This window comes from Rhabdothermincola salaria (genome assembly GCF_021246445.1).
Lineage (GTDB): Bacteria > Actinomycetota > Acidimicrobiia > Acidimicrobiales > Acidimicrobilacustridaceae > Rhabdothermincola_A > Rhabdothermincola_A salaria.
The window spans coordinates 115,344-229,074 of record NZ_JAJQXW010000003.1 but is presented as its reverse complement, the minus strand read 5'-3'; the positions used below and the strand labels follow the sequence as shown (position 1 = coordinate 229,074).

Sequence of the window (113,731 nt, the reverse complement as noted above, 5' to 3'; positions counted from 1 at the left end):
CGGGCTGCGTACCGTCGGCCGCCATGATTCGACGTGGTCTCCTCGCCCTGGCCCTTGCCCTGCTCTTCCTCACCGCCGCCTGCGGCGGAGACGACGACGGGGTCGCAGCGACCAGCGACGCCAGCAGCGAGGTCGCGGCGACCAGCGATGCCGACGGCGGCGTCACCGTGACCGGCGACGGCTTCACCGCCACCTTCCCGGGCGAGGTCGAGCGACGCAGCGACCCGGTCCAGGTCGCCGGGGTCACCGAGCCGATGAGCGCCGAGAGCTCCACGTGGGAGACCGACTCGGAGGCGCTGAGCATCATCACCACCGTGCTGCCGCCGGGCCTCGTCGATCCGCAGCGGGTGTCCGAGTTGCTGGAAGGCACGGCGATGGGCATGGGGGGCACGACGGATCCGGAGTCGCCCCTGCTCGACGCCGACGGGTCGTTCCAGGGACGCGAGGCCGTGGCGTTCGAGGTCGTCGACGGCGACCTGGTCACCTCCGGCGTGGCCTTCCAGGACGGCGATCGGCTGGTCCAGGTCCTCCACCTCGGGCGAGTCGGCGAGGAGTCCGACCGCCTCGAGGTCCTCCTGGACGGGTTCTCCTTCACCGGGTGAGCATCTGAGCCCGGCGGCCGTGGTCGGCCGCCGGGGCGCGAGCTGCCTATGGCACACTGAGGCACTCGGTGGGCGCGGCGGGGCACTGTCGGGGTCGACGTGGGAGGGCACGTGTGAGCGTCAGTCGCAGCTGCGTCATCAGGGTGCTGAGCGTGTGCCTCGGTGCGGCGTCGGTGCTCGGCGCGTGCGGTGGGGACTCCTCCGACGCAGGCCCCGCCCGATCGGCCGAGGTCGACCTCGACCAGGTCGCCGAGTACGAGAACCCGCCTCGGCTCGGGGGGACGTTGCGCGTGGGCCTCAATGCCGAGACGGACGGGTGGAACCCGGTCGCCAACCGGTGGGCCAGCTCCGCGTACATCGTGGCCAACGCCGTCTTCGACCGACTGGCGGCCTACGACCCCGAGGGGAACCCCCAGCCCTACCTGGCCCTCTCGCTCGAACCGAACCCCGATGCCACCGAGTGGCTCATCGGCCTGCGGCCAGGGGTGCTGTTCCACGACGACACGCCGCTCGATGCCGATGCGGTGAAGACCAACCTCGACGCCCATCGGGCCTCGCCGCTCACCGCCACCGCCCTGTTGGCCGTCGAACGGGTGGAGGTCGTCGATCCCCTCACCGTGCGGGTGGTGATGAACCAACCGTGGGCGACCTTCGATCACACGCTCACGGCCCAGACGGGGGTGATGGCTGCGCCCAGCATGCTCGCCGACCCCGACGGCGCCCGGAACCCGGTCGGCACCGGCCCCTTCACGTTCGTGGACTGGGTGCCGGACTCCACCCTGCGCGTCGAGGCCAACCCGACCTACTGGCGTGAGGGCATGCCGTACCTCGACGCCGTGGAGTTCAGGGTGCTCGCCGACCCGTCGTCGAGAGCGGCCGCGATTCGATCGGGCAGCGTGGACGTCGTCGAGACCAACGACCCGGCGTCGATCCTCTCCCTCGCCGAGGAGGCCCGCGACGGCACCTTCCAGGTCTTCACCGGCGACCCCGAGGACACGAGCGTGACCATGGTCGCCCTCAACCTGGCGGCGCCCCCCTTCGACGACCCGCTCGCCCGGCGCATCGTGGCCACCGGCACCGACCGCCAGAGCAGCTCCGAGATCGGGTACCTGGGGCTCTTCCCCCCGGCCGAAGGGCCCTTCGACCGCTCCTCGCCCTACTTCGCCGAGACCGACTACCCCGCCTACGACCTCGAGGAGGCCCGTCGCCTCCACGAGCAGTACCAGGCCGAGAACGGCGAACCGCTGTCGTACACCATCCACATCCCGTCGACCCCCGAGATCCGGGCCGTCACCGAGGCCGCCCAGGAGCGCTTCCGCAGCATCGGCGTGGAGATGGTCATCGAGACCATGGACCAGGCGACGCTCATCGCCGACGCCCTCAACGGCAACTACCAGGCCACCGGGTGGATCCTGTTCGGCGACCCCACCCTCGACCGCTCCTACTCCTTCATCGCCGCCGGCACGGTGCGACCGCCCGGGCAGCTCTCGCTCAACTTCGCCCGCAACGACGACGCCGCGCTCACCGCCGCGCTCGACGAGAGCCGGGCCGCACCCGACCTCGAGACCCGGGTCGAGGCCTACCGGGTCGTGCAGGAGCAGCTGGCCGATCGTCTCCCCTACGTCTACCTGGTGCGCCAGCGGTTCGTGATCGTCACCACCCCCTCCGTGCACGGTCTGGCCGACTGGACCTTCCCCGAGGGCGCCCCGGGGCGCCGCACACCGGCCCAGCTCATCACCGCCGGGGCGTGGCTGTCCCCGTGACCGCGACGCCCTTCCCGCCCCACTGGGACTTCGACGTCGTCCTCGCCGATGGTGGCACCGTCCACATCCGCCCCATCCTCCCGAGCGACACCGAGGCCTACCTGCGGTTCTTCCACCGCTTGTCCCGCGAGACCCGCTACTACCGGTTCTTCTCCCCCAAGAGCGAGCTCACCGACGACGAGGTCCGCTTCTTCACGACCGTCGACTTCGAGGCGCGGGTGGCGTTGGTGGCCGTGGTGGGGGGCGAGATCATCGCCGTGGCCCGCTACGACCGCCTCGACGACCGCCCGGTGGGCGAGGTCGGCCCCGACGCCGAGGTGGCGTTCACGATCGACGACCACCACCAGGGCCGGGGCCTGGGGACCGTGATGCTCGAGTACCTCGCCGCCGCCGGACGCGAGAACGGCATCGGGCGCTTCGTGGCCCAGACCCTGCCCGACAACCGGCGGATGATCCGGGTCTTCCACGACGCCGGCTACCAGACCGTCGACCGCTTCGCCGACGGCGTGGTGGAGGTCGAGTTCCCCATCGCCTCCACCGACGCAGCTCGCGACGCGGTCGAGCGCCGCGAGCACCGGGCCGAGGCCCGATCGATCGAACGGATCCTGCGGCCGTCCTCGGTTGCGGTCATCGGGGCCAGCGCCGACCCGGACTCCACCGGCTACCGCCTCTTCACCCACCTGCTGGCGGGCGGGTTCGCCGGACCCGTCCACCCGGTGAACCCCAACACCTCCCACGTGGCCAGCGTTCCCGCTCATCCCGACGTGCTGGCCGTCCCCGGCGAGGTCGATCTGGCCGTGATCGCCACCCCGGCCGAGGCGGTGGCCGGGGTGGTCGCCCAGTGTGCCGAGAAGGGGGTCATGGGGCTGGTGATCATCTCGACGGGGTTCGCCGAGACGGGCCCGGAGGGTGCCGAGAGGGAGCGCCAGGTCCTCGCCGCGGCCCGGCGCGGCGGCCTGCGCATCGTGGGGCCCAACTCCATGGGCGTGGTCAACACCCACCTCGGCCTGCACGCGACCTTCGTCCCGGTGCAACCACCCCGGGGGCGGTTGGGCATCCAGAGCCAGTCGGGGGCGGTGGGCATGGCCCTGCTCGAGTGGGCCACGCGCCGGGGCCTCGGCGTGTCCTCGTTCGCCTCCGTCGGCGACAAGGCCGATGTGAGCGGCAACGACCTGCTGCAGTACTGGGAGGACGACCCGGACACGGCCGTCATCTGCTTGCACCTCGAGAGCTTCGGGAACCCCCGGAAGTTCGCCCGCATCGCCCGCCGGGTGTCGGCCAGCAAGCCGGTCGTGGCGGTGAAGTCGGGCCGACGGCGGGGCGCCCCCGACGGCGGCGGCCCCGACGGGCCGGTCGACGCCCTGTTCGCCCAGACCGGGGTCGTGCGCGTCGACACCATCGACGAGCTCTTCGATGTCGCCTCGGTGCTGGTGGACCAGCCGCTACCGCGGGGCGACCGCGTGGCGGTGGTGGCCAACGCCCGCGGGGTGGGGCTGCTCGCCGTCGATGCCACGCTGGCCGCGGGCCTCCGCCTGGCCGACCTGGGCCCGGAGGCCGGTGGCACCGGCGAGCTGGCGGCGTGGGCGGTGCCCGCAGCGAGCGGGGTGCTGCCCCTGCCGGTGCTGGCCGAGGCCGCCCAGTACGCCGACGCCATCGGCCGGGTTCTCGCCGACGACACCACCGACATGGTGCACGTGGTGGTGACCCCGCCCATCGGTGGCGACCACGAGGCGATCGCCGAGGCCATCCGGGCCGCCGCCTCCGCCGGCGACAAGCCGGTCGTCGTGACCCACCTCTCGGCGTCGTGCCCCCCTGCGGCCCTGCTCGACGAGCGCGACCAGCCACGCGTCCCCGTGTTCGACTCGCCCGTGGCCGCGTCGGCGGCCCTGGCGCGCGTGGCCGGCTACGCCGACTGGCGGCGCCGGGAGCCGGGGCCGGTGCCGGAGCCCGACGGCCTCGACCGGGCCACCGCCCGCCGTCTCGTCGACGAGGCCCTCGCCGGGGCGGACGGCGAGGTGGTCCTCGACGCGGCCACCGCCCGTTCCCTGCTGCGCGGCTACGGGATCGCCGTCGCCGCCGGAACCGACGCTCGCGACGTCGGGGGCGAGGGGGTGGTCACCACCGTCAGTGTCGTCCAGGATCGGGCGTTCGGGCCGTTGGTGACCCTGGCCATGGGGGGCGAGGTGGCCGAGCTCGTCGGCGACCGTGCGTCGCGGATCGTGCCGCTCACCGAGCGCGATGCCGCCGAGCTCGTGCGCTCGCTGCGCCTCGCCCCCCTGCTGTTGGGCCATCGCGGTTCGCCGCCGCTGGCGGTCGATCGCCTGGAGGACCTCCTGGTGCGGGTGGGTGTGGTCGCCGACGAGCTGCCCGAGGTCGTCGAGCTGCACCTCGCACCAGTGGCGGCCACCGCCCGCGCGGTGGAGATCGGAGAGGCGCACGTGGTCCTGCGTCGCCCCACCCCGGGCCTGCCCGAGCTGGTCCGCCGGCTCCGCACGTAGTCTCTCGCCATGGGCTTCTACGAGGCGCAGGTCCTCCCGCGGGTCATCGACGTGATGTGCGGCAACGCCGAGATGGAGAAGGTCCGGCGCCCGGTCGTCGACGGCCTCTCCGGCACCGTCCTCGAGATCGGTTTCGGTTCGGGTCCCAACATCGGGCTCTACCCGGCCGCCGTCACCGACGTCCTGGCCGTCGACCCTGCGCTGGTCGGGCGCCAGTTGGCCGAGAAGCGCCTGGCGGCCCACCCCGACAGCCCACCGGTCACCTACGTCGGCCTCGACGGCGCCCACCTCGACCTGCCCGACGCGTCGGTCGACCACGCCCTGTCCACCTGGACCCTGTGCACCATCCCCGACGTGCTCGGCGCCCTCCACCAGGTCCGGCGGGTCCTGCGCCCCGGGGGGAGCTTGCACTTCGTCGAGCACGGGATCTCCGACGACCCACGTGTGGCGCGCAACCAGCATCGCTTCGAGCCCGTCCAGAAGCGCCTGGCCGGGGGCTGCCACATCACCCGCGACATCCCCGACCTGCTGCAGGCCGCCGGGTTCCGTCTCGAAGAGCTGGCCCGGTTCCAGCTGGCCGGGCCCAAGGTCATGTCGGCGATGTGGTCCGGCGTGGCCGTCCCCGTCTGAGGCCCGCCTCCCCTCGTTCATCTGTTCGCAACCGCACCGGCGCGCCCATCGGTGCCACGATGGGGTCCGCCGGGTGTCGGCTGGACCCTCACCCGGGGGACGATTCGTCGACGAAGGGGAATGCACCATGCAGCTCGGGATGGTCGGACTCGGCCGGATGGGGGCGAACCTGGTCCGTCGCCTCGTGCGCGACGGACACACGTGCGTGGTCTACGACGTGAACGACTCGGCGGTCACCGAGCTGGTGGCCGAGAGCGACGCCATCACCGGTGCCTCCGACCTCGACGACTTCGTGGCCAAGCTCGACGCCCCGCGCGCCGCGTGGGTCATGGTGCCCGCCGCCTACGCAGGCGACACCGTCCACGATCTGGCCGGTCGCATGGACGCGGGCGACATCGTCATCGACGGGGGCAACACCTACTACCGCGACGACGTCGACCGAGCCGAGGCGCTCGCCCCTTCCGGCGTGCACTACGTCGACGTCGGCACCAGCGGTGGGGTGTTCGGCCTGGAGCGGGGCTTCTGCCTCATGATCGGGGGAGAGGTCGAGGTCGTGGCCCACCTCGACCCGGTCTTTCGCACCATCGCCCCGGGAGTCGGGGGGATCGACCGCACCCCGGGCCGCACCGGCGACCCGACACCCGAGGAGATGGGCTACCTGCACTGCGGGCCGGTCGGGGCCGGTCACTTCGTGAAGATGGTGCACAACGGCATCGAGTACGGGGTGATGGCCGCCTACGCCGAAGGCCTCAACATCCTCGCTCACGCCAACGCCGGCAACGAGCACCGCGAGGTCGACGCGGAGACCACCCCGCTGCGCGATCCGCAGTACTACCAGTACGACATCGACAACACGGCGGTCGCCGAGGTCTGGCGGCGCGGCAGCGTCATCGCCTCGTGGTTGCTCGATCTCACCGCCGCCGCCCTCGTCGACGATCCCGGCCTCGAGACCTTCGCCGGTCGGGTGAGCGACTCGGGCGAGGGTCGGTGGACGTCGCTGGCGGCCATCGACGTGGGGGCTCCCGCCCACGTGCTCACGGCCGCGTTGTACGAGCGCTTCGGCTCGCGGGGCGAGGCCGACTTCGCCGACAAGGTCCTCTCGGCGATGCGCAAGCAGTTCGGCGGCCACGACGAGAAGCCGTCGACCGCGCCTGGGGCCTGACCAGCGCGGTGGTCATCTCGACGGTCCCCGTCTCCCTCGTGCCGACCGAGGTCGAGGGGCACGGTGCGTTCGTGCTGCAGGCCGGTCCCACCGAGTTCACGGTGGTGCCCGGGTTGGGGCTCCTGGGCACCTCCCTTCGCCACCGTGGACGCGAGTTCCTGGTCCTGCGGGGCCAGGCCGAGGCGGTGCTCGCCGGCCACACGACCGGACTGCCCCTCCTCGCGCCCTGGGCCAACCGGATCGGCGGCGACACCTACAAGGTCAACCGCACGCGCGTCGACCTGTCCGATGCGCCCGGCCTGCACCGTGACGCCAACGGCCTGCCCATCCACGGGACGATGATCGGTCGGGCCGGGTGGGTGGTCGACCGGGCCGAGGCGCTCAACGGCTACGCCCGGCTCAGCGCCCGCTTCGACGCCGCCGCCGCCGACGAGGTCATGGCCTCGTTCCCGTTCCCCCACGAGATCACGGTGGGCATGCGGGTCCGTCCGGGCGATCTCGACGTCACCACCACGATCACCGCCACCGGGCGGCGTTCGGTGCCGGCGTCGTTCGGATGGCACCCCTACTTCCAGCTGCCCGGCGAGGATCCGGCCGATCTGCGCGTGCACCTGCCCACCGGCGACCGCCTCCAGCTCGACGACCGGATGTTGCCCTCCGGCGAGGAGGAGACGGGCTACTCGCGCAAGGCACCCTTGGTCGAGCCGGGCTACGACGATGCGTACCGCCTGCGGGCCAACCACCGACTGCTCACGGTGTCGGGGCGCAGCCGCCAGCTCACCCTCGCGATGGACCCCGGGTACGAGTACGGGCAGGTCTACTCGCCACCGGGCGAACGTTTCGTGGCGCTCGAGCCCATGGTCGCTCCCATCAACGCGTTGGGCGACGGCCTCACGCCGATGGTGGCGCCGGGCGAGAGCTACCGAGCCCGCTTCCGCATCACCCTCCTCTGACCGCTCACCACCTCGGAGCCCACGATGACCGCCACCCCAGACCCCATCGAGTCCACCCCGGAGTGGGCTGCGCTCGTGGCCCACCACGACGAACTGGCCCCCCGCCACCTCCGCAACCTGTTCGCCGACGATCCCACCCGTGGCACCCGCCTGGTGGGCGAGGTGGGCGACCTCTACGTGGACTGGTCCAAGCACCGGGTCACCGACGCCACCATGGCCCGCCTCCTCGACCTGGCCCGGCGGGCGGGCGTCGAGCCGTTGCGCGACGCCATGTTCGCCGGTGAGCCCATCAACGTCACCGAGCACCGGTCCGTGCTCCACGTGGCCCTGCGGGCCCCGCGCGACGCGGTGATCCGCGACCACGACGGCCACGACGTGGTGCCCGGTGTGCACGAGGTGCTCGACCGCATGGCCGACTTCAGCCGCCGGGTGCGCTCGGGCGAGTGGACCGGTCACACCGGCAAGCGCATCCGCGCCGTCGTGAACATCGGCATCGGTGGCAGCGACCTGGGCCCGCACATGGCCCACGAGGCCCTGGTGCCCTTCGCCGACCCCGACCTCGCCGTGCGCTTCGTGTCCAACGTCGACGGCACCGAGTTCCACGAGCTCACCCGCGACCTCGACCCGGCCGAGACCCTGTTCATCATCGCGTCCAAGACGTTCACCACCCTCGAGACGATGACCAACGCCCACACGGCGCGGGCGTGGTCGCTCGCCGCGCTCGGCGACGAGGCGGCGGTCGCCAAGCACTTCGTGGCCGTGTCGACCAACGCGGAGGAGGTGCGGGCGTTCGGCATCGACACCGCCAACATGTTCGGCTTCTGGGACTGGGTCGGCGGTCGCTACAGCTACGACTCGGCCATCGGTCTGTCGCTCATGATCGCCATCGGGCCCGAGCGGTTCGAGGAGATGCTCGCCGGGTTCCGCACCGTCGACGAGCACTTCCGCACGGCGCCGCTCGAGCAGAACCTGCCGGTGATCCTCGGGCTGCTGGGGGTCTGGTACGCCAACTTCTTCGGCGCCGAGACGCTGGCCGTGCTGCCCTACAGCCACTACCTCGGGCACCTCACCCCGTACCTCCAGCAGCTCTCCATGGAGAGCAACGGCAAGTCGGTCGATCGCTGGGGGCGGCCGCTCGGCACGTCGTCGGGCGAGATCGTGTGGGGTCAGCCCGGCACCAACGGCCAGCACGCCTTCTACCAGCTCATCCACCAGGGCACCCGGCTCATCCCGTGCGACTTCATCGGTCTGGTGCACCCCCCGCACGAGGTCGACGGCCACCAGGACGTCTTCATGGCCAACTTCTTCGCCCAGCCCGAGGCGCTGGCCTTCGGCAAGACCGGCGAGGAGGTGGCGGCCGAAGGGGTGGCACCCGAGCTGGTGAGCGCCCGCACCTTCCCCGGGAACCGGCCCTCGACGTCGATCCTGCTCCCCGAGCTCACCCCGTCCACGCTCGGCCAGCTCGTCGCCCTCTACGAGCACAAGACCTTCGTGCAGGGGGCGGTGTGGGGCATCAACAGCTTCGACCAGTGGGGGGTGGAGCTCGGCAAGTTGCTGGCCCAGAACATCATCGGCGAGCTCACCGCCGACGCCGAGCCCGATCTGGCCCACGACAGCTCCACCAGTGCGCTGATCCGTCGCTATCGCGCCGCCCGTCGGACCTGAGCGGCCCCCCATCCCCGTCGCCGGCGGAGCGGCTCGAACCGCCGACCGATCCACCGGGTGACGGCGGGGGTCAGGCGTCGTCGAACTCGGTGACCTGGTACCGCTCGACGACGAGGTCGCGCGGCCAACGGCGGGGAGGCAGACCGGCCTTGTGCCACAGTGCGTCGAGGAACTCGTCGGTGTCGCCCACCTGGGCCCAGACCGACGGCAGGAACGTCCCGCGGCCTTCGGCGCTCGTGAGCAGGACGCCGTCGACCCCCGGGCGCAGCGCGGCGGCCAGCTCGACTCGATCGCGGACGTCCAGCGGCTCCAGCGGCCCGAGGACCGAGATCTCGACGTCCATGCGCGGCCAGTCGTCGTCCGTCACTGCCGGGAGGCGGGGGTCGCGGAAGGCGGCGTCGTAGGCGTGGGCCGCGACGTCGTCGGCCAGCGAGCGGTGGGCCTCGATCGAGCCGATGCAACCGAGGAGGCGGCCGCCGCGGCGCAGGGTCACGAACGCCGCTCCCGGGAGGCCGGCCCCTTCCGGGACGGTTGCCGGGTCGGGTAGGACCAGACCGTGCCCGTCCAACGCCGAGCGGACGGTCGACCGGGCCAGGTCCAGCAGCCAGTGCTGCAGCGGCGGATCCAGCTGCGGGGTCGGAGCGCGGGACACGCGTTCAGCCCACGGCGAAGGCGCCGTAGCCGACGACGCGGTCCGGCTCGCCGGCCGTGTCGGCCGACGAGCGCAGGTCGAGCAGGGTGACCTTCGAGCCGTGGCGGCGGGCGGCCCAGAGCAGCCCCCGTAGGGGGTGGGCGCCGCAGGCGTCGTTGGGGCGGATCCGGTCCACCGCACCGGCGAGGATGGCCGAGGCGGTGCGGGCGTCGAGCCGGTCGGCGGTGGCCTGGTCGTGGTAGTGGCTGAGGTCCGAGCTCACCACCAACAAGGTCTCGGGTCCGCCCCAGAGACGCTCGACCACGGCGGCGACCTGCTCGGCCGTGGCGTGGCCCACCACGATGGGCAGCACCTGCCAGCCGTCCGGGCCGAGGACCCGCTGCAGGAACGGCAGGTGCACCTCCAGCGCGTGCTCCTGGGCGTGGGGGCGGTCGTCGAGGTGGACCCCACGGCAGTCGAGTGCCGCTCGGCGGGCGGCGTCGTCGACGGGCACGGAGCCGAGGGGGGTGGCGAAGGCGTCGACGCTCGGCACGGCCATGCCGCGCAGGGCCACGCGGTGCGCGGGGCCCAGCAGCACGACACGGCTGACCGTGCCCTTGCGCTCGGCGACGGCGGCGTAGGCCGTGCCTGCGACCGGACCCGAGTACACGTACCCGGCATGGGGTGCGACGAGGGCCTTCGGGCCCTTTCCTCCTGTCTCGACCGAGAGGGGGAGCCGGGGCAGCCGGGCGGCCCCCTCGGCCAGGTCGGCGTCGACCATGGCGGTCAGCGCTTCGGGATCGTCGGGGTAGAAGAGGCCGGCCACAGCGGCGGGCCGGGTGGTGGTGGTCATCGTCGCCGCACCTTTCCGCTCTTGAGCTCGACCGGGACGCGTCGTGCTCCCCATTCCCCGGGTGGCCCGTCGTAGACCCCCGCCACCGGTGCGCCGCAGTTGCGGCAGTGGCCGTCGCCGGTGAGCTTCCACCCCTTCAGCTCGTACCAGTCCCGCTCGATGACCGCTTCCCCGCACGCCGGGCAGGCGGTGGTGTCGCCCTCTCGGTCGTGCACGTTGCCCGTGTAGACGAAGCGCAGGCCGTTGGCCAGGGCGATGCGACGGGCCCGGGTGAGGGTCGAGGCCGGGGTGGCGGGCACGTCGCGCATGCGGTAGTCGGGGTGGAAGGCGCTGAAGTGGAGGGGTACGTCGGGTCCCAGGTGCTCGACGAGCCAACCGGTCATGGCGTCGAGCTCCTCGTCGCTGTCGTTCTGCCCCGGGATCAACAAGGTGGTGATCTCGAGCCAGGCATCCGTCTCGTGGTGCACGTACTCGAGGGTCTCGAGCACGGGGGCCAGGGCGCCCATGGCGATGTGGCGGTAGAACTCCTCGGTGAACCCCTTGAGGTCGATGTTGGCGGCGTCGACGACGTCGAAGAGGTCCTGGCGGGCGCCCTCGGAGACGTAGCCGGCCGACACCGCCACCGACCTGATGCCCTTCTCGCGGCAGACGTGGGCCGTGTCGACGGCGTACTCGAGGAACACCACGGGATCGTTGTAGGTGAAGGCCACGCTGGCGCAGCCCAGCTCGAGTGCGGCGTCGGCGATGGACTCGGGCGGTGCGGCGTCGGACAGGCGGTCCACCTCCTTGGACTTGGAGATGTCCCAGTTCTGGCAGAACCGGCACGCCAGGTTGCAGCCGGCCGTCCCGAAGCTCAGCACCGAGGTGCCCGGCAGGAAGTGGTTGAGCGGCTTCTTCTCTATCGGGTCCACGCAGTAGCCGCTCGAACGCCCGTAGCTGGTGAGCACCACCTGGTCGTCGACGCGGCCGCGGACGAAGCAGACCCCTCGCTGCCCCTCGCGCAGCTTGCAGGCGCGAGGGCACACGTCGCACTGCACCCGCCCGTCCTCGAGCCGGTGCCAGTGGCGAGTGGGAACGGTGAAGGGATCGTCGAGGCGTACGTCGTCGCCCATGTCTCGACCGTACGCCCGTGGCCTCCCTTTTCACAGGGCCCTATGGCCGGTACGTTGCCATGCTCGAGGGTGGTCCATCGGCGACGCCGGCTCGCACCGCACCCTCCCTCTCGGTCGCCGGGCGACCCTCGTGGACCTGGGGCGACGAGGAGCAGCCGATGCCCGACGACCGACCACCCGGAACGACCGGCCCCGAACCGCCGACCGACCCGTTGGCCGCCATCGACGACCAGCTGCGGCACCTGGCGGCCGCCCGTCGGGCGCTGATCGAGGACAGGGAGCAGCGGTTGGCCGCGCTGGCGGCCGAGGAGCAACGCCTCCTCGCGGCGCGAGCCGAGGTGGTGGGGCGACCCCTCGAGTCGTCCGCGTGGTCGGCCCTCCCCCCGCCCCCCGCCTACGTGCACCTCCCGCCGCCCCCGGCCGGGGCCATCCCCGCGGATGGGGTCCCGTCGCTCCCGCCATCGCCCCCGGCCACCCAGGGAGAGTGGCGACCGCAGGCCCTGCGCAACACCCTGCTCGCCGTGGGAGCCGTGCTGTTGGCCCTCGCCGCCCTCGTCTTCGCGGTGGTGGCGTGGCCCCGGTTGGGCGACGGCGGACGGGCGGCGCTGCTGGCCGGGGCGACGTTCGCCGTCGCCGCGCTCACCGTGGCCGCGGCCCGACGCCTCCCGGCCACCGCCGAGGCGCTGGCGGGGGTGTTGCTGGCCCTGGTGGGCGTCGACTGGTTGGCCCTACGCCGGGTGGGGGTGGGAGCCGAGCTGCCCCTCGACGTCTGGTGGGTGGCCGGCCTGGCCCTGGTGGGTGCCATCGGCGTCGGTCTCGGCGCCGGCCTCCGTCTGGCGGTGGGCCGTCAGGTCGGGCCGTTGGTGCTCGGCGTGGCGCTGGGTCTGGCTCTCACGGTGCCCCGCTCGGCGGTCGCCGCCGCGGTCGGCGCCGCGGCCCTCGCCGCGGTGGTGGCCCTCGCCGGCGCCCGCCTCTCGAGGGTCCTCTCCTGGCGCGACGGCGCGAGTGCGGTCACCACCGTCGCCTGGCTCTTGTGGGCCGAGGGCCTCGTGGCCACCGGGTTCGTGGCCGCCGACCGGGGTGCCGGCCCGGTGACCGCCGCCGTGCTGGCGACGTCGGGCGTGCTCCCGCTCGCCACCCGGTGGGCCTGGCGGCGGGTCCTCGACCCGGCCCTCGGTGTGCTCCTCGTGACCACGTCGGCCCTCGTCGTGCTGGTCGTCCCCCTGGTGGCCGTGGCCGATCTCGTGTCGGGTCCATGGCTGGCCACCATCGCGGTGGCGTCGGGTGCCGTGGCCGTGGTGGCGGCCCGTGTCGGGCCGTCGTGGTTGCGGGCCGGATCCCTGGTCGCCGGTGTCGTCGTCGCGGTTCCGGCTCTCCTCGGGACCGTCGACGTGGCGGTCACCGCCGGCGCGTCGGCCTGGCTGCTGCTCGCCGACCCGTGGGCCACGGGCGCCACCGAGGCCTTCCGCACCAACGTGCCGGCCGTCGACGCCGTCGACGTCGTGCGCTACGAGACCATCGGCGGCACGGGCGCCGCCGCCGTCGCCCTCCTGGTGGTGGCCGCCACCGCCTTGGTCGCCGGTCTGGATCGGCTCCCTGGTCGTCGTCTCCTCGACCGGGAGGCCGGCGTCGCCGCGGCGGTGGCGACCACCGGGGTGGGCCTGCTCCTCGCGGTCGTGGGCGCCGGCGCCTCCTATGCCGTGTTGGCGCTGCTCGGGGTCCTGCTCTCCACCGTGGCCGTCCATCTCCTGGCTCGGTGGTGCCGATCGCCCTGGTGGGCGCTGGCGGCGGCCCCTCCGCTGGTGGCGGCGGCCGGGTGGTCGTTGGCCGACGCGCCCCTCACGCTGGCGGTGGTGGGTCTCACCGGGGCGCTGGCCGGCGCCTCGGCCTGGCTCCTGCCCCGACTGCGACTCGCTCTCGTCGCCGTGGCGGTGTCATCCCTGTTGGGCGTGGCCCCGGCGGTCGTGGTCACCGTCGAGGACGCCCAGGTCACGGCCGCCCTCCCGATGGTCGTGCTCACCACCACCATCGGGGCGGCGGCGGCGCTGGTGTTGGCGACCTCGGTGCGCCCGTGGGGTCGCGAGCTGCGGCTCGTCGTCGCCGCACCCGCCACCGCCGCCCTCGCGCTGGCGGCGTGGGGCGCCGAACCGGCCTGGGCCGAGCAGCGCTGGCCGGTCGCCGTGGCGCTGGGCGTGGCCGCGGCCGCGGCCCTCGCCGTCACCGCGCTCACCCCCATGCGCCGTGTCGCCCAGGGGGCGGTCGGCGTGTTCGCCCCGGTGGCGTCCGGGGCCGCCGCGCTCGGGGTGCTCGCCGGCGGGTGGAGCCCGGAGGTGGGCGGGGCGATGGCGGTGCTGGTGGCTTCGGCCACGGTCGCCGCCACCCCCCATGTGTTGGCCCGGCACCTGCATCCTGCGGCGGGGCTCAGCGCTGGAGCCGTGGTCCTGGTCACCCTGGCCGGCCTCGCGGCCCGGAGTGTCCCCTGGCCCGGTGACGGGGCGCACGCCCTCGCCGTCGGTCTCACCCTCGGCGCCGCCGGCGCAGCCATCGCCGGTCTGGAGCCGACGTGGCGACGACTGGAGCTGGTGGCGCTCGCCCTCGCCGTGGTGGCGAGCTGGTCGTGGCTCGGCATCGCGGGGGTCGGGGTCGTCGAGGCCTACACGGCGCCGACCGCGGTGGTCTGCCTCGGCGCGGGCTGGGTCGGGCGCAGGGGCGACCGCTCCCTCAGCTCGTGGTTCGCCTACGCCCCCGGCCTCCTGGTGGGCGTCCTGCCCAGCCTCGTCCTGGCCCTCGACGGCGACGGGAGCCGGGCGGTCGGCGTGGCCGTGGTCTGCCTGGGCGCCCTGGTCGTCGGCACCGAAGGCCGGCTCCAGGCACCGGTCACGCTGGGTGCGGTCGGGCTGGTCGTGATCGGGTTGCACACCGTGGCCCCCGTCGCCGCGCAGATCCCCCGGTGGGCGGTCCTGGCCGTGGCCGGGGTGGTGTCGCTGTGGCTCGGCGCCACCGTCGAACGGCGCCTGCGCCAGGCTCGGCGCTGGGTCCACCGCTTCGGCGACCTGGCCTGAACCGGGCCCTGCCCGCCCCCTCGACGCGTCCGCACGTGGCAGACTCCCGCGCCATGAAGGCTCTGGGCATCGACATCGGCGGCACCGGCATCAAGGGGGCCGTGGTCGACACCAAGCGGGGCCGGCTGCTCACCGATCGGCTCCGCCTCCTCACCCCCAAGCCGGCCACGCCCGATGCCGTGTCGACGGTGCTCGCCGAGTGCGTCAAGCACTTCGACTGGGACGGCCCCATCGGGTGCACGTTCCCTGGTGTCGTCAAGGGGGGCATGGTCCACACCGCCGCCAACCTCGACGACGCCTGGGTGGGCTTGCACGCCGCCGAGCTGTTCACCAAGGCCACCGGTCGACCGGTCACGGTGGTCAACGACGCCGACGCGGCCGGCGAGGCCGAGGCCCGCTTCGGTGCCGCCCACGGCGAGCCCGGGCTGGTCATCGCCCTCACCCTGGGCACCGGCATCGGCAGCGCGCTGGTGGTCGACGGACGCCTCGTGCCCAACACCGAGCTCGGGCACCTCCCCTTGCGCGGCGACGGGGCCGAGAAGTGGGCGGCCAACTCCGTGCGGGAGCGCGACGAGCTGTCGTGGGAGGACTGGGCGGCCCGGGTCAGCGAGTACCTGGTGATGCTCGAGGACCTGTTCTGGCCCGACCTGTTCATCCTCGGCGGTGGGGTCTCGAAGAAGGCCGAGCACTTCGTCCCGCTGCTGACGTGCCGCACCGAGGTGGTGCCCGCCGAGCTGCTCAACCAGGCCGGCATCGTCGGGGCGGCGTTGGCCGTGCACCGCCACGTCGACAAGCACGGCGACGAAGGCCAGGCGTTGCCGTCGACCAAGAAGAAGCACCACCACCACAAGCACTGACCACCGCGAGGAGGGGCGGGCCTCGCGCCGACCCGCCCGCGGCGATGGCTCAGTCCCAGCCCAGCTCGACCAGACGGTCGTCGTCGATGCCGAAGTGGTGGGCCACCTCGTGCACGACCGTCACCAGCACCTCTTCCACCACGTCGTCCTCGTCGCGGGCCAGCCGGCAGATCGGGAGGCGGTACACGGTGATGCGGTCGGGGAGGGGCAGCTCGCCCCAGCCCACGCCGTACTGCTCGCGCTCGGTGAGGGGGATGCCCTCGTACAGCCCGAGGATCCCCTCCTCGTGGTCGTCCTCGACGAAGACCACGACGTTGTCCATGAGCTGGCCCAGGGCGGGGGGCAGGGCGTCGAGGGCGTCGGCGACGAGCTCCTCGAAGCGGTCCAGGCTGACCTCGATCACAACCATGACCGTACCGGCCGGTGGCCTCTGGCAAGATCCGGCTCGGGATGTCTCCGTCCCCGCTCGTGTGAGGAACGTGAACGTGAACGTCGTCGTCATCGTCCTGATCGCCATCGTGGTGCTGCTCGCCGTGGCCGCGCTGGCGTTCAACCCCATCCTGCAGAAGCGGGCCGACGCCGCCATCGCCGAGGCCCGCGACGCCCTCGGTGGTCGTGATCGGGTCCGGCTGATCGAACCCAAGGCCGTCGGCTTCGGGTCCGAGCCCGAGGAGGCCGGCGGGCTACGGGGCCAGGGCGTGCTGGCGGCCAGCGACGACACCTTGGTGTTCGTCACCTGGGCGCCGCGGCGCACCCATGTGCTGGCCCGTTCGGAGATCACCTCGGTCTCCACGTCGGCGCCCGACGCCCGGGTGCTCGAGAAGGCGGCGCTCATCGTCGGCTTCGACGATCCGCAGCATCCGGGCACGGTGTCGTGGCGGGTGGCCGAGATCGCCCGTTGGCTCGACGCGCTCGGCTACGACTGGGGTCCGGAAGGGCGTCCCGACCTCGACCCCGACGGCGAGTAGCCGACCTTCCCCGCTCAGGAGGGGGAGGCTCCTCGACCAAACCCGTTGACCGGGGCGGGTCAGGCTCCCGGCGCCGTGGCCAGGCCGGCGGAGGTCGGCTGCTCGGCCTGGGTCGGGGGCGCGGCGGCGAGGTGCTCGCGGGCTTGGCGGTAGGTGAACCACCGGCCCTCGTCGAAGTCGTAGAGCCGGCACTTGCGGGTGTTGGCAACGAAGTCACGGAAGCGCAGCGGCTCGTCGTGGACCGTGCCGGGGAAGGCCTCGTCGATGGCGGCGGTGGCCAGCTCGAGGTTGTACATCGGGATGCGCATGTCCACGTGGTGGGGGACGTGGACCATGATCCAGTGGAAGAAGAAGTTGAGCCCGAAGCGGGCCCGCAGCACCGTGGTGCCCTCCATCTGGCCCTTGAACTTGGTCCACTCGCGCCGGCGGTACCAGCGGATGTCGGGCTGGATGTGGTGGACGTGCACGAACGTGGCGATCACGTAGGTGAAGGCGAGGAAGGGCACCACCAGCACCTTCACGACCATCCACACGGCACCGACCACGGTGCCGTCCATGGCCCACCCGAGGGCGCCGAGGGCGAGGGTGGCCAGGGCCACGAACGACCACACCAGGATGCGGTCGCGGCGCACGGCGGCGGCCCAGCGCTTGGGCGGGGCGCCGACGATCATCTTGTGCCACCACACCTCGCGCAGGTAGTAGGCGCCGGCCCCGAGCCAGGACCACTCGATGCGGTGGCGCAGCCGGCCCAACGGCGACATGGCCGCGTACTGCTCGGGGGTGTAGGGGTGCCACACGAAGTCGTACCCCTCCCGCACGGTGTAGGCGTGGTGGATGCGGTTGTGGCCGAGAACCCAGCCTTCGTAGACGTGCCAGGCCGGGAGCATGGCGATGGTGCCGACCACCCGGTTCATCCGCTTGCTGGCGAACAGCGCGCCGTGGGCGGCGTCGTGGGCGATGACGAAAAGCCCGGAGATGACCAGGCCCGACAGCACCCACAGGGCCACCACCGCGATGGGGTTGTCGACGAGGATCAGGCCGGCCACCACCAGCGCGTAGAGCACGAGGTCGCGGGCCAGGTAGGCGAGGCCCTTCCACGTTGGGTTCTCGTAGGCCTCGGGGGGGATGACGTCGAGGACGGGCTTCAGCGAGCCTCGGGCCGGGGCCTCGGGTGCCGCTGGTTCCAGGGTGGGCGTCGAGTCGGTGGCGGTCACGGCGACAGCCTACCGACTGGTCGGTAGGTGGGGACGGTTTTCTCGGTCGGGGCCCCGGTGCCGGCCCGGGAGGGCCCGCGTAGTCTCGTCGTACGACCGACCGGCGAGGGGCGCCGGCGACGAAGGAGACACAGATGGCACGACTGTGCGAGGGACGGGTCTGCATCATCACGGGTGCGGGGCGGGGCATCGGGCGCGAGTACGCACTGATGCTGGCCGAGCACGGCGCCAAGGTGGTCGTCAACGACATCGGGGGTGCGGCCGACGGCACCGGCACCGACGCCGGTCCGGCCCAGCAGGTCGTCGACGAGATCGCCGCCGCCGGCGGTGAGGCGGTGGCCAATACCGACGACATCAGCGAGTGGGCCGGCGCCGAGCGCATCGTGGCCCAGGCGGTCGAGCACTTCGGCCGCCTCGACGTGCTCGTCAACAACGCCGGCATCCTGCGCGACCGCATGTTGGCCAACATGAGCGAGGGCGAGTGGGACGCGGTCATCAAGGTGCACCTGAAGGGCACGGCCGGGCCGGCGCACTTCGCCGCCGCTCACTGGCGGGAGCGCTCGAAGGCCGGCGAGGAGGTCGACGCCCGCATCGTGAACACCACCTCGCCCTCGGGCATCTACGGCAACGTCGGCCAGACCAACTACGGCGCGGCCAAGGCGGGCATCGCCAGCTTCACGATCATCGCCGCCGACGAGCTGTCCCGCTACGGCGTGACCGTCAACGCCATCGCCCCGGCGGCACTCACTCGCCTCACCGAGAACCTGGGCATGGGGCAGGCCTCCGACGAGATGAAGGAGCAGCTGTCGCCGAAGTGGATCGCCCCGATCGTCACCTGGCTGGCCTCTTCGGAGTCCAAGGGCGTCACCGGGCGGGTCTTCGACGTGAGCGGCACGCACCTGGCGGTGGCCGAGGGCTGGCACCGTGGTCCCACCGTCGAGGCGCCCACCCACGACCCGAGCGCGATGGGAGCCGTGGTGGAGTCGCTCATGGCCGATGCCCGGCCCAACGCCGACATGTTCGGCCAGGACCGCCAGGCCTGATCCGACCGACGCCGAGGCCAGGACCGGGTTCGCTCCCGCCCTGGCCTCGCCGCCTTCAGTACCTACGAGAGGGGTAGTGCGATGGACGAGTTCGTGCCGTTGGTGCCGGTGGAGGAGCTGCCCGACGACCTGCGGGCGCAGTGGGAGGGAACCCAGCGGCCCGGCCTGCGCGACTTCATCCGGATGATGGCCCACGCCCCGGACCACTTCCGGCGCTACAACGAGGTCTATGGCCAGCTGCGCTTCGACAACCACCTCGGCCCTCGTCTCACCGAGCTGGTCCGCATCGCGGTGGCCCAGACCACCCGGTGCCAGGTGTGCATGGCGGGGCGCCACCCGGCGGCCGTCGAGGCCGGGCTCACCGAGGAGCTGGTGGCCGAGATCGGCGAGGGCGAGCGTCGCGACATGACCGAGGCAGAGTTCGCCGCGGTCACCTTCGCCACCACCTTCGCCACCGACCACCTGTCGATCACCGAGGCCGACAAGGCCGAGCTGCGCCGCCACTTCACCCCCGAGCAGATCGTCGAGATCGGTCTGCTGTGTGTGATGTGCCTGGTCGGGCGCTTCTCGGCCCTGGCCGGCCTCGAGGAGCAGTGGTGCCCGATCGAGTGAGCTCGCCTGGTCGGGTCCCCGATTCCGGCTCGGACCGGTCTCCCTCCTCGGTCTAGGAGCTGGTGTGCTGCCCGCGGTACTCGAGGTGCAGAAGGGTGGCGTCGTCGCTGAGGCCGATGCCGTTGTGGTGCACGATCGACGCGGACAGATGGCGGACGGTCTCGGTGGGATGCACTCGGTCGAGCGTGGCCCGCTCCAGGTAGTCGATGAGGCGGGGCAGCCCGAACGGCTCACCGTCGGCCGACCTCGTGTCGGTCACGCCGTCGGTGTAGAAGAGCACCCGATCACCCGGCTGGAGGTGATTGCTCGCCACCTCGACCACCTCGCCTCCGAGTCCCATCGGGAGCGATGGCCGGCAGTGCAGCTCGCCCACGCAGCGTCCGCCGCGCACCAGTAGCGGAAGGGGATGGCCGGCGTTCAGCCAGGAGAGTCGGCCCGTCGCCAGCTCGAGCGAGGCGATCTGACCGGTCACGAAGCTCGAATCGTGCCACTCCTCGGCGAGCAGCTCGCCGGCGTGGAGGTAGGCGGACTCGAGCGGGATCTGCTCTCGGCGGGCGTTGCGGAGCGTGTTGATGGCGAGCACTGATTTCAGCACTGCCGGCATCCCACGGCCCACGGCATCGACGATGCTGAACTCCACGTGATCGCCGTTCACTGCGTAGTCGAAGGAATCACCGCCGATCGAGTAGGCCGGTTCGAGCATCCCGCAGATCGACACCTCGTCGGTCACGTACGACAGCGGGGGCAGCAGATCCCACTGGATCTCGGCCGCCACCGAGAGGGGCTCGCTTCGGCGACTCCGGAAGAGGGCATCCGTGTAGCGCCGCTTGCTGAGCACGATGAGCGTCAGCATGTGGGCCGTGGCCTCGATCCCGGGGAGCATCTGCTCGTCCCAGGAGGTGAACTCCAACTGGAGGACGCCGACGCGTTCGCTGTCCTCGGTCAGTGGCACCCAGACGGTGATGGGGCCGTCGCCGGACACCACGACCTCCTCTCGCACGAACGCTCGTCCCGCGAGCGTGCCCTCGATCGGGGTCTGGCGAGCATCCGGATCGGTGTCACCGAGCTCGTGGAGGGACAACACGGCGTAGTCCGCGACGAGCAAGCGGACCGACGCGGCCCCGAGTGCGCTTCCGGCCGCGATCACGATGGCCGCCAGATCACCCGCGGGCATCGTCGATGCTGTCTGGGCGAAGGCCTCGACCGGGTCGGTATCGCCCGCCGTGTCAGTGGTCATCGACTCCCCCGAAGTTGGCCGACGGACGACCGAGGTCGCTCTCGGTGCCGCTGACACCGGGCCGGAGCCTATGCGCGCCCGATCAGCGGGAGGCAGGCCGGGCGGGGACGAGGCCGAGAAGGCTCGGTGGTGCGGACGGGATGGTTCGGCGTGACCCAGCAGCGGCGGCGGGCGTGCCGCTTCCCTCTCTGCGGGGCAGGGGTCAGAAGAGCTTCAGGACGTTGGACTCGATGCCACGGAGCTCGTCGTAGTCCACCTCGACGCAGTCGATGCCGCGATCGGCGGCCAGGACCTTGGCCTGGGGCTTGATCTGCTGGGCGACGAAGATGCCCCGCACCGGCCGGAGGGTGGGGTCGCGCTCGAGGCGCTCGAGGTAGCGGGCCAGCTGCTCGACGCCGTCGATGTCGCCCCGCCGCTTGACCTCGACGGCGATGGCCCGGCCGTCACCGTCGCGGCAGAGCAGGTCGACCGGGCCGATGTCGGTGGGGAACTCCCGGCGGACCAGCACCAGGCCGTCGGCGATCGTGTTGGGGTCGGCCGCCAACAGTTCCTGGAGGTGGGCCTCCACGCCGTCCTTCTGCAGCCCCGGGTCGAGCCCGAGCTCGTGGGCCGAGTCGTGGAGGACCTCCTCGAGGGTGATCGTGAGGGTCTCGCCCTTGGGGTTGGTGACCACCCAGCGGCCCTCCTCCTCCACCAGGCGGTTCGGCGCGTTCATCCAGTTCAGCGGCTTGTAGGCCCCGCCGTCGGCGTGGATGGCCACGCACCCGTCCGCCTTCACCATGATCAGGCGGGGAGCGAGGGGGAGATGGGCCGACAACCGGCCGTCGTAGTCCACCGAGCAGCGGGCGATGACGAGACGCATGACCCCGCCAGGCTAGGTGAGCCGATGACTCCGCTCGGCCGTCCCATATCGGCACATTGATGGCACCCCCGGCGCCACCGAGCCACCGAGCCACCGAGCCACCGATGGACTGTGGTGCGATGGGCGTGGGCGCCGAGCTAGTGCGGCGAGGCGGCGCTCCGTGGCGTGTGAGATTGGTCAGGTCGCTGGTGGCAGGACCGTGAGGTGCCCATCAGCGCCAATGACGGCCCCAGGTCTCGCAGGGACGGGAGCCGACGGCGAACCCCCGCCTTGCGTGACCGGTCGTTGGGGGTCAGTTGATGAAGACAACGTCGGTTTCGCCTTGGCGGCACGACTGGAGGCGTTCGGCCTCGGCGCCGATCATCGAGGCCAGATTCGCGTCGAGGGATACGCGGCCCCCGGCATCCTCGAGCCGATCCCCCGGCCGGTGGAGGGACCCGTCTGGGAAGCGAACCGCGTCACCTTCGGCTTGGGTGCCTTTCGGCCATGCGACCAGGGCTCGCCCTTCGTCGCCAATGAGGTCAATCCCCCAGCAGTGCCCGTCGCTGTCCAGGTCGCCGATGATGATGGCCTCCATCCCGCCGATGTCTCCCCCACCACCCCAGGTGATCGGCGGCGACACTACGTCTGAGGTGCCAGTCGCGGCAGGAGCCTGCGTGGTGGTGGTCGTCGCCGTGCTGTCCGTCGTCGAGCCACACCCAGCCAGAGCACCCGTGAGACCAATCGCCACCACACCGACACGCACGTACTTCGACACTGCGATCGCCGGGAGCAGCACGTTGACCTTGTCCACCATGAGTCCTCCGCCAGGAATGCCCCTCCCCCGAGAGGCGCCTGCAACGTAACCCGGCCGTCGAACTACCGCAATGAGTCCTGTCGTGGACCACACGACGAGGCGCCCACCTCACCCCCGGCACGCTGGTTCTGACAGTGCCCCTGATCGCCGGGTCTTGGGGACCTCTCAGGAGTACCGACAGGGTAGGTGTGCCTCATGGCGGATGACGGAACACGGGACTGGCCTTGGTGGCGACGCCGGCGCTGGCTGGTGCGGCTTCTCGCCTTCGGATCCGTCGTGGCCCTCGTACGGGGTGTCGTCGAGGAAGCCGAGGCGGCCCGGTGGATCTACTTCAGTGTCGTGCTCGGCATGCTGGTGGTCGCCGTTGGGATCTGGGCCGCACTCGAGGCGATGTATAGGAAGGACCGAGGGGCTTCGGGCTCGGGTGTCCGCTAACGCCGGCTGGGTGACGCGAGCACGACCCTTCTCGTTGCTGCACAACCCGCCTGGGCACCGTCGAACCCCCCTCCGGGTGTCCTGCAGTGGTGCCGGGCGGGGCGGGTGGCCTTCGGTGTCGCGGATCTCGGTGCGTTGTTGCCTCTAGGTACTGTGAGCAACGGAGGGCGGACGCTGGAACCGATGGTGGAGAACGACCAGAGCTTCGACGAGTTCGCCGTCAAGGTGGGCGTCCCGCTCCGTCAGGCGCTGATCGGCGCGCTCGGCCCGGACCGCGGTGAGGACGGCCACGCGCTGGCCATGGCCTACGCGTGGGAGCACCGGCATCGGGTGATGGCCATGGAATCCCCGGTCGGCTACCTGTTCAAGGTCGGCCGCTCCCAGACCCGCGTTCGCCGCAAACGGATCCCTCCGCAGTACCTGCTGCCGGTCGAGGCGCCCCCAGAGTACGAGCCGGCGCTCGCCTCCGCCCTCGGGCGACTTCCGGAGAAGCAACGCCTCGCCGTGTTCTTGGTGGTCGGCTGCGGTTGGTCCAAGGCCGACGTGGCCCGGATGACCGGACGATCCGAGTCCACCATCGGCACTCTCGTGAGGCGGGGCCTCTCCCGGCTTCGCCGTGACCTCAAGGGAGAGGAGGCGTGATGAGTCGACCACTCGAAGAACAACTCCGAGCCCTCGCCCACCGCAACCTGTCAGGAGTCGACATCCAAGACGCGACGGCCGTGGGCGACTACGCCACCCAACCTGAGGTCCTGGCCCGTGGCCGACGGTCCATCGTCTTTGCCGTGGCCGCCATGGTGCTCGTCGTCGGGGGCATCGCCGCAGTCGTGCTCACCCGCGACGACGCGTCAATCCCGGTGACATCGGGCGCGGGGAGCTACCTCGTCCCTCCCCTCGACGCGACGGACATCTCGGGGATCCAGGTGCCGGGCGGCTCCACGATCAACTTCACCGTCGACGGACAGCCCTACCAGCTGACCCAGCTCGACTTCGCCGGCGAACAGCCCTCCGAGGAGTACCTGGAGCTGAGGGCGGCAGGAGCGGAAGCCATCGAAGTGGACGGGATCGGCTCGGTGTACGTCCACTGCGGCCATGAGCCCACGATCGATGATGAACCGGGACCGCAGGGCAACGCAGCGGCCACCGCGGTGTGGCTCGAGGGGTCCCTGTCCGTGGACCTGCTCGTCCGAGGCGACGACACCGGACGCCTCTGCGCAGCGCCCGACATCGGCTCTAGCCCGCTGGTCGAAACCATCGGGGCCCTCGGACGCGTGGATGACCCCGGGTGGCGGGCCTTCGTCGCCGCCAACGGAATCGAGGACGTCTCAATCTCGGCCGAACCCGCCAGATCGTGCCTCTCGGCCGGAGAGGGGGAGGTGTGCGCCGAGCGCGACGGCACCGTGCTGCTCACCGCCAGCGGACTCGAACCGGGGTCGACGTTCACCTACGAGGTCCAGCTCGCCGGACAACTCGACTCCACGACCAACGAACTGGTCGTGGCCGCCGACGGCAACCTCCCGGGTGCTCTCGGAGTCATGTCGGTGATCCCGCTACCCGTGACAATCACCGTCTCCGCGACCAGCGCCGACGGCCAACCAATCAGTGGCCCCCTATCAGTGCAGTGACACAGGCCCACCACCCGACCGCCCGGTCTCCCTGGTGCCCAGATCGCCGGCCATAGGGGGACCTCTCGGCGTCGACGAGACTCCGAGTGGCCTGCGATCTACACGCGCCAGACAACGCCGCCCAGCTTCCGCACTGTCCCGACGCAGAGCAGGACCACGGCCACAAGGAGCAGGGTGGACCACCAAGGCTCCCACCAGGCCAAGTCGTGGATCAGGGGTAGAGCTGACGAGCCCGACTCGCTCCGGCACACGGGCGGGTCTAGCCCCATCCAATCTCCGGGATCGAAGAAGTAGCCCATCGGGCAGCTGATCCGAGCCGCCTCCCTCTGCCACAAGTGAAAGGCGAGGGCCACCCCGATGACGATGAGACCGGTGGTTGCAAGGAGTCCGACCAGCACCACTCGCACCGTTGCGCGAGCCACCCTCCCCACCGGTTGAACCACTTCCACTCGGGCGACGCTAACCGGGACCTGCTCGCCGCCACGCTCGCGTCTCAGAACGCCGGAAGGAAACCAGGTCTGATCGGTAGGGTCCGAGCGTGCGCGTCACTCCTGTGGATGAACGAGACTGCGGCTGGGAGGACCACGGAGCAGTCTTCCGGGTGTACGTCTTCAGCGGAGCCGGCCCGTCCTACTCGGCCGAGACCTTCGACATCAGTGACTCAGATGTGAGTGAGGTCATCGCTTGGGCACGTACCGAGGCGGGTCCCGATCGGCGGTGGTCGATCGCACTGGTCCGCGATTTGATGCCGGACGGGACACCAGAGCGGGGGCTGGTCTGGCTGATCGGTAGAGACTTCAACGACGCACCGGATGACGAAGACCAGGGACGGCGCCTGCACTTCTGACAGCACGACGTGTCCCTTTCGCCGGGACAAGGAGATGCTCCTGGGTGGCGGCAGCTGATCGATAGGTTGGGCCCTATGGCGGCGGCGCGGGACGAGCTAGTCCGACGATGGTCGGCAGCGATGCGCGAGGTCGAGGTGTTGGAGCCATGGCTGACTGAGAGCCACTGGGACGGGAACTACTGGGATGACGTTGCAACACGGGTTGTAGACGAGGTCGGAGCGGCGCCGGATCCAAGAGCTGCACGCGCCGCCCTTGAGGCAGCACTGCGCGCCACGTTCCCGGGCGCGAAGCTCCGGAGCAGCAATGGCCTCTATCGCGATCACCTGGGCCAACGCCTCGATCTCATCGTCTCCGAGGCTCTCCACGAGTAAGCCAAGTGCCTCTGAACGCCGGGAGTGGGTGACACGGGAACCGGAGAGAGGCCCGCGTCGTCTCACGCTCGGACGCGTTTGCCAGCCCATCGGCGCAGCTGGGACGCTGAGGAGAGCCGTGACACCTGAGACGAGAACGCAGTGGATCATCGCCGCTTTCTTCGTGGCCCTCCTGGTCTTTGCAGTGGTCGTTGGAACCCGCTGCACTCGCCAGGACGGCGACGCAGGTCCGGCACATCCATCTGGCGTCTTGGTCGCTCGTTCCCAGCCGGGCGCCCCGTAGCACCGGCTATGCGGGTCACGTTCTAGGCCACAGGATCCTCGAACGGCCCGCGGCGTCGACGATCGGAGTGGCGTCGACATCGATGGCCACTTCGTCAAAGTGATCGGGCCAGTCGGCATGGATCGTCATCGGTCCCGGTGGCGGTAGACGGAAGCACCAGAGCTCGGTGGCTTGCCGGTACTGGGACCCGCCGCTGCCGCGCGTTCGCAGCACGTGCCCGGTCGGCACACCTTCGGCGTCGAAGCCTGGCCTCTCCGAGGAGGCCGCTGCGGCCGAGATGGTCGTCGATGACCACCCGCCGGGAGCTCCGCCGCCAGGTACTGCTGGAATCCCTGGCTGCTCGGTGGTGACGATGGATCCGTCGACGAACTCAAAGCCAAGTCGCGGACCGTTCATGAACATGGGCCGCTGGTGCATCTGTGAGAAGTCAACCGGGATGTTCGGGTTGCGCATCTGTACCAAGTCGAACGTGAAGCCGTTGGAGAAGGCGTGCACGTTGTCGAAGACGACGGCGTGCTCGTCGGTGACCGCCAAGACCACTGACATGCCGACTGAGACCCCGAGAGTGTCCTCCGCGGGCCGATCCCACACTGGTGGGCCCCACTTCGGGGGCTCCATCGGCATCCCGGTCGGGGAATCCGGCGGAGGTCCGAAGAAGGACATGGCACGCGCTCCCATCGGAGCAGCCGCGGTTCGCATCTCCAGCCGATGCGCATGAGTCCCGCGCTGCCCTATGCCCCGGAGGTTACGAGTTGGGGGCGGTCATCGCCGGGCGAGCATCTCCGAACGCCGGATGGAGGTGCCTTTCAGGCGAGGCTCAGGGCTTGCTCGTGGAGGGCCTCGGGAGCGAGGTCAGCGCCGTTCGGCCAGACCACGGTGCCGAGTTCGCGATCCATCGCAACCCGGGCGAAGAACTCGACGTCGCGAAGTGGCTCGAACATCGGTCCCCGTGGGTTCGCACAACGGTCGGTGAGGTCCACGTCACCGACCAAGCCGTCGGCGAAGGTCAACCGGAGGCGATACCCGCCGAGGTGCTCGCGAGCCAGGCCCGAGTCGGCGGTGGGTCATGCCGTTGCGTCGAGGGGAACGGCGGGATCGAGTGGCTGAGGTCGGTGGCGAGGCAGGAACACGACCGCCATGGTCTGCAGCAGGGCCAGACCGACGGCGATCCACTGCACGTCGGTGATGGCGGTGAGGTAGGCCGCCTTGTCGGTGGACTCGGCGATCGCGCCGTAGAAGACCATGCCGAAGAAGGCGATGCCCACCGCACCGGCGAGCTGGAGGCTGGTGGACTGCACCCCGGCCGCCGCCCCGGCGTAGGCCGGGGGCACCTCGTGGAGCACGATGCTCATGGTCGACGCGATCGAGATGCCCGAGGCGAAGCCGAGCAGGGCGATGCCCGGGAGGAGGTGGGTGGCCTCGACCGTGTCGGGGGACCCGGCGGTGGCCACCAGGACCAGGATCGACGACAGGCCGGTCAGCAGCCCGCCCACGGCGACGGCGCCTCGGCCCAGGCGGCGAACCAGTGGAGCGGCGAGCAGCGCACCGAACATGTTGGCGAAGGGCATGGGAGCGGTGAGCAGCGCCGCCTCGAACGGCGTGCGCCCGAAGCCGGACTGGATGGTCAGGATCATGTAGATCGGCACCGCGTAGGTGATCAGGCTGACGGCGACGGTGATGAGGTTCCCGACCCGGAACGACGAGATGGCGAACAGCGTCGGGTTCACCAGCGGATCCCCGCCCCGGTCGATCACCCGCCGTTCGTAGGCGAGGAAGGCGAGGAAGGCGGGGACGGACGACCCCAACATCACGACGAGCCACAGCGGCCATCCGGCGTTGCGACCCTGGATGGCCGGGAACATCAACAAGAAGGCGGTGATGCCCAGCGCGGCGGCGCCCACGAGGTCGAGACGCCCGGCGGTGCCCCGGAAGGTGCGGGGCAGCACGCGCCAGGCGGCGACGAGCGTCGCCAGGGCGAAGGGGATGGACGGGAGGTAGGCCCAGCGCCAGCTCAGGCCCATGAGGTCCGACGTGATGAGGGCACCGGTGACCAGCTGGCCGAGCATGAACGAACCACCGGTGGCCATCAAGAACACGGCGAAGGCCCGGGTGCGGCCGTGGCCCTGGAACAGGCGCTGGATCGTGGCCGACAGCTGCGGGGCCATGACCCCGGTGGCCACGCCCTGCAGGAGTCGGGCCACGAGCAGGACGGGGGTGGTCGGCGCCACCGCGCTGAGCACCAGGGCGGCCACCACGGCGCCGTAGCCGAGCAGCAACAGCCGTCGGGTCCCGAAGAGGTCTCCCACGCGTCCGGCGAGGATCAAGACGAGAGCGAAGCCGAGGGGGAACAGCGAGGCGTACCACTGGATGGCGCTGCTGGAGGCCCCGAGGTCGGCGCTGATGGCCGGTAGCGCCATCGGCGCCGCGCCCTGCACCATGCCCGAGGCGGCCTGGGCGCAGATCACGACGACGAACGCCGCCGTCGCCAGCTCCCGCCAGCCGCCCTCGCCGGATCGGGCCGCCGTCGGCTCCACGACGGACATCTCGGTCACGGCTGGTCCCATCCCCCTGCGTCGGTCGAAGCGCTTCACAGTAGGGGTCGCAGGGTGTGCTTCCGCCAACCGGGGACCGGTGCGCCGGGGTGTTGGTCAGCCGGCTCCGGGTGGCTCTCGACGGTCCGCGGCGCGGGCGAGCACGACGTCGCCGAGGCGGTGGCGCCCGACCACCACGCTCAGGAGACCTCGCGGTCCTCGAAGCGGGAGCGGATCAGCTCACGCCGGGCCTGCAGCTCGCGGTAGGTGAGGCGCTCCATGCCCGGGTCGACGCCGAACCCGGCCTTCACCCCGGTGAAGTCGAACTCGACGCCGGCGGCATCGACCCCGATGTCGGTGAAGATCCGCTGGCCGTGGGTCTGGGTGAAGTGCATGGCGATGCTGGTGATCTCGGCGAAAAGGTCGAGGTCGGGGGCGAGGCGGGCGATGGCCCCGTCGAGGAACACCAGGTTCTTGACGTAGAGCATGAGCTCCTTGGGCATCCGGGCGCCGTAGCCCAGCAGCAGCTTCACCACCCGCTGGATCTCGTGGATCATCTCGTCGGGCGTCAACGACGTCGGGTCGATGGGGGCGCCTTCGAGGTCGAGATCGACGATGACCTGTTCGAGGTCGGTGTCGAGGGGCAGCGCTCCCAGGTCGCGCAGGGCGGCCAGCTGGGTGCGCACGTCGTTGGTGGTCGCCCCCAGCAACAGGCGCAGGAACGCCAGGCGCTGCGCCTCCCCCATGCGCCCGGTGATGCCGAAGTCGAGCAGGGCGGTGCGGCCGTCGGCCATCACGAACAGGTTCCCGCCGTGCAGGTCGCCGTGGAAGATGCCACAGATGAGGGCCCCTTCCATGAACCCGATCATGCCGGTGCGCACCACCGCGTGGGTGTCCACGCCGGCGTCCTTCATGGCGGCGACGTCGTCGAAGTTGAAGCCGTCGAGGCGCTCCATGACGAGCACACGGGGGGTGACGAGCTCGGGGTGGGGGCGGGGCACCACGTAGCCGCGCTGCCCGAGCTCGACGAACGACGCCGCCACGTCGAGCATGTTCTGGGCCTCGAGCCGGAAGTCGAGCTCCTCGGTGATCGTCTCGGCGAACAGCTCGACCAGCGCCGGCGGGTTGGCCAGCGCGGCGATCGGGATGCGGCCGACGAGGAACGGGGCCAGCCACGCCATGACCTCGAGGTCGGCGTGGACCCGCTCGCCCACGGTGCGCCGCTGCACCTTCACCACCACCTGCTCGCCGGTGTGGAGGGTGGCGGCGTGCACCTGGGCGATCGATGCTGCCGCCAACGGCGTGCGCTCGAACGCGGCGAAGACGTCCTCGAGGGGCCGCCCGAAGTCGGTCTCGATGATGGTGCGCACGTCGCGGAACGGTTGGGGCGGGACCTGATCCCGGCACTTCTTGAACTCGGTCACCAGCTCCTCGGGGAAGAGCCCCTCACCGGAGGAGATGATCTGACCGAGCTTGATGTAGGTGGGGCCGAGGTGCTCGGCGGCGATGCGCAACCGTCGAGAGAGGCCGGCCCGGCTGAGCTCGCGTCCCTTGCGCCGGTCGATCAGGTACCAGGGCAACAGGGCGGTGCCGAGGCGGCGCACGACGGTGAAGACCCGACGACCGCGTGGGAGTCGGCGAGGTCGGATGAGGTCGGGGAGCTGGGCCCGGGTGACCCAGCGCACGGCGTCGACGGCCTCCCGCCAGGGCATCACCTCGGGGTCGACCAGCCACGGCGGGTCGTCGGAGAAGGCCCCGATCGACAGGTCGTTCGGGGCATCGTCCTCGGGGCGGGAGAGGGGCTCGGTGGGGGGAGTCACGGCCATCGGGGCCGAGTGTACGGAGCGGGTCCCCGGCTGCCTCGGTCGGGCGCACAGGTGCCGGGCGGGCCGACGAGGTCCCTCCCTCGCGGCGGCGGTTCGGTCAGACTCGCGAGGCCATGTCGAGCACGGTCGCGCCCATCGAACGACGCAACACCCAGCGGTCGCAGTGGGTCGAGACGATCCGCTCCTCGCTGTGGGTCGTCCCCATGGGGTGCCTCGCCGTGGCCTTCGTGTTGGGGCTGGTCAGCGAGGGGATCGACGAGGCCATCGCCTACGAGCCCGAGGCCGACGCCACGTGGTGGTCGGTCGAGGACGCCCGCGCCGTCATCACGACCATCGCGCCGGCGTTGCTCACCTTCCTCGGTGTGGTGTTCTCGATCACCATCGTGGCCCTGCAGCTGGCCAGCCAGCAGTACTCGCCCCGCCTGCTGCGCACCTTCGTGCGGGCCCCCCTGACCAAGTTCACGCTCGGCATCTTCCTGGGCACGTTCCTCTTCGCCTTGATGGTGATGCTGCAGCTCGACGCCGGTGCACCCGGCCTCGAGGGCGAGCTGGGCCGCGACCCCTTCGTCCCCGTCTTCTCATTGCTGATGGTGGTCTTGGGCACGATGGGTTGCCTCGTCGTGTTCGTCTTCTACGTGCACGCCATCGTGCGGGCCATGCAGGTGAGCGTCGTGGTCGAGACGATCGCCGAGGAGACCCGCCGGGCGGTGGTCGCCAACCGGGCGGCCACGGGTCACGACGAGCCGGTCGAGGTTCCCGAGCTGGGCCCGATCACCTCGGTGGTGCACTGGCGCCGGCGGTCCGGGGTCCTGCAAGGCGTCGGCATCCCCCCGCTGGTGGAGCTGGCGGTGGCCCACGACACGGTGATCGAGCTCACCACCGAGATCGGGGTGCACGTGCACCACGGCCTGCTGGTGGCCCGGTTGCACGGTGGCACCCCGGTCGATCCCGCCCGGTTGGCTTCTGCCTTCCACCTCGGCGTCGAGCGCAACCTCTACCAGGACCCCTCCTACGGGCTGCGCCAGCTCGTCGACGTGGCCTCCAAGGCCCTGTCGCCGGCGGTCAACGACCCGACCACGGCCCTCCAGGCGTTGGAGCGCGTCGAGGAGCTGCTGGTGCTGGCCGCCGGGCGGGAGGACCCCGACGGCATCTACCACGACGACGAGGGCGTGGTGCGCGTCGTGCGGCCAGTGGCCACCTTCGGCCGCCTGCTCGACCTCGGGTTCACCGAGATCATCTTGTACGGCGCGTCCTCGCCCCAGATCTCGCGGCGGCTGGTGGCCGCGCTCGACGCGGTGCGGGCCGCGGCGCGACGACCCGACGACCAAGCGGCGGTCGAGGTGCTGCGTCGTCTGCTCACCGAGGAGGTCGCTCGCCACGTGCCCGACGGCGAGTGGCGAGAGCGGGCGATGGCTCCCGACCGGCTCGGGTTGGGCTGAACGAACCCGAGAGGTCACCAGCGCCCGGGGGGCGGCGGCCGACCGCGACCTCGTTCAGACCTCGCCCGCGGCCGCCACTGCCGCCAGCACGTCGTCGGCCAGCTCGGCCCGGCACACGACGAGGTCGGGGAGGTAGGGATCGGCGTTGTTGTAGCGCAGGGGCGAGCCGTCGAGCCTCGACACGTGCAGCCCGGCGGCCAGCGCCACCGCCGCCGGCGCGCAGTTGTCCCACTCGTACTGACCGCCGCCGTGCACGTAGACGTCGGCCTCGCCCCGCACCACGGCCATGGCCTTGGCGCCGGCCGAGCCCATGGGGAGCAGCTCGCCGCCGAGCGAGGCGGCCACGGCGGTGGCGAGGGCCGGCGGACGGCTCCGGCTCACGACCAGGCGCACGGGCGCGCCATCGGGTCGGGCCGGCACGGTGGCGGCCGGCGCGCTGGCGAGGGTGAGGTCGAGCCCGGGGAGGGCCACCGCCCCCACGACCGGGACACCGTCGACGGAGAGGGCCACGTGCACGGCCCAATCGTCACGTCCTTCGCCGAACTCGCGCGTGCCGTCGAGCGGGTCGACGATCCACACCCGAGACGCCCGGAGTCGGACCTGGTCGTCCTTGCCCTCCTCGGAGAGCACGGCATCGGCGGGTCGGGCGGTGGCCAGCTCGGCCATGAGCCAGTCGTGGGACCGCAGGTCGCCGGCGTCCTTGATGGTCCGCTCGTCGGCCCCTTCGGCGGAGAGCTCGGAGCGCAGGCCCAACAGCAGCTCCCCGGCCCCGGTGGCCAGGCGGGCGGCCAGGGCATGGTCGTCGGCGGTGTCGGTGGGGTCGTGTCGTTCCGGGGTGGCGCTCACCTCCGTACCCTAGGGTGCCGGTCCACGACCGGGGGTCGGTCGGCGTGACGAGAGGGGACGTCGTGGGGGATCTGTTCGAGGCATACGACCGCGTGCGGATGCGCATGATCGAGCTGGTCGAGGGGTGCGATCCGGACGAGTTGGCCCGCACCGTCCCCGCCTGCCCGGACTGGTCGGTCACGGATCTGGTGGCGCACTGCAGCGGGCTGCCCGCGGCCCTCTCGTCGGGCGACGTCCCCGGCGGCGAGCTCCAGGCCTGGCTCGACGGCCTGGTCGAGGCCCGCCGGGGCCGGTCGCTGGCGTCCCTCGTCGAGGAGTGGACGAGCATCGACGAGGGCCTGCGAGGTCTGCTGTCCGGTGGGGCCGGGCTGCTCTTCGACGACCTGGCCGTGCACGAGCACGACCTGAGGGGCGCCATCGGCCGTGCCGACTACGACGCCCTCGACGTGGACATGGTCCTGCCTCGCACGCTCGCCGGCCTGACGGCCCCGTTGGAGGCGGCCGGTCTCGGGAGCATCGAGGCCCGGTGCGGGGTGCGGACCTGGCGGTCCCACGACGCCCCGCCCGGGTGGGTGCTGGTCACCACTCCGTGGGAGGTGACCAGGGCGGTCAACAGCCGCCGCACCGCCGACGAGCTGCGCGCCCTGCCTCACGAGGGCGAGGTGGAGCCGTATCTCGCCGTGCTCGACGCCCACCTACCGTTGCCCACCGAGTCGCTGGGAGAGGCCTGAGCCGGGCTCCGGGGGACGGTCCCGCCCGGAGCCGACGGCTCACCGCAGCAGCGGCTTGTACTTGATGCGATGGGGCTGATCGGCCTCGGCGCCGAGCTCCTTGTGGCGGAAGGCCTCGTACTCGCTGAAGTTGCCCTCGAACCAGCGCACCTGGGAGTCGCCTTCGAAGGCGAGCACGTGGGTGGCGATGCGATCGAGGAACCAGCGATCGTGGCTGATCACGACCGCACAGCCGGGGAACGACTCGAGGCCGTCCTCGAGGGCGCGCAGGGTGTCGACGTCGAGGTCGTTGGTGGGCTCGTCGAGCAGCAGCACGTTGCCGCCTCGCGTCAGCACCTTGGCCAGGTGGACGCGGTTGCGTTCACCGCCCGAGAGGACGCCGACCTTCTTCTGTTGGTCGGATCCCTTGAAGTTGAACGAGGCCACGTAGGCCCGGCCGTTCATCTCGCGTGGCCCGAGCTTGATCACATCGCGCCCGTCGGTGATCTCTTCGTAGATCGTCTTGTCGGGATCGAGGATGTCGCGGCTCTGGTCGACGTAGGCCAGATCGACCGTCGGGCCGACCGTCAGCGAACCGGCGTCGGGCTGCTCCTGCTCGGTGAGCATCCGGAACAGCGTCGTCTTGCCGGCGCCGTTGGGTCCGATGACGCCCACGATGCCGGCTCGGGGCAGGGAGAAGCCGAGGTCCTCGAAGAGGAGGCGATCGCCGTATCCCTTGGTGAGCCCGTCGGCCTCGATGACGAGGTCCCCGAGACGATCGCCGGGCGGGATGTAGATCTCGAGCTTGTCGCCGCCGCCCTGGCTGGCCTGGCTCTCGGCGAGCAACTGCTCGTAGGCCCCGAGACGGGCCTTGCTCTTGGCCTGCCGGGCCTTGGGGGCCATGCGCACCCACTCGAGCTCGTGGGCGAGGGTGCGGGCGCGGGCCGAATCGGCCTTCTCCTGCTGGCGCAGCCGCTCCTGCTTCTGCTCCAGCCACCCCGAGTAGTTGCCCTCGAACGGGAACCCGCGCCCGTTGTCGAGCTCGAGGATCCACCCGGCCACGTTGTCGAGGAAGTAGCGGTCGTGGGTGATGGCCACGACGGTGCCGGAGTAGTCGCGCAGGAAGCGCTCGAGCCAGGCGACCGACTCGGCATCGAGGTGGTTGGTGGGCTCGTCGAGGAGCAGCAGGTCGGGATGGCTGAGCAGCAGGCGGCACAGGGCCACCCGGCGGCGCTCGCCGCCCGAGAGGTTGGTGACCTCGGCGTCGGACGGCGGGAGGCGCAGCGCGTCCATGGCGATCTCGATGGTCCGCTTGAGGTCCCAGGCGTTGCTGGCCTCGATCTTGGCCTCGAGGTCGGCCTGCTCCTCGCCCAGCTTCTCGTAGTCGGCCTCGGGGTCGGCCCACTTGGCCAGGACCTCGTCGTAGCGTTCGAGCAACGTGGCCGTCTCGCCGAGACCGTCCATGACGTTGCCCATCACGTCCTTGTCCGGATCGAGGTGGGGCTCCTGCTCGAGGAGCCCGACCGTGAAGCCGGGGCTGAGCCGAGCCTCACCCGTGTAGCCGTCGTCGACGCCGGCCATGATGCGCAACAACGAGGACTTGCCGGACCCGTTGGCGCCGATCACGCCGATCTTGGCGCCGGGATAGAAGGACAGGCTGATGTCCTTGAGGACCTCGCGGTCGGGCGGGTGGAAGCGGCCCACCTTGTGCATGGTGAAGATGAATTGGGCGCTCATGGGTTCCGAGGCTACCGAGGCCCTGCGGACCCGCCGACGGGCCTCGGACGCGACGGTGCCCCGCCTCGGGCGGGGCACCGATCACGACGGGAGCTGAGGGTCAGCGGCGACGCGAGGTCGTCTTCTTGGCGGGTGCCTTCTTGGCCGCGGTCTTCTTGGCGGGTGCCTTCTTGGCGGGCGCCTTCTTGGCCGCGGTCTTCTTGGCGGGTGCCTTCTTGGCGGGCGCCTTCTTGGCCGCGGTCTTCTTGGCGGGTGCCTTCTTGGCGGGCGCCTTCTTCGCCGCGGTCTTCTTGGCGGGTGCCTTCTTGGCGGGCGCCTTCTTCGCCGCGGTCTTCTTGGCGGGTGCCTTCTTGGCGGGCGCCTTCTTCGCCGCGGTCTTCTTGGCGGGTGCCTTCTTCGCGGGCGCCTTCTTGGCCGGGGCCTTCTTCGCTGCTGGGGTCACCGTCGCCTCCTCGGCGTGTTGATCGGATCGCGTAGTTGTACCAACTGCGTCAACGTCCGTGGTGGTTGGTGCCCCCGATCGGCGACCGCGACGCGGCTTCGTTGCCGCGGAAACAGAGTCGGCCGGCGGCCCGTCCGATGTCGTGGGGGGACGATGCTGAGGCGACTCACTGGATGGGGCTGTCGTCGTCTCGGCGTCGTCGTCGGGGCGAGGCGAGCTGATCGGCGGAGCGTCGACCATGGCCAGGTCGATCCCGCGTCGGGGGGTATCGAGGGAGTGGACGGCGAACAGCCGGCGTTCGCCGATGGTCATCAGGTCACGAGCCCGCTTCGGCGGTGGGTCGCCCATCAGCTTGAGAGGCACGTAGCAGCGGGCGCCGCCGGCCTCGACGTAGGCGCCGTGGGAGGAGAACGTCTCGACCTTGCCCTCGAGGGTGCTGCCGATCGGGTGGGCGGCCACGAACTCGATGAAGGGAAGGGGTTCGTTGAGGGGCTCGGCCGGCTTCTTGGCGGGACGGTTCCTCCGCTCCTTGGACTGCTTCGAGTCCTTGGACGAGCTGTCGCCGGCGGTCTTGGTCTCGCCGCCGCCCTTGGGGCGCTTGGACTTGCCTTCGCTCTGCGAGCGCCGCCGGCCGTCGTCGCTCTTCTCGCGCGGTCGGTCCTTGTCCTTGGCCTCGCGCACCGCTCGGCGGCTCACCGGGCCTCGCACGGGCGACCGCAGCAGGAACACCCAGCCCACGCCGGGCACCGGTTTGCCGCCGATCAGGCGACCCTCGTCGAACACCCAGGGATGGGCGGGGTGCAGCTCCTGGAAGGAGTCGTTGGACAGGACCGTGGCCCCGACCTTCTCGGCGATCTGCAGGATGAAGGCATCGCCTCGGCCGATGGCCCCCGCGGGGGGCGTCACCAGCTCGCCGGCGAGGATCGCCTCTTCGTACTCGGCGCGCTCGGATGGCTCGATGCGGTTGGGGAAGGTGGCGTCGACGACGACCGTCAGGGTCTCGACGGCGTGCTCGTCGAGGAAAGCCTTCACTGCGTCGTCCAGCTGGCGCAGGCTGGGGCTGGTGCGCCCCTCGGTCGCGATGTTCGATCCATCGACGACCACGTGGGATCGGATCATGTGGGTTGTCGGCTCTTCTGTGTTCTCCGCCCAGAGGCGGAAGCGGTGGGGCCCCGGAGGGGCGGACCGTCGAGGGCACCAACCCGGATCCGACCCGACGGCGCTGCGCACCGACCCTGGACGGGGCGGTCGCGGCGACGTCACGGTCGGGAGGTTCGGGGCGACTCCACGGTGTGTCTGTCCCGCTCAGCCTACGCTGCCGAGGGTGGACGCCACGACGATGGCCCTCGAGGGGGAGTGCACCGAGCTGCTCCAGGGGCTCATCCGCAACCGGTGCGTGAACGACGGGACCGCCGGGTCCGGGCACGAGGAGCGCAGCGCCGGCCTCCTCGCCGACTACCTGGAGGGCCCAGGCCTCGATCTCGAGCGCTACACCGCCGGCCCCGGACGCACCAGCCTCGTGGGTCGCATCGAGGGGCGTGATCCCGAGGCCCCCACCCTGCTGTTGATGGGCCACACCGACGTGGTGCCGGCCAACGAGGCCCGTTGGCGCCACGACCCCTTCGGCGGTGAGCTCATCGAGGGCGAGGTGTGGGGCCGGGGGGCGGTCGACATGTTGAACCTCACCGCGTCCATGGCGGTGGCGTTCAAGGAGTTGGCCCGCCGCGGCTTCACCCCCGACGGGACCCTCGTGTACCTGGCCGTCGCCGACGAGGAGGCCCTGGGAACCTACGGGGCCGAGCATCTCGTCGAGCACCACCTCGACGCGGTGGCCGCCGACTACGTCATCACCGAGTCGGGCGGGATCCCCCTGCCGAGCCCGGCCGGGCTCAAGCTCCCGGTGATCGTCGGCGAGAAGGGCTCGATGTGGGGCACCCTGCGCATCGGGGGGACGCCGGGCCACGGCTCCCAGCCCTACCGCACCGACAACGCCCTGGTCACCGCGGCCGAGGTGGTGCGTCGCCTCGCCGAGCACGTGCCCGAGACCGTCATCCACGACACGTGGCGACGCTTCATCACCTCCATGGGCTACCCACCCGAGATCACCGAGCCGTTGCTGTCACCCGACGGCATCCACGACGTCCTGGCTCAGCTCCCGGTGGGGATGGCCCGCCAGTTCCACGCCTGCACCCACACCACGTTCGCCCCCACGATCATCGAGGGCGGCACCAAGATCAACGTCATCCCCGACACCGTCGAGCTCCAGGTCGACATCCGCACCCTGCCCGGCCAGGGCGCGGCGGAAGTGCACGCCGAGCTCGACGCCGCGTTGGGCGACCTGGCGGCCAAGGTGGAGTTCATCCCCGACCGGGAGGACCCGTCGAGCTCGTCGGCCACCGACACCCCCCTGTGGCGCAGCCTCTCGCGTCTCACGCAGCGCTGGTACCCCGGTTCGGAGACGGTGCCGTTCCTCACCGTGGGCGCCACCGACGCCCGCTTCTTCCGGCGGACCGGCGCCACCGCCTACGGCTTCGGGCTCTTCAGCGAGCACCTCACCTTCGAGGACTACGGCGCCATGTTCCACGGCGACGACGAGCGCGTCGACACCACGTCGTTGCGGCTCTCGACCGAGATGTGGGACGCCGTGGCCCGCGACCTGCTCGCGTGACGCCCGCTGGCGCTGGCGCCGGCGCCGGCGCCGCCGCCGCCACCGGGCGCCGGCTCGCTGGCGTCAGAGGTCGCGGAAGGTGTGGTCCCAGAGCTCGCGGACCTCGGCCTGGTGGATGGCGAGGACGCCGGTGGCCGGGCTGCCCGACTCCGGCCTGCTCACGCGGTGGACCGAGTGGGTGTCGTCATGCGCCTCGTACAGGTGGCCCTTGATGTGGTTCCAGGCCCCCATGTTCTCGGGCTCCTCCTGCAGCCACCACAGCTCGTGGGCGTTGGGGTAGCGGGCGAGCACCCCGGCGACCGCCTCGAAGGGCCAGGGGTAGAGCTGCTCGACGCGGGCGATGGCGACCGGCGCGCCGCGCTGGTCGCGCTCGTGCTGGGCCTCGACGGCCACCTTGCCCGAGGCGAAGACCACCCGTCGCACGGCGGCAGGGTCGGTGATCCCCGGATCGTCGATGACCTCCTGGAACGAGCCCGTCACCAGCTCCGACACCGGTGAACGAGAGGCCTTGGCCCGCAGCAGCGACTTGGGGGTGAACACGATCAGCGGCTTGCGCACCTCTCGGTGCATCTGACGCCGCAGCAGATGGAAGAACTGGGCCGCGGTGGTGGCGTTGCAGACCTGGATGTTGTCGCCCGCCGAGAGGGTGAGGAAGCGCTCGATGCGAGCCGAGGAGTGCTCGGGGCCCTGCCCCTCGTAGCCGTGGGGCAACAGCATGACCAAGCCGGCGGTCTGGTCCCACTTGTCCTCGGCGGCGACGATGAACTGGTCGATGATGACCTGGGCGCCGTTCATGAAGTCGCCGAACTGGGCTTCCCAGACGACCAGCGCGTCCTTGTTCTCGACGGCGTAGCCGTACTCGAACCCGAGGGCGGCGAACTCCGAGAGCAGCGAGTCGTAGATCCAGAACTTGGCGCCGTCGCGCGCCGCGCCGTCGAGCGGCGTGATCTCGCCGCCGTTCTCGTAGTCGACCAGCACGGCGTGACGGTGCGAGAACGTGCCGCGTCGGCTGTCCTCGCCGGCGACCCGGACGGAGGTGCCCTCGTGGAGCAACGAACCGAAGGCGAACGCCTCGCCGAGGGCCCAGTCGACCTCGCCGTCCTCGGTGTACATCTTGCGGCGGGTCTCGAACTGCTTGGCCAGCTTCGGGTGGACGGTGAACCCCTCGGGCACTCGATCGAGGGCGGCGAAGATCTCGTCGAGCGCCTCCTGGGAGATCCCGGTGTCGACCTGGGGGCGAACCCCCATGTACGTGCGCTCGGGGGCCTTGGCCATCGCCTGCGGGGGCGCCTGGGACCGCGTCTCGTCCAGCGCGCTCTGCAGGCGCTGTTGGAAGTCGTCGAGCGCCGCCTCGGCCTCCTCGAGGGAGATGTCGCCCTTCTTGACGAGGGCCTCGGTGTAGATCTTGCGCACCGTGCGGCGGGCGTCGATGCGCTTGTACATGAGCGGCTGGGTGTAGCTGGGGTCGTCGCCCTCGTTGTGGCCGTGGCGCCGGTAGCAGACCATGTCGATGACGACGTCCTTGTGGAACGCCTGGCGGTAGGCGAAGGCCAGACGGGCCACCCGCACCACCGCCTCGGGGTCGTCGCCGTTCACGTGGAAGATCGGGGCCTGCACCATCTTGGCCACGTCGGTCGGGTACTCCGACGAGCGGGCCGCGGTGGGCGGCGTGGTGAACCCGAGCTGGTTGTTGATGATCACGTGGATGGTGCCACCCACGCGGTAGCCCTTGATGTCGGACAGGTTGAGGGTCTCGGCGACCACGCCCTGGCCGGCGAACGCGGCGTCGCCGTGGATGAGCACCGGCAGCACCGGGTAGTTGCCCGGCGGCTCGATGAGGTCCATCTTGGCCCGGGCCATGCCGACCACCACCGGGTCGACGGCCTCGAGGTGGGACGGGTTGGCGGCCAGCTCGACGGGGATGGCGTTGCCCCGGCGGCTCTCGAACTTGCCGGTCTGGCCCAGGTGGTACTTCACGTCGCCCGAGCCCTGGATGGACTCGGGGTCGATGTTGCCCTCGAACTCGTTGAAGAGCTGCTGGTAGCTCTTGCCCACGATGTTCACCAGGAGGTTGAGCCGACCCCGGTGGGCCATGCCGACCACGGCGGACACCATGTGGGCGTCGGCCGCCTCGGAGAGCACGGCATCGATGAGCGGGATGGTCGCCTCGGCGCCGTCGAGCCCGAAGCGCTTCTGGCCCAGGTACTTGGTGGCCAGGAACTTCTCGAGCGCCTCGGCGGAGTTGAGTCGCTCCAGGATGTGGTGCTTCTCGTCGACGGTGAGCTCGACCGACACGCCTTCGACGTGCTCCTGGATCCAGCGCTTCTCGGCCAGATCCTGGATGTGCATGTACTCGATGCCGATCGTGCGGCAGTAGGCGTCGCGCAGCACGCCCAGCATGTCGTCGAGCTTCATGCGGGTGCGCCCGGCGATGCCGCCGGTGAAGAACTCGCGGTCGAGGTCCCAGATGGTCAGCCCGTAGGTGGCCGGATCGAGCTCGGCGTGCAGGTGGGGTTCCTCGCTCGACAACGGATCGAGGTCGGCGATGAGGTGGCCCCGCACCCGGTGCATGTTGACCAGCTGCTGGACCTGCATCTGCTTGTCGAGCATGCCCGCTTCGCGGTCGACGGGGTTGACGTCGCGGCGCCAGTCGACGGCCTCGTAGGGCACGCCGAGGGCACGGAACACGTCCTCGTAGAAGTCGTCGGCGCCGGTGAGCAGCTCGTGGACCCGCTTCAGGAACAACCCCGACTCGGCACCCTGGATGATGCGGTGGTCGTAGGTCGAGCTGACCGTCATGATCTTGGACATGCCCAGGTCGGCCAGCGTGGCGGGGTCGGCGCCCTGGAACTCGGTGGGGTAGTCGAGGCTCCCCACGCCCACGATGAGCCCTTGGCCCGGCATGAGGCGGGGCACGGACTGCACGGTGCCGATGGTGCCCGGGTTGGTGAGGCTCACGGTGACGCCCGAGAAGTCGTCGGGGCTGAGCTTGTTGGACCGCACCTTGCGGATGAGCTCCTCGTAGGCCGCGTGGAACTCGGCGAAGTCGAGGGTGTCGGCGCGCTTGACGCAGGGCACCATCAGCGTGCGGCTGCCGTCGTCCTTTTCGATGTCGACGGCGATGCCGAGGCCGATGTGCTCCGGCCGGACGACCCGGGGCTTGCCGTCGGGGCCTTCGAGGTACGACGAGTTCATCACCGGGACGGTGTCGGCGATGGCCCGCACCACGGCGTAGCCGATGATGTGGGTGAAGCTGATCTTCCCGCCCCGCGTGCGGGTGAGGTAGCCGTTGATGATCTTGCGGTTGACCTCGAGGAGCTTCGCCGGCACCTCACGGAAGCTGGTGGCCGTGGGCACGGCCAGGCTGGCTTCCATGTTGGTGACGATGCGGGCGGCGGCACCCCGCAGCGGCTGGCCGGGCACCTCGGCCGGCGCCTCTTTCGTCTCGGCAGCCGAGGCTGCCGGGGCGGCCGGTGTGGTGGCGGCGGGAGTCGAGGGGGCCGGAGTGGACGCCGGTGCCTCGGGAGCGGGGGTGGGCGGTGCGGCCCGACCAGCTGGACCCGACGGGCGGTAGTCGGCGAAGAAGTCCTGCCAGGACTCGCTCACCGAGGTCGGGTTGTCGAGGTACTGCTCGTACATCTCGTCGACGAGCCACGCGTTCGGGCCCGCGATCTGCAGGGGGGAGTCATCGGCCACGAGTGGATGCTACCGGCGCGCCGACGGGTGCCGAGCGCCCCGCGAAGGCCGGTCGGCGCCGGGCGCGAGGACCCAGGCCACCACTGGCGATGTGGACTAGACGGGCGCCTCGGTCGAGCGCCGGTCCGCTCCGGTGGGATCGGTGGCGGTCGAGCGCCCGGCCTTCACCCAACCGCGCTCGTCGGCCCAGATGAGGACCGGTGGCAGCACCGTGACGGCGGACAGCAAGGCGATGGCCACGGTGAGGGCCACGATGGCACCGAAGTCGCGCAGCAGCGGCAGCGGCGAGACGAGGAGCACGGCGAACCCGCCGACGATGGTGAGCGACGAGGCGAAGAAGGCGCGTCCGGTGCGGGCCGCGGCGATGTCGACCGCGGTTCGGGGGGCGTGGCCCGCCCTCCGCTCCTCGAGGTGGCGGAACAAGATGAGCGTGGCGAACTCCGTGCAGATGGCGATGACCAGCGGGCCGCTCACCGTGGTCAGCGGGCTCACCGTGATGCCGGCGGCCCACACGACGGTGGCGGCCAGGCCCACGGCCAGCAGCACGGGTAGCAGCACCAGGGCCGCCTTGACCAGGCTGGCGAAGCGGATCACCAGCCAGAGGGCGACGCCGCCGAGGGCCAACCAGGTGAGCAGCAGGCGGTTGGCGGTGAGGTTGTCGAGCAGGCCGACCCCGACCACCGCCAGCCCGGCGGGGGTGGCGGTGGCGCCGGCCGGAGGCTGGACGGTGGCCCTCAGCTCGTCGACGAGGTCCTTGCGGATCTCGAGCGAGGACTGGCCCACCAGGAACACCATGTTGGTGGCGTTGCCGTCGTCCGCGACGAGAGACTGCTGGATGTCGGGTGGGGCCACCGCGTAGGCGTTCTGGAGGTCCTCACCGGTGGGGGGGAGCGGAGACGCGCCCGGCACCTCCATCAGGTAGAAGACGGTGGTGGCCAGGCTCGACACGTTGACCAGGGTGTCGGCGTTGCCCTCCAGCGTGTCGAGCGCCAGGCCGGTCACGAAGGCGCTCATCTCGTCGGTCAGGACGCCGTCGGGGCTCTGGATGTAGACGCCCAGCTCGCTCGACGAGCCGGTCTCGGCCTTCAGCTGGTCGAGGTCCTTGATCGTCTGGCTGTCCTGGTCCACCCACTTCTCGGGGTCGGTCTGGATCGGCGTGTCCTCCTCCACGACCATGCCGACCGCGAAGAGGGCCACGGCGGCGAACACCAGGGGACCGACGAGGACCTTCGGGGCCCGGGCCAGCTGGACCATCGAGCGCTCGACCACCCGCTGCTGGCGGCGCTCGGTGGTGGGCGATCGGCGTTCGCGGATCGACAGCGTGGCCACGGGGACCACGATGGCGGCGGCGAACACCAAGACGATGCCGATGGCGAGCAGGATCCCGAACTCGCGGATCATCGGGACCTTCGACGCCAGCAGGGCCAGGCAGGCGATCGCCGCGGCCACGGTCGCCACCGCCAGCGCCGGGCCGATGTTGCGGATCGACTCCACGAAGGGTGTGGACGCCCGCTCGAGGAGCAACTCCTCCTCGACCCGGTTGTGCACCTGGATGGCGAACTCGACCCCGAGGCCGATGAGGATCGGCAGCCCGGCGATGGTGACGAGCGAGAGCTGGAAGCCCGTGTAGCCGAGCAGCCCGAAGGTCCAGACGACCCCGATGGCCATCACCAGGAGGGGCACCAGGCGCCACCGCACCCGGAAGGCCAGCGAGAGCACCACGATCATGACGACCACGGCGATGGCGCCGAGCACGAGCATGCCGCCCTGCAGGTAGTCGTTGATGTCCTTCAACAGCACGGGCCCGCCGGTGGTGAGGGTGCGGGCGCCCGAGAGCTCTGCGGTCTCGACGATCTCGACCACCTCGGTGGCCGCCTCGCCCTCCTCCTCGATGGAGGCGTTGCCCGTGAGCCGGGTGAGCATCTGGGCCTGGATGGCGTTGGCTTCGGTGGGTTCCTGGCCGGGAGCCACCGGGAAGAACGGGCGCAACGAGGCCCTGATGTCCCCCTGGTTGTCGATGAGGAGGAACCGCACCCATTCGGGGTTGTCGAGGCGCTGCTCGCCGGCCGCCTCGAGTCGCTCGACGGTGGTGGCGGCATCGGCGAGGCGTGCCGCCTGCGCGTCGGGATCGGTCTCGCGCCCGGTGGCGCCGAGGAGGATGCCCCCCGCCACGCTCGCCGTCGGGTCGTCGCTGCCCTCGGGGGCCACGACGAGGTTCTGGGACCACTCGAGCGCGGTGAGGGGGGTGACGGCGCCGTTGACCCCGGGGAGGGCCTTGACCTCTTCTTGGATCCGCCGCATCTCGGCGTTGTTCTCCGCGGTGAACAGGTCGACGATCGAACCCCCGTCCTCCATGGCGATGGCGGTGATCATGGCCTCGCCGCCGAAGAGGTCCTGGTAGGCCCGGTTGTCGATGGCGACCTGGGAGTCCGCGTTGAGGTAGCTGTCCTGGCCGGTGGCGAAGGTGAGCCGGGTGGCGCCGAAGGCCAGCACCACGCTGATCAGCAGCGTCACGATCAGCACCGCGCCGGCGTGGGCCACCAGGAACCGCCCGATGCGAGCCCAGAGCCGCTGCATCATGTCGTGCCAGGCGTCCATGAGGTCCCCCAAGACTCGTCGGTGCGCTGACGGTACAACGGGGTGGGGTCCGCGACGCGGAGGACGAAGTCCCATCCGGGGCGGACTTCGGCCCCTCGGGCCGGACACCGGGCCGAGCCACGTAGATTCGGGGCCGTGCTCCGTCTCGCCACGTGGAACGTCAACTCCCTGAAGGCCCGCCTCCCACGCGTCGAGGAGTGGCTCGACGAGGTCCAGCCGGACGTGCTCTGTCTGCAGGAGACCAAGCTGGCCGACACTGCCTTCCCCCACCTCACGTTCCAGGAGCGCGGCTACGAGTGCGCCCACCACGGCGAGGGCCGGTGGAACGGCGTGGCCATCCTCTCCAAGGTCGGGCTGGCCGATGTCCGCGCCGGGTGGGATGACGAGGGCGAGGCCGACCCGGAGGCTCGGATCCTGTGGGCCACCTGCGGCGGGATCCGCGTGGCCTGCGTGTACGTGCCCAACGGTCGCTCGCTCGACGCCGACCACTATCAGTACAAGCTCACCTGGCTGGCGCGCCTGCGCCGCACGCTCGACACCCTCGAGGACCCCTCCACCCACGTCGTGGTGTGCGGGGACTTCAACGTCGCCCCCGACGATCGCGACGTCCACGACCCTGCGGCCTTCGCCGGCGAGACCCACGTCAGCGAGCCCGAGCGCGAGGCGTTGGCCCGCCTCGAGGACTGGGGCCTCACCGACGTGTTCCGCGAGCACTACGACGCCGGCGGCCTCTACTCCTGGTGGGACTACCGCCGGGGCGACTTCCACCAGGGTCGAGGCCTGCGCATCGACCTGGTCCTGGCCTCGGCGTCGCTCCTGCCACGTGCTCGCTCGGTGCTCATCGACCGCAACGCGCGCAAGGGCAAGCAGCCGAGCGACCATGCGCCGGTGATCGTCGACTTCGAGATGGAGTAGCGACCATGAGCGATTGGGACGACAGCCTCGAGGCCGTCGCGGGGTTCGATCCCTTCACGGCTTGGATGCCCACCCCCGTCGAACGGCTGACCCCATCCCGCGTCGCGGCCCGCCGGCTGGCCCAGGCCACCCGGGGCATCCTCGAGCGTCTGAGCGGCACGACCGCCTCGGCGGCCGACCTCGAGGAAGTGGCGGTGGCGGTCGAGGAGGCGCTGGCCCGCCTCGAGGCGGGCGTCGACCCGGAGGGACCGGGCGGCGAGCTGGGCTACGCCGAGGCGGCGCTGGCTGCGGCCGAACCGCACCGCCTCTTCGAGCGCAGCCCCTACAGCGGGCGGGCCAACCCGGTGGCGCCGCCCCTCGACATGTCGATCGCCGGCGGGGAGGTGGTGGGCCGGGCCACGTGCGGCCGCACCTACGAGGGGCCGCCGGGCCACGTCCACGGCGGCGTGGTGGCCGGGCTCTTCGACGAGATCCTCGGTGCCGCCCAGGGCCTCAGTGGCAAGGCGGGCATGACCGGTCGTCTCACCGTGCACTACCGCCGTCCGACCCCCCTCGACACCGAGCTGGAGTTGCGGGCCCGGCCCGAGCTGGCCGAGGGACGCAAGATCGTGGTGCGGGGCACCCTGCACGCCGGCGACGTGCTCTGCGCCGAGGGCGAAGGGTTGTTCATCGCCGTGGACTTCGAGCGGCTCCAGTCCCTCGGCGTCGCTGGGCCCGACCGCTGACGGCGCGGGCCGACCACTCGACCGTCACGCCGACAGCGCGTCGATCCAGTGGTCGACGGCGGTGGCCTCGGCGTCCAGGAACTCCTCGAGGCCGGACACGAGGGCCCGCTCGACCTGGCCCCCCACGACCATCACCCGCACCTCGAGGTCGCCCTGGACCCGCCGGTGCGAGCCCGAGCCGGAGTCGTCGGCGGCGAAGTGGAAGGTCCCGGCGCACTGGAGGCGATCCGGGTAGTGATCGGGGAGCAGCGTGATCGTCGACGTGCGCCGGCCGAGGTCGACGGCGGTGCGCTGCACCCAGGTGAGGCGCCCCGGATCGATGAACGCCGTCGCCGCCGCCGGGAGATCCCCGACGTAGGCGTAGCGCAGGTCGAGGTGCACCAGATCGCCCGCTCGGCGGTGCTCCAGGACCTCCGGACGGCCGATCTTGGGGAGCTCGGGCAGGCCGGGGTAGAGCGAGGGGTCGGCATAGGCGTCGAGCACGTCGTCGACGTCGTGGCGGTACGACTGGCGCGAGGAGAACTGCACGACGCCCATGGTGCCCGCTCGACGCCCCGCCCGTCGCCACCCTGCGGCGACCGGTGTGCGCCGAGCACGACGGTGCCACCATGGCGGCATGACGACAGAACGCCTCGAGGTCCGCCGGACGATCCCCGCTCCGCCCGCCACGGTCTTCTCCGTGCTGCGCGATCCCCAGGGGCACGTGGCCATCGACAGCTCCGGGATGCTGATGGGCGCGACCGGCGAGCCCGTGGGTGCCGTCGGCGACTCGTTCGTCGTGCACATGGACCGCGAAGCGCTCAACGACTACCCCCTCGGCCTCTACGACGTCGAGGTGCGCATCACCGCCTTCGAGCAGGACCGCGAGCTGGCGTGGACGATCGTGGGACAGATCGAGCCGCAGCTGGGCCACGTCTACGGCTATCGCCTCGAGCCGGTGGACGAGGGCACGCTCGTCACCTCCTACTACGACTGGTCGGACATCGATCCGGTGTGGCGTGAGGCCGGGATCTTCCCGGTGATCTCCGAGGCGGCCCTGCGGGCCACGCTCGGCATCCTCGATCGCACGACGAGGCAACGCACGAGCTGAGATGCCGCGGGGGCGCGGGTCGGGCCGTCTCGCCCATCACCGGATCACGGAGCGTGGTCGGCGACCAGGTCGAGCAGCTCGTCGCCGAAGCGACCGACCTTGACCTCGCCGAGTCCGTGCACGGCCAGCAGCGCCGTGGTGGTGCGGGGCCGGCGGGTGGCGAGCTCGAGCAGGGTGCGGTCGTTGCAGATGACGTAGGGGGGCATCGCCGCGGCGCGGGCCTTGCCGGCGCGCCAGTCGCGAAGGGCTTCGAAGAGGGCCCGGGCGTCGTCGTCGAGGTCGTCGGGGGCCGGTGCCCCCCGGGTGCGTGGGAGGTTCGGGCGCGACCGTGAGCGGGCGGCCGACGGGCGCGCCGCTCGAGCCCGCCCGGGAGCGGCGCCCCCGAGGGGGGCGCCGCCCTGCCCGACCTGGGCGGGGTCGGCACCCGAGCGCAGTGCGGCGCAGGCGGCCACCACCGTCTCGAGGTAGGGCGAACGGTCACGCTTCATGGCCCGGGTGCCGAACGTCCGCTCGGCGGCCCACGTGAGGCAGAGCTCGCGCTCGGCTCGGGTGAGGGCCACGTAGAACAGCCGGAGCTCCTCGGCCAGGGCCTCGCCGGTGCGGGCATGGCCGATGGGCACCAGGCCCTGCTCGAGGCCGGCCAGGTGCACCACCGGCCATTCGAGGCCCTTGGCGGCGTGGAAGGTGGCGATCTCGACGGCGTCGCCGTGGCGGTCGGGTTGGTCGGCCCGGGTGGTGGCCCGCAACCACGTGAGGAACCCCGGCACCGAGGGCACGGGCTCCACCGCCGTGTAGTCGTGGGCCAGGCGTACCAGGGCCTCGAGGTTGGCCCGGCGCTCCTCGGCCCGGTCGCCCTCGGTGCCGTCGGGGTCGGCCACGGCCGCCTCGAGGTCGGCGAGCGCCTCGGGGAAGCCGCCGGTGGCGCGCTGCACGGTGCGCAGGGCGGCCTTGACCTCGGGCTGGTCGAGCAGGGCGGCGCCGCCCCGGACCCGGAAGGGGATGCCCACCTCGTGGAGGGCCTCCTCGAGGAGCGTGATCTGGGCGTTGGTGCGCACCAGCACGGCCTGGGCCGACCACGGGCTGCCGGGTCGGTGCTGGTCGCGCACCGCCCGGGCGATGCCACGGGCCTCGGCACGGTCGTCGTCGTGAGCGGTGACGGTGGGGACCGGCCCCTCGGGGCGGGTGGCCACGAGGGCGCCGTCGCGGTCGACGCCCCGCCCGCCGCCCGCCAGCACCGCGTTGGCCACGGCGAGGACCTGGGGGCTGGAGCGGTAGTTGGTGGTGAGCCGGACCACCTCGGCGGTGGGGTAGCGCTTGGGGAAGAGCCGCAGCAGCTGGGCGTCGGCGCCGTTCCAGGCGTAGATGGCCTGGTTGGGGTCGCCCACCACGCACAGGTCGAGGCGGTCGCCCAGCCAGGCGTCGAGGAGGGCCTGCTGGAGGGGGTTGACGTCCTGGAACTCGTCGACGAACAGGTGCTGGAAGCGCCAGCGCTGGGCGGCGGCGAAGTCCGGGTCGCGGTCCAGGTCGCGGGCGCACAGGCGCAGCAGGTCGTCGAAGTCGACCATGCGCTGACGCCGGCGGGCGTCCTCGTAGGCGGCGAAGATCCGGGCGACCTCGTCGCCCGGGATCGGGGGTCGCCGTGAGGCCCGCTCGGCCGCTTCGGCATAGCGGTCCGGTGCCACCATGCGGGCCTTGGCCCACTCGATCTCGGCGACCAGGTCGATGGCGGGGACCTGCTGGCGACCGGGAGGCAGGAGCCGGGCGACGAAGCCCACCTTGCGCTCGAGCAGGGTGGGGGGCTCGATGCCCCGGTCGGCCCAGCGGCTGCGCAGCTGGGCGTAGGCGATGCCGTGGAACGTGCCGGCGGCCACGTTGTCGCGCAGGCCCAGGGCCCGCAGGCGCGCCGTGAGCTCGCCTGCCGCCTTGCGGGTGAACGTGAGCGTGAGGACGTGACGAGGGTCGAGGTCGCCGGTGGCGGCACGCCACGCCACCCGGCGGGTGAGCACCCGCGTCTTGCCCGATCCGGCCCCCGCCAGGATGCACAGCGGAGCCGCCTCGGAGGTGACCGCGGCACGCTGGGCGTCGTTGAGGCCCTCGAGCAGGGCGTCGGGATCCACGGGTCCCGACCGTAGCCACCCGGTGGGACATCGGCTCCGGTAGCGTTCGCCCATGCCGTATCCCCAGGACGTGCTGCACACGAACGAGTCGCTGGTCCTCGACCTGCACCCGCACTGGTGGTACATGGCCAGCTCGTTCGGCGGCCTCCTCGCGGCGGCCGTCGTGGCGGTCGTGGCCCTGGCCAACGACTGGCCCGACTGGTTCCTCTACCTGTCGGCCGCCTTCGTGCTGGGCACGCTCATCTGGTTCGTCGAGCGCTACATCCGGTGGGTGACCACCCACTTCGTGCTCACCTCCGACCGCGTCATCTACCGCTCCGGCGTCATCGCCAAGCGGGGCATCGAGATCCCGCTCGAGCGCATCAACACGATCTTCTTCAACCAGACCATCTTCGAGCGCGTGCTGGGCCTCGGCGACCTCGAGATCGAATCGGCCTCGAAGGAGGGCTCGCAGCGCTTCGACGACATCCGCAAGCCCGACGAGGTGCAGAACGAGATCTACCAACAGATCGAGGCCAACGAGATCAAGATGGCCGACCGCATCTCGGGTGGCATCAACGTCGCTCACGCCGCCCAGTCGGCCGCGGCGGCGCCGCCCCAGCAGACCGTGCCCGAGCAGATCGAGCACCTCGCCCGCCTGCGCGACCAGGGCGTGCTCACCGACGAGGAGTTCCAGGCCAAGAAGGCGGAGCTGCTCGGCCGCATGTGATCCGGGGCGTCAGCGTCCCGGCGGCGCCGATGTCTCGACGTGGGCGCCCCCCGACGCCTGCACCCTCCACCCGCGTCCGGTGAGCGCGCGAGGGTCGGCGACCGCCCCCCGCTCGGTGAGGGCGACGACGCACCCGCCGAACCCGGCACCGGTGAGGCGGGCCCCGACCACACCGGGCTGCGCCATCAGCTGCTCCACGGCGCGGTCGAGGGCCGGGACCGACACCTCGAAGTCGTGTCGGAGGCTGGCGTGGCTCTCGAGCATGGCGGCCCCGGCGGCGGCGAGGTCGCCCGCCCCCAACGCGGTCGCCATGGCCCGCACCCGAGCGTTCTCGGTCACGACGTGGCGCGCTCGACGCTGCAGCACCGGGTCGCGCAAGGTGGCCACGTCGGCGCTCGTCGCCTCGGCCAGCGGCCCGATGACGGCGGCGGCGGCTCGGCACTGGGCCTGCCGCTCGGCGTAGCGAGACCCCGCCAGCGCACGGGACACACCGGAGTGGACGACCACCACGTCTGCGCTCACGGGGACGGGCACGAGCGTGAACGACTCGGCGGTGAAGTCCACCAGCAGGGCGTGGCCCGCCACCCCGCAGGCCGAGGTGAGCTGGTCCATGAGCCCGCAGGGCACACCCGACGCCCGCCGCTCGGCCCGTCGTCCGAGACGAGCCAGGTCCAGCGCGGGTCCGTCGAAGCCGAGGGCGAGGGCCACCGCCAACTCCAGGGCCGCGCTCGACGACAACCCGGCCCCCACCGGGACGGTGCTGTCGACCCGGCCCTCGAACCCGGCGCGGGGCCGCAGCTCGGCCACCACCCCGGCGACGTAGCGGGCCCAGGCAGGCTCCACCCGCTCGGCCGCGGTGACGGTGAGCGGCACGTCCGCCGGGGCGTCCTCGGCCGTCGACACCAGGTGTACCTGCGCGCCACCCCGCCGACCGGTGACGGTCGTGCCCAGGTCGACGGCCATGGGCAGGGCCAGGCCGCCGGCGTGGTCGGTGTGATCACCGATGAGGTTGACCCGCCCCGGGGCGAAGGCCCGGACCTCGACGACGGACTCGGGTTCGGGCACGGTCAGGCGTCCCGCAGCTGCTGGGCGGCGTCGGCCGGCGCCACCGGGTTGAACCACACCTGGCTCCCGAGCTCGCCGGCGGCCACGAAGCGTTGCACCCCCGGAGCCCTCAGCAGGGGCGCGATGTGGGCGTGGAGCCAGGCGTCGGGCCAGTCGCCTCCGTCGAAGGGTCGCTGGTGGAACCACATCATGAGGGGCATCGGTGCGTCGAAGAGACGGTCGAGGCGACCCACCACGTCGACGAGCAGGTCGCCGAGGGCCTGTCGCCCGGCGGGGTCGAGCGAGGGCAGATCGGGCACCGCCTCCACGGGGGCGAGGACCAACTCGTAGGGCCACGTCGCGGCCCACGGGACCCAGGCCCGCCAGCCGGACGACGAGGTGGCGACCAGGCGGTCGTCGGGGGCGTCGGGGCCGAGGGCGCCGGTCGCATCGCCGCGGAGGAGCTCGGTGGCGGCGCGTGGAGGGACGGTGTCGAAGGCGTAGATCTGGCCGTGTGGGTGCGAGATCGTGGCGCCCACCTCCGGTCCCCGGTTCTCGAAGACCAAGACGTAGCCGACATCGTCGCGGTCGCCCAGGGCCCGGCTGCGCGCCGCCCACAGGTCGACCACCTGTCGGGCCTCCTCGCGGCCCAGGTCGGCGAACGACGCGTCGTGGCGGGGCGTGTAGAGCACGATCTCGGCCCGCTCGTCGGGAAACGGCGGCCACCGGTTGGGGAACCAGCGCACGTCGTAGGGCTCCGGGGCCTCGAGGCCCCCCGGGCAGAACGGGCACCCCTGGTCGGGCAGGTTGGGGCGGGACTGGCGGGACGCCACGATCCGGGCCCGGTCCCCGGTCAGCGGATCGATCCGTTCCACGGCCGAACCGTACCGGTCGCCGCGCCCCCGCCGGCTCCGAGAGCTCCGAGCCGGTTGACCCGTCGGCGGGGAGCGGGAAGTGTGTCGCGCCATGCGCGCTGCGACCGACGGCATCGAGATCGAGTACGAGACCCATGGCGATCCGGCGGACCCCACGCTGCTGCTCGTGCACGGGCTCGGTGCCCAGCTGCTGTCATGGCACCCCGACTTCTGCGAGGGCCTCGTCGACCGGGGCTTCCACGTCGTGCGCTTCGACAACCGAGACGTGGGCCTGTCCACCAAGATCGAGGATCACGGCACCGACGTGCTGGCGTCGATGATGGCGGCCTTCTCGGGTGGGCCGGTGGAGGCGCCCTACGTGCTCGCCGACATGGCGGCCGACGCCTGGGGCCTCCTCGACCACCTGGGCGTCGACCGGGCCCACCTCATGGGCGCGTCGATGGGCGGGATGATCGTGCAGCAGATGGCCATCGATCGCCCCGACCGGACCCTGACCCTCACGTCGCACATGTCGACCACGGGCGACCCGGACGTGGGCCAGCCCTCCCCGGACGCGGTGAGCCTGCTCCTGGCCGAGTCGCCCACCGAACGCGAGGCCTACATCGAACGCGAGGTGGCCAACTCCCGGTTCCTCTCCGGGCCGGTGCACGCCGACGACGACTGGGCCAGGGAGAAGGCGGCTCAGGCCTACGACCGCTGCTTCTACCCGGAGGGCGTGGCCCGGCAGCTGCTCGCCATCTTGGTGTCCCCTCCGCGATCGGCGGGTCTACGGGCCCTCGAGGTCCCGGCTCTCGTCATCCACGGCGACATCGATCCGCTCGTCGACGTCAGTGGGGGAGAGCGCACGGCGGAGTGCCTCGAGGGGTCGGAGTTCCTCCGTCTCGAGGACACCGGCCATGATCTTCCCCGGTACTACTGGGCCTCGGTCATCCAGCACGTGACGGCGCTCGCGTCGCGCGCGGCCGGCTGACCGGTCCCCGACGCTCGAGGTGGCCACCGCTGCGGCGGGGCCCACAGGAGGAATGGCACACCCGATGGGACCACTCGCTGGGGTGAAGGTCGTGGAGATCGCCGGGATCGGACCGGGGCCGTTCGCGGCGATGATGCTGGCCGACATGGGTGCCGACGTGGTGCGTGTCGACCGGGCGTCGTCGGCCTACGGGGGTGACCCGGCGGCGCCGCCCAAGGACGTCATGAACCGCGGTCGCCGTTCCGTGGCCGTCGACCTGAAGCACCCCGACGGCGTGGCCACGGTGCTCGAGCTCGTCGCCGGGGCCGACGCCCTCGTCGAGGGCTTCCGGCCGGGGGTCATGGAGCGCTTGGGCCTCGGCCCCGAGGTGTGCCTCGGGCAGAACCCCCGCCTGGTGTACGGCCGCATGACGGGCTGGGGTCAGGAGGGCCCCATGGCCTCCATGGCCGGCCACGACATGAACTACATCTCCATCGCCGGCGTGCTCGGGGCCATCGGTCGCCCCGACGAGCGCCCGCAGCCGCCGCTGAACCTCATCGGCGACTTCGGCGGTGGTGGGCTGATGCTGGCCTTCGGCATCGTCTGCGGCGTGCTCGAGGCCCGCACCTCCGGCCAGGGCCAGGTCATCGACGCCGCCATGGTCGACGGCTCGGCGGTGCTCACCACCTTCCTGCACGGTTTCAAGGCCATGGGGATCTGGTCCGACGAGCGCGGCGCCAACATGCTCGACTCGGGCGCCCACTACTACGAGGTGTACGAGTGCGCCGACGGCCGGTTCCTGTCGGTCGGGGCCATCGAGCCGCAGTTCTACGCCATCCTCCTCGACAAGACCGGCCTGGCCGACGACCCGGACTTCGCCCGGCAGAGCGATCGTTCGCTGTGGCCGGCGCTGAAGGAGCGCCTGGCGGCGGTGATCGCCACCAAGACGCGTGACGAGTGGGCGGCCATCTTCGACGGCACCGATGCCTGCGTGGTGCCCGTGCTCGGTCTCGGCGAGGCGCCGACCCATCCCCACAACGTGGCCCGGGAGAACTTCGTGACCCGCGACGAGGTCGTCCAACCCGCACCGGCCCCGCGGTTCTCGCGGACCTCGGCGGAGATCCAGCGGCCGCCTGCGCACGCGGGCCAGCACACCGACGAGGTCCTCGCCGAGTGGGCCGGGCTCGACGCCGACACCATCGCCGCTCGTCGCGCCGCCGGCGCCGTGGCCTGACCCGCGCCCCCGTAGGCTCGGCCCGATGGCGACTCTGGTCTGCTTCCACGCCCATCCCGATGACGAGTCGATCGCCACGGGTGGGACCATGGCCCTGGCGGCCGACGCCGGTCACGAGGTGGTCCTCGTGCTCGGCACGCGCGGCGAGCAGGGCGAACCCCAACCAGGGGTTCTGGCGGAGGGTGAGGCCCTGTGGGAGCGGCGAGTGGCCGAGACCCACGAAGCAGCCCGCCTCCTGGGCGTCTCCCGCGTCGAGTTCCTCGGCTACGAGGACTCCGGCATGATGGGCGAGGCGACCAACGAGAACCCGGCGTGCTTCTGGCGCGCCGACCTCGACCAGGCCTCCGACCGTCTGGCCCTGCTGTTGCGCGAGGTGGGCGCCGACGTGCTCACCGTCTACGACGACCACGGCGGGTACGGGCACCCCGACCACATCCAGGTCCACCGGGTCGGTCTGCTGGCCGCCGAGAAGGCCGGCGTCCCGGCCGTGTTCGAGTCGACCATGAACCGCGATCACATCCGGCGGGCCATGGCCGCCCGAGCGGGCGAGTTCGAGGTCGAGTTGGAGGAGGCCGCCGAGGGGGTCGACACCACCGAGCTCCCGGAGGCCGAGCAGGAGCGGATGCGCCGAGCGGTCGAGGAGACCTTCGGGTCGCCCGAGGACCTCATCACCCATGGCGTCGACGTCAGCGCGGTGCTCGACCGCAAACGGGCCGCCATGCAGGCCCATGCCAGCCAGATCGGGCCCGACTCGTTCTTCTTGACCATGGACGACGACGCCTTCGCCGGGGCGTTCGGCACGGAGTGGTTCATCGCCCACGGGGTTCGCCGACTCCCGGGCGACCCGTTCGTGGCGTCGCTGTTCGACGGCTCATGAGATCGTGCTGGCGCCGCCGGCGCGCTCGTGTCGACACGCAACCTCATCAGGAGGCCTCCGTGAACCGCCTGCCCCGCCTGGTAGCCGTCGCCGGCCTGGCCGGTCTCGCCCTCGCCGCCTGCTCCTCGACCACCGTCATCGATGCGAACAAGGCCGAGGCCGAGATCGAGACGGTGCTCGACGACGCCGGCGTCAGCGCCGCGACCGTGACGTGCCCGACCGACATCGAAGCGGCCGAGGGCGAGTCGTTCGACTGCGAGGTCACCACCACCGACGATGTCACCTTCGCCATGGTGGTCACCATGGCCGACGACGAAGGCAGGGTCGACATCGCCTCGAGCCCCGACGTCGTGTTGATGACCTCGCAGGTGATGCAGCTGGCGGCCGACGAGGTCGCCGCCCAGGCCGGCGAGGACGTCGAGCTCCTGTGCCCCAGCGCCGCGCCCCTCGACGAGGGAACCGGATTCGTCGCCTGCACGGCCGAGGGGGCGTCGGGCGCAGGGTCGGTCACCCTCGGCTTCGAGGCCGGTCAGCTCGTGTCGGCCACCATCGACTGATCCGGCCCCGCGGCGGTCGGGCCGAGCGCTCAGCCTCCGGGGACGTCGTCGGCGTGCAGCCCCTCGAGCGGCCCCATGCCCCGGAACACGTGGCGCTGCTCGTCGGAGCGCACGACCACGGCGTCGCCGGCCAGCGTGCGGCCGTCGTCGAGGACCACCATGGTGAGCCGGTGCGGCTCACGGGCGTACGCCGGGCCCGGGAGGGTGGCGGCCACGCACTCCCAGTCGAGCTCGTCGGCGCCGGGATGGCGCACCACGACCAGGTCGGCGTAGAGCAGGTGCAGCTCGGTCGGTCCCACGTGGAGCGTGGCGACCGTGAAGCTGGCGTGGTCCACGTCAGGAGGCGGTGGAGCCCTGGGCCGGCACCACGGCGGGCGCGGTGAGCACCTCGACCCCGGTGTCGGTGACGAGCACGGTGTGCTCGAACTGGGCGGTGCGGCTGCCGTCGGCGGTGACCGCCGTCCAGTCGTCGTCCCAGATGCGGTGGTTGCCGGTGCCGATCGAGATCATCGGCTCGATGGTGAAGACCATCCCCGGCTCGATGACGGTGGTGAAGCGGGGCTCGAAGTAGTGCGGGATCTGCAGATCGGTGTGGAACTGCTCACCGATGCCGTGCCCCACGAAGGCCCGGACGACCTCGTAGCCGTGGGCGTGGGCGTGGGTCTCGATGGCCCGACCGATCTCGTTGAACGGGCGGCCGGGCTTCACCGCCTCGATGCCGTGCTCGAGGCACTGGCGCGTGACCTCCACCAGCTGTCGGGAGGCCGCGTCGACGTCGCCCACCAGGAAGGTGGCGTTGGTGTCGCCGTGCACGCCGTCGAGGAAGATGGTCACGTCGAGGTTGACGATGTCGCCGTCGCGCAGGGCCCGGTCGTCGGGGATGCCGTGGCAGATCACCTCGTTCACCGAGGTGCACAACGACTTCGGGTACCCGCGGTAGTTGAGGGTGCTCGGGTAGCCGCCGTGGTCGATGTAGGCCTGGTGGACGGCGGCGTCGATCTCGTCGGTGGTGACGCCCGGCGCGGCCATGGCGCCGCCCAGCTCGAGGATCTCGGCGGCGGCCCGGCCAGCGGTGCGCATCCGGCGGATGACGTCCGGGGACTTCACCCTCGGTTCGGCCCATCGGTGGGGCTCACCGGACTCGGCGTAGTCCGGCCGCGGGATCTCGGGGGGCACCGAGCGGGCGGGGCTGATGGTGCCGGGGCGCAGCTGTTCGGTCCGGTCGCGGTGGCACCGCTTGAACTTCTTGCCGCTACCGCACCAGCAGGGGTCGTTGGCCTTGAGCACCCCTCCAGTGTAGGAGCGGGACCCCGACGCTCCTCGGGTCGACTGGCGGGCGGGGCGGTGTCGGGGCAGCATCGGCCCATGACGATCATCCGGATCAACGCCATCACCGTGCCCGCCGACGCCGGCGACGAGCTGGCCCATCGCTTCGCCGCCCGGGCCGGCGCCGTCGACGGCCAGGACGGCTTCGAGGGCTTCGAGCTGTTGAAGCCCACCGACGATCGCACGACCTGGCTCGTCGTCACCCGCTGGCGCGACGAGGAGGCCTTCGAGGCCTGGCTCGCCTCGCCGGCCTTCGCCCAGGGCCACGCCGGGACGACCGGGGCCCCCGGCGGCGGCGCCGGCCATCCGGGTGGCCACCCGGGCGGACAGCCCGGTGGTCACGGCGGGGGCGAGGGTGGCCATCCCGGGGGACAGGCGCCGGTGGGGGTCTCCAGCGAGGTGTGGTCCTACGTCCCCGTGGTGACCAGCACGCCCGAGGGCTGAGCCCGGCCCGCATCGTCCCCCACCCGTGCTCCTCGACATCCACCAGGTCCTGGCCTGGGTCTTCGTCATCGGCAACGGCCTCGCCGGCGCGTGGTGCCTGGCTGCCAACTGGCTCACGGCCCTGCGGGCCAAGGCGCTGTGGTGGTTCGTGGTCGCCGTGCAGGTCATCGTGGCCGTGCAGGTGATCGTCGGGGTGGCCGGGCAGTCCGTCGAGGGTCGCGAGGCTCCGGGCTTCCATCAGTTCTACGGCTTCGTCGCCCTGGCCTCGGTGGGCCTCGTCTACAGCTACCGGGCCCAGATGAAGGACCGCCAGTACCTGCTCTACGGCTTCGGTTGCCTGTTCATCATGGGCCTGGGCATCCGGGCCATGGTGTTGCACTGGTGACGCGATGCTCACGCCGAGTCGGGAGAACCCGGTCCCGTTAGCCTCCCGGTGTGCGTGAGGAGTCCCACGGGAGCCAGCCCGACTCGGTCGATGCGGAGGCGTTGAGGGAGAGCGAGTCCCGGCTGCGGGCCGTTTTCACCGCCATCGACCAGGGCTACTGCATGTGCGAGCTCGTCCTCGACGACGACGGGGAGCCCGTCGACTACCGCTTCCTCGAGACGAACCCGCTGTTCGAAGCCGCCACCGGGTTGGTGGACGCGACCGGGCACACGGCGCTGGAGCTGGTGCCCGACCTCGAGCCGCACTGGTTGGAGACCTACGCCAACGTCGCCCTCGGCGGGGGTTCCCTGCGCTTCGAGCAGGAGTCACCGGCCATGGGTCGGCGCTTCGACGTCTTCGTCACCGCGGTCGAGCCCCGAGGCCGTTTCGTGCTGGTCTTCTCCGACGTCACCCAGCGCCACGAGGCCGAGATCTCCCTGCGGGAGAGCGAGGCCCAGTTCCGGAGCATGGCCGACAGCGTCCCGGTGATGATCTGGGTCACCGACTCCGAGGGCACGTGCACCTACCTGTCCAAGCGCTGGTACGACTTCACCGGGCAGACGCCCGAGACCGGACTGGGCCTCGGCTGGCTGGAGGCCACCCATCCCGACGACCGCGAGCGGGTCGAGGAGTCGTTCCTGTCTGCCGCGGCCGACCATCGCCCCTTCGAGCTCGACTACCGGCTCCGTCGCGACGACGGGAGCTACCGCTGGACGCTCGATGCCGGCACCCCTCGCACGGGGGCCGACGGTGAGTTCCTCGGCTACGTCGGCTCGGTCATCGACATCACCGGCCGCAAGGAGGCCGAGGAGCGCCTGCGCCGGCTCCACGACGAGGAGCACCGGTTGGCGCTGCGCCTGCAACGGGCGCTGCTCCCGGCGAGGGTGGTGTCGCTCCCCGGCCTCGACGTGGCCACCCACTACGCCGCGGCCGAGAACGCCCTCGAGGTCGGGGGCGACTGGTACGAGACCTTCACCCTGGCCGACGGTCGCCTGGGTGTCGCCGTCGGCGACGTCGTCGGCCACAACCTCGACGCCGCCGTGGCCATGGGCCAGCTGCGGTCGGGGTTCCTCGCCCTCGCCACGTTCGCCCAGCACCCGAGCCGGCTGCTCGACGCCGTCGACGCCTTCGCCGTGCGCCACGCCATCACCGACTTCGCCACCGTCTGCTGCGCGTTCCTGGATCCGGTGTCGGGCGTGGTGTCCTATTCCTCGGCCGGTCACCCGCCGATGGTGCTCGTGCCCGAGCACGGTCCGGTGGTCTGGCTCGACGGAGCCCGCTCCGCCCCTCTCGGCCTCGAGCTCGATCGACACCGCGGCGACGCCACCGTGGTGATGGAGCCGGGCTCGGTGCTCGTCGGCTTCTCCGACGGCCTGGTGGAACGACGGGGGGAGAGCATCGACGTGGGCCTGGCCCGCCTCGATGCTGTCGTGGCCGCCCACCGGCACCTGCCGGTGGGGGAGCTGGGCCGACGCATCGTGCTCGAGATGATGACCACCGCCGGCTACGAGGACGACGTGGTCGTGGCGTGCGTCCGTCGCCTCGCCGGCTGAGCTCGCCGACCCTCCGAGCTCGACCCCGTGATCCCGACCCCGTGAGCCCGACCGTCTGAGTCGACCACCTGAGGTGGCCCGGCCCGGCCCGGGACGCGGCACGGGCGGGGCCGGAGCCCCGCCCGTGCCGGCGTGCCTGGGTGGTCGGTGCTACTGGGCCAGGCGCTTCTCGAGCTCGCGGAGCTCGTCTCGCATCTCGTCGGGGAGGCGTTCGCCCAGCTTCTCGAAGTGGTCCTCGATCTGGGGGATCTCCTGGCGCCAGGCCTCGTTGTCGACCGACAACAAGGTGGCGAGGGTGGCCTCGTCGAGGTCGAGTCCGGTGGTGTCGAGCGACTCGACGGTGGGCACCCGGCCGATGGCGGTGTCGACGGCGTCGGCGCGACCCTCGAGGCGCTCGACGATCCACTTCAGCACACGGGAGTTCTCGCCGAAGCCCGGCCACATGAAGGCGCCGTCGTCGTCCTTGCGGAACCAGTTCACCCAGAACAGCTTGGGGAGGTTCTCGGCATCGGTGGCCTGGCCGATCTTCAACCAGTGGTCGATGTAGTCGCCCATGTTGTAGCCGCAGAAGGGCAGCATGGCGAAGGGGTCGAAGCGCAGCTCGCCCACCGTGCCGGCCGCCGCGGCGGTCTTCTCCGAGCTCATGATGGAGCCGAGGAAGGTGCCGTGCTGCCAGTCGAAGGACTCGGTGACCAGCGGCACGTTGGTGGCCCGGCGTCCTCCGAAGAGCACAGCCGAGATGGGCACACCGGCGGGGTCCTCCCACTCGGGAGCGATGGAGGGGCACTGCGCCGCGGGCGCGGTGAAGCGGGCGTTGGGGTGCGCCGCCGGGGTGCCGGACTCGGGGGTCCAGTCCTGGCCCTTCCAGTCCACGAGGTGGGCCGGCGCCTCGTCGGTGAGGTCTTCCCACCAGATGTCGCCGTCGTCGGTGAGGGCGCAGTTGGTGAAGATGGAGTTGGCGTCGACCGAGCGAAGGGCGTTGAAGTTGCTCTTGGTCGAGGTGCCGGGGGCCACGCCGAAGAACCCGGCCTCGGGGTTGATGGCGTAGAGGCGCCCGTCGTCGCCGAACTTCATCCAGGCGATGTCGTCTCCGACGGTCTCGACCTTCCACCCGGGCAGGGTGGGGATGAGCATCGCCATGTTGGTCTTGCCGCAGGCCGACGGGAACGCGGCGGCCACGTACTTCTTGACTCCCTCGGGGGAGGTGAGCCCGAGGATGAGCATGTGCTCGGCCATCCAGCCGCCGTCGCGGGCCATGGTGGAGGCGATGCGCAGGGCGAAGCACTTCTTGCCCAGCAGGGCGTTGCCGCCGTAGCCCGAGCCGTAGGACCAGATCTCGCGGGTCTCGGGGAAGTGCACGATGTACTTGTTCTCGGCGTCGCAGGGCCACGGCACGTCGGCCTGGCCGTCGGCGAGCGGCATCCCCACCGAGTGCACGCACGGCACCCACTGGCCGTCGCCCAGCACGTCGAGGGCACCCTGGCCCATGCGGGTCATGATGCGCATGTTGGTGGCCACGTAGGCGGAGTCGGTGAGCTGGACCCCGATGTGGGCGATGGGCGATCCGAGCGGGCCCATCGAGAAGGGCACCACGTACATGGTGCGGCCCTTCATGGCACCGGTGTAGAGCCCGGTGAGCTCGGCCTTCATCTCCGCCGGCGGCCGCCAGTTGTTGGTGGGCCCGGCGTCGATCTCGGCCTCGGAGCAGATGTAGGTGCGGTCCTCGACCCGGGCCACGTCGGCGGGGTCGGAGAGGGCCAGGTAGCTGTTGGGCCGCTTGGCCTCGTTCAGCGTGCGGAAGGTGCCGCCCGCGACGAGCTCGGAGGTGAGGCGGTCGTACTCCTCGGCGGAGCCGTCGCACCAGTGGACCCGATCCGGCTGGAGGACCTCCCGCCACTGCTCGACCCAATCGAGCAGCTTCTGGTTGGTGGTGTGACCGGCCATGGCACCTCCGACATCGTTGTCGTCGCGGCTCTCCTCGAGAGCCCGGGGGGATGGGCCCGGGGAACGAGGTGACGACACCGTGCTCTCCAGGTGAACAGCCATCCTAGAGGCCCCGGCGCCGCGGCGAGCCAGCCGGTGGTCACCGCGAGAAGGGTCCCCTGGCCGTGGACACGGCCGGTGGGCCCGACCGAGGGGTCAGACGGCCGGTTCGCCGCCCTGCGGGTGCTGGGCGTCGTCGGGGTGCGCCGCGGGGAACCCGGGGGTGCCCATGTCGGCCTCCGAGCCCATGCGGAGCCGGGTGGCCATGGCTCGGTCGTCGAGCTCGAACACCACCCGCTGGCCTTGGCGCAGCATGCGGAAGACGGACTCGTCCAGGGCGGTGCGGGACAGCTCGTACTCGGCGAGATCGGCGTCGCACACCACGACCCCGTCGCCGCCGATGGGATCGAAGGACTTGACGACCCCTTGCAGGACGGCGGCCTCGGCCACGGTCAGCGGACCGCCTTGGTGACCTTGCCCGCACGGATGCACGAGGTGCACACGTCGATGCGCTTGGTGGAGCCGTTGATGACGGCGCGCACCCGCTGGATGTTCGGGTTCCACCGGCGCTTGGTCCGCCGGTGGGAGTGGCTCACCGCCATGCCGAACGACGGGTGCTTTCCGCACACCTCGCAAATGGATGCCATGGGGAGACCACCTCGGGACGAAGAAGACGACGCAAACGAACGAGGAACCCTACCCGGGAGGGCGACCGGGGCCCAACTCGTCCATCGCGGCCGCCCGTCGGCGGGTCCGGTAGCGGTCGTGGCGGGGGTCGGGTGGCCCCGGGTCACTACGATCCCCACCCGTGCCAGTGCTGGAGCGACTCACCGCCGACGACCTGCGTGACCTCGTACGGGGCTACGCCGAGATCCTCGCCGTTCACCGTGAGGCCATCAACCGCCTCAACGTCTACCCGGTCCCCGACGGCGACACGGGCACCAACATGTCGCTCACCATGGCCTCGGTGGTGACCGAGGTCGAGGGTGCCGAACCGGGCATGGCCTCGGTGTGCCAGGCCATCAGCCACGGCTCGCTCATGGGGGCCCGGGGCAACTCCGGCGTGATCCTCTCGCAGATCCTGCGGGGCCTCTGCGAGGTGTTCCGCGAGGTCGACGACCTCGAGCCTCCCACCGTCGCCGCTGCGCTCGACCGCGCCGCCACCGCGGCCTACGGCGCGGTCATGAAGCCGGTCGAGGGCACCATCCTCACCGTGGTGCGGGCCGTGGCCGACGGGGTCGCCGACGCCGTGGCCGACGGCGCCGACCTGGTCGGGGCTCTCGAGGCGGGTCGGCGCCGTGGCTCCGACGCGCTGGCGCGCACCCCCGAGCTGCTCCCGGTGCTGGCCGAGGCCGGCGTCGTCGACTCCGGGGGCACCGGGCTCATGCTCCTCGTCGACGTGGCGCTGCACCTCGCCGACGGGCGTCCCCTGCCCGAACCCGCCACCGGCGAGGTGAGCGCCGAGTTCAGCGCCGCCTTCGCCGCCGCCCTCTCCGACGACACCCACCACGGCCACGGGGGTCCGGCGGACCTGCGCTACGAGGTCATGTACTTCCTCGAGGCTCCCGACGAGGCGATCCCGGGCTTCAAGGACGTGTGGGCCACCCTGGGCGACTCGATCGTCGTGGTGGGCGGCGACGGCCTGTGGAACTGCCACGTGCACACCGACGACATCGGCGCCGCCATCGAGGCCGCCGTCGACATCGGCCGGCCCCGCTCGATCCGGGTCACCGACCTCTTCGAGGAGGTCGAGGAGGAGCGGTGGGTCCGCGAGGCCGCCCCCGAGCCCGCCGAACCGGCCACGGTCCACGAGCCCGTGCCCTGTGCCGTGGTCGCGGTCGCCGTCGGTGAGGGCGTGCGCCGCATCTTCTACAGCCTCGGCGTCCAGGGCATCGTCACCGGAGGCCAGACCATGAACCCCTCCACCGCCCAGCTCCTCGAGGCGGTCGAGGCCGCACCCGCCGACGAGGTCCTGATCCTGCCCAACAACAAGAACATCATCCCGGTCGCCGAGCAGGTCGACGCCATGACCGCCAAGACGGTGCGGGTGGTGCCGACCCGCGGCATCGCCGAGGCCTTCGCCGCGCTGTTGAGCTACGACCCGGGCTCTCCGGTGGCGGCCAACTTCGACGCCATGCGAGCCGCCTGCGAGCACGTCGTGGCCGGCGAGGTCACTCGCGCCGTGCGCGACTCGAGCTGCGAGCGGGGCCCGATCCGCGAGGGCGACTGGTTGGGCATCGCCCGTGAGGGGATCTTGGCCGTCGACGCCGAGCTGGGCGACGCCGCCACGCAGCTCCTCCACGAGCTCATCGGCCCGGAGCACGAGATCGTGACGGTGATCGAGGGCGAAGGCGCCACCGCCGCCCTCACCCGCCACATCGAGGTCTGGGTCCACGACAACCGGTCCGGGTGCGAGGTGGAGGTCCACCACGGCGGGCAGCCGCTGTACCCGTACCTCTTCGGCATCGAGTAGCCACGTCATGTCCCGGCGGCTCTCCCAGCTCGCCGCCCTCCCGGTCACGGAGCTGAAGGGGGTGGGCGACGCCCGGGCCAAGGCGTTGGCCAAGGTCGGCATCGCCACGGTGCTCGACCTGCTCACCTACTACCCGCGGCGCTACATCGACCGCACCAACCAGGCGCGCCTGGCCGACCTCGACGTGGGTGAGGAGGCCACCGTGCTGGTGAAGGTGGTCCACACCACCGCCCGACGCACCCGCAACGGCAAGTCGCTCGTCACCTCCGACGTGAGCGACGGCAGCGGCCACCTCCGGCTGACGTTCTTCAACCAGCCCTTCCGGGAGCGCCAGCTCAAGGCGGGCACCGACGTCGTGCTGTTCGGTCGCACCGAGGTGTTCCAGGGTCGGCGCCAGATGACCAACCCGGTCGTCGACCTGATCGGCGACCGCACCGGTCGCATCGTGCCCGTCTACCCCCAGAGCGAGAAGGCCGGGGTGATGAGCTGGGACATCGCCCGCTTCGTGGAGGAGACGCTGCGGCGGGCCGGCGAGTTCGCCGACCCCCTCGACGAGCCCATGCGCCGGCGGTTCGGGTTCGTCGACCGCACCGTCGCCTTCCACGACATCCACGCCCCAGAGTCGATGAAGGCGGCCGCCGACGCTCGCCGCCGACTCGTGTTCGACGAGCTGCTGCGCGTCCAGGTCGAGCTGGTGCAGCGCAAGCGGGAGCTCGAACGCACCGCCGTGGGCGTGACCCACGTGGTGGGTCCGGGGGAGGCCGGGGGGCCGCTCGTCGAACGCTTCCGCGACCGTCTGCCCTACGACCTCACCGGTGCCCAGCAGCGCACCCTCGGCGAGATCCTCGACGACCTCGGTCGTGGCCACCCCATGCACCGGCTCCTGCAGGGCGACGTGGGCGCGGGCAAGACCGTGGTGGCGGTGAGCGCGCTGCTCGCGGCGGTGCAGGGTGGGCACCAGGGCGCGCTGATGGCCCCCACCGAGGTCCTCGCCGAGCAGCACCACCTGGGCATCCGCCAGCTCCTCGACGGCTTCACCGTGCCCGACACCGACGACGACAGCCTCTTCGGCGGCGCCGGGCTCGACCGGCCGCTGCGCGTGGTGCTGCTCACCAACCGCACACCGGCGGGGGAGCGCCGGCGCCTCCTCGCCGACCTGGCTGCGGGCAGCGTCGATCTGGTCATCGGCACCCACGCCCTGATCTCCGACGGCATCGAGTTCCAGTCGTTGGGGGTGGTGGTCATCGACGAGCAGCACCGCTTCGGGGTCGAGCAGCGGGCGGCCCTGCGGGCCAAGGGCCGCGGCGGGGCCGTGCCGGACGTGCTGGTGATGACCGCCACCCCGATCCCCCGCACGGCGGCCATGACCGTCTACGGCGACCTCGATGTCTCCGTCCTCGACGAGCTCCCACCGGGACGGACACCGATCGTGACGCGGTGGGCCCGCAGCGAGCTCGACGAGGCCGAGGTCTGGGAGCAGGTGCGGGCCGAGGTGGCGGCCGGGCGCCAGGCCTACGTGGTCTGCCCGTTGATCGACGAGAGCGAGAAGCTGGAGGCCCGTTCCGCGGAGGAGACCCACGCGGAGCTGACCGCCGGCGAGCTCTCCGGCCTGCGGGTCGGCCTGTTGCACGGGCGGGTGCCGGCCGCCGACAAGGACACGGTCATGGAGGCCTTCCGCCGCGGCGAGCTCGACGTCTTGGTGGCCACCACCGTCATCGAGGTGGGGGTCGACGTGCCCAACGCGACGGTGATGGTGATCCTCGACGCCGCCCGCTTCGGGATCGCCCAGCTCCACCAGCTCCGTGGCCGCGTCGGGCGGGGAGCCGATGCGTCGCAGTGCTGGCTGGTCGGCGAGGCGACCACCCCCGACGGAGAAGCCCGCCTGGAGGCCCTGGTGCGTTCCACCGACGGCTTCGAGCTGGCCGAGGTCGACCTCGATCTGCGGGGGGAGGGCACGATCATGGGGGAGCGCCAGAAGGGTCAGAACGACCTGAAGCTGGCCTCGTTGCGACGCGACCGCGAGTGGGTCGTGAAGGCCCGAGAGGTGGCCGTCGAGCTCGTCGACGCCGATCCGGGTCTCGACCGGCACTGGCTGCTGGGCGAGGAGGTCGAGCTCCTCCTCGGCGACGACGACGCCGAGTTCCTCCTGAAGGGCTGACCGCCCACCCGCCCACCCGCCCGCCCCGCTCCACCCCATCACCCCTCTTCACCCCCATAGCTGTCGGGAAAGGGCGTCAGCGTTCAGCGCCCTTTCCTGACAGGTACGACGCAGGGCGCTCTGCAGACATCGGGGTGGGTGCAGGTGGGGTCAGTAGGCGTCGGTGTCGTCGAGGTCGGGCAGCACGATGTCGAAGCGCTCGTTGCAGTCCGGACACCGGTAGGCCACGACGTCACCCGGCTCCCATCCGTCCTCGGGCGGATAGGAGAGCGGGTGCAACGTGCCACCGCAGTCGACGCACGTCATCCCCAGCTCGGCTTCCATGCCCCGAGGCTAGGTCGCTCGTTCGGGTGGAGGCCACGGACGGGCGTAGCGTCGGGGCCGATGAGGGTCGTGGCCGGCAGCGCGAGAGGACGACGGTTGCAGGCGCCGCCCGGGGCCGACACCCGTCCCACCCTCGACCGGGTGCGCGAGGCGCTCTTCAACGCCCTGCACAGCCTCGACGCCGTCGACGGCGCCCGGGTCCTGGACCTCTTCGCCGGCTCGGGGGCGCTCGGGATCGAGGCGCTGTCGCGTGGGGCGACGCAGTGCGTCTTCGTCGAACGGGCGAGGCGGGCCCGCCAGGTCGTGGAGGCCAACCTCGCGGCCACCGACCTGGCCGGGGCCGCCGAGGTGGTCGGCGGCGACGCCCTCGACCTGCTCCGACGCTGGACGGGAGAGAACTCGTCCGCCCCGGGCGCGCCCACCCCGAGCCGCTTCGACCTCGTGCTCCTCGATCCGCCCTATGCGACCACCGCCGAGGAGTGGGCCCGGCTGCTCGAGCTGGTCGGAGCGCTCGCCCCCACGGGCGTGGTGGTCCTCGAGTCGTCACGTTCGGTGGCCGTACCGCCTGGCTGGCATGTCCTGAGGGAGAAGAGGTACGGCGATACGCTCCTCTCCATCACTCGCCCTACGAGCCCCCCGCCGGAGCCTTCGTGACCCGCGTGCTCTATCCCGGATCGTTCGATCCGATCCACAACGGCCATCTCGAGATCATCGAGACGGCTGCGCGCCTCTTCGATCACGTGGTCGTGGCCGCCATGCGCAACCCGCAGAAGGGGACACCGCTGTTCAACCTCGACGAGCGGCGCGAGATGCTCGAGGAGACCGTCGGGCACCTCGACAACGTCACCGTCACCATGTTCGCCTCGCTGGTCGTCGACCTGGCCCGCGACCTGCGGGCCGACTTCATCGTCAAGGGCCTCCGGGCGGTCTCGGACTTCGAGTCCGAGCTGCAGATGGCCCAGATGAACCACAAGATCTCCGGCGTCGACACGCTCTTCATCCCCTCGGCGTCGGGCAACTCCTTCCTGGCCTCCCGGCTCATCCGCGAGGTGCACCGCTTCGGCGGCGACATCTCCGGGATGGTGCCCCAGTCGGTCGCCAAACGGCTCAAGGAGAGCGGAACGTGAGCGACTTCGACCCCGAGAGCGATCTCGACCTCGACCTCACCCCTCCACCCGTCGGGGCGCAGTACCACCCGGCGGAGACCGAGGACGTGCTGTTGCACCTGCGCGACATCATCGACGCGGCCCGGCCGGTGCCGTTGTCGGCGTCGTCGATGATCGCCAAGGACGAGGTGCTCGAACTGATCGACGAGGCGCTCGAACGCCTCCCCGAGGAGCTCCGGGCGTCGCGGTGGTTGCTGAAGGAGCGCGAGGAGTTCCTGGCCCGCACCCGCCACGAGGCCGACGAGATCGTGGAGCAGGCGCGCGCTCGCGCCGAGCGCATGGTGCAGCGCACCGAGGTCGTCAAGGCGGCCGAGCACCGCGCCTACGGCATCGTCGACGCCGCCGAGGCCGACGCTCGCCGGCTGCGCCACGAGGTGGAGGACTTCTGCGACCAGAAGCTGGCCAGCTTCGAGATCGTGCTCGAGCGCACCCAGAAGCTCGTCGCCGCGGGCCGGACCAAGCTCCAAGGCACCAACCTGCTCGAGGAGGCAGCCGAGACCCCGCCGCTGGGCACCACCGGCGCCGACCGCGGCACCCTCCACGACGACCTCCGGGCCGGTGCGCCGCTCGTGGCCGACGACGACCCCGCCGAGCGCGCCGCCGGGAGCATCGACGACGACACCGACGACACCGACGACTCCGACGCCGCGGACGACGAGCTGAGCGCGGCGCGGGCGGCTCGGCGCAGCGGCGCGGAGGACCACTCCAAGCGGCCGCCCCCGCCCTCGGCCGCATCCGACCGCGACGACGCGGAGGCCACGTTCTTCGATCAGGACCTGTCCTGATCACGTCCCGGTCCGTGCCATCGCGGCGCGGCCCCACAGGAGGGCACCGATGACCACACGGCCCCTCGTGGTGCCCATCGCCGAGCTGCGGCGGCGCCCGGGCAGCCGCCGCCGGTTCACGGAGCGGGTGCCCATGGCCGGGCTGGCCATCACCACGGCGCTGGTGCCCGATGGTGCCGACGTCCTCGTCGACGTCGAGCTGGAGGCCCTGAGCACCGGCGTCGTCGCCACCGGCAGCGTCACCGTGCCGTGGGAGGGCGACTGCCGGCGTTGCCTCACGGCGGTGCGCGCCGAGACCCGCGCCGACGTCAAGGAGATCTTCGAACCCCACCCGGTGGAGGGCGAGACCTACCCGTGCAGCGACGACACCGTCGACCTCGAACCGATGGTGCGCGACGCCGCCCTGCTGGCGCTCCCGCTCGCTCCCCTGTGCGGGCCGGACTGCCGTGGTCCTGCGCCAGAGCTGTTCCCGGCGCTCCCGGGCGACCAGGTGGGCGAGTCCCCACCCGACGACGAGACCGACGACGCCCCCGGAGGCGACCCCCGCTGGGCGGCCCTCTCCGAGCTGCACTTCGATTCCGACGACGACCGGGGATAGACTCTCGCCTTCGTGCCCCGGGCCGGCTCTGTGCCGCGCCGGGGGGTCCCCCAAGCCGCGGGCCGTTCGAGCCCCCTCGCGCCAGGAAGAACGATGGCCGTCCCCAAGAAGAAGACCTCCAAGTCGAAGAGCCGCAGCCGCCGGGCGTCGGCATGGCGCCTCAGCGTCCCTTCGCGCAGCACCTGCCCGCGTTGCGGCGCCGTGAAGCGCCCGCACGTGGTGTGCGGCAACTGCGGCTGGTACCACGGCCGCCAGGCCATCGACGTCGACTGACGTCGGGCAGCCCGTGACCGACGCCTCCACCGGGCCCATGCTCCCGATCGCCGTCGACGCCATGGGCGGCGACAAGGCACCGGGTGAGATCGTGGCCGGCGCCCTCCGGGCGGTCGACGAGCTCGGCGTCCCCGTCGTGTTGGTGGGCCGGCCCGAGGAGCTCACCGACACCGGTGGGCTCGAGGTGATCCCGGCCTCCGAGGTCATCGCCATGGATGCCGACGCCGCCGCCAGCGTCCGGCGCATGAAGGACTCCTCGCTGGTGCGCGCCGCCGAGGCCGTGCGCGACGGCCGAGCATCGGCCATGGTCAGCGCCGGCAACACCGGGGCCACCATGGCCAGCGCCTTGCTGCGGATGGGGCGCATCAAGGGCGTGCAGCGTCCGGCGATCGCCACGCCGATCCCGGTGTTGGGGTCGACCCCGACCGTCCTGCTCGATGCCGGGGCCAACGCCGAGTGCAGCCCCGAGTGGCTGGTGCAGTTCGCCCAGATGGGGGCGGTCTACGCCCGCGAGCGCTTCGGGGTGGCCGAGCCGCGAGTGGCGCTGCTCTCCATCGGCGAGGAGCCCACCAAGGGATCCCCCCTGGTGAAGGAGACGCACGCCCTGCTGGCCGAGGGCGAGTGGCTGGCCACCGCCGGGGCGACCTTCGCCGGCAACGTCGAGGGGCGTGACCTCATGACCGACGCCGCCGACGTGGTGGTCACCGACGGCTTCACGGGCAACGTGGCCCTCAAGACCCTCGAGGGCGGCCTCGAGGCCATCGTCGCCGGGCTGCTCGCCGCCTTCGACTCCTCCGACGAGGCCCGGGAGGCCAGCGCGGCCCTGTGGCCGGCGCTGGTGCCGCTGCACCAACAGCTCGATCCCGAGAACACCGGCGGAGCCATGCTCCTCGGGGTCGACGGCGTGTGCATCATCAGCCACGGCTCGTCGTCGGCCACGGCGGTGGTCAACGCCGTTCGCGTGGCCCGCGACATGGTCCAGGGCGACGTGGTCGGCCATCTGGCCCGCACCATCCGCCCGGCCTAGATCCCACCCCTCGCGGGCCGCCACCGGCCGGCGCCCGAGCCCGCCGGCGTTCACAAGCGCACGAACGCGGCCCACTGTAGGATCGACCGACCCCACCCCGAGCAGGAGAACAGCGTCGTGCCCGCAGAGACCCACGTCGAGCAGCCCCCGATGGACCGCCAGGCGGTCATCGACCTGATCCGTGACCGGTTGGCCGACATCCTCGAGGTCGAGCCCACGTCGATCAACGAAGGCGACAGCTTCGCCGACGACCTCGACGCCGACAGCCTGGCGCTGATCGAGCTCGTCGAGGCGCTCGAGGAGGAGCTCGGCGAGCGCAACGTCGGGTTCCGCATCGAGGACGAGGACCTCGAGGACCTCAAGACCGTCCGAGACGCCGTCGACTACGTCGTCGCCAAGCTGGGCTGAGGCGCTGAGCACCGACCCTCTGGCCTCGCTCGCCCGGCGGCTGGGACACGCCTTCGGCGATCCCCACTTGCTGGTCCTGGCGCTGACGCACCGCTCGTGGTGCGCGGAGAACGCCGGCGAGGAGTCCAACGAGCGTCTCGAGTTCCTGGGCGACGCCGTGCTGGGCCTCGTCGTGGCCGACGACCTGTTCCGCGCCAACCCCACGCTTCCCGAGGGTTCGCTGGCCAAGTCCCGAGCCGGCGTGGTGAGCGCGCCCGTGCTGGCCGAGGTCGGCGCCGAGCTCGAGCTCGGTCCGGTGCTGCGCCTGGGCAAGGGCGAGGACGCGACCGGGGGACGGTCCAAGCGCTCCATCCTCGCCGATGCGGTCGAGGCCGTCATCGGTGCGGTGTACCTCGACGGCGGCCTCGACGCCGCCCGGGCGGTGATCCTCGCCCAGCTCGGCGCCCGCATCGCGGCCGAGGTGGCCGACGGCCCCGGAGGCACCGACCACAAGACCAAGCTGCAGGAGCTGGCCGCCCAGCGCCACGACGAGCTCCCCGCCTACGAGCTCACCGACGACGGCCCGGACCACGACAAGCGCTTCTACGCCGAGGTCCGCCTCGAGGGCCGCGTCGTGGGTCGAGGCCAGGGCCGCTCCAAGAAGCTCGCCGAGCAGGCGGCCGCCGGCGACGCGCTGTCCGCCCTCGGCGCGGCCGCCGACGTCCCGGATGGCGCCGCCGGCCCATCCACGATCCGCGCCGGGGACGACGACCTCGTCGTGGCCCCCGGACCATCCCCATCCCAGAACGAGAGCGAGCAGGGCCATGCCTGAGCTGCCCGAGGTCGAGACCATCCGTCGAGAGCTCGAACGAGAGGTCGTCGGCAAGAAGATCAAGGCCGTGGAGGTCACGGGCGACCGCTCCGTGCGCCGCCAGACGCCGGAGGAGTTCGCCTCCCGGCTCGAGGGGGTGAAGATCACCGGCGCCCAGCGCAAGGGCAAGTACCTGCTCATGCCGCTCGACTCGGGCGACGTCCTGGTCGTGCACCTGCGCATGAGCGGCCAGCTCCTGCGGGCCACCCCCAAGGAGCCCATGGCCCCCCACACCCACGTGGTCATCGCCTTCACCCAGGGGGGCCAGCTCCGCTTCGTCGACCCCCGCACTTTCGGCGAGCTCTTCGTGGCCACGCCCGACGAGGTCACCTCGGAGATCCCGGAGCTGTCCGAGCTCGGGGTCGACCCGGTCGAGGCGCCCATGTCGTGGGTCGACTTCGGCCACCTCCTGCGCCGCAAGCCCATGAAGCTCAAGGCGTTCCTGATGGACCAGTCCCTCATCGCCGGGATCGGCAACATCTACTCCGACGAGATCCTCTTCGACGCCGGCCTGCGCTACGACCGCGACACGGCCTCGCTCACCACCCAGGAGATCCGGCGCCTGTACCGGTCGCTGGTCGAGATCCTCCACGAGGCCATCAAGTACGGCGGGTCCACGTTGGCCGACGCCCAGTACGTCGACCTCAACGGCAAGCCCGGCGAGTACCAGCAGCACCACCAGGTGTACGACCGCGAGAAGCAGCCCTGCCGGCGCTGTCGCCGTCACGACATCGTGAAGTCGAAGTTCTCCGGCCGGTCCACCTTCTACTGCGACGTCTGTCAGGTCTGACCGGACCGTCCGCGCCGTCCACCGCCCACCAGGCCCGAGCCCCGACGAGTCCCGATGTACCTCAAGCGCCTCTCCATGAAGGGCTTCAAGTCCTTCGCCGACGCCACCGCGCTCGACCTCGAGCCCGGGGTCACCGTCGTCGTGGGTCCCAACGGGTCGGGCAAGTCCAACGTCGTCGACGCCATCGGGTGGGTGCTGGGGGCCCAGGCCCCCTCGGCGGTGCGCTCCCAGAAGATGGACGACGTCATCTTCGCCGGCACCTCCAAGCGGTCCGCACTCGGCCGGGCCGAGGTCAGCCTCACCGTCGACAACACCTCGGGGCAGCTGCCCATCGAGTTCACCGAGGTCACGATCACCCGCACGCTGTTCCGCTCCGGCGACAGCGAGTACGCCATCAACGGCGTGCCGTGCCGGCTCCTCGACATCCAGGAGCTCCTCTCGGATTCCGGTGTGGGTCGTCAGCAGCACGTGATCATCAGCCAGGGCCAGATCGACGCGGTGCTCAACGCCCGCCCCGAGGACCGGCGGGCGGTCATCGAGGAGGCGGCCGGCGTGCTCAAGTTCCGCCGGCGCAAGGAGAAGTCCGAGCGGCGGCTGGCCGCCACTGAGGGCAACCTCACTCGGCTCCAGGACCTCCTGCGCGAGGTGCGGCGCCAGCTGCGACCGCTCGAGCGCCAGGCCGACGCAGCTCGCCGCTACGGCGACGTGGTGGCCGAGCTCACCGCGCTGCGCATCCACGTGGCCGGCCGTGAGCTGCACGGCCTGCGCACCCGGCTCGAGCAGGGGGCCAGTCGCCGCACCGAGCTGCAGGTCGCCGAGCGCCGCCATCGTGCCCGCCTCGCCGACCTCGACACGGCGGTCATGGCCACCGAGGCCGAGCTCTCGGCCATGGGCGGCGACGACCTGGGCGACTCGCTGGCCGTCTACGAATCGCTGTTCCAGCAGGCTCGTGGCCTCACCGCGCTGCTCACCGAACGCCGGCGAGGCGTCGAACGGGCCCGGGGTGCGTCCGTCGACCAAGGCGTGATCGCCTCGCTGGAGGCCGAAGCGGCGCGCCTGGCCACCGAGTTGGCCGAGGTCGCCGCCGAGGAGGAGCGCCTGGCGCCGCTCGCCGACGACCTGGCCGCCGCCGAGGCCCGCCTCGCCGCCGAACGCCAGGACTTCGAGGGCGAGTGGGCCACCGGGGTGCCGGCCCCCACCGGCGCCGCGGCCGAGGTCCGCGGCGAGCTGGGGGCCCTGCGGGCGGCCGCCGAGCGGGGCCGCGCCGAGCAGGAGCGCGTGCGGTCCCGGTCCGACGCCCTGGCCGACCGGCTCACCGCGCTGGCCGCCGAGGCCGAGCGCCTCCGCGAGGAGCTGATGGCCGCCGAGCGGGCCGAGCTGCCCCTGGTGGAGGCCATCGATGCCGCCGAGCAGCGGGTGCAGGGGGCTCAGCAGGCCCTGGACGAGGCGGAACGGGCCCATCGCGACGCCGAGGGCGAGCGCCATGCCTGGCAGGCACGCGTCGAGGCCCTCGACCTGGCGCTCGACGAGGCGCGCTCGCGGGCCGGCGCCGAACGCCTGGCCGGCGTCGAAGGCGTCCTCGGCACGGTGCTCGACCTGGTCGAGGTCGACCCCGGCTGGGAGGCGGCGTTCGAGGCGGCCATGGGCGAGGCCCTCCTGGCCGTGGTGGTCGACGACGTCGCCGCCGGTCGTCGGGCCCTCGAAGCCCTGCACGGCGAGGCCCTGTCCGGGGCCGTCATCGCGCTCGGCGCCCGGCTGGCACCCCGCTCGGCGCCGCCGGTGGGCGTGCCGTTGCGAGCCCACGTCCGCGCCACCCGTCCCGACGTCGAGACCCTCCTCGACGCCCTCGTCGGCGCCGCGGTGGTCGTCGACGGTGGGTGGGCCGAGGCGGTCGACGTGGCCCTCGCCCATCCCGACGCCATCGCCGTCACCGCCGACGGCGACCGCTTCGCCCTCACCGGTTGGCGGGTGGGCGTGGCCGGGTCGGGGGCCACGGGCGCCGCCCTCGACGACGCCCGCACCCGGGCCGCAGACGCGGCCGAGGCCGCGTCTCGGGCCGACGAGCGCCTCACCGCCGCCCGCGCCGAGCTGGCCCAGGCCCGTCAGGTGGAGGCCGACCTCACCAAGGATCTCGACGCCAACGACAGCCGTCTCACGGCGGCCGCCGACCGCCTCCAGCGCGTCGAGACCGACCGCCGCGACGCCGCCACCGAGGCCGAGGCCCTCCAGGGCCACCTCGCCGAGCTGGCCGAACGGGTCGAGCGCGAGGACGCCCGCATCACCGAGCTCGAGGCCCGCCTGCCTGAGCTCGAGTCAGCCGACGCCGAGCTGGCCGAGGCGGCTCAGCGCATGTCCGAGGCCCGCTCGCGGCTGGAGGAGCAGGCCGGCTCGGTCGGGGGGCTGCGCAGCGATCTCGAGGTCCAGACGGCGGCGGTCGGCGAGCGGCGCCAGTTCCTTGGGCGGCGCCTGAGCGAGGTCGAGACCCGCCTCGAGGGAGCGGCGGCCGAACGGACCGCCGCCGAGTCCCGCCGCCTCGAGCTCGACCGCACCCAGGTCGCCCTCGATCGCCTCGCCGCGGTGGTCACCGAGAGCACCGTCACCATCGACGACAACCTCACCGACCTGCGCGAGCGGCGCCGCCGTCAGTCCGAGGCCGCCCGTCAGGTGGCGGCCCGCCTCGACCAGCTGCGCCGCGAGCGAGCCGGCGAGGAGAAGGCGCTCGGCGAGCAGCGCGAGCTGCTGCAGCGCGCCGAGCTCGACGACGCCGAGGTGAAGCTGCGCATCGAGACGGCGGTCGAGGCCCTGCGGCGCGACCTCGACTGCGAGCCCGACGTCGCCATCGCCACCGACCGCCCCGAGCTGCCCGACGGCGTGTCGCCCGCGGCCCGCATCCGCGAGCTCGAGCGCGACCTGCGCCTGATGGGACCCATCAACCCGCTGGCGCTCGAGGAGTACGAGGCCCTCCAGGAGCGTCACGAGTTCCTCCAGAACCAGCTCGACGACGTGAAGGAGAGCCGCCGCGAGCTCTCCAAGATCATCCGCGCCATCGATGCCGAGATCGTCAGCGTGTTCGCCGCGGCCTTCGCCGACGTGGCCGCCAACTTCGAAGCCCTCTTCTCGATGCTGTTCCCCGGTGGGGAGGGGCGTCTCAAGCTCACCGATCCCGAGAACCTGCTCACCACCGGCATCGAGGTGGAGGCCAAGCCCTCGGGCAAGAACGTGCGCAAGCTGTCGCTGCTGTCGGGTGGCGAGCGCAGCCTCACCGCCCTGGCCTACCTGTTCGCCGTGTTCCGCAGCCGCCCGTCGCCGTTCTACGTGATGGACGAGGTCGAGGCCGCCCTCGACGACGTGAACCTGCACCGCTTCCTGGGTCTCGTGGCCGAGTTCCGCGCCGATGCTCAGCTGGTCATCGTCACCCACCAGAAGCGCACCATGGAGGCCGCCGACTGCCTCTACGGCGTGTCCATGCAGCCCGGCGGTTCCAGCAAGGTCGTCAGCGAGAAGGTCTCGTAGCGCCACCCCGCCCCGAACGCTCGGGCGGGTGCTCGCGATGGATGCTCGTCGGTGCTCCTGGCTCAGCGACGGCTGCGGTGTTCGACGGCCGATGCCAGAGCGGGAGCGAGGTCGCCGCGATCGGTCACGACGATGCGGCCGGTCCCCAGCCACGTCGCCATCGTCTCGAGCTCGGAAGCGATCGCGACGGCGGCCTCGTCGGGGTCCACGCCCTGCTCCGCGTGAGAGGCGAGGACCCGCAGAGCGCCGAGCTGCCGGTCGGCCTTGAGGTCGAGTCGGCCGACCAGCTGGTCGCCGAGGAGGACGGGCAGCACGTAGTAGCCGTAGCGGCGCTGGGCCGCCGGGGTGTAGATCTCGATCCGGTACGTGAAGCCGAAGAGTCGCTCGGTGCGGGAACGGTCCCAGATGAGCGAGTCGAAGGGGGACAGGAGCGTGGCGTGGCGACGCCGCCGGCGGGTGGGCGCCACCCCTGGCCGTACGTAGCCGGGTTCGGGCCACCCCTCGACGTCGACCCGGATCAACTCGCCGGCTTCGACGAGCTCGTGCACACCCGACGTCGCTTCAGCGGTGCGGATCCGGAAGTAGTCCGCGAGGTCGCGAGTGGTGGCGACGCCGAGGGCATCAGCGGCGAGGCCGAGCAATGCTCGCTGGGCGTCCTCGGCGGTCGGTGTGGGTGTGGCGAGGACCTCGGCGGGAAGGGTGCGTTCGGGAAGGTCGTAGATGCGCTCGAACGACGGCGTCCGCCAGGCGGCGAGCTGCCCGCGCTCGAACAGGTGCTCCAGGGCCTGGCGGCCGACGCTGCGCCGGCCCCACCACTCGCCGTCGCGGCGGCGTGGTTCGTTGAGCATCGCCGCCGACAGCGGCCCTCGTTCGGCGACCTCGGTGAGCACCGAGTCGATGTAGTCGGCGTGCTCGCGGGCCCAGGTGGCGACGCGCGATGCGTGAGCGGGCCGTTCGCCGTAGCTGCCGCCCCGGTCCATCCGCCAACGGAGCAACGGATGGAGTGCCACCGGTTGGACCGAGGCCATGTGGCCCCAGTACTCGAAGAGCGGCCCACGCGGTCCCGCGAGCCGGTGCAGGTGGTCACGGTCGAACGGACCGAGACGAGCGAACAGGACGAGGTACTGCGTGCGGGCCACGACGTTCACTGCGTCGAGTTGCAGGACGCCCAGACGCTCGACCGCCGCCTGCACCCGGGCTCTGCTCGCGTTGCCCGACCGACGGGCACGGTCGAGGCCCTGCGCGGCGATCGCCAACCGTCGGGCCTCTCGAGCCGAGAGCGTGTCGAGTGCTGGGGTCACGGGCGGCGAGCGTAGGTGTGCGGATCCGCCGTGGCCTCAGAGCCGGGGTTCGGTGACGCGCCCGATTCACCCGTCGAGAGCCCTGGAGACGATGAGGCCAAGCGTTGGCCCAGGTGATCCGACCTCACCTCCGTCAGATCACCACCGGCATGGCCCGATGCCGTCGTCTTCAGATCGGACGGAAGTCGAATCCGTCGGGACAGGGCTCACGCAGGTCACCGGAGCTCCCGGTGACGATCCACCATTCATCGCTGACCTCGGCGACGCAGCCGGTGGCGTGGTGCTGCGACGAGGGGCTGTACGACAGGTGCACATCGGGCTCGGCGGCCGGTAGGCCGACGCCCGACCGGCCCTGGTCGGGCCAGTGCCTCACGCACACGTCACCGGAGCTCGCCACCACCTCGGGGAATCGGACCGGGACATCCTCGACGGGAACGCAGGTGTTCGAGGGCACCATCTCGAGCGTGAGGTCGGCTGCCTCGTTGAGCGCACCCAGTTCGTCCCGCACGTTCCCCACCACGGCTGAGGACCCAGAGCACGCAGCGACGACGAGGGTGGCCGACGCACAGAGCAGCGCCAGTGGCATCCGTCGCCACGATTCACCTGCCGCCATGCTCTCGACAGTAGCCACCGGCGATGCTCACCGGACGCCGAGGTCGCCCAGCCAGCCCGACCACACTGCTGATGCGTGATCGTCAGCTCGGCTCCGCTCGTCGGCGCATACCCGGTGTTCAGAGGCACTTGGCGGCGGGTGAGCTGGGGTCGGCGGGGGGTGTTCAGCCTTCGGGCAGCGTCGGCTCTGTGATCTTGATGGGCGTTGAGTAGCCAGGGCAGTCGCGCCGTCGTCGCACTCGTCCCATCTCGAGAGTGCCGATCGGCCATCCTCGATCGGGTCAGCTACCTTGAGGGAAGTGCGGCGGCTGTTGGTGTCGGGGATGGTGACGCTTTTCGCGACCATGTCGATTGCCGCAACGACCGCCAGCTGTGCGTGTGCGGTGGACTGCTCTGGGACGCTGGTGGAGGTCGAGGTCTCGGCCCCCGACGTGCAAACCGTCGAGGTCTGCGCGGACGACACTTGCAGCCGGCAGCAGCTCCAGATTCCAGCCACAGCAGCGGCTCCGGTGCGGTTGATCTTCGGCCTCAGCGACCTGAACGCTGCGGCGAGTACGTACGCAGTCCGAGCGTTCGACGCCAACACCCTGGAGGTCACCCAGACGGCGGTCGAGGCAGATCTCCGCCCACAGGGCAGGTGCTCGTGCCCTGGGAGCCTGGTGGCCACCTTGAACGAAGGCGGCGTCGTCGTCGCCCCGAAGTGAGCGCCTCTCAGGTGCTGCGTGGGTGCCGAGCGGATGCGTGGTCAGCCAACTTGCTGCCCCGCCCTCGATGTGCCGCTCTGCCTGGCTCCCCAGCCGACGAAAGGGGACACGTCGTGCTGTCAGAAGTGCAGGCGCCGTCCCTGGTCTTCGTCATCCGGTGCGTCGTTGAAGTCTCTACCGATCAGCCAGACCAGCCCCCGCTCTGGTGTCCCGTCCGGCAGCGAATCGCGGACGAGTGCGATCGACCACCGCCGGTCGGGGCCCGCTTCGGTGCGTGCCCAAGCGATGACCTCATCCACATCAGCGTCACTGATGTCGAAGGTCTCGGATGAGTAGGACGGGCCGGGGCCGTTGAAGAGGTACACCCGGAAGACGGCGCCTTCGTCCTCCCAGCCCGAGTCGCGTTCATCCACGGGAGTGATACGCACGCTCAGAACCTACCGATCAGAGCTGATTCTGCCCGCCGTTCCGGATGCTCCATCCCGCCTGTAGGGCGAGCTATGGAACACTGCCGGCCATGCATGGACGCGGCCGGCGGGCCTCGGTTTCCGCTCTCGTCGTGGCGCTCGCCTTGGTTGCCGCCGGGTGTGGGGACGACTCGGGCGCTGCGAGAACCGATGCGAACGAGTCGTCTGCCTCGACGGAGCGCTCTGATCCGGCGGCAGATGGGGTGTTCGTGCCCTACGCACTCCTCGAGGCTCCCGGTTGGACACTTCGCGAAGCGATCGACCTGCCGCCGGATCACATCCTCACGGGCATCGAGCCGGTGCCGTCGGAGTGGTACGCGGAGTACCAGCGTCTCGAGCCGGCCGCTGACGGGTGGGGCCACGCCGTGAAGCTCGCCGGCTTCGCGGTAGGGCTCGACGCCTATCGCTCCTCGATGGAGGAGCTCGGGGTGTCGTTCGAACCGGTGGACACGGCGGCCGGCGAAGGGTTGGCCGGCACGACCGCCGAGCAAGGAGCTCGTCCGGTGATCGTCGTGGTGCCCCTCAGCCAAGGCACGCTCGAGCTCCTGAGCTATGAGCTGTCCAGCGAAGAGCTCGTTGCGCTAGTCGGAGACATCGATGTGGTGGACGATGCAGGCTGGCGCGCAGCCGGCGGCCAGGTGACGTAGTCCCAGCGCACGGCATCCGCTCGAACGCACCGTTGAGCAGACCGGTCATCAGGACCGGCCCTGGTCGACACGTCCCCCACCATCCGGCGATCTGGGGCACCCACTCCTGGCCAGGCCCTCGACCTCTCGAGTGGGAGGGGGTTGGCCGCCAACAACGCGCACCGAAGGCCCGGAAGCCTGCAGCGGGCCGTGTTCTCGACTGAACCATTCGCACCTGGCCAGGCTTTCAGCCAGTGATGTCTTCGACTGTGGAGTTCGAGTGGTTCTTCACCACCTACTACGGGCGCGTCGTGCGCGTGCTGTCTGCAGCCTGGGGTGATGAAGAGGCTGCCGCCGATGCTGCGCAGGAAGCGTTCGCTCGGGCGTTCGCCCGCTGGCGGCGGGTGCAGGGAATGGCACGGCCTGATGGCTGGGTGTACGTGACGGCCGCGAACCTCATGAAGCGACAGGAGCCGAAGCACCCGGGCCCGGAAGCTGGGTGGGACCTTCGGGCGCCTGATGCTGCGGAGCCGGTGGCGACCAGGCTTGCCCTTCGAGATGCCGTGGCGTTGCTGCCTGCCCGGCAACGCCAGGTCGTGGTCCTGCGCTACCTCGGCCAGCTGAGCACCGCTGAGGTGGCTCAGGCTCTCGGCTGCGCAGAGGGAACGGTCAAGTCGACGCTGCACTCGGCGTTGAAGGCGCTTCGTGTGGAACTGGAGGATGACGATGAAGGTCGATGAGTTCCGCGTAGAGCTGGAACAGGGTCTTGGTGATGTTCCGCTCGTCGACGAGCCGACATGGGCCAGCGTGGTGCGTCGGGGGCGCCGCCTCCGCCGGGTCCGCCGGGCTGCGCCTGTCACCGTCCTCGGTGTTCTCCTCGTGGCCGCTGTCGGTCTGGCCGCCCTGGCGGTCGGTGGCGATCAGTCGGCCACAGTGATGACCAGCGACCCTCCGGCCGCCCCTCCCTCCACCCCGGTGGCTCCTTTCGCAACGATCCCGCAGATCGAGGGCGGGGCCGAAGCCGGGTTGTACCTGCTGGCCGATCCGCCACCCCAGGGGCTCCCGTTGGTGTTGCGCGCTGGCCCGTTGGATGAGGGCGGCGAGTCGATCTCAGGTGACGGAACCGCCCGATCCCAGCGATGGGTGCTCTTCGACGACACCGGCCGGGCACCAGAAGCTGTCTTCGACCTGCAGTGGGGTGCCTCGCCTTCGTTCGTGGCGGAGTGGTCCTCGACGCTCGAAGAGGAAGGAGCCGTCGCCGTAGGCGACTTCGACGGCGAGTACCTCGTCAACCTGGGCGCCCTGGTGTGGGAAGAGCCGAGCGTTGGTTTCGTCGTTCTGAGTTCCCAGCAGTTGAACGCGACACAGCTCGTGGAACTCGCGGATCAACTCGCGGTCACGGAAGAGGGACCGTCGTTCGAGGAGGCGCCTGCCGGTTTCGAGCTGGTCTACGACGGCGACTCGAGCATCAGCCTCGGAGGAGCAGTGCGGCGGGTCGCCTACGGCGACGGGTCACGAGGATTCGGCCTCTTCCTCGCGGAGCACAGCGAGTACCAACCCAAGATGAACCTGTACTTCCCCGAGGCGCGACTCGTCGACGTTCGGGGCACCGAGGCCGTGCTCTCACCTCGGGCGTTCGTCATCGCTGGTGGATCACTTCCTGGCCCGGTGTCTTACTTGGTCAACCCCGACTGGGTGCTGCAGTGGCAGGAAGGCGACACCCTCATCAGCGCTACCGCAACCGGCCTCTCACCGGATGCACTCGTCGACTTTGCGAACACGCTTGAACGCGTCGACTACGCGACCTGGGAGTCAACCGCGCCGTCCTGAGCCCAGGTCCTGCGGCCGGCGTTCGGAGACGTACGGCAGCGGAGTGCTGCGGCGATCGGGGGCACCGAGGGTGAAAATGCCCACGTCGTAGCGACAACGTGGAGTTACCGCCGAGGTTGTCGCTACGACGTGGGCAAATCGGGCGAGGACACGGCCAGGCCCGACCCGCGGTTCGCTGCCCTCTGGTCTCGAGTCCGAGCGGAACTGCCGATTCATCCCGACCCGATTCCGGCGGCCAGCACCGATCCCGCCAGCCGCGCTCCGGCGGGTACCGCCACCGAGGTGCCGGTCAGGGGCGGGGTCGTTCTGGCTCGCGAGCGCAGGAGGAGCCCGATCCGGGTGCTGTCGGGCGGAGTCGGACAGCCACGGCGACCGAGCGGCACCGCGGCGCTCGAAGTCGCCACGGTCACGGCAGGCGGGAGAACCAGGCGAGGCTGACGCCGCCGGCGGCGAAGAGGGCGACGAGGGCGGCGCCGACGAACCACGAGGTCACCTCGGTCTCCTCGGTCGTGTAGCCGACCGACGAGCCGATGGTGGCGTACACGTCGCGCAGCTCACCTTCGCTGGTCGCTTCGTAGAACCGGCCACCGGTGGCCTCCGCGATGGCGGACAGCGCCGCCGTGTCGACCGGCACGGGCACGAACCCGGCTTCACCGGGGATCTGGATGAACCCTCGGTCGGTGCCGAACGCGATGGTCGACACGGGCACGCCCTGGTCGATGGCAGCCGCCGCTCCGGCGCCGTCGGGCCGACCGCTGGTCGTGGTGCCGTCGGACATGACCACGATGGCGGCGGGCACCTCGGTGCCGTCCTCGGCCGGGGGCACGGTGTCGAGGGCGCCGAGGCTGGCGAAGATGGCCTCGCCGATGGCGGTGCGTTCGTCGAGCTCGAGGGCTTGAATGGCGTCTCGGACGGCGACGCGATCGGTGGTCGGGGGGACCTGCACGGTGGCGGCCGCGTTGAAGCTGACCAGGCCCACGTTGACGGTGTCGGGCACCTGGTCGAGGAAGGAGACGGCGGCGGTCTTGGCCGCGTCGATCCGTGACGGCGACACGTCGGTGGCCTCCATCGACAGCGAGGTGTCGATGGCCAGCATCACCGTGGCCCGCTCGCGCGGGACCCTCGTGTCGAGGGTGGGGCGAGCGAAGCCGAGCACCAGGGTGGTCAGGGCCAGCAGGTAGACGGCGGCGGCCACGTGGCGGCGCCAGCCGGGCCTGCGAGGGGCCACCGAGGCCAGCAGATCGAGGTTGGTGAAGCGCAGGGCGTAGGCCTGGCGTCGGCGTTGCACGGCCACGTACACACCGACGAGGGCGACCACGCCCAGGAGGAGCCAGAGGCGGACGGGGTCGAGGAACCCGACGGCGAGCAGGCTCATCGGGAGGCTCCGTGGAGGCGGGCGGACGTGGTGGCGTCGTGGCCGTGGGCGGCGGCGCGCGACAGGGCGTCGACCCGGTCGCGGCGGTGCGACACGAACCGGGCCAGGTCGAGCAGCCAGTCCCGATCGGTGCGCAGCTGCAGGTGGTCGGCACCGGCGGTGCGCAGCCGGCGGGCGATGTCGGCGCGTTGGGACCGCGCCGCGTCCGCGTAGCGGGCGCGCAGGGCGGGGTCGGTGCGCACCTCGAGCTCGGCGCCGGTCTCGGGGTCGACCAGGTGGACCGATCCCGCGTCGGGGAGCTCGACCTCCAACGGGTCGACGATCTCGATCCCGAGGACGTCGTGGCGCATGGCCAGCGAGCGCAACGGGGCCGTCCACTCGCCTGGGTCGAGGAAGTCGGAGACGACGACGACCAGTCCCCGACGGCGGGCCAGACCGCCCAGGCGTCGCATCGCCGGGCCCAGGTCGGCGGCCCCGGGCCGGGGCTGTCCGAACGCGCCCAGGACCTGGCGCAGGAGGGCCTGACCGTGCACCCGTCCGCCCCGGGCGGGCACCGTGACGTGGGTCCCGGCGCCGTCGGTGGTGACGGCGCCGATGCGGTTGCCGGTGCGCAGGGTGAGGAACCCGACGGCGGCGACGGCGGCCAGGGCCAGGTCGCGCTTCTCGGCCCGGGCCGAGCCGAACGCCAGGCTGGCCGAGGTGTCGACCAGCACCCAGGTCTCGAGCTCGCGGTCGGCGACGGTGTCGCGCACGTGGGTCTCGCGGAGGCGGGCGGTGACGTTCCAGTCGATGCGGCGCACGTCGTCGCCGGGCTGGTAGCCGCGCACCTCGCCCTGCTCGGTGCCGTGGCCGGGTGTGAGGCCTCGGTGGTCGCCCTGGAGCAGCCCGTCGAGGCGGCGGGTCACGGCCAGCTCGAGACGGCGCAGGACCTCCGAGGCCGGGGTGGTGGCGATGGACGGGGCATCCGGGGTGCGTCCGCCTCCGACCATCAGGGGGCGATCCTCGAGAGGTGGAGCGGTCGACGGCGGCCCGGAGGGGAGGGGGCGGTTCACGGGCGAAGAGTCGACGTCGGGTCCTGGGACGGCGAGACCGAAGGGGCGGGGATGGTGGACAGCACCCGGGCGAGGATCTGCTCGACCGACAGGCCCTGGGCGAGCGCCTCGTAGGACGGCACCAGCCGGTGGCGCAGCACGTCGGGGGCGACGTCGAACACGTCCTGGGGCAGCACGTAGCTGCGGCCCCGCAGCAGGGCCAAGGCCCGACCGCCGGCCACCAGGCCGAGGGTGGCTCTGGGGCTGGCGCCCCAGGAGATGAGCTCGGTGAGCTCGGGGAGGCCGTGGGCGGCTGGCTCTCGGGTCGAGAGCACCAGGCGCACGGCGTAGTCGGCCACCCCGGGCGGCACCTGGACCGCGTCGGCGGCGGACTGGAGGGCGACCAGCTGCTCGAGGCTCATCGCCTGCTCGGCCTCGGGCGGACGCACCCCCATGCGGGCCACGATCTGGGCCTCTTCGGCCGCCGTCGGGTAGCCGAGCACGATCTTCATCAGGAACCGATCGCGTTGGGCCTCCGGGAGCGGGTAGACCCCCTCGCTCTCGATCGGGTTCTGCGTGGCCAGCACCAGGAAGGGCTCGGGCACCGCCCGGGTCGACCCGGCGATCGAGACCTGGTGCTCCGCCATCACCTCCAGCAGCGCCGACTGCACCTTGGCCGGGGCCCGGTTGATCTCGTCGGCCAGCACGATGTTGGCGAACACCGGGCCCCACTCGATGTCGAACTGCTCGCTCGACGCCCGGAAGATGCGGGTGCCCACCAGGTCGGCGGGCAACAGGTCGGGGGTGAACTGCAGGCGGTTGTAGGACCCGCCGATCACCGTGGACAGCGTCTCCACGGCGAGGGTCTTGGCCAACCCGGGGACCCCCTCGAGCAGGACGTGGCCCCGGGCCAGCAGCCCCACGAAGAGCCGCTCGATGCCCCGGTCCTGCCCCACGATCACCTTCTTCACCTCGAACAACGCCCGCTCGAGCAGGGTGGCCGCCTCGACGGGGGTCAGGGCCTCGGGCTCGACGTGGCTCATGGGGGGCTCCGGTTCGGCGAGGGGGACGGACGTGGTCGGGCTGGTCACCGGGGGAGAGGATCACGGGCCCGTGAAGGCCACCGTAAAGGGCCTCGTGCCGCCGGAGGGCATGGGGGCGACCATGAGGTCGCGCCGGTCCCCCGGGGCTCTACCGTTGGCGGCGTGCGAATCCTGGTGGTCGACGACGAGGTGGAGCTGGCCGAGGCCGTGGCGCGGGGTCTGCGTCGCGAGGGCTACGCGGTCGACGTCGCCCACGACGGCGAGGACGCCCTGGCCAAGGCCATGGTGAACGGCTACGACCTCGTCTGCCTCGACCTCACCATGCCGGGCACCGACGGTCGGGAGGTCTGTCGCCGGCTGCGGGCCGAGCCGCTCGACCCCCAACCCCGGGTCCTGATGCTGACGGCGCGCGACAGCCTCGAGGACCGCGTCGCCGGGCTCGACGACGGCGCCGACGACTACCTGGTGAAGCCCTTCGCCTTCCCCGAGCTCACCGCGAGGGTGAGGTCGTTGCTGCGCCGCGACAGCCCCGCCTCGTCGTCGGTCTTCACGGTGCGCGACCTCTTCCTCGACGACGCCCGGCACGAGGCGCGTCGGGGCGATCGTCGCCTCGATCTCACGGCCAAGGAGTTCGCCCTGCTGCGCTACTTCATGAGCCGGCCCGGGGAGGTGCTGTCCCAGGAGGTGCTGCTCGAGCACGTGTGGGACGAGCATGCCGACCCGTTCACCAACACGGTGCGGGTCACGGTGGGGACCCTGCGCCGCAAGCTCATGGCGGACGGTGAGCCGTCGGCCATCGAGACCGTGATCGGGCGCGGCTACCGCCTGTTGGAAGCCGACGGATGAGCACGTCGGTGGGCCCCCCGCCGGGCACCCCTCCGGCGGCCTCGACCCCGCCGGTCACCGGCGAGCACCCGCAGGTCGAGGTCCGCACCCGGCTCCACTCGCGTGGCGTGCGCCTGGCCGACCGGCTGCCGCCCTGGGCCGGCTCGGTCCGATTCCGGCTCACGCTCGTGTACTCCACCGTCGTGTTCGGGCTGGCCGCACTGGTGGTCGCGTCGATCTACATGGGCCTGCGCTACACGCTCGAGAACCAGACCGTGGGCACCATCTTCGAGCTTCCCGGCCGGCCGCCCCTGCTGCGCCTCGACGAGGTGGCCCTCATCGAGAACCGGGCCTACGAGCGCGCTCTGGAGACGCTGCGGGTCTGGTCCTTCGGGGCCCTGCTCGGTCTCTTCTTCGTGAGCCTGGCGGTCGGCTGGCTGGTGAGCGGGCGCATGCTGCGCCCCATCGGCCAGATCACCGCGACCGTCCGTGAGATCCAGGCCAGCGACCTGTCCCGTCGCATCGACCTCGGTGGGCCCGACGACGAGCTCAGGCGACTGGCCGACACCTTCGACGAGATGCTCGGACGCATCGACGACGCCTTCGAGGGGCAACGACAGTTCATCCACGAGGCCAGCCACGAGCTGCGAAATCCGCTCGCGGTCATCCGCACGAACCTCGAGGTGACCCTGGCCGACCCCGATGCCGGGGCCGACGACCTGCGGCGCACCGCCGAGGTCGTCGAGCGCTCGACCGAGCGGATGTCGCGCCTGGTCGACGATCTGTTGGTGTACGCCCGCAAGGGCACCCTGTCACTCGAACGGGAGCCGGTCGATGCCGGGCTGCTCGTGGCCGATGCCTCGGACGAGTTCGAGGCCTTCGCCCAGTCTCGCGGGCTGCACCTGGCCCAGAGCGCCGACCCCGGGCTGTGGGTGCTCGGCGACCGCCTGGCCCTGCGCCAGGCGTTGGCCAACCTGCTGGCCAACGCCGTGCGCCACTCGCCGGTGGGCTCCACCATCCGGGTGCGGGCCGGTCGGGAGGGGCCATGGGTGTGGCTGTCGGTGGAGGACGAGGGACCCGGCATCGATCCCGCTGACCACGACCGGGTCTTCCAGCGCTTCTGGCGGGGGGACCCCAAGGAGGGGCGGGAGCAGGGTCGCAGCGGGCTGGGGCTCACGATCGTGCGCCAGACCGCCGAGGCCCACGGCGGCGAGGTGAAGCTGGCGTCGGAGCCAGGCGCCGGCGCGGCCTTCGCCCTGTGGCTGCCGGCGCTCTCGACGCCGACGCCCATCCCCGGGGTCTGACCTCGCGCTCACCCACCACTTTCACCCATCCTTCGCCCGGCTTTCGCCGGGCTTTGCGGAGGGCTCCGTAGGTTGTCCTTGCCGGCGCAAGCGTGCCGCTGTCCGACCCCTCGCATCCCCTGCGAACCCGAGGAGCACCTCCGATGACCTGGGACCAGAACCCCCCTACCGAGCCTCCCGTCGCCCCGGGCCCCGGCTCGCCCTTCCCAGGGAGCGATCCGAGCAGCGCCCCCACGTTGGAGGAGCCTGCGGGTGGCGAGCCGGCCGGTCGGGGCCCTTCGGCTGAAGGACCTCCGGCGCCGCCCAACCCCGCGTGGCCGACGAACGTCGAACCCACTCGTGTCGTGCTGCCGCCCTGGTCCGAGCCGGCGCCGCCGGCGGGCCCCGCCGATGCGGCGTCGGCCTACGGCGCCATCCCGCCACCCCCACCGCCGCCCCACCCGCCGACCACGTGGCCGGCACCGGGTGAACCCACCCCGCCGCGCCGTCCGCGTCGGCTGGCTCGGGCCGTCGGGGCCACCCTCGGTGCGGGCGTCCTCGTGCTCGCCGGCGTCGGGGTGGCGGCCCTCACCGAGGACGACGCCGCCACACCGGTGGTGCGCAACCCGGCTCCCGTGGCCACCGTCCCCGACGTCACCATCGATCCCGACGTCGAGCCGCTCGCTGCGGTCGCCGCCGCAGTGGGGCCCTCGGTCGTGCAGATCGAGCCGAGCAACGGCCTCGGCTCCGGGGTGGTCTACCGCGACGGGCTGATCCTCACCAACGCCCACGTCGTCGGTTCCGCCTCCACCGTCACCGTGCGCGCCGCCGACGGCCGAGCGCTCGAGGGCCGGGTGCTGGGTGCCGACACCGGGACCGACGTCGCGGTGGTCCGGGTGAACGCCGACGACCTGCCCGCCGTCGCCATCGCCGAGACCGAGCCGGTGGTCGGCCAGTCCGCGGTGGCGCTCGGCAGCCCGTTCGGCCTCGACCAGACGGTGACCGCCGGGATCGTGTCCGCCGTCGACCGCCCCGTCGACAACAACATGGGCATCGCCGTGAACATGATCCAGACCGATGCGTCCATCAACCCGGGCAACTCCGGCGGGGCGCTGGTCGACCGCAACGGAGCCCTGATCGGCATCAACACCGCCATCTTCAGCCAGTCCGGCGAGAACAACGGGATCGGCTTCGCCATCCCCGTCGACACGGTCCTCGACGTCGCCGCCAAGATCGTCGCCGGCGAGTCGACGGCCAAGGCCGGTCTGGGCCTCACCGGGCCCAGCGCCACCCCGTCGGGCGATGCCGGGGCCTACGTGCAGAGCGTCACCCCGGGTGGCCCGGCCGAGGCCGCCGGGATCCGGGCCGACGACAACATCGTCGCCGTCGACGACGAGGAGATCCGGTCGTTCGACCAGCTCCGGGGCGTCATCAGCGCCTACACCCCCGGTGACGAGGTGACCGTGACCCTCGAGCGTGGGGGCGAGACCCTCACCGTCGACGTCACCCTCGGGACGCTCGGGGGCTGACCCCGGCGACGGGTCCGGGGCCGACCCGGCCCGCGTCGGGTCCCGCGGGCCGTCAGTAGGCTGGCCCGGTCATGGAACTCGTCGTCATCCTCGTCGCCATCGCCGTCCTCGGCGTGCTGTTCGGTACCGGCTTCGCCCTCGTGCGGAGCCGGCGCCGCGATCAGTCCACCCTCGAAGAGCCGCCGCCACGGCGGGCCGTGCCGCCCGAGGCGGCGACCGGCACGCTGGTCGAGGAGCCCCCGACCGACTCGGCCGGGCCGGTGGTCGACGAACCCCCGGCACCGGACACCGTCACCGAGGACGAAGCGGCCGTCATCGCCGAGGCCGAGGCAGCTGCGGCGGCCGCGCTCGTCGAACCGCCCGAGGTCGTCCGGCCCCGCTTCCGCGACCGGCTGGGCAAGGCCCGGGGCCTGCTCTCGGGCTACGTCGGGTCGCTCACCGGTCGCACCAAGATCGACGAGGACACCTGGGACGAGCTCGAGGAGGCCCTCATCCGCGCCGACGTGGGCGTCGAGGCCACCCAGGATCTCCTCGACCACCTGCGGACCCAGGTGAAGGCCCAAGGCCTCACCGACGGCGCCCAGCTCCTCGAGGCCCTCAAGGCCGAGCTGAAGGCCCGCCTCGGCGGGTTCGAGCTCGATCTGGCCCTCGCCGACGGCGCCGGCCCCACCGTGTGGCTCTTCGTCGGGGTGAACGGGGTGGGCAAGACCACCACCATCGGCAAGCTGGGCAAGCGCGAGGCCGACGCCGGCCACAGCGTGGTCATGGCCGCCGGCGACACCTTCCGGGCCGCGGCGGCCGAGCAGCTCGGCATGTGGGCCGAACGCTCGGGCGCCCACCTGGTCCGAGGCAGCGAGGGGGGCGACCCCAGCGCCGTCATCTTCGACGCCGTCGAGGCCGCCGCCGCCCGAGACGCCGACCTGGTGCTGGCCGACACCGCCGGACGGTTGCACACCAAGGTCAACCTCATGGACGAGCTGCGCAAGGTCCGTCGGGTGTCCGACAAGGGTGCCGGTACCGTGACCGAGGTGTTGCTGGTGCTCGACGCCACGACCGGCCAGAACGGGTTGGTGCAGGCCAGCCAGTTCACCGAGGCCGTCGAGGTCACCGGCGTGGTCCTCACCAAGCTCGACGGCTCGGCCAAGGGCGGGATCGTCGTGGCCATCCAGACACAGCTAGGAATCCCGGTCAAGCTGGTGGGTCTCGGTGAGGGTGCCGACGACCTGGTTCCCTTCGATGCCGACGAATTCGTGGAGGCACTGTTCTCGTGAAGCTCATCACCGTCCCCGTCAAGGTGCTCGTCCGTCTGGTCGTGCTCCCCGTGAAGCTGGTGCTGGCCACCGTGGGCTTCACCTTCAAGACCGGCTACAAGGCCGGCGCGCTGCCCGTGAAGGGCAGCGTCGTCGCCGGTCGGGCCCTCGGGCTGAAGGCCCTCGTGGTGTTGGCCCTGGGTGTCGCCGGCGGCATCGCCATCGGCCGGCGGCTCGGGCCCTCGACGCCGTCGGGCGACGACGCCTCCGGGTCGGCGTGGAGCCCGTCCCGCGACCGCTCCGACCAGGTCGGCTCGGTCAGCGTCGACGAGACCGTCGTGGTCGCCGAGACCGCCGACGGCACCATGGTGATCGACGACGTCGTCGTCACCGAGGAGACCGCCGACGGCACCGTGGTCACCGAGACGGTCACCGTCGACGAGGTCGAGGCCGGCGACACCGAGCTCGACCCGGAGACCGCCGCCCTCGACGCCGAGGTCTCCCACGTGCTCGGCGAGACCGCCGGCGACGATGCCTCCGACACCAGCGGCGACGCCTGATGTTCGAGACCCTCTCGGACCGCTTCGAAGGGGTCCTCGGGCGTCTCCGCAGCAAGGGGCGGCTCACCGAGGCCGACGTCGACGAGGCCCTGCGGGAGATCCGGCGGGCCCTGCTCGAGGCCGACGTCAACTTCACCGTGGTCAAGGGCTTCGTCGAGCGGGTGCGCGAGCGCTGCGTGGGCGAGGAGCTCTCCGGGGCGCTGAACCCGGGCCAGCAGGTCGTCAAGATCGTCAACGAGGAGCTCACCGCCACCCTCGGCGGCGAGACCATCAAGATCACCTTCAGCTCCAAGCCGCCCACCGTCGTGCTCATGGCCGGCCTGCAGGGCTCGGGCAAGACCACCAACTCGGCCAAGCTGGCCAGCTGGTTCAAGCGCCAGGGACGCCACCCGCTGTTGGTCGGCGCCGACCTGCAGCGCCCCGCGGCCGTCGAGCAGCTGCGCACGCTCGGGCGCCAGATCGAGGTCCCGGTCTGGAGCGAGGACACCGATCCGGTCGCCGTCGCCAGCGGCGCGGTGGCCGAAGCCCGCCGCACCGGTCGCGACGTGGTCATCGTCGACACCGCCGGGCGCCTCGCCATCGACGCCGACCTCATGGACGAGGTGCGGCGCATCTCCGGGGCCGTGAGCCCGGACTACACGTTCCTCGTCATCGACGCCATGACCGGCCAGGACGCGGTGGCCACCGCCGAGGCGTTCCACGCCACGCTGGAGCTCGACGGCGTCATCCTCACCAAGCTCGACGGCGACGCCCGCGGCGGTGCCGCCCTCAGCGTCAAGGAGGTGGTGGGGCGGCCCATCGCCTTCGCCTCCACCGGCGAGAAGATCAAGGACTTCGACCTCTTCCACCCCGACCGCCTCGCCGGTCGGATCCTCGGGATGGGCGACATGCTCACCCTGATCGAGAAGGCCGAGGAGGTCTTCGAGCAGGACCAGGCCGAGGAGGCGGCGACCAAGCTCCTCGAGGGGCAGTTCACCTTCGACGACTTCCTCGACCAGATGCAGCAGCTCAAGAAGATGGGCCCGCTGTCCGGTCTGCTCGGGATGATGCCGGGGGTGCCCAAGGAGGTCCGCAACGCCGAGATCGACGACCGTGAGATCGCCCGCATCGAGGCGATCATCCGGTCCATGACCACCACCGAGCGGGTCGACCCCGACCTCATCGACGCCTCGCGGCGCGAGCGCATCGCCCGGGGGTCGGGCACCGACCCCCATCAGGTCTCCGAGCTGGTCAAGCAGTTCAAGGAGGTCTCCAAGATGATGAAGCGCATGGGAGGCATGGGCTCGAAGAAGGTGGCCAAGTCCCGCCGCAAGGCGGCCAAGGGCAAGAAGGGCAAGGGCCCCGGTGGCCGCACCAGCGGCGGCCGGGTGGCCCCCAAGACGAAGGCCCCGCTGCGCCTCCCCGACCTCGATCCGGCGTCGCTGCAGCAGGGCGGCGGCGCCTTCCCGGGCCTCGGCGGGCCCGGCGGGGGAGGGGGCCTCCCCGACCTCGGTGCCGGTCCGCCGCGCCGCAAGAAGGGCTGATCCAGCTAGTCTCGGCCGACGGACTTGCCCCGCACCGGGCGCGTGCCACACCATTGTCCGTCTCCTGTGCGCCGTGCCCGGGCACCGTGCGCCGGGTACCCCGTCGCCGTCGACGACAACGAGTAGAGAGAAGAACGCCGTGGTAAAGCTCCGCCTCATGCGGATGGGAAAGACCAAGCAGCCGACGTATCGCATCGTGGCCGCTGATGCGCGGTCACCTCGCAACGGCCGGTTCATCGAGATCCTGGGTCACTACGACCCCCGCCGGGAGCCGTCGGCCATCACCGTCGACAACGACAAGGCCGTCGCCTGGCTGAAGAAGGGCGCCCAGCCCACCGAGGCCGTGGCCAAGCTCCTCAAGATCTCCGGGGCGATGGACGACTTCGCCGGCACCGCGTCGTGAGCGAGGCCGACACCACCGACACCACCGAGTCCGGAGCCGACGACGGCGCGGTCGACGCCACCACCGCCCGCACGGTGCTCGAGTACGTCGTCAAGGCGCTGGTCGAGGACCCCGACGCCGTCTCCGTCGAGCTCGACGACCGTGGCCGGCGCCCCGCGCTGAACGTGCACGTCGGCGACGGCGACATGGGCCGGGTCATCGGCAAGCGGGGCCGGGTCGCGCAGTCGATCCGCACCGTCGTGCGCGCGGCTGCCGTCCGCGACGGCCTCGAGCTCGACGTGGAGTTCGTTGACTGAGGCGAGCGGCCCGATGACCCTCCTCGAGGTGGGCAAGGTCGACAAGCCCCATGGCCTGCGCGGTGAGGTGGTCGTCACGCTGACGACCACCGAGAAGGCGCGGGTGGCCGAGGGGGCACGGCTGGTGGCCGGCGACCGTGAGGTCGTGGTGGTCTCCTCCACCCCGCACCACCATCGCTGGATCGTGGCGTTCGACGGGTTCTCGCGGCGCGAGGACACCGATGCCATCGTGGGTGCCGTGCTGCGGGCCGAGTCCATCGCCGACACCGACCCCGACGCCCTGTGGGTGCACGAGCTCGTCGGTGCCGAGGTCGTCGAGGCCGACGGCACGTCCCGGGGCCGGGTCGAGGCCGTGCAGGAGAACCCGGCGAGCGACCTGCTGGTGCTCGACACGGGGGCCCTGGTGCCGCTGACCTTCGTGGTCGAGCACACGCCTGCCGGTCGCGTCGTCGTCGACGTGCCGGCCGGGCTCTTCGACCTCCTCGACGGCTAGGACCCTGTCGATGGCCGACGCCTGCCGGGTCGACGTGTTCACGATCTTCCCCGAGATGGTCGAGGCCTTCGCGGCCGAGAGCCTGCTCGGCCGGGCCCGGGCGCGGGGGCTGCTCGACGTGCGCACCCACGACCTGCGCGAGCACACGACCGACGTGCACCGCACCGTCGACGACACCCCGTTCGGGGGTGGGGCCGGCATGGTGCTGCGCCCCGAGCCGATCTTCGCCTCGGTCGAAGCCGTCGACCCGCCCCGGCCCCTGTTCCTCCTCGGCCCCGGGGGCCGACGTCTCGACCAGCCCCTCGCGGCGGAGCTGGCGGCCTCGGGCGGGTTCTCGCTGCTGTGCGGCCGCTACGAGGGCGTCGACGACCGGGTGCGCACCCACCTCTGCGACGGCGAGCTGTCCATCGGCGACTACGTCCTCGGGGGCGGCGAGGTGGCGGCCATGGTGGTGCTCGAGGCGGTCGGCCGGCTGGTGCCCGGGGTCATGGGCAACGCTGCCTCCGGGGGCGACGAGTCGTTCAGCGACGGCTTGCTCGAGTATCCGCAGTTCACCAAGCCCGCCGTCTTCCGTGATCTGGGGGTCCCCGCCGTGCTGCGCTCGGGCGATCACGCCAGGGTCGCCCGCTGGCGTCGGGCCGCCTCGCTGGCGCGGACCCTCGAGCACCGACCCGACCTCATCGCGGCCCGCGGCGGCCTCACCGACGACGAGGCCGCCCTGCTCGAGTGGTTCCGCCACGAGTCCGAGGCCTCGCCGGGCGAGCCGTGAGCGGGCACCGGGCCGGCAGCGGGCCCGCTGCGACCGGCGGCTTTGCTGCTTCTCGGACGAGCGGCCTATCCTTCAGGGTCCCTCGGATCCACTTGCTGGGGTCCGCCACGACGTCCGTTCGAGCCACCCGGGCCGATCGGCTTGCACGCCAGGAAACGCTGCGATGAACGCCACCGACCTCGTCGATCTCCAGAGCCTCCGCGACGACATCCCCGACTTCGCGCCCGGCGACACCCTGAAGGTCCACGTCCGCGTGGTCGAGGGCACCCGCGAGCGGGTCCAGGTCTTCCAGGGGGCGGTCATCCGTCGCCAGGGCGACGGTGTGCGCGAGACGTTCACCGTGCGCAAGGTCAGCTTCGGCGTGGGTGTCGAGCGCACCTTCCCCGTCCACTCCCCGATCGTGCAGAAGATCGAGGTCGTCTCGCGCGGCGACGTGCGCCGGGCCAAGCTGTACTACCTGCGCGATCGCGTCGGGAAGGCCGCCAAGATCAAGGAGAAGCGCGACTGACGCCTCTGGGCGCCGTCGTTGCCCATCGGGCCGTCGTCGACGGCCCCCTGCCGGCACCCCCACGGTCCCCGAGCCCGGGGTCGTAGGAGGACACAGGTGAGCACCGAGGATCTCGAGGACTACGAGTCCGACGTCGAGTTGCAGCTCTACCGCGAGTACAAGGACGTCTGCCCGATGTTCCGGTACGTCGTCGAGACCGAGCGGCGCTTCTACCTGGCCAACGAGGTCACCCAGCAGGTCGTCGCCGACAGCGGTCGCACCCGCGTCGAGCTCGACCTCTCCGATGCGTGGGTGTGGGACATGTACCGCCAGAACCGGTTCGTCACCCACGTGCGCGTCGTCACGTTCAAGGACGTCAACATCGAGGAGCTCCCGCCCGCCGAGCTGGAGCTGCGGTGAACGGGCTCCACGGGTGACCGCCGGCCGCCGTGCCCTCGGGGCACGCGGCGAAGCCCTGGCCGCACGGTGGTACGAGGAGCACGGCTACCAGGTCGTGGCCCGCAACTGGCGTTGCCGGGAGGGAGAGCTCGACCTGGTCCTGCGCAAGGGTCGCACCGTCGTGTTCTGCGAGGTCAAGACCCGCAGCTCCAACGCCTACGGCACCCCGGCCGAGTCGGTCACGCGCACCAAGCAGCTCCGCCTGCGCACCCTCGCCCTGCGCTGGCTCGAGCAGACCGGCACCGCGAGGGGCAGCCTGCGCTTCGACGTCGCCTGCGTCGTCGCCGGACGCGTCGACGTCATCGAATCCGCCTTCTGAGCCCGGTCGTTCGCTCCGGCCGTCGGCTGCGGTCCGGAGGTTCGGGGCGAGGCCACCCCTGGGGCGTCACCTCGTGTGGAGGTGCTCGGGCAGGTGGGCGGTGTCGGAGAACCGGAAGAGGCTGAACGAGTGCACACCGCTGATGGACACGGGCCGCACGATGCTGACCGACGCGTGGAACGAGACGAAGCGCTCCCACTCCCAGGGCACCGGTTCGATGCCCAGCAGGTGCCCGAGGCACACCGCGTTGGTGCCGGCGTGGGCCACGATCACCACCCGGGGACCCGGATCGTCGAGCTGCCACACGGGCGGGAACTCGGTGAGGCGACGGACCCCGAGCTCGCCGAGCAGGCCGTCGAGGCCTCCGGTGATGCGCTGGTGGAAGTCCCGGAAGCTCTCGCCGCCGGGCAGGCCGTCCCACTGCTCGTCGAGCGGGCGGGCCCGGCTCTCGGCGAACGCCTGCTGCACCAGGTCCGACGGTGTGCCCTGCCAGACGGGAGCGGCGATCTCCGGCAACCAGTCGAGGACCTCGGGCTCCATCTGCAGGGCCTCGGCGACGGGCATCGCCGTCTGACGGGCCCGCACGAGGGGGGAGACGAGCAGGCGGTCGACGGGGCGGCCGGTGAAGGCCGAACCGAGGTGCCGGGCCTGGGTCAGGCCCACCTCGGTCAGCACGGGATCGTCGACGGCGAGCCCGTCGCGATCCCACTCCGGTTGGCCGTGGCGGACGAAGACCAGCTCCATCAGCCGAACAGGGCCCACAGGACGAGGGCCACGCACACGGCGATGGCGGCGGCCACCATCACGTAGTCGGCGGGGGAACGGCGATGGGGTCGGAACGGGTTCATGCCCACCGAGCCAGTATCGCCCCTCGGCCTCGGTCCGGGCGCATCGACCGGTCCGGGCCGGCGCTCGCCGGGCGCGCCGGGCCGGTTGGGGAGGCGCGTGGGCGGCGGGGTACCGTGCCGCCCATGAGCTGGTGGCGTCCCCTGACCGTGTCGTTGGTGCTCGTGGGGGCGGTGGCCGTGGGCCTGGCCGGGTGCTCGTCGGAGGACACCCCGGCGGCACCCACCGACCCGGTGCTGCTCGAGGGCCAGCAGATCTTCAGCTCCCAGTGCGCCGGCTGCCACGGCCGCGCCGGCGGCGGCGGGTTCGGGTCGAAGCTCTCCGACGGCCAGGTCGTCGAGAACTACCCCGACATCGCCGACCAGATCGCCGTGATCGCCGACGGCCAGGGGGGCATGCCGGGGTTCGAAGGACGTCTCACCGACGCCCAGCTCGAAGCCGTCGCCCTCTACACCCGCGAGGTGCTGTAGCCGGCCATTGTGGTCGGAGCCGGCCTGACCTAGCGTCAGCGGAGCGCTCGGCGGCCCGCCTCGGTGGCCGCCCTCCTGTCCCCCCGGCACCTCGGGTGCCGGCCTGCTCTGGAGGGCGACCATGCTCGCCACCGTCGCGTCCGCCACCCTCTCGGGGGTCGACGGGCTCCCCGTCCTCGTCGAGGTCCACGTCGGCAACGGTCTGCCGAGCTTCAGCGTCGTCGGCCTGCCCGACACGTCCGTGCGCGAAGCCCGCGACCGCACCCGGGCGGCCATCTTGTCCAGCGACCTCGCCTGGCCCGACCGCCGCACCACCGTGAACCTCGCCCCCACCACGGTGCGCAAGGCCGGGGCCGGCCTCGACCTGGCCATCGCGGTGGCGATCCTGGTCGCCACCGGCCAGATCCCGGCCGACGTGGTCGAGGGTCGGGCCTTCCTCGGCGAGCTGGGCCTCGACGGCACCCTGCGCCACGTGCCCGGCATGCTGTCGCTGGTCGACGCGGTCGACGTCGCCGAGGTGGTGGTGCCCCCGGCCTCGGTGGCCGAGGCCGAGGTCGTCGGGCGCCACGTGGTGCGCACCGCCGCCACCCTCACCCGGTTGGTCGAGACGCTGGTGCAGGGCGCGCCCTGGCCACCCTTGCCCGACCCGCCGCCGTCCCCTCCCCCCGGCGCCGCGGTCGACCTGGCCGAGGTGCGGGGCCATCCGCTCGGCCGTCAGGCTCTCGAGCTGGCCGCCGCGGGCGGTCACCACCTCTTGATGACTGGCCCTCCCGGGGCCGGCAAGACGATGCTGGCCCAGCGGTTGCCCGGGTTGCTGCCCGATCTCGACGACGTCACCGCCTTCGAGACCACGCGCATCCACTCCGCCGCCGGTCTGCCCTTTCCCGGCGGGCTGGTGCGGCGACCGCCGCTGCGGGCCCCGCACCACGGGGCGTCGGCCGTGGCGGTCATCGGCGGCGGCGCCGGGCACCTGCGCCCCGGCGAGATCAGCCTCGCCCACGGCGGGGTGCTCTTCCTCGACGAGCTGGGAGAGTTCCCCCTCGCCGTCCTCGACGCGTTGCGCCAGCCGCTCGAGGAGGGCGTCGTGCGCATCGCCCGGGCCGATCACCGCGTCACGGTGGCGGCCCGCTTCTTGTTGTTGGCGGCCATGAACCCCTGCCCGTGCGGCGAGGGCATGGGGCCGGCTGGCTGTCGGTGCAGCGATCGGGCCCTCGAGCGCTACCGCCGGCGGGTGTCGGGCCCCCTCCTCGACCGCTTCGACCTGCGCGTCGACATCTTCCGGCCCGATCCCACCCAGCTGCTCCACGGTGCCGGTGGCGACACCACGGCCACCGTCGCCCAACGGGTCCGGGCAGCACGCCGACGGGCGCAGGCCCGTGGCGTGGTGGCCAACGCCGAGCTCTCCGGTCGAGCCCTCGACGAGCTGGCGCCGCTCGCCCCGGCGGCCACCCGCATGGTCGAGCGGGCGCTCGCCACCGGCCGGTTGAGCGCTCGTGGGCTGCGCCGCGTCTGGCGGGTGGCGCTGACCGTCGCCGACCTCGCCGGCGACGACCCCCCGCTGGCCGATGCCCATGTGGCCGTGGCCCTCCACCTGCGCCAGGAGCCGTCGTTCCTGGCGCAGCGTCGGGCCAGCTGACGTGGCCCGACGACCCGAGACCCGCTACGTGGTGGCCCTGGCCGCCCTGCCCTCCATCGGACCGGGGCGCCTGCGCCGGCTCCTCGACCGGTACGGGCCCGAAGGGGCCTGGACGGCCGTGAGATCCGGCCGGGTCGACCCCTCGTTGGTGGTCCAGCCCGGCCGCCACGAGCGCGCCGAGGTGATCGAGCGATGGGCCCGGCGAGCCGGCCAGCTCGACCCCGACGCCCTCTGGGACGCGCATCGTCGGGCGGCGGTCGGGGTGGTCACCTGCGACTCGCCCGCGTTCCCGGCCGTGCTGGCGACCGACGACGACCCACCCGTGGTGCTGTTCTGGCGCGGCGACCTCGATCACCTGGCCGGGATGCGCGCCGCGGTGGTGGGCACCCGCGACGCCACCCGCTACGGCCTCGACGTGGCCCACGCCCTGGGCCGCGAGTTGGCCGAGGCGGGGGTGGCGGTGGTCTCGGGGCTGGCGCTCGGCATCGATGGCGCGGCCCACGCCGGGGTGCTCGCCATCGAGGGCGCCCCGCCCATCGGGGTGGTCGGCTCCGGCCTCGACCGGGTGTACCCCCGCGCCCATGGCGGATTGTGGCGGGCCGTCGGCGAACGGGGGCTCCTGTTGAGCGAGTACCCGCTGGGTGCGCCCTCGGCGGCGTGGCAGTTCCCGGCCCGCAACCGCCTCATCGCCGCCCTCGCCGACGTCGTCGTGGTGGTCGAGTCCCACGCCACCGGTGGGGCCATGGGCACCGCCGTCGAGGCCGGTCGCCGGGGCCGGACCGTCCTGGCCGTGCCCGGTCCGGTCACCGCACCGAGCAGCGCGGGCACCAACCAGCTGCTCTTCGACGGATGCGGCCCCGCCCGCCAGGCTGCCGACGTGCTGTTGGCCCTCGGGGTCGAGGGCGTTCGGCACCGCCCGGCCGCGGAGCGGCGCACCGCCCCGACCGGTGATGCCGAGCGCGTCCTGGCCGCCCTGCCCTGGCAACCGGTGGCCGTCGAGCAGCTCGTCCTGGCCACCGGCCTGGCCCTGGGCGCCGTGGTGGTGGCGGTCGAACAGCTCGAGGACGGGGGCTGGGTCACCACCTCGGCGGGTTGGGTCGAGCGGCTTGGTCGCGACCCCGGTGGGGCCGATCGGGACCGCCGGACCGGGCGCGTAGGCCGAACGACCTAGGGAGTTGAGCGCGGTGCGCGGTTACAGTGCTCGGGTGCACTCGGAAAGTGGCGCTTGGGAACTCGAGGCCTTCACCGCCTCTCTCACCGGCGTCGCGCCCGCCACCGTGCGGGCCTACCAGGGTGATCTGGAGGCGTTCGTGGCCTGGGCCGGGCGCCTCCCCCTCACCAGTCCGGGCGAGGTGCGCCGCACCACTCTGCGTCGCTACCTGGCCCACCTCGGCACCCGCCGCTACGCCCGACGCACGGTGGCGCGCAAGGCATCCTCGCTACGCCGGTACTTCGCCTGGCTGACCCGCACGGGCCGTCTCGCCGCCGATCCGGCCTTGGGGCTGAGCGCTCCCGGCGGGTCGGGTCGGCTCCCCCGGGTGCTGCGCGACGACGAGCTCAGCGCCCTGCTCGACGACCCGCCGGCCACCATCGCCGACGATCCCCCCGCCGTGCGCAGCCGCGACGACGCCGTGCTCGAGCTGCTCTACGGCAGCGGTCTGCGGGTGGCCGAAGTGTGCAGCCTGCGGCCCGCCGACATCGACATCGAGCGCCGGCGCCTCACAGTCCTCGGCAAGGGGGACAAGCAGCGGGTGGTGCCCCTCAGCGCACCGGCGGTCGAAGCCCTGCGCGACTGGCTCGGGCACGGACGCCGGATGCTGAGCACGGCCGACACGCCGGTCGACGCCGTGTTCCTCAACCGCCGGGGTCAGCGCCTCGGGCCCCGCGACGTGCGCCGCCTGCTCGACCGCCGCGCCGCCGCCCCCACACACCCCCACGCCCTGCGCCACACCTTCGCCACTCATCTCCTCGACGGAGGTGCCGACGTACGAACGGTGCAGGAGTTGTTGGGGCACGCCGACCTGGGGACCACCCAGCACTACACCCATGTCAGCAAGCAGCGGCTCCGGTCGGTGCTCGACGCCACCCACCCCCGAGCGTAGGAATGGCTGTGGACGACGAACAGGCCGCGCAGACCGCACAGCTCTGGGCCGAGTACAAAGACAGCGGTGATCGCGCCGATCGCGACCGGTTGATCCTGATCTATGCCCCGCTGGTGAAGTACGTGGCCAGCCGGGTGGCGGTCGGTCTGCCCCAGAACGTCGAACAGGCCGACCTCGTCAGCTACGGCATGTTCGGCCTCATCGACGCCATCGAGAAGTTCGACCTCGAACGGGGCTTCAAGTTCGAGACCTACGCCATCTCGCGCATCCGCGGCGCCATCCTCGACGAGCTGCGCTCCATCGACTGGGTGCCCCGCTCGGTGCGAGCCAAGGCCCGCGCGCTCGAGCAGGCCTACGCCAAGCTCGAGAACGAGCTGCGCCGCACCCCCACTGAGGCCGAGATCGCCGTCGAGCTCGACCTCACCGACGACCAGCTGCAGACCACGTTGTCGCAGATCTCCTTCATCGGCCTGGCCGCGCTCGACGAGGTCATGGGCGGCGGCGAGCGGGGCGAGTCGATGACGCTCGGCGACACCGTCCCGGACCGCACCGAGGGGCCGGTCGCCACCTTCGAGGTGGTGGAGATGAAGGAGATCCTCGCCGAGGCCGTCAACGGCATGCCCGAGCGCGAGAAGCTGGTCCTCACCCTCTACTACTACGAGGGCCTCACCCTGGCCGAGATCGGTCGGGTCCTCGGGGTCACCGAGAGCCGCGTCTGCCAGATCCACACCAAGGCCGTGCTCCAGCTGCGGTCGCGGATCCAGGCCACCGAGCGCGAACCGGTCTGAGCACCCTCGTCGTGCCGGGCCCACCCACCGGCTGACCCTCGGGTGATCGGCGCCGACGGCGCCCGCTCGGTCGTTCGACGCGACCCGCTGTCCCGGCGCTGCCTGCGCCGTCCTCCTTCCCCCAGGTGACCCGTCGCGCCCTGGGGAGGGCTCGTGCCCCGTACCACCGCACGCACCATCGGCGTGCTCCTCCTGTCCGTCTCGCTCTGGTCCACCGTGGTCCTGGTGGCTCCCGTCAGCGCCCAGGGCGCCCGAGAGCGCTACTCGCCTCCCGTCGAGGGCCCGATCGTGGAGCGCTTCGACCTCCCGGCCGAGCGGTGGCAGCCCGGGAACCGGGGTGTCGACTACGCCACCGCACCGGGGACGCCGGTGCACGCCGCCGCCGGGGGCACGGTGCTCTTCGCGGGCGACGTGGCCGGTTCGCTCCACGTCACGGTGGCGCACCCCGATGGCCTGCGCACCAGCTACTCGTTCCTGGCGGCGACCTCGGTCGTCACCGGGGCCGAGGTGCGCGCCGGTGACCAGGTGGGGATGGCCGGCGACTCCCTGCACTTCGGGGTGCGCGACGGCCACGGCAACTACCTGGACCCCGAGGACCTCCTCGGCGGCGAGCTGTCGCACCGACCGGTGCTCGTGCCCGGCACGGGGGAGGGCGCCGACCCCCTGGTGGAGCGCCGTCACCTCCTGCGGGTGGTCTGGGACGCAGGAGCCGGCGCGGTCGGTGCGTTCGGCGACGCCGTCGACCTGGTGCCGTCGGTCTTCGATGCGTCGTGGTGGCTGGCCCACACCGGCGTCGACTACCTGCGGCACCGCCTGGACTGCACCGCGCCCGGGGTGGCGGTGCCCTCGGTGCAGGGACGGCGCATCGCGGTGGTGGTGAGCGGCCTGGGGACCGCCAGCGAGGGCAACTCCGCCTTCGAGCTGCCCACGGAAGCCCTCGGCTACGCACCGGACGACGTGGTCCGCTTCGCCTACACGGGTGGGCGGGCGCCCGACCAGGGCCATCCGCACCGACCCGGGGACCCGGGGTTGGCCGGCATCGACGTGCGCCCCTTCGACGGCGTGGACTCCCAGCAGCCTCTGGTGGTCTCGGCCGACGAGCTGGCCGACCTCGTCGGCGAGGTGGCGCGGCGCGAGCCGGGTGTCCCCATCGACGTGCTGGCTCACTCCCAGGGCGGGGTGGTGGCCCGGTTGGCCCTCGACCGGGCCGCCGACGGCGACCGCCTCCCCGAGCAGGTCCAGAACCTCGTCACCCTGGGCTCGCCCCACCAGGGCGCCGACCTGGCCGAGGCCGTGGTGGGCCTCGAAGCGACGCTCGTCGGCGACGGCATCCTGCACGAGGCCGTCGATGCCGGGTTCATGGCTCCGCTCGATCCCCGCCGCCCGGCCATCGCCCAGCTGGCCACCAGCTCCCCGGTGCTGGCCTCGGTGCGCAACGAGCCGCTGCCCGACCACGTGCGCTTCACCACCGTCGGGGCTCGCTTCGATCTCACCGTTCCGGCCAACCGCACCGCGGACGGCGCCGCCGACCGCTCCGTCATCGTCGACCCCGGGCTCTCGTTCGGTGCCCACGGCGCCCTCACCACGGACCCGGCCGCCCTGCGGGAGGTCTCCCTCGCCCTGGCCGGGGCGGCGCCGACCTGTGAGACCTTCGCCGACCACGTGGCCGACCGGGTGGCTCCCACCGTGATCGGCGGAACCCAGCGGGTGGCCGGTGACGCCCTCGCGGCCTGGGCCGGGGCGGGGACATGACCGGCGAGGACAGCCGGTTGGCCGCGCGGCCGGGTGGTCCGTAGACTCGTGAGTCGGCCCGGCGCGTCCGCCGGGTCCCGTCGCGGGGCCGGTCGCCCCCCACCTGAGTTCCCGGGTCCGTCGATCCGCGGTCGCCCCTCCCGGGGCGCCGACGCGACCCGTCCGCCCAACCGCTGGAGGAGACAACCATGGCCCCCGTCGTCACCATGCGCCAACTGCTCGAGGCCGGCGTCCACTTCGGACACCAGACCCGCCGCTGGAACCCCAAGATGAAGCGCTTCATCCACGGTGAGCGCAACGGCATCTACATCATCGATCTCCAGCAGACGCTCGGTCGGATCGAGACTGCCTACGGCTACGTCCGCGACCTCGTCGCCGACGGTGGCACCGTGCTCTTCGTGGGCACCAAGAAGCAGGCCCAGGACCCGGTGCAGTCCTACGCCGAGAAGTGCGGCATGCCCTACGTGAACGAGCGCTGGCTCGGCGGGATGCTCACCAACTTCCAGACGATCTCCAAGCGCGTGGCCAAGATGAAGGAGTACCAGCGCATGCGGGACTCCGGTGAGTTCGAGGCCATGCCCAAGAAGGAAGCCCTCCTCATCAGCCGGGAGCTCGAGAAGCTCGAGCGCAACCTCGGCGGCATCCGCAACATGGAGCGCCTGCCCGACGCGGTGTTCATCCTCGACACCAAGAAGGAAGACATCGCTGTCACCGAGGCCAACAAGCTCGGTCTGCCGATCGTCGCTGTGGTCGACACCAACTGCGACCCCGACATCATCCAGTACGTGATCCCCGGCAACGACGACGCCATCCGCTCGGCCAACCTCATGGCCCGCGTGGTCGCCGACGCCGTCGAGGAGGGTCGCTTCATCGCCTCCAACAAGCGGGGCGCCGTCGCCGAGGCCGCGCCCGCCGTGCCGGAGCGCAGCCCCGAGCAGGAAGCCGCCCACGAGGCCGCCCAGGCCGAGGCCCGCCGCCAGGCCGCCGAGGCCGCTGCCGCCCGCGATGCCCGCATCGCCGCCGAGCAGGCCGAGCCGGCGCAGTCCGCGGAGGAGACCGAGGCCCTCGCCGTCGACCAGTCCACCGAGGCCGGCCTCACCCCCGAGAACGTCGAGAACCTCGAGGCCGACGCCGAGGCTGCCGGTCAGGCCGCCGCCGAGACCTCCACCGAGACCTCCACCGAGACCTCCACCCCCCAGGAGTCCTGAAGATGTCAGAGTTCACCGCCAAGGACGTCCAGGCCCTGCGCCAGGCCACCGGCGCCGGCATGATGGACGCCAAGAAGGCGTTGCAGGAGAACGGCGGCGACGCCACCGAAGCGGCCCAGTGGCTGCGCGAGAAGGGCCTGGCCAAGGTGGCCAAGCTCGGCGATCGCGAGAACACCCAGGGCTCCGTGGCCGCCGTGGTCGACGGCCAGGTGGGTGCCCTCGTCGAGCTCAAGAGCGAGACCGACTTCTCGGCCAAGGCCGACGACTTCACCTCCCTCGTGCAGGAGCTGGCCGAGCGGGTGGTCGCCAAGGGCACCGACGGCGTGGCCGACCTGGCCGAGGAGCTCGACGCCCTCAAGATCGCCAAGAAGGAGAACATCGAGCTGGGCAAGGTCGTCCGCTTCGATGCCGCCGAGGGCAACGTCCTCGACTCCTACCTCCACATCCAGGACGGCCGGGGTGTCAACGGCGTCCTCGTCGAGCTGCAGGGCGGCACCAAGGAGCTGGCCCACGACATCGCCGTGCACATCGCCTTCACCAAGCCGCAGTTCCTCAGCCGCGACGAGGTCCCGGCCGACGAAGCCGAGCGCGAGCGCCAGGCGCTGCTCGACATCACCAAGGCCGAAGGCAAGCCCGAGCAGGCCTGGCCCAAGATCGTGGACGGTCGCATGGGCGGCTGGTACAAGGAGCGGGTCCTGCTCGAGCAGGGCTTCGTGCGCGACGAGAAGCAGACGATCACCCAGCTGTTGGGCGACGCCACCGTGGTGCGCTTCGCCCAGGTCTTCATCGGGGCCTGATGGTCGACGCCGCCTCCCCGGACACCCCTCGCGCCCGGTGGGCGCGCGTGCTGCTCAAGGTGTCCGGTGAGGCGTTCGCCGGCGAGGCCGGCTACGGCATCGACGGCGCCGTCGTCCAACGGATCGCTCGTGAGATCGTCGAGGTCCGCGACGACCTCGGCATCGAGATGGCGATCGTGGTCGGAGGCGGCAACATCTGGCGGGGCATGTCGGGCGCCGGCGCGGGCATGGATCGCGCCCAGGCCGACTACATGGGCATGTTGGCCACGGTCATCAACGCCCTGGCCCTGCAGGACACCCTCGAGCAGCTCGGCCAGCCCACCCGGGTCCAGTCGGCCATCCACATGGCCCAGGTGGCCGAGCCGTACATCCGGCGACGAGCCATCCGCCACCTCGAGAAGGGCCGCGTCGTCATCTTCGCCGGCGGCACCGGCAACCCGTTCTTCACCACCGACACCACGGCGGCGTTGCGGGCGGTCGAGATCGAGGCGGGCGTGCTGCTGAAGGGCACCCACTCGGGCACCGACGGCATCTACACCGACGATCCCCGCACCAACCCCGACGCGACCAAGCTCACCGAGGTCACCTACCTCGACGTGCTCAACCAGGGCCTGCGGGCCATGGATTCAACGGCCATCACCTTGTGCATGGACAACGACCTGCCCATCGTGATGTTCGACCTCACCGGCGACGGCAACGTGCGAGCACTGCTCGAGGGCCGCCCGGTGGGCACCCTCGTGCGCTGACCCCGGTGGCGCCGGCCCCGGCGGCATGGATGCCGGGCGCGGCGTCGAAGGGGTAGCGTCGCTGTCATCCGGTCGGGCCGTGGGCCCGCCACCATCCGAGGCACCCCGCCCCGCTGGCGGAGGTGCGCCGGGCGTACCCGGGTTCGCTGTTCGCCGCGACCGCACCGCCCGGCGAGGCCGACGTGAAGGAGTCCCCCAGATGACGAGCGAGATGGCCGACCTGGCCCTGGCCGAAGGCCTCGAGAAGATGAAGAAGGCGGTGACCCACGCCAAGTCGGAGTTCTCGAGCATCCGCACCGGCCGGGCGGCGCCGGCGCTCGTCGAGCGCATCGTGGTCGACTACTACGGCTCCGAGGTCCCGATGCAGCAGCTCGCCGGGTTCTCGGTGCCCGAGGCCCGCCAGCTGATCATCACCCCGTTCGACAAGGGCGCCATGGGGGCCATCGAGAAGGCGATCCAGCACTCCGACCTCGGGTTGAACCCGAGCAACGACGGCCACTCCATCCGGCTGTCGTTCCCGCCGCTCACCCAGGACCGGCGCAAGGAGCTGGTGAAGGTCGTCAAGCACATGGCCGAGGAGGGCCGCATCGCCCTGCGCCAGGTGCGACGCCAGACCCGCCACGAGCTCGACGCCCTGGAGAAGGACGGAGACCTGTCCGGCGACGAGCTGGCCCGGGCCGAGAAGGAGCTGGACAAGATCATCCACGCCCAGGAGGCCGAGATCGACAAGGCCCTGGCCGTCAAGGAAACCGAGCTGCTGGAGGACTGATGACGTCCGACGAGGGGTTCCCCGGCTCCGAAGAGTCACCCACGACCGACCCCACGGCCGACCCGGCCGAGGGCGTGCGCATCATCTCCGCCGAGGAGATCGAGCAGGCGGCCGAGCGCGGAGGCGTGGCCCGGCGCCGTGGTCAGGGCCAGAAGTACGGCGATCGTCCGCCGCCGCCACCCGACGACGTGCAGCCGGCGATCCGGTTCCCCCTCGCGGGGACCTCCGACGCCCGCGACATCGAGCGTCCCCGGGTGGCCCCGGTGGAGCCCCGGCGGGCGGAGGGATCGGTCCCGCCGCGCCCCGAGCCCCCGGCCCCGCCCGAGTCACAGGTGCCACCCGAGCCGCCCGCCCCGGCGGCGGCGGCGCCGTTCCCCGAGGACTCCGGCGACGAGCGCCCCGCGCCCGCACCCCGTCCGTCGGCCCCGCCCGCCGACGATGCCCCGCCCCACGGCGACCCGCTCACCGGGCCGCCGGCCTACGGATCGTCCGACGTCACCCGGGTCGTGGTGGGCGAGTCGTCCGAACCGGTGCTCGACCTCGGGCCACCCACCGGCGAGTCGCTCCTGCCCCACTGGACCGAGCCGGCCACCGGTCAGGTACCGCGTGTGGTCGTGGGCGACGAGGCCCCGAGCGATCCCGACGAGGAGGCTCGCTGGTCGCAGTACGCCGCCGGCTCCACGCGCTGGCGCGGCGAGCACGACACCACCGACCACGGCGACCTCATGGCCGACCTGGCCAACGTGCCCGAGGACGACGACGACCACCGCCTGGGGGCCCTCGACACCAGCGAGCGGACCTCCGACGAGGCCTTCTTGAACTTCGACGACGTCGACCTCGCCGCCGAGGCCGACGCTCGACGCGGCCGGGGGCGCGGCCGGCGAGGTCGAGGACGACGTGACGACGTCGACGTCCCCGATCCCGGCGACGTGGCGGAGGCCGCCATCACCGGCGCGCTGGGCCTCGAGGGCGCGGACACGCCGCGCGCCGACCTCCCTCCGCCGCCACCGGCCGCGGCCTCGGCCGCCCCGCGCCGTTCGCGCGAGCCGCGCCCGGCCCGACCGCGCCCCCCGGCGCCTCCGGCCGACACCGTCGCCCCCGACGACGACCCCGCCGCGCCGCGCCCTCGGCGGCGGCGCCCGGAGCCCACCGGCGACGAGCCGCCCGCCGGGCGCAACGTCCGCCAGGCCGCCATCGTCGGCGTGGCCATCGCCGTCGTCGCCCTCATCGCCTTCTGGATCGGTCCGGCGGCGGCCATGGTCGTGGTCACCGTGGTGGTCGCCCTCGCCGGCGCCGAGTACTTCCAGGCCGTGCAGCGCGGGGGCTTCCGACCGGCCACCCTGCTCGGCCTGGTGGCGGTGGCGGTGCTCCCGGCCGCCACCTACTGGCGGGGCGAGGGAGCCATGCCGCTGGTGCTGTTCCTGTCCCTCGTGGTCGGGGTGCTGTGGTACCTGCTCGGCGTGGGCGGACGGGCGCGGCCCACCGCCAACCTGGGCGTCACCATGGTGGGCGTCGTGTGGGTCGGCGTGCTCGGTGCCTATGCCGCGCTGATCTTGCGGATCCCGGTCGAGGGCGTCTCGATCCTGCTCGTCACGGTGATCGCCGCGGTCGCGGCCGACGTGGGTGGGTTCTTCGTCGGACGGTCCATGGGCCGCACCCCGCTGGTGGCGGCCTCGCCCCACAAGACCGTCGAAGGTCTCGTGGGGGGGATCCTCGGCACGCTGGTGGCGGTGTTCCTCGTCGCCGTCGTGCTCGGCGTCGGTCCGCTCAGTGCCGGCCAGGCGCTGGTCTTCGGGCTCGTCACCGCGCTGGCCGCCCCGCTCGGCGACCTGGCGGAGTCGCTGTTCAAACGGGACCTGGGCATCAAGGACATGGGGTCGTTGCTGCCCGAGCACGGCGGTCTCCTCGACCGCTTCGACGGCATGCTGTTCGTCCTGCCCACCGCCTACTACCTGGTGCGGGCCTTCGGCCTGGCCTGAGGTCCCACGGCGCCGGGCCCTCGGTAGGCTCGGACCATGACCGCCACCCGGGTCGCTCTGGCCGGCTCCACCGGTTCCATCGGCACGCAGACCCTCGACGTGGTGGCGGCCGAACCCGAGCGCTTCGAGGTCGTCGCCATCGGGGCCACCGGCCGCGACCCCCAGGTCCTGGTCGAGCAGGCCCGGGCCGTGCGGCCTCGGATCGTGGCCGTCAGCGACCCGTCCGCCGCAGCCGTGATCGCCGAGGCCCTGCCGCAGTGTGAGGTCCGCGGCGGTCCCGAGGCCATGGCCAGCCTGGCCGCCGATGCCGACGTGGTGGTCAACGGCGTGGTGGGCTTCGCCGGCCTCGGCGTCACCCTGGCCACCCTGCGGGCCGGGCGCCGTCTGGCCCTGGCCAACAAGGAGTCGCTCATCGCCGCCGGGCCGGTCGTGCAGCAGGCCCGCCGCACCCCCGGCGCCGAGCTGGTGCCCGTCGACAGCGAGCACGGCGCCCTGCACCAGTGCCTGCGGGCCAACGACGACCCCCGCCGGGTGGCGCGCCTGTTGCTCACCGCCAGCGGCGGACCGTTCCGGGGTCGGTCGGCCGACGACCTGGCGGCCGTCACCGTCGACGAGGCCCTCGCCCATCCCACCTGGTCGATGGGTCCGAAGATCACGGTGGACTCCTCCACCCTCATGAACAAGGGTCTCGAGGTCATCGAGGCCCACGAGCTCTTCGGCGCACCGGCGGGCGACGCCGGCGTCGGGCTGGGCTACGACCAGATCGACGTGGTGGTGCACCCGCAGTCGATCGTGCACTCCATGGTGGAGTTCACCGACGCGTCGACCATCGCCCAGCTCTCGGCCCCCGACATGCGCCTGCCCATCGGCTATGCGCTGGCCTGGCCCGACCGCATCGCCACCCCGTTCGGTCGCATCGACTGGACCACCCTCGGTCGCCTCGACTTCGAGCCCCCCGATCGGGCCGCGTTCGGCTGCCTCGACCTGGCCTACGCCGCCGGTCGGCGGGGCGGCACCGCCCCGGCCTGGCTCAACGCCGCCAACGAGGTGGCCGTGGAGGCCTTCCTCGCCGGACGGATCCGCTGGGCCGACATCGCCGCCGTCATCGCGTCCACGCTCGACCACCACGACGACGCCCCCGCCACCGACGCCGACGCGGTCGTCGACGCCGATCGCACCGCCCGGCGGGTGGCCACCGACCTGCTCGACCGATCGCCCCTCGACGTCACCGGAGCACGCTCGTGAGCGACACCCTCCGCCCCTCGGCCCCCGACGCGGGGACCGATCCCCGACCCTGGCCCCAGCACGGCCGACCGGCCGACCCGCCACCGCCGCCCGGGGGCGAGGGTGGCCCTGGCGGTCAGGGCGACCCGGGTTCCGACCCTGCCGCCGGGCCGTCGCCCCTCGCCGACCACCGGGTCCGCCTCGGGATGCTGATCGCCTCGGTCGTCGCCCTCGGCCTCTTCGCCGGCTGGCCCGTGCTGTTGATGGTGCTGGCCATCGTGGTGTCGGTGTTCCTCCACGAGATGGGCCACTACCTGGTGGCCAAGTGGGCGGGCATGAAGGTCACCGAGTTCTTCATCGGCTTCGGCCCGCGCATCTGGTCGTTCCACCGAGGCGAGACCGAGTACGGCCTCAAGGCGATCCCGGCGGGGGCCTACGTGCGCATCATCGGGATGCACGCCCTCGAGGAGGTCGACCCGGCCGACGAGGAGCGCACCTACCGCAACAAGCCCTTCCTCAAGCGACTGCCGGTGGTGTTGGCCGGGCCGGCCATGAACCTGCTCATCGGCCTGCTGCTGCTGGTCGTGATCTTCGCCGGCTTCGGCGCCCCCCAGCCCGACCAGTGGCAGGTGAGCCGAGTGCTCGAGGGGTCCGCCGCAGCCGTCGCCGGGGTCCAGGAGGGCGACCGCATCGTCGAGTTCGACGGCCGACCCGTGGGCGACTTCGACGAGTTCGGCTCCCTCGTGCGTCCGAGCGCCGGCTCCGAGGTCACCCTGGTGGTCGAGCGCGATGGCGAGCTCGTGCCGCTCACCGCCGACATCGGTTGGGAGCTCACCGCCCCCGGCGCGGCGGCTCTCGGGCAGCTCCAGAGCGGCGACATGGTCACCCGGGTGGGCGACACCGAGGTCGCCGACTACGGCGAGCTCCGCGCCGCCCTGGCGGCCGCCGACGGTCCCGTGCGCGTGGAGTTCGACCGCGACGGCTTCCTGTACGCCGCCGAGGTCGAGGCTCCGGTCACCCTGCCCGACGACGGCGATCGGGGTCTGCTCGGGGTGGGCCCCGAGAGCCCCCGGGTGCGCGAGAACGTCGTGGCCGCCAGCGGCGACGCGGCAAGCACCTTCGGTGAGATCACCGTCGCCTCCGTGCAGGGTCTCGGCCGGTTCTTCTCCCCCGAGGGCCTCAGTCGCTACGCCGACCTCTTCACCGCGGAGGAGTCGCCGGCCTCGCCCGCCTCCACGGCCGAGCTCACCCCCCTCGACCCCGATGCGCCGGCCCCCGAAGCCGTGTCGTCCTCCTCGGCGGGCGACGAGGATCGGGTGCTGTCGATCCTGGGGGTCATCCGCCTGGGATCCCAGGCGGCCGACGGTGGGGGAGCGGTCACGTTCCTCTTCCTGCTCATCACCGTCAACATCTTCCTCGGCCTCATCAACCTGCTGCCGTTGTTGCCCTTCGACGGCGGGCACGCCACGGTCGCCATCTACGAGGGCATCCGCAGCCGCATCGCCGGGCGCCCCTACCGCGCCGACATGGCCAAGCTGATGCCGGTCACCTACGTGGTGGTGTTCCTCTTCATCGGGCTCGGCTTGTCGTCGCTGTACCTCGACATCGTGAACCCCGCCGAGAACCCGTTCGGCCCGTAGGGTCGGTGCCGTGAGCGACCTCTCCCCCCAGACCCGGTACGAGCGACGGCGCACCCGGCAGCTCCACGTGGGCAAGGTCCCCGTCGGCGGTGGTGCCCCGATCACGGTGCAGTCGATGACCACCACCAAGACCGCCGACGTCGAGGGCACCTTGCAGCAGATCTACGCCCTCGCCGGCGCCGGATGCGACATCGTGCGCTGCACGTGCAACGAGGTCGAGGCGGCCGAGGGCCTGGCCCAGATCGTGCCGCGTTCGCCGTTGCCCATCATCGCCGACATCCACCACCAGTACCGCCGCGCGCTCGAGGCCATGGAGGCCGGCGTCCAGGGCCTGCGTCTGAACCCCGGCAACATCCGACGGCCCGAGCACATCAAGACCGTCGCGGCCGAGGCCAAGGACCGAGGCCTCCCCATCCGCATCGGGGTCAACGGCGGGTCGCTCGACCCCGAGCTCTACGAGAAGTACGGCGGCCGGGTCACGGCCGAGGCCATGGTCGAGTCCGCCCAGCGCGAGTTGGCCTACTTCGAGGAGGTCGGCTTCGACGACGTCAAGATCTCGGTGAAGGCCTCCAACGTGGCCCTCATGATCGACGCCTACCGGCTGCTGGCCGACACGGTCGACTTCCCCCTGCACCTCGGGGTCACCGAGGCCGGTCCGCCCCCGGCGGGGCTGGTCAAGGCCACCGCCGGCATGGCCACCCTGCTGGCCGAGGGCATCGGCGACACCATCCGCTACTCGCTCACCGCCGACCCGGTCGAGGAAGTCCGGGCCGGGCGTTGGCTGCTCGAGAGCCTCGGGCTGCGCGAGCGCCGGGGCCTCGACCTCATTGCCTGCCCGTCGTGCGGCCGGGCCGAGGTCGACGTCATCGAGGTGGCCGAGAAGGCCCAGGCCGCCCTCGACGGCATGAACATCCCCATCCAGGTGGCGGTCATGGGCTGCGTGGTCAACGGTCCGGGCGAAGCCCGCGAAGCCGACCTCGGCATCGCCGCCGGTCGCAAGCGGGGGCACCTGTTCGTCAAGGGCGAGGTCGTCAAGGTCGTGCCCGAGGCCGGGATGGTCGAGGCCCTGGTCGAATGGGCCGGCATCATCGCCGAAGGCGGCGTGGAAGAGGCGTTGCGCCGCAAGGACGACAGCGCCGCGGCCGAGGCCGAAGCCGACCGGGCCAAGCTGCTCGACGACAAGGGCGACGACGTGAACCACGCCGGCGAGCGCATCACCGAGATCCGCCGCCTCGAGGACCCCGGTTCGGCCGCCCCGCCCGACGCCGACCGGGACGACGGCCGCGGGGGCGACGGGCCCGATCGCCCGAACCCCTGAAAGGGGCCCGGGTCACCCTGTCGTAGCATCGGCGCCCTATGGCCAAGGCACCTGTGCTCACCCCCCAGGCCGAGGACTTCCCTCGCTGGTACCAAGACGTCGTCGCCAAGGCGGAGCTGGCCGACAACGGTCCCGTGCGCGGCACCATGGTCATCCGCCCCTACGGCTACGCCATCTGGGAGCAGATGCAGGCCGAGGTCGACCGGCGCATCAAGGCCGCCGGGGCCAAGAACGCCTACTTCCCGCTGTTCATCCCCGAGAGCTACCTCACCCGCGAGGCCGAGCACGTCGAGGGCTTCAGCCCCGAACTGGCGGTGGTCACCCACGCCGGGGGCAAGGACCTCGACGAGCCCGTCGTGGTCCGCCCCACCTCCGAGACGGTCATCGGCGAGTTCATGGCCAAGTGGGTGCAGAGCTACCGCGACCTGCCCCTGTTGCTCAACCAGTGGGCCAACGTGGTGCGCTGGGAGCTGCGCCCCCGCGTGTTCCTGCGCACCAGCGAATTCCTCTGGCAGGAGGGCCACACCGCCCACGTCAGCGAGGACGACGGCCGGGCCTACGCCGAACGCATCCTGCACGACGTCTACGAAGGCTTCATGCGCGACGTGCTCGCCCTGCCGGTCGTAGTCGGGCGCAAGACCAAGAAGGAGCGCTTCGCCGGGGCCACCAACACCATGACGTGCGAGGCCATGATGGGCGACGGCAAGGCGCTGCAGATGGGGACCAGCCACGAGCTCGGCCAGAACTTCGCCAAGGCCTTCGACATCGCCTACCTCGACGCCGAGGGCACCCAGCAGCTGGCCTGGACCACCTCCTGGGGGGTGTCCACCCGCATGGTGGGCGGCCTGATCATGGGCCACGGCGACGACGCCGGCCTGCGCGTGCCGCCGGCGTTGGCGCCCGTGCAGGTCGTGGTCCTGGCTGTGCGCGACGACGACGCCGTCGTCGAGCGCTGCCGGGCGCTGGCCGCCGAGCTCACCGATGCCGGGCTGCGGGTCGAGCTCGACGTGCGCGTCGAGACCTCGATGGGGCGCCGGGCCACCGACTGGGAGCTCAAGGGCGTGCCCGTCCGACTCGAGTTGGGCCCCCGCGACCTGGCCGAGGGCGTGGTCACCGTGGCCCGGCGCATCTCCGGTACCAAGGACGCCACGCCGCTCGACGGCATCGTCGCCGGCGTGCGTGCCGCCCTCGACGAGGGCCAGGCCACGCTGCTGGCCGAGGCCATCGAGCGCCGCGACGCCCACACCGCCGAGGTGTCCACCATCGCCGAGGCCGCCGAGGCGGCCGCCACCGGTTGGGCACGCATCGCGTGGTCGGCCCTCGGCACCGACGGCGAAGGGGAGCTGGCCCAGCAGGGCGTCACGGTTCGGTGTCTGGTGATGCCCGATGGCAGCCTGCCCCGCACCGACGACGATCCCGACGCCGTGGCCATCGTCGCCCGGGCCTACTGAGGCGCCGCACCACCTCACCGACGGGGTCGTCACCGGGCTCGGGGGCTATACTGGGCGC

Annotated in this window: 108 protein-coding genes and 1 pseudogene; 75 read left to right on the top strand and 34 right to left on the bottom strand. The window is 71.9% G+C overall.

Translation table 11 applies throughout. The features are described from left to right. Positions 1-23 precede the first annotated feature (23 nt). The 7 genes from LUW87_RS14320 (at position 24) to pgi (ending at position 9,273) form a co-directional block, all read left to right on the top strand. Positions 24-602 (top strand): hypothetical protein, encoded by a 579-nt coding sequence (locus tag LUW87_RS14320; protein WP_232671873.1) that lies wholly within the window; start codon positions 24-26, stop codon positions 600-602. Positions 603-715: 113 nt separating this feature from the next. Beyond that, positions 716-2,365 carry an ABC transporter substrate-binding protein gene (locus LUW87_RS14315; protein ID WP_232671872.1) on the top strand — a complete coding sequence of 550 codons (1,650 nt, stop codon included), beginning with the start codon at positions 716-718 and terminating at the stop codon, positions 2,363-2,365. Further along, a complete protein-coding gene (locus LUW87_RS14310; protein ID WP_232671871.1) occupies positions 2,362-4,863 on the top strand; it encodes a bifunctional acetate--CoA ligase family protein/GNAT family N-acetyltransferase in 2,502 nt (833 codons plus the stop codon). The genes LUW87_RS14315 and LUW87_RS14310 overlap by 4 nt, the downstream gene beginning before the upstream one ends. A gap of 9 nt (positions 4,864-4,872) precedes the next feature. Further along, positions 4,873-5,493, top strand: a complete 621-nt coding sequence (locus LUW87_RS14305) for a class I SAM-dependent methyltransferase (RefSeq protein WP_232671870.1) — start codon at positions 4,873-4,875, stop codon at positions 5,491-5,493. A 127-nt stretch (positions 5,494-5,620) separates the two neighbouring features. Beyond that, positions 5,621-6,655, top strand: coding sequence for a phosphogluconate dehydrogenase (NAD(+)-dependent, decarboxylating) (gene gnd / locus LUW87_RS14300; RefSeq protein ID WP_232671869.1), 1,035 nt, complete (start codon positions 5,621-5,623; stop codon positions 6,653-6,655). A gap of 38 nt (positions 6,656-6,693) precedes the next feature. After that, positions 6,694-7,608 carry an aldose 1-epimerase gene (locus tag LUW87_RS14295; protein WP_232671868.1) on the top strand — a complete coding sequence of 305 codons (915 nt, stop codon included), beginning with the start codon at positions 6,694-6,696 and terminating at the stop codon, positions 7,606-7,608. A 24-nt stretch (positions 7,609-7,632) separates the two neighbouring features. Continuing rightward, on the top strand, positions 7,633-9,273 hold the full coding sequence (gene pgi / locus LUW87_RS14290) for a glucose-6-phosphate isomerase (RefSeq protein ID WP_232671867.1): 1,641 nt from the start codon (positions 7,633-7,635) through the stop codon (positions 9,271-9,273). A gap of 70 nt (positions 9,274-9,343) precedes the next feature. Here pgi and amrA read toward each other — a convergent pair whose 3' ends face one another. The 3 genes from amrA to amrS are packed head-to-tail and all read right to left on the bottom strand — an operon-like array spanning position 9,344 to position 11,869. Beyond that, positions 9,344-9,925 (bottom strand): AmmeMemoRadiSam system protein A, encoded by a 582-nt coding sequence (gene amrA, locus LUW87_RS14285; protein WP_232671866.1) that lies wholly within the window; start codon positions 9,923-9,925, stop codon positions 9,344-9,346. Between the two features lie 4 nt (positions 9,926-9,929). Next, positions 9,930-10,757, bottom strand: coding sequence for an AmmeMemoRadiSam system protein B (gene amrB / locus LUW87_RS14280; RefSeq protein ID WP_232671865.1), 828 nt, complete (start codon positions 10,755-10,757; stop codon positions 9,930-9,932). Then, positions 10,754-11,869, bottom strand: a complete 1,116-nt coding sequence (gene amrS, locus LUW87_RS14275; RefSeq protein WP_232671864.1) for an AmmeMemoRadiSam system radical SAM enzyme — start codon at positions 11,867-11,869, stop codon at positions 10,754-10,756. Before amrS ends, amrB begins: the two co-directional genes overlap by 4 nt. Positions 11,870-12,027: 158 nt before the next feature. Between amrS and LUW87_RS14270 the strand changes: the two genes are divergently transcribed. Then, the gene (locus LUW87_RS14270; RefSeq protein WP_232671863.1) at positions 12,028-14,931 is read left to right on the top strand and encodes an SCO7613 C-terminal domain-containing membrane protein; all 2,904 of its coding nucleotides are present in this window, start codon (positions 12,028-12,030) and stop codon (positions 14,929-14,931) included. A gap of 53 nt (positions 14,932-14,984) precedes the next feature. Next, positions 14,985-15,788, top strand: a complete 804-nt coding sequence (gene ppgK, locus LUW87_RS14265; RefSeq protein WP_232672068.1) for a polyphosphate--glucose phosphotransferase — start codon at positions 14,985-14,987, stop codon at positions 15,786-15,788. A gap of 49 nt (positions 15,789-15,837) precedes the next feature. On the opposite strand, the gene LUW87_RS14260 is transcribed toward ppgK, so the two are convergent. Continuing rightward, positions 15,838-16,197 (bottom strand): metallopeptidase family protein, encoded by a 360-nt coding sequence (locus tag LUW87_RS14260; RefSeq protein ID WP_346742569.1) that lies wholly within the window; start codon positions 16,195-16,197, stop codon positions 15,838-15,840. Positions 16,198-16,273: 76 nt separating this feature from the next. On the opposite strand from LUW87_RS14260, the gene LUW87_RS14255 reads away from it, so the two are divergent. After that, the gene (locus tag LUW87_RS14255; protein WP_232671861.1) at positions 16,274-16,756 is read left to right on the top strand and encodes a hypothetical protein; all 483 of its coding nucleotides are present in this window, start codon (positions 16,274-16,276) and stop codon (positions 16,754-16,756) included. A gap of 59 nt (positions 16,757-16,815) precedes the next feature. Here the strand turns inward: LUW87_RS14255 and LUW87_RS14250 are convergent, their stop codons facing one another. Further along, positions 16,816-17,970 carry a fatty acid desaturase gene (locus LUW87_RS14250; protein WP_232671860.1) on the bottom strand — a complete coding sequence of 385 codons (1,155 nt, stop codon included), beginning with the start codon at positions 17,968-17,970 and terminating at the stop codon, positions 16,816-16,818. Positions 17,971-18,104: 134 nt separating this feature from the next. Here LUW87_RS14250 and LUW87_RS14245 point away from each other — a divergent pair, with 134 nt between their 5' ends. Beyond that, entirely contained in the window at positions 18,105-19,013 is a 909-nt protein-coding gene (locus LUW87_RS14245) for an SDR family oxidoreductase (RefSeq protein ID WP_232671859.1), read from the top strand. Positions 19,014-19,094: 81 nt separating this feature from the next. Next, a complete protein-coding gene (locus LUW87_RS14240; protein WP_232671858.1) occupies positions 19,095-19,625 on the top strand; it encodes a carboxymuconolactone decarboxylase family protein in 531 nt (176 codons plus the stop codon). Between the two features lie 52 nt (positions 19,626-19,677). Here LUW87_RS14240 and LUW87_RS14235 read toward each other — a convergent pair whose 3' ends face one another. From LUW87_RS14235 to LUW87_RS14225, 3 genes are all read right to left on the bottom strand, one after another. After that, the gene (locus LUW87_RS14235; RefSeq protein ID WP_232671857.1) at positions 19,678-20,862 is read right to left on the bottom strand and encodes a PP2C family protein-serine/threonine phosphatase; all 1,185 of its coding nucleotides are present in this window, start codon (positions 20,860-20,862) and stop codon (positions 19,678-19,680) included. Between the two features lie 202 nt (positions 20,863-21,064). Continuing rightward, the gene (nucS, locus tag LUW87_RS14230; RefSeq protein WP_232671856.1) at positions 21,065-21,724 is read right to left on the bottom strand and encodes an endonuclease NucS; all 660 of its coding nucleotides are present in this window, start codon (positions 21,722-21,724) and stop codon (positions 21,065-21,067) included. Between the two features lie 292 nt (positions 21,725-22,016). Continuing rightward, entirely contained in the window at positions 22,017-22,520 is a 504-nt protein-coding gene (locus LUW87_RS14225; protein WP_232671855.1) for a hypothetical protein, read from the bottom strand. Positions 22,521-22,715: 195 nt separating this feature from the next. Between LUW87_RS14225 and LUW87_RS14220 the strand changes: the two genes are divergently transcribed. The 5 genes from LUW87_RS14220 to LUW87_RS14200 all read left to right on the top strand — a co-directional run bounded on the left by LUW87_RS14220 (position 22,716) and on the right by LUW87_RS14200 (position 25,799). Beyond that, a complete protein-coding gene (locus tag LUW87_RS14220; protein WP_232671854.1) occupies positions 22,716-22,955 on the top strand; it encodes a hypothetical protein in 240 nt (79 codons plus the stop codon). Positions 22,956-23,138: 183 nt separating this feature from the next. Further along, positions 23,139-23,597 (top strand): RNA polymerase sigma factor, encoded by a 459-nt coding sequence (locus LUW87_RS14215; protein WP_232671853.1) that lies wholly within the window; start codon positions 23,139-23,141, stop codon positions 23,595-23,597. Next, entirely contained in the window at positions 23,597-24,580 is a 984-nt protein-coding gene (locus tag LUW87_RS14210; RefSeq protein WP_232671852.1) for a hypothetical protein, read from the top strand. Before LUW87_RS14215 ends, LUW87_RS14210 begins: the two co-directional genes overlap by 1 nt. A 538-nt stretch (positions 24,581-25,118) precedes the next feature. Further along, entirely contained in the window at positions 25,119-25,427 is a 309-nt protein-coding gene (locus LUW87_RS14205; RefSeq protein WP_232671851.1) for a hypothetical protein, read from the top strand. Between the two features lie 120 nt (positions 25,428-25,547). Beyond that, positions 25,548-25,799 (top strand): hypothetical protein, encoded by a 252-nt coding sequence (locus LUW87_RS14200; RefSeq protein ID WP_232671850.1) that lies wholly within the window; start codon positions 25,548-25,550, stop codon positions 25,797-25,799. Positions 25,800-26,097: 298 nt separating this feature from the next. On the opposite strand, the gene LUW87_RS14195 is transcribed toward LUW87_RS14200, so the two are convergent. From LUW87_RS14195 to LUW87_RS14180, 4 genes are all read right to left on the bottom strand, one after another. Beyond that, the gene (locus tag LUW87_RS14195; protein ID WP_232671849.1) at positions 26,098-26,616 is read right to left on the bottom strand and encodes a hypothetical protein; all 519 of its coding nucleotides are present in this window, start codon (positions 26,614-26,616) and stop codon (positions 26,098-26,100) included. A 272-nt stretch (positions 26,617-26,888) separates the two neighbouring features. Beyond that, complete coding sequence (locus tag LUW87_RS14190; RefSeq protein ID WP_283251166.1) at positions 26,889-27,128, bottom strand: DUF2442 domain-containing protein; 240 nt, start codon at positions 27,126-27,128, stop codon at positions 26,889-26,891. Between the two features lie 18 nt (positions 27,129-27,146). Further along, positions 27,147-28,625, bottom strand: a complete 1,479-nt coding sequence (locus LUW87_RS14185; protein ID WP_232672067.1) for an MFS transporter — start codon at positions 28,623-28,625, stop codon at positions 27,147-27,149. A 188-nt stretch (positions 28,626-28,813) separates the two neighbouring features. Then, positions 28,814-30,439 (bottom strand): ABC1 kinase family protein, encoded by a 1,626-nt coding sequence (locus LUW87_RS14180; protein ID WP_232671847.1) that lies wholly within the window; start codon positions 30,437-30,439, stop codon positions 28,814-28,816. Positions 30,440-30,552: 113 nt separating this feature from the next. On the opposite strand from LUW87_RS14180, the gene LUW87_RS14175 reads away from it, so the two are divergent. Further along, positions 30,553-31,878, top strand: coding sequence for a DUF2254 domain-containing protein (locus LUW87_RS14175; protein ID WP_232671846.1), 1,326 nt, complete (start codon positions 30,553-30,555; stop codon positions 31,876-31,878). Positions 31,879-31,932: 54 nt separating this feature from the next. Here the strand turns inward: LUW87_RS14175 and LUW87_RS14170 are convergent, their stop codons facing one another. Then, positions 31,933-32,724, bottom strand: coding sequence for a 3'(2'),5'-bisphosphate nucleotidase CysQ (locus LUW87_RS14170; protein ID WP_232671845.1), 792 nt, complete (start codon positions 32,722-32,724; stop codon positions 31,933-31,935). Positions 32,725-32,786: 62 nt separating this feature from the next. Between LUW87_RS14170 and LUW87_RS14165 the strand changes: the two genes are divergently transcribed. After that, entirely contained in the window at positions 32,787-33,455 is a 669-nt protein-coding gene (locus tag LUW87_RS14165; protein WP_232671844.1) for a maleylpyruvate isomerase N-terminal domain-containing protein, read from the top strand. A gap of 39 nt (positions 33,456-33,494) precedes the next feature. On the opposite strand, the gene ettA is transcribed toward LUW87_RS14165, so the two are convergent. Beyond that, positions 33,495-35,171, bottom strand: a complete 1,677-nt coding sequence (gene ettA, locus LUW87_RS14160; RefSeq protein WP_232671843.1) for an energy-dependent translational throttle protein EttA — start codon at positions 35,169-35,171, stop codon at positions 33,495-33,497. A gap of 100 nt (positions 35,172-35,271) precedes the next feature. Then, positions 35,272-36,732 (bottom strand): histone H1-like repetitive region-containing protein, encoded by a 1,461-nt coding sequence (locus LUW87_RS14155; protein WP_232671842.1) that lies wholly within the window; start codon positions 36,730-36,732, stop codon positions 35,272-35,274. Positions 36,733-36,937: 205 nt separating this feature from the next. Here LUW87_RS14155 and LUW87_RS14150 point away from each other — a divergent pair, with 205 nt between their 5' ends. Further along, on the top strand, positions 36,938-38,281 hold the full coding sequence (locus tag LUW87_RS14150) for a M20/M25/M40 family metallo-hydrolase (RefSeq protein ID WP_232671841.1): 1,344 nt from the start codon (positions 36,938-36,940) through the stop codon (positions 38,279-38,281). Between the two features lie 63 nt (positions 38,282-38,344). Here LUW87_RS14150 and LUW87_RS14145 read toward each other — a convergent pair whose 3' ends face one another. Both LUW87_RS14145 and LUW87_RS14140 read right to left on the bottom strand, forming a co-directional pair. Beyond that, positions 38,345-41,977 carry a multifunctional oxoglutarate decarboxylase/oxoglutarate dehydrogenase thiamine pyrophosphate-binding subunit/dihydrolipoyllysine-residue succinyltransferase subunit gene (locus LUW87_RS14145; protein ID WP_232671840.1) on the bottom strand — a complete coding sequence of 1,211 codons (3,633 nt, stop codon included), beginning with the start codon at positions 41,975-41,977 and terminating at the stop codon, positions 38,345-38,347. A gap of 96 nt (positions 41,978-42,073) precedes the next feature. After that, positions 42,074-44,575, bottom strand: coding sequence for an efflux RND transporter permease subunit (locus LUW87_RS14140; RefSeq protein ID WP_232671839.1), 2,502 nt, complete (start codon positions 44,573-44,575; stop codon positions 42,074-42,076). A 135-nt stretch (positions 44,576-44,710) separates the two neighbouring features. On the opposite strand from LUW87_RS14140, the gene LUW87_RS14135 reads away from it, so the two are divergent. Together LUW87_RS14135 and LUW87_RS14130 are read left to right on the top strand one after the other, a co-directional pair. Next, positions 44,711-45,490: an exodeoxyribonuclease III gene (locus LUW87_RS14135; protein WP_232671838.1), complete on the top strand. Its 780-nt coding sequence runs from the start codon at positions 44,711-44,713 to the stop codon at positions 45,488-45,490. Positions 45,491-45,495: 5 nt separating this feature from the next. Next, positions 45,496-46,215 carry a PaaI family thioesterase gene (locus LUW87_RS14130; protein WP_232671837.1) on the top strand — a complete coding sequence of 240 codons (720 nt, stop codon included), beginning with the start codon at positions 45,496-45,498 and terminating at the stop codon, positions 46,213-46,215. A gap of 24 nt (positions 46,216-46,239) precedes the next feature. Here the strand turns inward: LUW87_RS14130 and LUW87_RS14125 are convergent, their stop codons facing one another. Then, positions 46,240-46,743 carry a DUF2505 domain-containing protein gene (locus LUW87_RS14125; protein WP_232671836.1) on the bottom strand — a complete coding sequence of 168 codons (504 nt, stop codon included), beginning with the start codon at positions 46,741-46,743 and terminating at the stop codon, positions 46,240-46,242. Between the two features lie 88 nt (positions 46,744-46,831). On the opposite strand from LUW87_RS14125, the gene LUW87_RS14120 reads away from it, so the two are divergent. Beyond that, on the top strand, positions 46,832-47,305 hold the full coding sequence (locus tag LUW87_RS14120) for an SRPBCC family protein (RefSeq protein ID WP_232671835.1): 474 nt from the start codon (positions 46,832-46,834) through the stop codon (positions 47,303-47,305). Positions 47,306-47,349: 44 nt separating this feature from the next. Here LUW87_RS14120 and LUW87_RS14115 read toward each other — a convergent pair whose 3' ends face one another. After that, on the bottom strand, positions 47,350-49,422 hold the full coding sequence (locus LUW87_RS14115; RefSeq protein WP_232671834.1) for an ATP-dependent DNA helicase UvrD2: 2,073 nt from the start codon (positions 49,420-49,422) through the stop codon (positions 47,350-47,352). A 52-nt stretch (positions 49,423-49,474) separates the two neighbouring features. Between LUW87_RS14115 and LUW87_RS14110 the strand changes: the two genes are divergently transcribed. Continuing rightward, the gene (locus LUW87_RS14110) at positions 49,475-50,131 is read left to right on the top strand and encodes a PH domain-containing protein (protein ID WP_232671833.1); all 657 of its coding nucleotides are present in this window, start codon (positions 49,475-49,477) and stop codon (positions 50,129-50,131) included. A gap of 9 nt (positions 50,132-50,140) precedes the next feature. On the opposite strand, the gene galK is transcribed toward LUW87_RS14110, so the two are convergent. Continuing rightward, entirely contained in the window at positions 50,141-51,196 is a 1,056-nt protein-coding gene (gene galK, locus LUW87_RS14105; RefSeq protein WP_232671832.1) for a galactokinase, read from the bottom strand. Positions 51,197-51,198: 2 nt separating this feature from the next. After that, positions 51,199-52,050, bottom strand: coding sequence for a galactose-1-phosphate uridylyltransferase (locus LUW87_RS14100; RefSeq protein ID WP_232671831.1), 852 nt, complete (start codon positions 52,048-52,050; stop codon positions 51,199-51,201). 91 nt (positions 52,051-52,141) lie between these two features. Between LUW87_RS14100 and LUW87_RS14095 the strand changes: the two genes are divergently transcribed. From LUW87_RS14095 to LUW87_RS14080, 4 genes are all read left to right on the top strand, one after another. Continuing rightward, positions 52,142-53,020 carry an alpha/beta fold hydrolase gene (locus LUW87_RS14095; protein WP_232671830.1) on the top strand — a complete coding sequence of 293 codons (879 nt, stop codon included), beginning with the start codon at positions 52,142-52,144 and terminating at the stop codon, positions 53,018-53,020. A gap of 64 nt (positions 53,021-53,084) precedes the next feature. Continuing rightward, positions 53,085-54,233 (top strand): CaiB/BaiF CoA transferase family protein, encoded by a 1,149-nt coding sequence (locus tag LUW87_RS14090; protein ID WP_232671829.1) that lies wholly within the window; start codon positions 53,085-53,087, stop codon positions 54,231-54,233. Between the two features lie 25 nt (positions 54,234-54,258). Next, positions 54,259-55,110: a PIG-L family deacetylase gene (locus LUW87_RS14085; protein WP_232671828.1), complete on the top strand. Its 852-nt coding sequence runs from the start codon at positions 54,259-54,261 to the stop codon at positions 55,108-55,110. A 59-nt stretch (positions 55,111-55,169) separates the two neighbouring features. Then, the gene (locus LUW87_RS14080; RefSeq protein ID WP_232671827.1) at positions 55,170-55,667 is read left to right on the top strand and encodes a DUF4333 domain-containing protein; all 498 of its coding nucleotides are present in this window, start codon (positions 55,170-55,172) and stop codon (positions 55,665-55,667) included. A 29-nt stretch (positions 55,668-55,696) separates the two neighbouring features. On the opposite strand, the gene LUW87_RS14075 is transcribed toward LUW87_RS14080, so the two are convergent. Then, positions 55,697-56,002 carry a hypothetical protein gene (locus LUW87_RS14075; protein ID WP_232671826.1) on the bottom strand — a complete coding sequence of 102 codons (306 nt, stop codon included), beginning with the start codon at positions 56,000-56,002 and terminating at the stop codon, positions 55,697-55,699. A gap of 1 nt (position 56,003) precedes the next feature. Next, entirely contained in the window at positions 56,004-56,954 is a 951-nt protein-coding gene (gene map / locus LUW87_RS14070; protein ID WP_232671825.1) for a type I methionyl aminopeptidase, read from the bottom strand. A gap of 78 nt (positions 56,955-57,032) precedes the next feature. On the opposite strand from map, the gene LUW87_RS19445 reads away from it, so the two are divergent. From LUW87_RS19445 to LUW87_RS14055, 3 genes and pseudogenes are all read left to right on the top strand, one after another. After that, a complete protein-coding gene (locus tag LUW87_RS19445; RefSeq protein ID WP_232671824.1) occupies positions 57,033-57,437 on the top strand; it encodes an antibiotic biosynthesis monooxygenase family protein in 405 nt (134 codons plus the stop codon). Between the two features lie 25 nt (positions 57,438-57,462). Continuing rightward, positions 57,463-57,822 (top strand): hypothetical protein, encoded by a 360-nt coding sequence (locus tag LUW87_RS14060; protein WP_232671823.1) that lies wholly within the window; start codon positions 57,463-57,465, stop codon positions 57,820-57,822. Between the two features lie 95 nt (positions 57,823-57,917). Further along, a pseudogene (locus LUW87_RS14055) lies at positions 57,918-59,414 on the top strand (SpoIIE family protein phosphatase); the annotation flags it as partial. 150 nt (positions 59,415-59,564) lie between these two features. On the opposite strand, the gene LUW87_RS14050 reads toward LUW87_RS14055, so the two are convergent. The 3 genes from LUW87_RS14050 to rpmB form a co-directional block, all read right to left on the bottom strand. Next, on the bottom strand, positions 59,565-61,358 hold the full coding sequence (locus tag LUW87_RS14050) for a phosphoenolpyruvate carboxykinase (GTP) (RefSeq protein ID WP_232671821.1): 1,794 nt from the start codon (positions 61,356-61,358) through the stop codon (positions 59,565-59,567). A 195-nt stretch (positions 61,359-61,553) separates the two neighbouring features. Further along, positions 61,554-61,847, bottom strand: a complete 294-nt coding sequence (locus tag LUW87_RS14045) for a cold-shock protein (RefSeq protein ID WP_232671820.1) — start codon at positions 61,845-61,847, stop codon at positions 61,554-61,556. Between the two features lie 2 nt (positions 61,848-61,849). Continuing rightward, complete coding sequence (gene rpmB / locus LUW87_RS14040) at positions 61,850-62,044, bottom strand: 50S ribosomal protein L28 (RefSeq protein ID WP_232671819.1); 195 nt, start codon at positions 62,042-62,044, stop codon at positions 61,850-61,852. Between the two features lie 161 nt (positions 62,045-62,205). Here rpmB and LUW87_RS14035 point away from each other — a divergent pair, with 161 nt between their 5' ends. Together LUW87_RS14035 and recG are read left to right on the top strand one after the other, a co-directional pair. Next, a complete protein-coding gene (locus tag LUW87_RS14035; protein ID WP_232671818.1) occupies positions 62,206-63,870 on the top strand; it encodes a DAK2 domain-containing protein in 1,665 nt (554 codons plus the stop codon). 7 nt (positions 63,871-63,877) lie between these two features. Next, positions 63,878-66,028 carry an ATP-dependent DNA helicase RecG gene (gene recG, locus LUW87_RS14030; RefSeq protein WP_232671817.1) on the top strand — a complete coding sequence of 717 codons (2,151 nt, stop codon included), beginning with the start codon at positions 63,878-63,880 and terminating at the stop codon, positions 66,026-66,028. Between the two features lie 150 nt (positions 66,029-66,178). Here recG and LUW87_RS14025 read toward each other — a convergent pair whose 3' ends face one another. After that, positions 66,179-66,352 carry a hypothetical protein gene (locus tag LUW87_RS14025; RefSeq protein ID WP_232671816.1) on the bottom strand — a complete coding sequence of 58 codons (174 nt, stop codon included), beginning with the start codon at positions 66,350-66,352 and terminating at the stop codon, positions 66,179-66,181. 60 nt (positions 66,353-66,412) lie between these two features. Here LUW87_RS14025 and rsmD point away from each other — a divergent pair, with 60 nt between their 5' ends. The 10 genes from rsmD to smc all read left to right on the top strand — a co-directional run bounded on the left by rsmD (position 66,413) and on the right by smc (position 75,762). Next, entirely contained in the window at positions 66,413-67,006 is a 594-nt protein-coding gene (gene rsmD / locus LUW87_RS14020; RefSeq protein WP_232671815.1) for a 16S rRNA (guanine(966)-N(2))-methyltransferase RsmD, read from the top strand. Further along, positions 67,003-67,479 (top strand): pantetheine-phosphate adenylyltransferase, encoded by a 477-nt coding sequence (gene coaD, locus LUW87_RS14015; protein WP_232671814.1) that lies wholly within the window; start codon positions 67,003-67,005, stop codon positions 67,477-67,479. Before rsmD ends, coaD begins: the two co-directional genes overlap by 4 nt. Continuing rightward, on the top strand, positions 67,476-68,303 hold the full coding sequence (locus LUW87_RS14010) for a F0F1 ATP synthase subunit B (RefSeq protein WP_232671813.1): 828 nt from the start codon (positions 67,476-67,478) through the stop codon (positions 68,301-68,303). Before coaD ends, LUW87_RS14010 begins: the two co-directional genes overlap by 4 nt. A gap of 49 nt (positions 68,304-68,352) precedes the next feature. Then, positions 68,353-68,901 carry a YceD family protein gene (locus LUW87_RS14005; RefSeq protein ID WP_232671812.1) on the top strand — a complete coding sequence of 183 codons (549 nt, stop codon included), beginning with the start codon at positions 68,353-68,355 and terminating at the stop codon, positions 68,899-68,901. A gap of 93 nt (positions 68,902-68,994) precedes the next feature. Beyond that, entirely contained in the window at positions 68,995-69,174 is a 180-nt protein-coding gene (gene rpmF, locus LUW87_RS14000) for a 50S ribosomal protein L32 (protein ID WP_232671811.1), read from the top strand. 13 nt (positions 69,175-69,187) lie between these two features. Beyond that, positions 69,188-70,201, top strand: a complete 1,014-nt coding sequence (gene plsX, locus LUW87_RS13995; protein WP_232671810.1) for a phosphate acyltransferase PlsX — start codon at positions 69,188-69,190, stop codon at positions 70,199-70,201. 117 nt (positions 70,202-70,318) lie between these two features. Continuing rightward, the gene (locus tag LUW87_RS13990; protein ID WP_232671809.1) at positions 70,319-70,609 is read left to right on the top strand and encodes an acyl carrier protein; all 291 of its coding nucleotides are present in this window, start codon (positions 70,319-70,321) and stop codon (positions 70,607-70,609) included. A gap of 4 nt (positions 70,610-70,613) precedes the next feature. Continuing rightward, positions 70,614-71,420, top strand: a complete 807-nt coding sequence (gene rnc, locus LUW87_RS13985) for a ribonuclease III (protein WP_346742571.1) — start codon at positions 70,614-70,616, stop codon at positions 71,418-71,420. Then, positions 71,413-72,249, top strand: a complete 837-nt coding sequence (mutM, locus tag LUW87_RS13980; RefSeq protein ID WP_232671807.1) for a bifunctional DNA-formamidopyrimidine glycosylase/DNA-(apurinic or apyrimidinic site) lyase — start codon at positions 71,413-71,415, stop codon at positions 72,247-72,249. The genes rnc and mutM overlap by 8 nt, the downstream gene beginning before the upstream one ends. A gap of 54 nt (positions 72,250-72,303) precedes the next feature. Continuing rightward, positions 72,304-75,762, top strand: a complete 3,459-nt coding sequence (gene smc, locus LUW87_RS13975; RefSeq protein ID WP_232671806.1) for a chromosome segregation protein SMC — start codon at positions 72,304-72,306, stop codon at positions 75,760-75,762. Positions 75,763-75,824: 62 nt separating this feature from the next. Here smc and LUW87_RS13970 read toward each other — a convergent pair whose 3' ends face one another. Both LUW87_RS13970 and LUW87_RS13965 read right to left on the bottom strand, forming a co-directional pair. Continuing rightward, positions 75,825-77,063, bottom strand: coding sequence for a winged helix-turn-helix domain-containing protein (locus LUW87_RS13970; RefSeq protein ID WP_232671805.1), 1,239 nt, complete (start codon positions 77,061-77,063; stop codon positions 75,825-75,827). Between the two features lie 169 nt (positions 77,064-77,232). Then, a complete protein-coding gene (locus tag LUW87_RS13965; RefSeq protein ID WP_232671804.1) occupies positions 77,233-77,571 on the bottom strand; it encodes a hypothetical protein in 339 nt (112 codons plus the stop codon). 403 nt (positions 77,572-77,974) lie between these two features. Between LUW87_RS13965 and LUW87_RS13960 the strand changes: the two genes are divergently transcribed. Next, on the top strand, positions 77,975-78,379 hold the full coding sequence (locus tag LUW87_RS13960) for a hypothetical protein (protein WP_232671803.1): 405 nt from the start codon (positions 77,975-77,977) through the stop codon (positions 78,377-78,379). A gap of 119 nt (positions 78,380-78,498) precedes the next feature. Here LUW87_RS13960 and LUW87_RS13955 read toward each other — a convergent pair whose 3' ends face one another. After that, the gene (locus LUW87_RS13955) at positions 78,499-78,807 is read right to left on the bottom strand and encodes a hypothetical protein (RefSeq protein WP_232671802.1); all 309 of its coding nucleotides are present in this window, start codon (positions 78,805-78,807) and stop codon (positions 78,499-78,501) included. Positions 78,808-78,938: 131 nt separating this feature from the next. Between LUW87_RS13955 and LUW87_RS13950 the strand changes: the two genes are divergently transcribed. From LUW87_RS13950 to LUW87_RS13940, 3 genes are all read left to right on the top strand, one after another. Next, positions 78,939-79,493, top strand: coding sequence for a hypothetical protein (locus LUW87_RS13950; protein ID WP_232671801.1), 555 nt, complete (start codon positions 78,939-78,941; stop codon positions 79,491-79,493). Positions 79,494-79,741: 248 nt separating this feature from the next. Next, on the top strand, positions 79,742-80,212 hold the full coding sequence (locus LUW87_RS13945) for a sigma-70 family RNA polymerase sigma factor (protein WP_232671800.1): 471 nt from the start codon (positions 79,742-79,744) through the stop codon (positions 80,210-80,212). Further along, positions 80,193-81,302 carry a hypothetical protein gene (locus LUW87_RS13940; protein ID WP_232671799.1) on the top strand — a complete coding sequence of 370 codons (1,110 nt, stop codon included), beginning with the start codon at positions 80,193-80,195 and terminating at the stop codon, positions 81,300-81,302. The genes LUW87_RS13945 and LUW87_RS13940 overlap by 20 nt, the downstream gene beginning before the upstream one ends. A 406-nt stretch (positions 81,303-81,708) precedes the next feature. On the opposite strand, the gene LUW87_RS13935 is transcribed toward LUW87_RS13940, so the two are convergent. The 3 genes from LUW87_RS13935 to LUW87_RS13925 are packed head-to-tail and all read right to left on the bottom strand — an operon-like array spanning position 81,709 to position 84,751. Beyond that, positions 81,709-82,677 carry a VWA domain-containing protein gene (locus LUW87_RS13935; protein WP_232671798.1) on the bottom strand — a complete coding sequence of 323 codons (969 nt, stop codon included), beginning with the start codon at positions 82,675-82,677 and terminating at the stop codon, positions 81,709-81,711. Beyond that, entirely contained in the window at positions 82,674-83,666 is a 993-nt protein-coding gene (locus tag LUW87_RS13930; protein ID WP_232671797.1) for a DUF58 domain-containing protein, read from the bottom strand. The genes LUW87_RS13935 and LUW87_RS13930 overlap by 4 nt, the downstream gene beginning before the upstream one ends. A gap of 59 nt (positions 83,667-83,725) precedes the next feature. Further along, complete coding sequence (locus LUW87_RS13925) at positions 83,726-84,751, bottom strand: AAA family ATPase (protein WP_249420422.1); 1,026 nt, start codon at positions 84,749-84,751, stop codon at positions 83,726-83,728. Positions 84,752-84,913: 162 nt separating this feature from the next. Here LUW87_RS13925 and LUW87_RS13920 point away from each other — a divergent pair, with 162 nt between their 5' ends. From LUW87_RS13920 to LUW87_RS13860, 13 genes are all read left to right on the top strand, one after another. Beyond that, positions 84,914-85,597: a response regulator transcription factor gene (locus LUW87_RS13920; RefSeq protein ID WP_232671795.1), complete on the top strand. Its 684-nt coding sequence runs from the start codon at positions 84,914-84,916 to the stop codon at positions 85,595-85,597. Beyond that, positions 85,594-86,880, top strand: a complete 1,287-nt coding sequence (locus LUW87_RS13915; RefSeq protein WP_232671794.1) for a sensor histidine kinase — start codon at positions 85,594-85,596, stop codon at positions 86,878-86,880. Before LUW87_RS13920 ends, LUW87_RS13915 begins: the two co-directional genes overlap by 4 nt. Before the next feature lie 344 nt (positions 86,881-87,224). Further along, a complete protein-coding gene (locus LUW87_RS13910) occupies positions 87,225-88,388 on the top strand; it encodes a S1C family serine protease (protein ID WP_232671793.1) in 1,164 nt (387 codons plus the stop codon). A gap of 71 nt (positions 88,389-88,459) precedes the next feature. Further along, entirely contained in the window at positions 88,460-89,659 is a 1,200-nt protein-coding gene (gene ftsY, locus LUW87_RS13905) for a signal recognition particle-docking protein FtsY (protein WP_232671792.1), read from the top strand. After that, on the top strand, positions 89,656-90,198 hold the full coding sequence (locus LUW87_RS13900) for a hypothetical protein (protein WP_232671791.1): 543 nt from the start codon (positions 89,656-89,658) through the stop codon (positions 90,196-90,198). Before ftsY ends, LUW87_RS13900 begins: the two co-directional genes overlap by 4 nt. Beyond that, on the top strand, positions 90,198-91,721 hold the full coding sequence (gene ffh / locus LUW87_RS13895) for a signal recognition particle protein (protein ID WP_232671790.1): 1,524 nt from the start codon (positions 90,198-90,200) through the stop codon (positions 91,719-91,721). The genes LUW87_RS13900 and ffh overlap by 1 nt, the downstream gene beginning before the upstream one ends. A gap of 139 nt (positions 91,722-91,860) precedes the next feature. Then, positions 91,861-92,124 (top strand): 30S ribosomal protein S16, encoded by a 264-nt coding sequence (rpsP, locus tag LUW87_RS13890; RefSeq protein ID WP_346742567.1) that lies wholly within the window; start codon positions 91,861-91,863, stop codon positions 92,122-92,124. Continuing rightward, entirely contained in the window at positions 92,121-92,420 is a 300-nt protein-coding gene (locus LUW87_RS18900; RefSeq protein ID WP_232671789.1) for a KH domain-containing protein, read from the top strand. Before rpsP ends, LUW87_RS18900 begins: the two co-directional genes overlap by 4 nt. Before the next feature lie 13 nt (positions 92,421-92,433). Then, positions 92,434-92,913 (top strand): ribosome maturation factor RimM, encoded by a 480-nt coding sequence (gene rimM, locus LUW87_RS13880; RefSeq protein WP_232671788.1) that lies wholly within the window; start codon positions 92,434-92,436, stop codon positions 92,911-92,913. A 10-nt stretch (positions 92,914-92,923) separates the two neighbouring features. Then, entirely contained in the window at positions 92,924-93,682 is a 759-nt protein-coding gene (gene trmD, locus LUW87_RS13875; RefSeq protein WP_232671787.1) for a tRNA (guanosine(37)-N1)-methyltransferase TrmD, read from the top strand. Positions 93,683-93,845: 163 nt separating this feature from the next. Continuing rightward, positions 93,846-94,190 carry a 50S ribosomal protein L19 gene (gene rplS, locus LUW87_RS13870; RefSeq protein ID WP_232671786.1) on the top strand — a complete coding sequence of 115 codons (345 nt, stop codon included), beginning with the start codon at positions 93,846-93,848 and terminating at the stop codon, positions 94,188-94,190. Between the two features lie 96 nt (positions 94,191-94,286). Beyond that, positions 94,287-94,589, top strand: coding sequence for a DUF2469 family protein (locus tag LUW87_RS13865; protein WP_232671785.1), 303 nt, complete (start codon positions 94,287-94,289; stop codon positions 94,587-94,589). A gap of 13 nt (positions 94,590-94,602) precedes the next feature. After that, positions 94,603-94,947, top strand: coding sequence for a YraN family protein (locus LUW87_RS13860; RefSeq protein ID WP_232671784.1), 345 nt, complete (start codon positions 94,603-94,605; stop codon positions 94,945-94,947). A gap of 66 nt (positions 94,948-95,013) precedes the next feature. Here the strand turns inward: LUW87_RS13860 and LUW87_RS13855 are convergent, their stop codons facing one another. Then, on the bottom strand, positions 95,014-95,691 hold the full coding sequence (locus tag LUW87_RS13855; RefSeq protein WP_232671783.1) for a histidine phosphatase family protein: 678 nt from the start codon (positions 95,689-95,691) through the stop codon (positions 95,014-95,016). A gap of 227 nt (positions 95,692-95,918) precedes the next feature. On the opposite strand from LUW87_RS13855, the gene LUW87_RS13850 reads away from it, so the two are divergent. From LUW87_RS13850 to proS, 15 genes are all read left to right on the top strand, one after another. Next, the gene (locus tag LUW87_RS13850) at positions 95,919-96,263 is read left to right on the top strand and encodes a c-type cytochrome (RefSeq protein ID WP_232671782.1); all 345 of its coding nucleotides are present in this window, start codon (positions 95,919-95,921) and stop codon (positions 96,261-96,263) included. 121 nt (positions 96,264-96,384) lie between these two features. Next, on the top strand, positions 96,385-97,899 hold the full coding sequence (locus LUW87_RS13845; RefSeq protein ID WP_232671781.1) for a YifB family Mg chelatase-like AAA ATPase: 1,515 nt from the start codon (positions 96,385-96,387) through the stop codon (positions 97,897-97,899). Between the two features lies 1 nt (position 97,900). Continuing rightward, positions 97,901-99,070, top strand: coding sequence for a DNA-processing protein DprA (gene dprA / locus LUW87_RS13840; protein ID WP_232671780.1), 1,170 nt, complete (start codon positions 97,901-97,903; stop codon positions 99,068-99,070). A 34-nt stretch (positions 99,071-99,104) separates the two neighbouring features. Next, the gene (locus LUW87_RS13835; protein WP_346742566.1) at positions 99,105-100,001 is read left to right on the top strand and encodes a tyrosine-type recombinase/integrase; all 897 of its coding nucleotides are present in this window, start codon (positions 99,105-99,107) and stop codon (positions 99,999-100,001) included. A 2-nt stretch (positions 100,002-100,003) separates the two neighbouring features. Beyond that, complete coding sequence (gene whiG / locus LUW87_RS13830; protein ID WP_249420378.1) at positions 100,004-100,789, top strand: RNA polymerase sigma factor WhiG; 786 nt, start codon at positions 100,004-100,006, stop codon at positions 100,787-100,789. Between the two features lie 183 nt (positions 100,790-100,972). Further along, entirely contained in the window at positions 100,973-102,541 is a 1,569-nt protein-coding gene (locus LUW87_RS13825) for a peptidoglycan DD-metalloendopeptidase family protein (RefSeq protein WP_232671778.1), read from the top strand. Positions 102,542-102,729: 188 nt separating this feature from the next. Further along, complete coding sequence (gene rpsB / locus LUW87_RS13820; RefSeq protein ID WP_232671777.1) at positions 102,730-103,749, top strand: 30S ribosomal protein S2; 1,020 nt, start codon at positions 102,730-102,732, stop codon at positions 103,747-103,749. Between the two features lie 2 nt (positions 103,750-103,751). Then, a complete protein-coding gene (gene tsf / locus LUW87_RS13815) occupies positions 103,752-104,546 on the top strand; it encodes a translation elongation factor Ts (protein ID WP_232671776.1) in 795 nt (264 codons plus the stop codon). Beyond that, positions 104,546-105,292, top strand: a complete 747-nt coding sequence (pyrH, locus tag LUW87_RS13810) for a UMP kinase (RefSeq protein WP_232671775.1) — start codon at positions 104,546-104,548, stop codon at positions 105,290-105,292. The genes tsf and pyrH overlap by 1 nt, the downstream gene beginning before the upstream one ends. A 211-nt stretch (positions 105,293-105,503) precedes the next feature. Then, on the top strand, positions 105,504-106,061 hold the full coding sequence (frr, locus tag LUW87_RS13805) for a ribosome recycling factor (protein ID WP_346742570.1): 558 nt from the start codon (positions 105,504-105,506) through the stop codon (positions 106,059-106,061). Further along, complete coding sequence (locus LUW87_RS13800; RefSeq protein WP_232671773.1) at positions 106,061-108,040, top strand: phosphatidate cytidylyltransferase; 1,980 nt, start codon at positions 106,061-106,063, stop codon at positions 108,038-108,040. The genes frr and LUW87_RS13800 overlap by 1 nt, the downstream gene beginning before the upstream one ends. A 36-nt stretch (positions 108,041-108,076) precedes the next feature. After that, positions 108,077-109,285: a 1-deoxy-D-xylulose-5-phosphate reductoisomerase gene (gene dxr, locus LUW87_RS13795; protein ID WP_232671772.1), complete on the top strand. Its 1,209-nt coding sequence runs from the start codon at positions 108,077-108,079 to the stop codon at positions 109,283-109,285. Continuing rightward, the gene (locus LUW87_RS13790) at positions 109,282-110,904 is read left to right on the top strand and encodes a site-2 protease family protein (RefSeq protein WP_232671771.1); all 1,623 of its coding nucleotides are present in this window, start codon (positions 109,282-109,284) and stop codon (positions 110,902-110,904) included. The genes dxr and LUW87_RS13790 overlap by 4 nt, the downstream gene beginning before the upstream one ends. 10 nt (positions 110,905-110,914) lie before the next feature. Next, positions 110,915-112,222 carry a flavodoxin-dependent (E)-4-hydroxy-3-methylbut-2-enyl-diphosphate synthase gene (gene ispG / locus LUW87_RS13785; RefSeq protein ID WP_232671770.1) on the top strand — a complete coding sequence of 436 codons (1,308 nt, stop codon included), beginning with the start codon at positions 110,915-110,917 and terminating at the stop codon, positions 112,220-112,222. Between the two features lie 38 nt (positions 112,223-112,260). Further along, entirely contained in the window at positions 112,261-113,673 is a 1,413-nt protein-coding gene (gene proS / locus LUW87_RS13780) for a proline--tRNA ligase (RefSeq protein ID WP_283251146.1), read from the top strand. Positions 113,674-113,731 lie beyond the last annotated feature (58 nt).

Excerpts from the sequence above, each read along its gene's own strand:
- LUW87_RS13855 (WP_232671783.1), bottom strand. The coding sequence starts at position 95,691 with ATGGAGCTGGTCTTCGTCCGCCACGGCCAACCGGAGTGGGATCGCGAC.
- LUW87_RS14110 (WP_232671833.1), top strand. The coding sequence starts at position 49,475 with ATGCCGTATCCCCAGGACGTGCTGCACACGAACGAGTCGCTGGTCCTC.
- LUW87_RS14305 (WP_232671870.1), top strand. The coding sequence starts at position 4,873 with ATGGGCTTCTACGAGGCGCAGGTCCTCCCGCGGGTCATCGACGTGATG.
- LUW87_RS14050 (WP_232671821.1), bottom strand. The coding sequence starts at position 61,358 with ATGGCCGGTCACACCACCAACCAGAAGCTGCTCGATTGGGTCGAGCAG.
- LUW87_RS14185 (WP_232672067.1), bottom strand. The coding sequence starts at position 28,625 with ATGTCCGTCGTGGAGCCGACGGCGGCCCGATCCGGCGAGGGCGGCTGG.
- LUW87_RS14260 (WP_346742569.1), bottom strand. The coding sequence starts at position 16,197 with ATGGTTGTGATCGAGGTCAGCCTGGACCGCTTCGAGGAGCTCGTCGCC.
- LUW87_RS14025 (WP_232671816.1), bottom strand. The coding sequence starts at position 66,352 with ATGGAAGCCGAGCTGGGGATGACGTGCGTCGACTGCGGTGGCACGTTG.
- LUW87_RS14245 (WP_232671859.1), top strand. The coding sequence starts at position 18,105 with ATGGCACGACTGTGCGAGGGACGGGTCTGCATCATCACGGGTGCGGGG.
- whiG (WP_249420378.1), top strand. The coding sequence starts at position 100,004 with ATGGCTGTGGACGACGAACAGGCCGCGCAGACCGCACAGCTCTGGGCC.
- LUW87_RS13930 (WP_232671797.1), bottom strand. The coding sequence starts at position 83,666 with ATGGTCGGAGGCGGACGCACCCCGGATGCCCCGTCCATCGCCACCACC.
- LUW87_RS14090 (WP_232671829.1), top strand. The coding sequence starts at position 53,085 with ATGGGACCACTCGCTGGGGTGAAGGTCGTGGAGATCGCCGGGATCGGA.
- rplS (WP_232671786.1), top strand. The coding sequence starts at position 93,846 with ATGAACGCCACCGACCTCGTCGATCTCCAGAGCCTCCGCGACGACATC.
- ettA (WP_232671843.1), bottom strand. The coding sequence starts at position 35,171 with ATGAGCGCCCAATTCATCTTCACCATGCACAAGGTGGGCCGCTTCCAC.
- ffh (WP_232671790.1), top strand. The coding sequence starts at position 90,198 with ATGTTCGAGACCCTCTCGGACCGCTTCGAAGGGGTCCTCGGGCGTCTC.
- amrS (WP_232671864.1), bottom strand. The coding sequence starts at position 11,869 with ATGGGCGACGACGTACGCCTCGACGATCCCTTCACCGTTCCCACTCGC.
- proS (WP_283251146.1), top strand. The coding sequence starts at position 112,261 with ATGGCCAAGGCACCTGTGCTCACCCCCCAGGCCGAGGACTTCCCTCGC.
- ftsY (WP_232671792.1), top strand. The coding sequence starts at position 88,460 with ATGGAACTCGTCGTCATCCTCGTCGCCATCGCCGTCCTCGGCGTGCTG.
- LUW87_RS14140 (WP_232671839.1), bottom strand. The coding sequence starts at position 44,575 with ATGGACGCCTGGCACGACATGATGCAGCGGCTCTGGGCTCGCATCGGG.
- rpsB (WP_232671777.1), top strand. The coding sequence starts at position 102,730 with ATGGCCCCCGTCGTCACCATGCGCCAACTGCTCGAGGCCGGCGTCCAC.
- pgi (WP_232671867.1), top strand. The coding sequence starts at position 7,633 with ATGACCGCCACCCCAGACCCCATCGAGTCCACCCCGGAGTGGGCTGCG.
- smc (WP_232671806.1), top strand. The coding sequence starts at position 72,304 with ATGTACCTCAAGCGCCTCTCCATGAAGGGCTTCAAGTCCTTCGCCGAC.
- trmD (WP_232671787.1), top strand. The coding sequence starts at position 92,924 with ATGGCCGACGCCTGCCGGGTCGACGTGTTCACGATCTTCCCCGAGATG.
- LUW87_RS13850 (WP_232671782.1), top strand. The coding sequence starts at position 95,919 with ATGAGCTGGTGGCGTCCCCTGACCGTGTCGTTGGTGCTCGTGGGGGCG.
- pyrH (WP_232671775.1), top strand. The coding sequence starts at position 104,546 with ATGGTCGACGCCGCCTCCCCGGACACCCCTCGCGCCCGGTGGGCGCGC.
- gnd (WP_232671869.1), top strand. The coding sequence starts at position 5,621 with ATGCAGCTCGGGATGGTCGGACTCGGCCGGATGGGGGCGAACCTGGTC.
- dxr (WP_232671772.1), top strand. The coding sequence starts at position 108,077 with ATGACCGCCACCCGGGTCGCTCTGGCCGGCTCCACCGGTTCCATCGGC.
- LUW87_RS14085 (WP_232671828.1), top strand. The coding sequence starts at position 54,259 with ATGGCGACTCTGGTCTGCTTCCACGCCCATCCCGATGACGAGTCGATC.
- rpmB (WP_232671819.1), bottom strand. The coding sequence starts at position 62,044 with ATGGCATCCATTTGCGAGGTGTGCGGAAAGCACCCGTCGTTCGGCATG.
- mutM (WP_232671807.1), top strand. The coding sequence starts at position 71,413 with ATGCCTGAGCTGCCCGAGGTCGAGACCATCCGTCGAGAGCTCGAACGA.
- tsf (WP_232671776.1), top strand. The coding sequence starts at position 103,752 with ATGTCAGAGTTCACCGCCAAGGACGTCCAGGCCCTGCGCCAGGCCACC.
- rpmF (WP_232671811.1), top strand. The coding sequence starts at position 68,995 with ATGGCCGTCCCCAAGAAGAAGACCTCCAAGTCGAAGAGCCGCAGCCGC.
- frr (WP_346742570.1), top strand. The coding sequence starts at position 105,504 with ATGGCCGACCTGGCCCTGGCCGAAGGCCTCGAGAAGATGAAGAAGGCG.
- LUW87_RS14180 (WP_232671847.1), bottom strand. The coding sequence starts at position 30,439 with ATGGCCGTGACTCCCCCCACCGAGCCCCTCTCCCGCCCCGAGGACGAT.
- LUW87_RS14225 (WP_232671855.1), bottom strand. The coding sequence starts at position 22,520 with ATGGTGGACAAGGTCAACGTGCTGCTCCCGGCGATCGCAGTGTCGAAG.
- ppgK (WP_232672068.1), top strand. The coding sequence starts at position 14,985 with ATGAAGGCTCTGGGCATCGACATCGGCGGCACCGGCATCAAGGGGGCC.
- LUW87_RS14320 (WP_232671873.1), top strand. The coding sequence starts at position 24 with ATGATTCGACGTGGTCTCCTCGCCCTGGCCCTTGCCCTGCTCTTCCTC.
- LUW87_RS13925 (WP_249420422.1), bottom strand. The coding sequence starts at position 84,751 with ATGAGCCACGTCGAGCCCGAGGCCCTGACCCCCGTCGAGGCGGCCACC.
- LUW87_RS19445 (WP_232671824.1), top strand. The coding sequence starts at position 57,033 with ATGACGATCATCCGGATCAACGCCATCACCGTGCCCGCCGACGCCGGC.
- LUW87_RS14155 (WP_232671842.1), bottom strand. The coding sequence starts at position 36,732 with ATGATCCGATCCCACGTGGTCGTCGATGGATCGAACATCGCGACCGAG.
- LUW87_RS14210 (WP_232671852.1), top strand. The coding sequence starts at position 23,597 with ATGAGTCGACCACTCGAAGAACAACTCCGAGCCCTCGCCCACCGCAAC.
- LUW87_RS13845 (WP_232671781.1), top strand. The coding sequence starts at position 96,385 with ATGCTCGCCACCGTCGCGTCCGCCACCCTCTCGGGGGTCGACGGGCTC.
- LUW87_RS14200 (WP_232671850.1), top strand. The coding sequence starts at position 25,548 with ATGCGCGAGGTCGAGGTGTTGGAGCCATGGCTGACTGAGAGCCACTGG.
- LUW87_RS14215 (WP_232671853.1), top strand. The coding sequence starts at position 23,139 with ATGGTGGAGAACGACCAGAGCTTCGACGAGTTCGCCGTCAAGGTGGGC.
- LUW87_RS14130 (WP_232671837.1), top strand. The coding sequence starts at position 45,496 with ATGAGCGATTGGGACGACAGCCTCGAGGCCGTCGCGGGGTTCGATCCC.
- LUW87_RS14270 (WP_232671863.1), top strand. The coding sequence starts at position 12,028 with ATGCCCGACGACCGACCACCCGGAACGACCGGCCCCGAACCGCCGACC.
- LUW87_RS14120 (WP_232671835.1), top strand. The coding sequence starts at position 46,832 with ATGACGACAGAACGCCTCGAGGTCCGCCGGACGATCCCCGCTCCGCCC.
- LUW87_RS14235 (WP_232671857.1), bottom strand. The coding sequence starts at position 20,862 with ATGACCACTGACACGGCGGGCGATACCGACCCGGTCGAGGCCTTCGCC.
- LUW87_RS13800 (WP_232671773.1), top strand. The coding sequence starts at position 106,061 with ATGACGTCCGACGAGGGGTTCCCCGGCTCCGAAGAGTCACCCACGACC.
- rsmD (WP_232671815.1), top strand. The coding sequence starts at position 66,413 with ATGAGGGTCGTGGCCGGCAGCGCGAGAGGACGACGGTTGCAGGCGCCG.
- LUW87_RS14005 (WP_232671812.1), top strand. The coding sequence starts at position 68,353 with ATGACCACACGGCCCCTCGTGGTGCCCATCGCCGAGCTGCGGCGGCGC.
- nucS (WP_232671856.1), bottom strand. The coding sequence starts at position 21,724 with ATGCGTCTCGTCATCGCCCGCTGCTCGGTGGACTACGACGGCCGGTTG.
- LUW87_RS14175 (WP_232671846.1), top strand. The coding sequence starts at position 30,553 with ATGTCGAGCACGGTCGCGCCCATCGAACGACGCAACACCCAGCGGTCG.
- LUW87_RS14220 (WP_232671854.1), top strand. The coding sequence starts at position 22,716 with ATGGCGGATGACGGAACACGGGACTGGCCTTGGTGGCGACGCCGGCGC.
- LUW87_RS14095 (WP_232671830.1), top strand. The coding sequence starts at position 52,142 with ATGCGCGCTGCGACCGACGGCATCGAGATCGAGTACGAGACCCATGGC.
- LUW87_RS13915 (WP_232671794.1), top strand. The coding sequence starts at position 85,594 with ATGAGCACGTCGGTGGGCCCCCCGCCGGGCACCCCTCCGGCGGCCTCG.
- LUW87_RS13940 (WP_232671799.1), top strand. The coding sequence starts at position 80,193 with ATGACGATGAAGGTCGATGAGTTCCGCGTAGAGCTGGAACAGGGTCTT.
- recG (WP_232671817.1), top strand. The coding sequence starts at position 63,878 with ATGTCCCGGCGGCTCTCCCAGCTCGCCGCCCTCCCGGTCACGGAGCTG.
- rimM (WP_232671788.1), top strand. The coding sequence starts at position 92,434 with ATGACCCTCCTCGAGGTGGGCAAGGTCGACAAGCCCCATGGCCTGCGC.
- LUW87_RS14240 (WP_232671858.1), top strand. The coding sequence starts at position 19,095 with ATGGACGAGTTCGTGCCGTTGGTGCCGGTGGAGGAGCTGCCCGACGAC.
- amrB (WP_232671865.1), bottom strand. The coding sequence starts at position 10,757 with ATGACCACCACCACCCGGCCCGCCGCTGTGGCCGGCCTCTTCTACCCC.
- LUW87_RS13935 (WP_232671798.1), bottom strand. The coding sequence starts at position 82,677 with ATGAGCCTGCTCGCCGTCGGGTTCCTCGACCCCGTCCGCCTCTGGCTC.